This window comes from Microbacterium sp. (assembly GCF_044340635.1).
In the GTDB taxonomy this organism is placed as follows: domain Bacteria; phylum Actinomycetota; class Actinomycetes; order Actinomycetales; family Microbacteriaceae; genus Microbacterium.
Window position 1 is genome coordinate 1 of sequence record NZ_JBIITF010000009.1, and the last position, 115,343, is coordinate 115,343.

At 68.0% G+C, this 115,343-nt stretch carries 95 protein-coding genes and 1 pseudogene; 48 read left to right on the top strand and 48 right to left on the bottom strand.

Translation table 11 applies throughout. The features are described from left to right. From ACIQ0W_RS09290 to ACIQ0W_RS09310, 5 genes are all read right to left on the bottom strand, one after another. Positions 1–4,406, bottom strand: a 4,406-nt coding sequence (locus ACIQ0W_RS09290) for a LamG-like jellyroll fold domain-containing protein (RefSeq protein WP_396642503.1), incomplete at its 3' end; no start/stop codon positions are given. A 240-nt stretch (positions 4,407–4,646) separates the two neighbouring features. Continuing rightward, a complete protein-coding gene (locus ACIQ0W_RS09295; RefSeq protein ID WP_396642504.1) occupies positions 4,647–8,120 on the bottom strand; it encodes a LamG-like jellyroll fold domain-containing protein in 3,474 nt (1,157 codons plus the stop codon). 167 nt (positions 8,121–8,287) lie between these two features. After that, positions 8,288–9,505: a hypothetical protein gene (locus ACIQ0W_RS09300; RefSeq protein WP_396642505.1), complete on the bottom strand. Its 1,218-nt coding sequence runs from the start codon at positions 9,503–9,505 to the stop codon at positions 8,288–8,290. Then, positions 9,505–10,173 carry a CDP-alcohol phosphatidyltransferase family protein gene (locus tag ACIQ0W_RS09305; protein ID WP_396642506.1) on the bottom strand — a complete coding sequence of 223 codons (669 nt, stop codon included), beginning with the start codon at positions 10,171–10,173 and terminating at the stop codon, positions 9,505–9,507. Before ACIQ0W_RS09305 ends, ACIQ0W_RS09300 begins: the two co-directional genes overlap by 1 nt. 87 nt (positions 10,174–10,260) lie before the next feature. Further along, positions 10,261–10,827 carry an acetyltransferase gene (locus ACIQ0W_RS09310; RefSeq protein WP_396642507.1) on the bottom strand — a complete coding sequence of 189 codons (567 nt, stop codon included), beginning with the start codon at positions 10,825–10,827 and terminating at the stop codon, positions 10,261–10,263. Positions 10,828–10,951: 124 nt separating this feature from the next. On the opposite strand from ACIQ0W_RS09310, the gene ACIQ0W_RS09315 reads away from it, so the two are divergent. The 3 genes from ACIQ0W_RS09315 (at position 10,952) to ACIQ0W_RS09325 (ending at position 14,146) form a co-directional block, all read left to right on the top strand. Beyond that, on the top strand, positions 10,952–12,058 hold the full coding sequence (locus ACIQ0W_RS09315; protein WP_396642508.1) for a glycosyltransferase: 1,107 nt from the start codon (positions 10,952–10,954) through the stop codon (positions 12,056–12,058). 91 nt (positions 12,059–12,149) lie between these two features. Then, positions 12,150–13,175 (top strand): GDP-mannose 4,6-dehydratase, encoded by a 1,026-nt coding sequence (gene gmd / locus ACIQ0W_RS09320; protein ID WP_396642509.1) that lies wholly within the window; start codon positions 12,150–12,152, stop codon positions 13,173–13,175. Continuing rightward, positions 13,172–14,146, top strand: a complete 975-nt coding sequence (locus tag ACIQ0W_RS09325) for a GDP-L-fucose synthase family protein (protein WP_396642511.1) — start codon at positions 13,172–13,174, stop codon at positions 14,144–14,146. Before gmd ends, ACIQ0W_RS09325 begins: the two co-directional genes overlap by 4 nt. Here the strand turns inward: ACIQ0W_RS09325 and ACIQ0W_RS09330 are convergent. Continuing rightward, on the bottom strand, positions 14,081–15,658 hold the full coding sequence (locus ACIQ0W_RS09330) for a hypothetical protein (protein ID WP_396642513.1): 1,578 nt from the start codon (positions 15,656–15,658) through the stop codon (positions 14,081–14,083). The two genes, ACIQ0W_RS09325 and ACIQ0W_RS09330, sit on opposite strands and share 66 nt — an antisense overlap. A gap of 121 nt (positions 15,659–15,779) precedes the next feature. On the opposite strand from ACIQ0W_RS09330, the gene ACIQ0W_RS09335 reads away from it, so the two are divergent. Then, entirely contained in the window at positions 15,780–17,531 is a 1,752-nt protein-coding gene (locus ACIQ0W_RS09335) for a polysaccharide biosynthesis tyrosine autokinase (RefSeq protein WP_396642515.1), read from the top strand. An 8-nt stretch (positions 17,532–17,539) separates the two neighbouring features. After that, complete coding sequence (locus ACIQ0W_RS09340; RefSeq protein WP_396642644.1) at positions 17,540–18,082, top strand: hypothetical protein; 543 nt, start codon at positions 17,540–17,542, stop codon at positions 18,080–18,082. A gap of 49 nt (positions 18,083–18,131) precedes the next feature. On the opposite strand, the gene ACIQ0W_RS09345 is transcribed toward ACIQ0W_RS09340, so the two are convergent. Then, entirely contained in the window at positions 18,132–20,198 is a 2,067-nt protein-coding gene (locus ACIQ0W_RS09345) for a glycoside hydrolase family 71 protein (protein WP_396642517.1), read from the bottom strand. Between the two features lie 292 nt (positions 20,199–20,490). Between ACIQ0W_RS09345 and ACIQ0W_RS09350 the strand changes: the two genes are divergently transcribed. The 4 genes from ACIQ0W_RS09350 to ACIQ0W_RS09365 all read left to right on the top strand — a co-directional run bounded on the left by ACIQ0W_RS09350 (position 20,491) and on the right by ACIQ0W_RS09365 (position 23,897). Continuing rightward, complete coding sequence (locus tag ACIQ0W_RS09350) at positions 20,491–21,255, top strand: SGNH/GDSL hydrolase family protein (RefSeq protein WP_396642518.1); 765 nt, start codon at positions 20,491–20,493, stop codon at positions 21,253–21,255. 153 nt (positions 21,256–21,408) lie between these two features. Beyond that, positions 21,409–21,870, top strand: coding sequence for an adenylyltransferase/cytidyltransferase family protein (locus ACIQ0W_RS09355; protein ID WP_396642520.1), 462 nt, complete (start codon positions 21,409–21,411; stop codon positions 21,868–21,870). A gap of 49 nt (positions 21,871–21,919) precedes the next feature. Next, complete coding sequence (locus tag ACIQ0W_RS09360; RefSeq protein WP_396642522.1) at positions 21,920–22,186, top strand: glutaredoxin domain-containing protein; 267 nt, start codon at positions 21,920–21,922, stop codon at positions 22,184–22,186. Next, the gene (locus ACIQ0W_RS09365; protein WP_396642523.1) at positions 22,167–23,897 is read left to right on the top strand and encodes an aldehyde dehydrogenase family protein; all 1,731 of its coding nucleotides are present in this window, start codon (positions 22,167–22,169) and stop codon (positions 23,895–23,897) included. The genes ACIQ0W_RS09360 and ACIQ0W_RS09365 overlap by 20 nt, the downstream gene beginning before the upstream one ends. 157 nt (positions 23,898–24,054) lie before the next feature. Here ACIQ0W_RS09365 and pip read toward each other — a convergent pair whose 3' ends face one another. Next, on the bottom strand, positions 24,055–25,068 hold the full coding sequence (pip, locus tag ACIQ0W_RS09370) for a prolyl aminopeptidase (RefSeq protein WP_396642525.1): 1,014 nt from the start codon (positions 25,066–25,068) through the stop codon (positions 24,055–24,057). 162 nt (positions 25,069–25,230) lie between these two features. On the opposite strand from pip, the gene ACIQ0W_RS09375 reads away from it, so the two are divergent. Beyond that, positions 25,231–26,988 (top strand): cation:proton antiporter, encoded by a 1,758-nt coding sequence (locus ACIQ0W_RS09375; protein ID WP_396642527.1) that lies wholly within the window; start codon positions 25,231–25,233, stop codon positions 26,986–26,988. A gap of 67 nt (positions 26,989–27,055) precedes the next feature. After that, positions 27,056–27,556 carry a recombinase family protein gene (locus ACIQ0W_RS09380; RefSeq protein WP_396642529.1) on the top strand — a complete coding sequence of 167 codons (501 nt, stop codon included), beginning with the start codon at positions 27,056–27,058 and terminating at the stop codon, positions 27,554–27,556. 52 nt (positions 27,557–27,608) lie between these two features. Here ACIQ0W_RS09380 and ACIQ0W_RS09385 read toward each other — a convergent pair whose 3' ends face one another. The 5 genes from ACIQ0W_RS09385 to ACIQ0W_RS09405 form a co-directional block, all read right to left on the bottom strand. Further along, positions 27,609–29,954, bottom strand: a complete 2,346-nt coding sequence (locus ACIQ0W_RS09385; RefSeq protein WP_396642531.1) for an ATP-binding cassette domain-containing protein — start codon at positions 29,952–29,954, stop codon at positions 27,609–27,611. Positions 29,955–30,098: 144 nt separating this feature from the next. Beyond that, a complete protein-coding gene (locus ACIQ0W_RS09390) occupies positions 30,099–30,359 on the bottom strand; it encodes a DUF6458 family protein (RefSeq protein ID WP_100812388.1) in 261 nt (86 codons plus the stop codon). Positions 30,360–30,475: 116 nt separating this feature from the next. After that, positions 30,476–32,590 (bottom strand): acyl-CoA dehydrogenase, encoded by a 2,115-nt coding sequence (locus ACIQ0W_RS09395; protein ID WP_396642533.1) that lies wholly within the window; start codon positions 32,588–32,590, stop codon positions 30,476–30,478. 184 nt (positions 32,591–32,774) lie between these two features. Then, on the bottom strand, positions 32,775–34,817 hold the full coding sequence (recQ, locus tag ACIQ0W_RS09400; RefSeq protein WP_396642535.1) for a DNA helicase RecQ: 2,043 nt from the start codon (positions 34,815–34,817) through the stop codon (positions 32,775–32,777). 180 nt (positions 34,818–34,997) lie between these two features. Then, a complete protein-coding gene (locus ACIQ0W_RS09405; protein WP_396642536.1) occupies positions 34,998–37,616 on the bottom strand; it encodes a DEAD/DEAH box helicase in 2,619 nt (872 codons plus the stop codon). A gap of 121 nt (positions 37,617–37,737) precedes the next feature. On the opposite strand from ACIQ0W_RS09405, the gene ACIQ0W_RS09410 reads away from it, so the two are divergent. From ACIQ0W_RS09410 to ACIQ0W_RS09430, 5 genes are all read left to right on the top strand, one after another. Further along, on the top strand, positions 37,738–38,109 hold the full coding sequence (locus ACIQ0W_RS09410; RefSeq protein WP_396642538.1) for a GNAT family N-acetyltransferase: 372 nt from the start codon (positions 37,738–37,740) through the stop codon (positions 38,107–38,109). Further along, positions 38,106–39,128 carry a pirin family protein gene (locus ACIQ0W_RS09415; RefSeq protein ID WP_396642540.1) on the top strand — a complete coding sequence of 341 codons (1,023 nt, stop codon included), beginning with the start codon at positions 38,106–38,108 and terminating at the stop codon, positions 39,126–39,128. The genes ACIQ0W_RS09410 and ACIQ0W_RS09415 overlap by 4 nt, the downstream gene beginning before the upstream one ends. A 68-nt stretch (positions 39,129–39,196) precedes the next feature. After that, positions 39,197–39,748: an ECF transporter S component gene (locus ACIQ0W_RS09420; protein ID WP_396642542.1), complete on the top strand. Its 552-nt coding sequence runs from the start codon at positions 39,197–39,199 to the stop codon at positions 39,746–39,748. A 117-nt stretch (positions 39,749–39,865) separates the two neighbouring features. Then, entirely contained in the window at positions 39,866–41,731 is a 1,866-nt protein-coding gene (locus ACIQ0W_RS09425; protein ID WP_396642543.1) for an ABC transporter ATP-binding protein, read from the top strand. Further along, the gene (locus ACIQ0W_RS09430; RefSeq protein WP_396642544.1) at positions 41,728–42,546 is read left to right on the top strand and encodes an energy-coupling factor transporter transmembrane component T; all 819 of its coding nucleotides are present in this window, start codon (positions 41,728–41,730) and stop codon (positions 42,544–42,546) included. Before ACIQ0W_RS09425 ends, ACIQ0W_RS09430 begins: the two co-directional genes overlap by 4 nt. Before the next feature lie 66 nt (positions 42,547–42,612). On the opposite strand, the gene ACIQ0W_RS09435 is transcribed toward ACIQ0W_RS09430, so the two are convergent. After that, a complete protein-coding gene (locus ACIQ0W_RS09435) occupies positions 42,613–43,596 on the bottom strand; it encodes a D-alanyl-D-alanine carboxypeptidase family protein (RefSeq protein ID WP_396642546.1) in 984 nt (327 codons plus the stop codon). A gap of 87 nt (positions 43,597–43,683) precedes the next feature. On the opposite strand from ACIQ0W_RS09435, the gene ACIQ0W_RS09440 reads away from it, so the two are divergent. Further along, positions 43,684–45,834 carry an intein-containing Rv2578c family radical SAM protein gene (locus ACIQ0W_RS09440; protein ID WP_396642548.1) on the top strand — a complete coding sequence of 717 codons (2,151 nt, stop codon included), beginning with the start codon at positions 43,684–43,686 and terminating at the stop codon, positions 45,832–45,834. Between the two features lie 163 nt (positions 45,835–45,997). Here ACIQ0W_RS09440 and ACIQ0W_RS09445 read toward each other — a convergent pair whose 3' ends face one another. Beyond that, positions 45,998–48,223, bottom strand: a complete 2,226-nt coding sequence (locus ACIQ0W_RS09445) for a DEAD/DEAH box helicase (protein WP_396642550.1) — start codon at positions 48,221–48,223, stop codon at positions 45,998–46,000. 347 nt (positions 48,224–48,570) lie between these two features. Between ACIQ0W_RS09445 and ACIQ0W_RS09450 the strand changes: the two genes are divergently transcribed. Together ACIQ0W_RS09450 and ACIQ0W_RS09455 are read left to right on the top strand one after the other, a co-directional pair. Next, positions 48,571–49,509, top strand: coding sequence for an aldose 1-epimerase family protein (locus tag ACIQ0W_RS09450; RefSeq protein ID WP_396642551.1), 939 nt, complete (start codon positions 48,571–48,573; stop codon positions 49,507–49,509). 618 nt (positions 49,510–50,127) lie between these two features. After that, positions 50,128–50,649: pseudogene (locus ACIQ0W_RS09455) on the top strand (DUF998 domain-containing protein); the annotation flags it as partial. A gap of 145 nt (positions 50,650–50,794) precedes the next feature. Here the strand turns inward: ACIQ0W_RS09455 and ACIQ0W_RS09460 are convergent. Together ACIQ0W_RS09460 and ACIQ0W_RS09465 are read right to left on the bottom strand one after the other, a co-directional pair. After that, the gene (locus tag ACIQ0W_RS09460) at positions 50,795–54,040 is read right to left on the bottom strand and encodes an efflux RND transporter permease subunit (protein WP_396642552.1); all 3,246 of its coding nucleotides are present in this window, start codon (positions 54,038–54,040) and stop codon (positions 50,795–50,797) included. 98 nt (positions 54,041–54,138) lie between these two features. Then, positions 54,139–55,113, bottom strand: a complete 975-nt coding sequence (locus ACIQ0W_RS09465) for a DNA topoisomerase IB (protein ID WP_396642553.1) — start codon at positions 55,111–55,113, stop codon at positions 54,139–54,141. Positions 55,114–55,484: 371 nt separating this feature from the next. On the opposite strand from ACIQ0W_RS09465, the gene ACIQ0W_RS09470 reads away from it, so the two are divergent. Further along, positions 55,485–55,649 carry a hypothetical protein gene (locus tag ACIQ0W_RS09470; RefSeq protein ID WP_181003470.1) on the top strand — a complete coding sequence of 55 codons (165 nt, stop codon included), beginning with the start codon at positions 55,485–55,487 and terminating at the stop codon, positions 55,647–55,649. 99 nt (positions 55,650–55,748) lie between these two features. Here ACIQ0W_RS09470 and ACIQ0W_RS09475 read toward each other — a convergent pair whose 3' ends face one another. Continuing rightward, a complete protein-coding gene (locus ACIQ0W_RS09475) occupies positions 55,749–56,516 on the bottom strand; it encodes a MerR family transcriptional regulator (RefSeq protein ID WP_396642554.1) in 768 nt (255 codons plus the stop codon). A gap of 170 nt (positions 56,517–56,686) precedes the next feature. On the opposite strand from ACIQ0W_RS09475, the gene ACIQ0W_RS09480 reads away from it, so the two are divergent. Together ACIQ0W_RS09480 and ACIQ0W_RS09485 are read left to right on the top strand one after the other, a co-directional pair. Then, on the top strand, positions 56,687–57,574 hold the full coding sequence (locus tag ACIQ0W_RS09480) for a DUF4097 family beta strand repeat-containing protein (protein ID WP_396642555.1): 888 nt from the start codon (positions 56,687–56,689) through the stop codon (positions 57,572–57,574). Continuing rightward, positions 57,571–58,179 (top strand): PadR family transcriptional regulator, encoded by a 609-nt coding sequence (locus ACIQ0W_RS09485; RefSeq protein WP_036298114.1) that lies wholly within the window; start codon positions 57,571–57,573, stop codon positions 58,177–58,179. Before ACIQ0W_RS09480 ends, ACIQ0W_RS09485 begins: the two co-directional genes overlap by 4 nt. Positions 58,180–58,251: 72 nt before the next feature. Here the strand turns inward: ACIQ0W_RS09485 and ACIQ0W_RS09490 are convergent, their stop codons facing one another. After that, positions 58,252–58,803: a universal stress protein gene (locus ACIQ0W_RS09490; protein ID WP_396642556.1), complete on the bottom strand. Its 552-nt coding sequence runs from the start codon at positions 58,801–58,803 to the stop codon at positions 58,252–58,254. Between the two features lie 148 nt (positions 58,804–58,951). Between ACIQ0W_RS09490 and ACIQ0W_RS09495 the strand changes: the two genes are divergently transcribed. After that, positions 58,952–59,116: a DUF3073 domain-containing protein gene (locus tag ACIQ0W_RS09495; RefSeq protein WP_081766276.1), complete on the top strand. Its 165-nt coding sequence runs from the start codon at positions 58,952–58,954 to the stop codon at positions 59,114–59,116. 151 nt (positions 59,117–59,267) lie between these two features. On the opposite strand, the gene ACIQ0W_RS09500 is transcribed toward ACIQ0W_RS09495, so the two are convergent. The 4 genes from ACIQ0W_RS09500 to purM all read right to left on the bottom strand — a co-directional run bounded on the left by ACIQ0W_RS09500 (position 59,268) and on the right by purM (position 63,814). After that, the gene (locus tag ACIQ0W_RS09500) at positions 59,268–60,134 is read right to left on the bottom strand and encodes an ABC transporter permease (protein WP_396642557.1); all 867 of its coding nucleotides are present in this window, start codon (positions 60,132–60,134) and stop codon (positions 59,268–59,270) included. Next, positions 60,131–61,108 carry an ATP-binding cassette domain-containing protein gene (locus tag ACIQ0W_RS09505; protein ID WP_396642558.1) on the bottom strand — a complete coding sequence of 326 codons (978 nt, stop codon included), beginning with the start codon at positions 61,106–61,108 and terminating at the stop codon, positions 60,131–60,133. Before ACIQ0W_RS09505 ends, ACIQ0W_RS09500 begins: the two co-directional genes overlap by 4 nt. Positions 61,109–61,220: 112 nt before the next feature. Beyond that, positions 61,221–62,681: an amidophosphoribosyltransferase gene (purF, locus tag ACIQ0W_RS09510; protein ID WP_304689492.1), complete on the bottom strand. Its 1,461-nt coding sequence runs from the start codon at positions 62,679–62,681 to the stop codon at positions 61,221–61,223. A 5-nt stretch (positions 62,682–62,686) separates the two neighbouring features. Continuing rightward, positions 62,687–63,814, bottom strand: a complete 1,128-nt coding sequence (purM, locus tag ACIQ0W_RS09515) for a phosphoribosylformylglycinamidine cyclo-ligase (RefSeq protein WP_304689494.1) — start codon at positions 63,812–63,814, stop codon at positions 62,687–62,689. 97 nt (positions 63,815–63,911) lie between these two features. Here purM and ACIQ0W_RS09520 point away from each other — a divergent pair, with 97 nt between their 5' ends. Then, positions 63,912–64,520 carry a zinc-binding alcohol dehydrogenase gene (locus ACIQ0W_RS09520; protein WP_304689496.1) on the top strand — a complete coding sequence of 203 codons (609 nt, stop codon included), beginning with the start codon at positions 63,912–63,914 and terminating at the stop codon, positions 64,518–64,520. Between the two features lie 8 nt (positions 64,521–64,528). Here the strand turns inward: ACIQ0W_RS09520 and ACIQ0W_RS09525 are convergent, their stop codons facing one another. The 3 genes from ACIQ0W_RS09525 to ACIQ0W_RS09535 all read right to left on the bottom strand — a co-directional run bounded on the left by ACIQ0W_RS09525 (position 64,529) and on the right by ACIQ0W_RS09535 (position 66,656). Beyond that, a complete protein-coding gene (locus tag ACIQ0W_RS09525; RefSeq protein WP_396642559.1) occupies positions 64,529–65,797 on the bottom strand; it encodes a DUF222 domain-containing protein in 1,269 nt (422 codons plus the stop codon). A gap of 137 nt (positions 65,798–65,934) precedes the next feature. After that, positions 65,935–66,234: a potassium transporter Trk gene (locus ACIQ0W_RS09530; RefSeq protein WP_396642560.1), complete on the bottom strand. Its 300-nt coding sequence runs from the start codon at positions 66,232–66,234 to the stop codon at positions 65,935–65,937. A 65-nt stretch (positions 66,235–66,299) separates the two neighbouring features. Beyond that, complete coding sequence (locus ACIQ0W_RS09535) at positions 66,300–66,656, bottom strand: sterol carrier family protein (RefSeq protein ID WP_396642561.1); 357 nt, start codon at positions 66,654–66,656, stop codon at positions 66,300–66,302. Between the two features lie 187 nt (positions 66,657–66,843). Between ACIQ0W_RS09535 and purD the strand changes: the two genes are divergently transcribed. The 3 genes from purD to ACIQ0W_RS09550 all read left to right on the top strand — a co-directional run bounded on the left by purD (position 66,844) and on the right by ACIQ0W_RS09550 (position 70,062). Continuing rightward, the gene (purD, locus tag ACIQ0W_RS09540) at positions 66,844–68,115 is read left to right on the top strand and encodes a phosphoribosylamine--glycine ligase (protein WP_396642562.1); all 1,272 of its coding nucleotides are present in this window, start codon (positions 66,844–66,846) and stop codon (positions 68,113–68,115) included. A gap of 37 nt (positions 68,116–68,152) precedes the next feature. After that, positions 68,153–69,079, top strand: coding sequence for a phosphoribosylaminoimidazolesuccinocarboxamide synthase (locus ACIQ0W_RS09545; RefSeq protein WP_396642563.1), 927 nt, complete (start codon positions 68,153–68,155; stop codon positions 69,077–69,079). Positions 69,080–69,162: 83 nt separating this feature from the next. Then, a complete protein-coding gene (locus tag ACIQ0W_RS09550; protein WP_396642564.1) occupies positions 69,163–70,062 on the top strand; it encodes a VOC family protein in 900 nt (299 codons plus the stop codon). Positions 70,063–70,071: 9 nt separating this feature from the next. Here the strand turns inward: ACIQ0W_RS09550 and ACIQ0W_RS09555 are convergent, their stop codons facing one another. The 5 genes from ACIQ0W_RS09555 to ACIQ0W_RS09575 form a co-directional block, all read right to left on the bottom strand. Then, positions 70,072–71,115 carry a LacI family DNA-binding transcriptional regulator gene (locus tag ACIQ0W_RS09555; protein WP_396642565.1) on the bottom strand — a complete coding sequence of 348 codons (1,044 nt, stop codon included), beginning with the start codon at positions 71,113–71,115 and terminating at the stop codon, positions 70,072–70,074. A gap of 21 nt (positions 71,116–71,136) precedes the next feature. Further along, on the bottom strand, positions 71,137–72,600 hold the full coding sequence (locus tag ACIQ0W_RS09560) for a GH1 family beta-glucosidase (RefSeq protein ID WP_396642566.1): 1,464 nt from the start codon (positions 72,598–72,600) through the stop codon (positions 71,137–71,139). A 28-nt stretch (positions 72,601–72,628) separates the two neighbouring features. Beyond that, positions 72,629–73,546 carry a carbohydrate ABC transporter permease gene (locus ACIQ0W_RS09565; protein ID WP_396642567.1) on the bottom strand — a complete coding sequence of 306 codons (918 nt, stop codon included), beginning with the start codon at positions 73,544–73,546 and terminating at the stop codon, positions 72,629–72,631. Beyond that, the gene (locus tag ACIQ0W_RS09570; RefSeq protein WP_396642568.1) at positions 73,543–74,574 is read right to left on the bottom strand and encodes a carbohydrate ABC transporter permease; all 1,032 of its coding nucleotides are present in this window, start codon (positions 74,572–74,574) and stop codon (positions 73,543–73,545) included. Before ACIQ0W_RS09570 ends, ACIQ0W_RS09565 begins: the two co-directional genes overlap by 4 nt. 84 nt (positions 74,575–74,658) lie before the next feature. Beyond that, positions 74,659–75,933 (bottom strand): ABC transporter substrate-binding protein, encoded by a 1,275-nt coding sequence (locus ACIQ0W_RS09575; RefSeq protein ID WP_396642569.1) that lies wholly within the window; start codon positions 75,931–75,933, stop codon positions 74,659–74,661. Between the two features lie 281 nt (positions 75,934–76,214). On the opposite strand from ACIQ0W_RS09575, the gene purS reads away from it, so the two are divergent. The 3 genes from purS to ACIQ0W_RS09590 are packed head-to-tail and all read left to right on the top strand — an operon-like array spanning position 76,215 to position 78,142. After that, positions 76,215–76,478, top strand: a complete 264-nt coding sequence (gene purS / locus ACIQ0W_RS09580; protein WP_396642570.1) for a phosphoribosylformylglycinamidine synthase subunit PurS — start codon at positions 76,215–76,217, stop codon at positions 76,476–76,478. Then, on the top strand, positions 76,475–77,182 hold the full coding sequence (gene purQ, locus ACIQ0W_RS09585; protein ID WP_396642571.1) for a phosphoribosylformylglycinamidine synthase subunit PurQ: 708 nt from the start codon (positions 76,475–76,477) through the stop codon (positions 77,180–77,182). The genes purS and purQ overlap by 4 nt, the downstream gene beginning before the upstream one ends. Before the next feature lie 27 nt (positions 77,183–77,209). After that, positions 77,210–78,142 carry a 2-hydroxyacid dehydrogenase gene (locus ACIQ0W_RS09590; RefSeq protein ID WP_396642572.1) on the top strand — a complete coding sequence of 311 codons (933 nt, stop codon included), beginning with the start codon at positions 77,210–77,212 and terminating at the stop codon, positions 78,140–78,142. A 23-nt stretch (positions 78,143–78,165) separates the two neighbouring features. Here ACIQ0W_RS09590 and ACIQ0W_RS09595 read toward each other — a convergent pair whose 3' ends face one another. Next, a complete protein-coding gene (locus tag ACIQ0W_RS09595) occupies positions 78,166–78,780 on the bottom strand; it encodes an NTP transferase domain-containing protein (protein WP_396642573.1) in 615 nt (204 codons plus the stop codon). A gap of 50 nt (positions 78,781–78,830) precedes the next feature. Here ACIQ0W_RS09595 and ACIQ0W_RS09600 point away from each other — a divergent pair, with 50 nt between their 5' ends. From ACIQ0W_RS09600 to ACIQ0W_RS09615, 4 genes are all read left to right on the top strand, one after another. After that, positions 78,831–79,937 carry an XdhC family protein gene (locus tag ACIQ0W_RS09600; RefSeq protein WP_396642574.1) on the top strand — a complete coding sequence of 369 codons (1,107 nt, stop codon included), beginning with the start codon at positions 78,831–78,833 and terminating at the stop codon, positions 79,935–79,937. A gap of 260 nt (positions 79,938–80,197) precedes the next feature. Then, complete coding sequence (locus ACIQ0W_RS09605; protein WP_396642575.1) at positions 80,198–80,989, top strand: nucleoside phosphorylase; 792 nt, start codon at positions 80,198–80,200, stop codon at positions 80,987–80,989. 153 nt (positions 80,990–81,142) lie between these two features. Continuing rightward, positions 81,143–81,994 carry an FAD binding domain-containing protein gene (locus ACIQ0W_RS09610; RefSeq protein WP_396642576.1) on the top strand — a complete coding sequence of 284 codons (852 nt, stop codon included), beginning with the start codon at positions 81,143–81,145 and terminating at the stop codon, positions 81,992–81,994. Continuing rightward, positions 81,991–84,834, top strand: a complete 2,844-nt coding sequence (locus tag ACIQ0W_RS09615) for a molybdopterin-dependent oxidoreductase (protein WP_396642578.1) — start codon at positions 81,991–81,993, stop codon at positions 84,832–84,834. Before ACIQ0W_RS09610 ends, ACIQ0W_RS09615 begins: the two co-directional genes overlap by 4 nt. A 4-nt stretch (positions 84,835–84,838) precedes the next feature. On the opposite strand, the gene ACIQ0W_RS09620 is transcribed toward ACIQ0W_RS09615, so the two are convergent. Further along, positions 84,839–86,104 (bottom strand): LuxR C-terminal-related transcriptional regulator, encoded by a 1,266-nt coding sequence (locus tag ACIQ0W_RS09620; protein ID WP_396642579.1) that lies wholly within the window; start codon positions 86,102–86,104, stop codon positions 84,839–84,841. 161 nt (positions 86,105–86,265) lie between these two features. Between ACIQ0W_RS09620 and fdhA the strand changes: the two genes are divergently transcribed. Beyond that, the gene (fdhA, locus tag ACIQ0W_RS09625) at positions 86,266–87,486 is read left to right on the top strand and encodes a formaldehyde dehydrogenase, glutathione-independent (RefSeq protein WP_396642580.1); all 1,221 of its coding nucleotides are present in this window, start codon (positions 86,266–86,268) and stop codon (positions 87,484–87,486) included. An 83-nt stretch (positions 87,487–87,569) separates the two neighbouring features. After that, a complete protein-coding gene (locus tag ACIQ0W_RS09630; RefSeq protein ID WP_396642581.1) occupies positions 87,570–87,971 on the top strand; it encodes a heme-binding protein in 402 nt (133 codons plus the stop codon). A 119-nt stretch (positions 87,972–88,090) separates the two neighbouring features. On the opposite strand, the gene ACIQ0W_RS09635 is transcribed toward ACIQ0W_RS09630, so the two are convergent. The 12 genes from ACIQ0W_RS09635 to allB all read right to left on the bottom strand — a co-directional run bounded on the left by ACIQ0W_RS09635 (position 88,091) and on the right by allB (position 102,075). Next, positions 88,091–88,708, bottom strand: coding sequence for a helix-turn-helix domain-containing protein (locus ACIQ0W_RS09635; protein WP_396642582.1), 618 nt, complete (start codon positions 88,706–88,708; stop codon positions 88,091–88,093). Positions 88,709–88,722: 14 nt separating this feature from the next. Next, positions 88,723–89,763, bottom strand: a complete 1,041-nt coding sequence (gene add, locus ACIQ0W_RS09640) for an adenosine deaminase (RefSeq protein ID WP_396642583.1) — start codon at positions 89,761–89,763, stop codon at positions 88,723–88,725. Between the two features lie 63 nt (positions 89,764–89,826). Beyond that, a complete protein-coding gene (locus tag ACIQ0W_RS09645; RefSeq protein WP_396642584.1) occupies positions 89,827–90,702 on the bottom strand; it encodes an ABC transporter permease in 876 nt (291 codons plus the stop codon). An 8-nt stretch (positions 90,703–90,710) separates the two neighbouring features. Continuing rightward, positions 90,711–91,562, bottom strand: a complete 852-nt coding sequence (locus tag ACIQ0W_RS09650) for an ABC transporter permease (protein ID WP_396642586.1) — start codon at positions 91,560–91,562, stop codon at positions 90,711–90,713. Then, complete coding sequence (locus tag ACIQ0W_RS09655; protein ID WP_396642587.1) at positions 91,552–92,376, bottom strand: ABC transporter ATP-binding protein; 825 nt, start codon at positions 92,374–92,376, stop codon at positions 91,552–91,554. The genes ACIQ0W_RS09650 and ACIQ0W_RS09655 overlap by 11 nt, the downstream gene beginning before the upstream one ends. A gap of 30 nt (positions 92,377–92,406) precedes the next feature. After that, complete coding sequence (locus ACIQ0W_RS09660) at positions 92,407–93,483, bottom strand: ABC transporter substrate-binding protein (protein ID WP_396642588.1); 1,077 nt, start codon at positions 93,481–93,483, stop codon at positions 92,407–92,409. A gap of 165 nt (positions 93,484–93,648) precedes the next feature. Continuing rightward, entirely contained in the window at positions 93,649–95,022 is a 1,374-nt protein-coding gene (locus ACIQ0W_RS09665; RefSeq protein ID WP_396642589.1) for an amidohydrolase family protein, read from the bottom strand. Positions 95,023–95,114: 92 nt separating this feature from the next. Continuing rightward, complete coding sequence (locus tag ACIQ0W_RS09670) at positions 95,115–96,419, bottom strand: allantoate amidohydrolase (protein WP_396642590.1); 1,305 nt, start codon at positions 96,417–96,419, stop codon at positions 95,115–95,117. Continuing rightward, the gene (locus ACIQ0W_RS09675; protein ID WP_396642645.1) at positions 96,416–97,636 is read right to left on the bottom strand and encodes a pyridoxal-phosphate-dependent aminotransferase family protein; all 1,221 of its coding nucleotides are present in this window, start codon (positions 97,634–97,636) and stop codon (positions 96,416–96,418) included. The genes ACIQ0W_RS09670 and ACIQ0W_RS09675 overlap by 4 nt, the downstream gene beginning before the upstream one ends. A 124-nt stretch (positions 97,637–97,760) precedes the next feature. Next, positions 97,761–99,392 carry an AtzH-like domain-containing protein gene (locus ACIQ0W_RS09680; protein WP_396642591.1) on the bottom strand — a complete coding sequence of 544 codons (1,632 nt, stop codon included), beginning with the start codon at positions 99,390–99,392 and terminating at the stop codon, positions 97,761–97,763. After that, positions 99,389–100,621 (bottom strand): acetamidase/formamidase family protein, encoded by a 1,233-nt coding sequence (locus tag ACIQ0W_RS09685; protein ID WP_396642646.1) that lies wholly within the window; start codon positions 100,619–100,621, stop codon positions 99,389–99,391. The genes ACIQ0W_RS09680 and ACIQ0W_RS09685 overlap by 4 nt, the downstream gene beginning before the upstream one ends. Positions 100,622–100,635: 14 nt before the next feature. Then, complete coding sequence (gene allB, locus ACIQ0W_RS09690) at positions 100,636–102,075, bottom strand: allantoinase AllB (protein WP_396642593.1); 1,440 nt, start codon at positions 102,073–102,075, stop codon at positions 100,636–100,638. An 81-nt stretch (positions 102,076–102,156) separates the two neighbouring features. Here allB and uraD point away from each other — a divergent pair, with 81 nt between their 5' ends. From uraD to hpxO, 3 genes are read left to right on the top strand one after another with little or no spacing between them, the layout of a single operon-like run. Continuing rightward, on the top strand, positions 102,157–102,669 hold the full coding sequence (gene uraD, locus ACIQ0W_RS09695; protein ID WP_396642594.1) for a 2-oxo-4-hydroxy-4-carboxy-5-ureidoimidazoline decarboxylase: 513 nt from the start codon (positions 102,157–102,159) through the stop codon (positions 102,667–102,669). After that, the gene (uraH, locus tag ACIQ0W_RS09700; protein ID WP_396642596.1) at positions 102,666–103,004 is read left to right on the top strand and encodes a hydroxyisourate hydrolase; all 339 of its coding nucleotides are present in this window, start codon (positions 102,666–102,668) and stop codon (positions 103,002–103,004) included. Before uraD ends, uraH begins: the two co-directional genes overlap by 4 nt. Positions 103,005–103,027: 23 nt before the next feature. Then, positions 103,028–104,221: an FAD-dependent urate hydroxylase HpxO gene (gene hpxO / locus ACIQ0W_RS09705; protein WP_396642598.1), complete on the top strand. Its 1,194-nt coding sequence runs from the start codon at positions 103,028–103,030 to the stop codon at positions 104,219–104,221. A 160-nt stretch (positions 104,222–104,381) separates the two neighbouring features. Here hpxO and ACIQ0W_RS09710 read toward each other — a convergent pair whose 3' ends face one another. Continuing rightward, positions 104,382–104,906, bottom strand: a complete 525-nt coding sequence (locus tag ACIQ0W_RS09710; protein ID WP_396642647.1) for an adenine phosphoribosyltransferase — start codon at positions 104,904–104,906, stop codon at positions 104,382–104,384. A 61-nt stretch (positions 104,907–104,967) separates the two neighbouring features. Here ACIQ0W_RS09710 and ACIQ0W_RS09715 point away from each other — a divergent pair, with 61 nt between their 5' ends. The 9 genes from ACIQ0W_RS09715 (at position 104,968) to ACIQ0W_RS09755 (ending at position 113,870) form a co-directional block, all read left to right on the top strand. Next, on the top strand, positions 104,968–106,650 hold the full coding sequence (locus ACIQ0W_RS09715) for a glycoside hydrolase family 13 protein (protein ID WP_396642600.1): 1,683 nt from the start codon (positions 104,968–104,970) through the stop codon (positions 106,648–106,650). A 9-nt stretch (positions 106,651–106,659) separates the two neighbouring features. Continuing rightward, positions 106,660–107,709 carry a LacI family DNA-binding transcriptional regulator gene (locus ACIQ0W_RS09720; RefSeq protein WP_396642601.1) on the top strand — a complete coding sequence of 350 codons (1,050 nt, stop codon included), beginning with the start codon at positions 106,660–106,662 and terminating at the stop codon, positions 107,707–107,709. Positions 107,710–107,719: 10 nt separating this feature from the next. Beyond that, positions 107,720–108,934 (top strand): amidohydrolase, encoded by a 1,215-nt coding sequence (locus ACIQ0W_RS09725; RefSeq protein ID WP_396642602.1) that lies wholly within the window; start codon positions 107,720–107,722, stop codon positions 108,932–108,934. Positions 108,935–109,116: 182 nt separating this feature from the next. After that, entirely contained in the window at positions 109,117–111,153 is a 2,037-nt protein-coding gene (locus tag ACIQ0W_RS09730) for an APC family permease (protein WP_396642603.1), read from the top strand. 5 nt (positions 111,154–111,158) lie between these two features. Next, positions 111,159–112,484, top strand: coding sequence for a SufS family cysteine desulfurase (locus ACIQ0W_RS09735; protein WP_396642648.1), 1,326 nt, complete (start codon positions 111,159–111,161; stop codon positions 112,482–112,484). Continuing rightward, positions 112,481–112,921 (top strand): Fe-S cluster assembly sulfur transfer protein SufU, encoded by a 441-nt coding sequence (gene sufU / locus ACIQ0W_RS09740; protein ID WP_396642604.1) that lies wholly within the window; start codon positions 112,481–112,483, stop codon positions 112,919–112,921. The genes ACIQ0W_RS09735 and sufU overlap by 4 nt, the downstream gene beginning before the upstream one ends. A gap of 93 nt (positions 112,922–113,014) precedes the next feature. Next, positions 113,015–113,290: a hypothetical protein gene (locus tag ACIQ0W_RS09745; protein WP_396642605.1), complete on the top strand. Its 276-nt coding sequence runs from the start codon at positions 113,015–113,017 to the stop codon at positions 113,288–113,290. Between the two features lie 80 nt (positions 113,291–113,370). Beyond that, positions 113,371–113,613, top strand: coding sequence for a type II toxin-antitoxin system Phd/YefM family antitoxin (locus tag ACIQ0W_RS09750; RefSeq protein ID WP_396642606.1), 243 nt, complete (start codon positions 113,371–113,373; stop codon positions 113,611–113,613). Then, positions 113,610–113,870, top strand: a complete 261-nt coding sequence (locus ACIQ0W_RS09755) for a Txe/YoeB family addiction module toxin (RefSeq protein WP_396642607.1) — start codon at positions 113,610–113,612, stop codon at positions 113,868–113,870. The genes ACIQ0W_RS09750 and ACIQ0W_RS09755 overlap by 4 nt, the downstream gene beginning before the upstream one ends. 6 nt (positions 113,871–113,876) lie before the next feature. Here the strand turns inward: ACIQ0W_RS09755 and ACIQ0W_RS09760 are convergent, their stop codons facing one another. Then, positions 113,877–114,854, bottom strand: coding sequence for an SRPBCC domain-containing protein (locus ACIQ0W_RS09760; RefSeq protein WP_396642609.1), 978 nt, complete (start codon positions 114,852–114,854; stop codon positions 113,877–113,879). Between the two features lies 1 nt (position 114,855). After that, entirely contained in the window at positions 114,856–115,251 is a 396-nt protein-coding gene (locus tag ACIQ0W_RS09765; RefSeq protein WP_396642610.1) for an ArsR/SmtB family transcription factor, read from the bottom strand. Positions 115,252–115,343: the final 92 nt, after the last annotated feature.

Sequence of the window (115,343 nt, forward strand, 5' to 3'; positions counted from 1 at the left end):
GTGCCCGTGACATCGGCGACCTTGCTCGCAGCATCCGCCACGAAGCCAGCCGACGCGCCCCGGAACACCGAGTAACCCGAAACCCCGACGTTATCCGTCGAAGCCGACCAAGACAGCGCCACCGAAGCAGCCGAAGCGGAAGCCGCAACACCACCCGGCACCGACGGCGCCACCGTATCCGGTGCCACCGCGGTCGCCTTGACCGCCGCCGATGCAGCGCTCACGTTGCCCGCCGTGTCGACGGCCGCCACGCGATAGTAGTGGTCGCCCTCAGTCAGACCCGCTTCCGCGAAGCTCGTCTCCGAGACCGTGCCGACGACACTCGACTCGTCTGCGACGAAGTTCGACGTCGCGCCGCGGAATACGCGGTAGCCGCCGATCGCGATGTTGTCGGTGCTCGCCGTCCAGGTCACCTGAGCGTCGAGTCCCGTCGCGGCCACCTGCACGCCACCCGGAACGCTCGGGGCGATCCCATCGACCACGGTCACGGCGACGCTTGCGCTCGCTTCGCTCTGGTTCGATGCTCCGTCGTACGCGGCGACGCGGTAGTACCACGTGCCGATTCCCGGCGCATCGCCCTGGTAGCTCGTCTCTTCGACACCCTCGGCCACCATCGTGGAGGTGTCTGCGACGAAGCCCTCGGTAGCCCCGCGGAAAACGCGGTAGCCGACCACTCCGAAGTCATCCGTCGCCGCACTCCAGGCCAAGTCGACCGAACCGTCCGTGGCGATCGAGCCGGTCAGATCGACCGGCACGGTCGGTGCATCCGTATCGATATCGACGAGAGCACCGGCGGCTTCGCTCGGGGTGCCGACGTTGCCGACGGCGTCCACGGCAACCACCCGGTAGTACCACTGGCCCTCAGCGAGCGCGGAGTCGACGTACTCAACCGTGCCGGTCTCGGCGACAGGTTCGACGCCCTCGATCGAGAAGTCAGGTGTCGTACCGCGATAGATCCGATAGTGATCGACCGCGACGTTGTCGGAACTCGCATCCCACTCGAGCGAGACATCGGTTTCATTCGCGGTCGCGCTGAGACCCGTCACGACTGTCGGCGCCGTCACATCTGCAACGACAACCTCGAGCACGTCGCTCGCCACGCTCTCGTTGCCCGTGAGGTCGTAGGCGCTCACCCGGTAGAAACGCGTTCCGGGCGCTTCGTCGGGGTCGACCCAGGAGACACCCTGGACATCGCCCACGAGGCTCGTCGGGTCGACCACGAAGTCGGCGGTGTCGCCACCGTAGATCCGGTAGCCGGCGACTCCGTTCTCATCCGAGGACGCCGTCCACGTCAGGCTCGCGGTGTCGCTGCCGACATGGGTGACTTCAGCGGGCACGCTCGGCGCGACCGTGTCCTGCAACCCCAGGACATAGTGGGATTCGACTGCATCCGCGCTCAGCGCACCCTGGTAGATCGCCACCTCATCGATTCGACCCGAGAAGTAGTCGCTCGACGGCCGGTTCGCCCACGAGTTCAGGTTGCCGCCGCCGATGCGCCAGAAGCCGTCGAACGCCTGGTTGCCCGCGACGCTGTTCTGAGCCCGCAGAGCGCCGTCGACATAGAGGCGCATACCCGCGGCATCCTGCGCAGCCACGACGTGGTGCCACTTGCCGTCGTTGAGCGAACCCGACGTCGTGATCGTCTGAGCCGAACCAGTGTAGACACCGAACCGAACACGTCCGTCGTTCAGCATGAAGACCTGGCGGTCATACGAGCTGGCGTTGCCGGAGGCGACGTTCTCGAACCCGACGAGCTTGCCGCCCTGGGTCGTAGTCGTGTTGATCCAGAACTCGGTCGAGTAGGTCGAAGGACCGCTCGTCGATACGGAGCTTGCGATGACGCCGTTGTTCGCCGTGCCGGGGGTCTGCACCGCTCCGCCCTCGAACTTCAGGTTGTCGGTGACTCGCGTCACGGCAGAACCGATCGTTCCGGTCGTCTGCCCGATCAGGGACGCGTCCTCGGCGACAGCACCCTCGGTCTCGTCGAACCGCCAGTAGAGGCTCGGGTTCTGCTCGAAGACTGCGGCACCGTAAGCGTCGGCCGGAGCCTCATTGAGCTGAACATCTCCGCCGCCGGCCTGGTAGTGACCGATGACCTGAGCCTGGCTCAGAGGCTGCGAGTAGATCGCCGTCTCGTCGAGCTGTCCGTCGTAAAAGCGCGTGGCAGCGGAGTTGCCGCCGTTGTCGGGCCATCCGTTGAGGTTGTCCCCACCGACGTGCCACGAACCGAAGTACGACTGCGTAGCCGTGATGGAGTTGCGCCCCACCTCAAGCCCATCGACGTAGAGGCGCATACCGGTGGGACCCTGAGTCGCCACGAGGTGGTGCCACTGATCGTCGTTGTACGCCTTGGCCGAGCGGAGCGTCCGCTGCGTGCCGTCGTAGACGCCGAACCGGATGCGGCCCGTTGCGTTCTCCATGTAGACGAGGCGGTCGTAGTTGGTGCTCAGCACATCCACGCCGGTGTCCGTACGGGGGCGACCGTTGCCGTAGTTGACCATGACGCCACCGGTGGTGGACGCCGTCTTGAACCAGGTCTCGACGGAGTAGGTGCTCGGACCGGTCGCACGCTGATCGTTCCAGATGTACTGGCTCACGCCATCGAACACCGCGCTGCTGCTCGCATCGCCGGGGATCGCGCCGCCTGTGTACGTCACACCGTTCTGGGCCTGACCGTTCTTGCCCGCTCCGCCTTCACCCGAGCGATCGATGACCCATACGCCCTGGTCGTCGTAACGCCAGTAGACAGCGGGGTCGTCAGCCAGCACGGTCTCGGCATAGGCCGATCCTGACGCCAGCGCCGTTGCGCTGACCGAGCCCGAAAGCGCACTCTGGTTTCCGGCGCCGTCGATAGCTCGAATCCGGTAGGCATAGCTGACGCCGGGGACGACATTCGTGTCGACGAATGTGACCTGCGGGCGAACCCACCAGTTCGACGAGGCCGTGATCGGCTGACCGATCTGCACATTGTTGCGGTACAGCACGTACTGCAACGGACCGTCATCGGGATCGATCACGGCGCGCGTCGAGACCTGGATGGACCCGCTCGTGACCGCACGGGCGTTGATGCCCGGCGTGGGCGGGTTGCCGGTGTCGGTCGTTCCGAAACGGGTCAGGCCCTGCTGTTCCGTGCCGTTCACGCGCGTGAACTCGCCGCCGGCCCAGAAGTACTCCGCGCCGTTCGCTTGCGCGACGGCGAGCGCCCGCGGTCCGATGCCTTCGCCCGTACCGTCGTTCAGCGCCGGGAACCACGTGATCATCTGCTGCGTGGGATCGTTGACGTCCGTCACGCTCAGGTAAATACGGCGGCCATCCGGGAAGGACCCGTTCCACGAGCAGTCGTGGTGATGGTGCGCCTGGTACAGCTGGTTATCCTTCAGCGCCAGGGCCTGCACCGCACCCAAGCAGCGGTCGCGCCATTCCTGGTTGAACGACGACCAGCTGATGCGCGCCGCGCCGTCGAAGACGCCGCCGCCAGACCCCTCGTTGCCGATGTAGAACGCCGAGTTGTCGGACGTGATCGCCTTCGTGAACGAGCACGGGTGGATGAAGTTGCTGGAGGAGTTCCAGCTGTTCGGGTTCGCGGGGTAAGCGCGGGTGACAGCGCCCGTCGTCGCGTCGATGGCCGCGATGCTATGAGTGTTCACACCATTCACGGTGTAGAACGACCCGCCGAGGATCACCGTCGATCCGTCAGGCGAGATCTCGATCGCCGTTCCCTGAGTGTTCGCATCGACCTCGACGCGGCATTCCACGCCGGGCTCGGGGCGAGTGAGCATGTTGCCCACCGCGTCGGCGACGAAGTTCTGATCCAGCGCACCGGTGCGGTCCACCTTGGCGAAGCTGCGACGCTGAAGTCCCGCGACGCTCTGGAACGTGCCCCCGAAGTACACGGCATCGGCGGTCACCTCCAGCGAACGAACGACCGACGAGATGCTGCTGACGGAGAATGCACGCACGGTGCAGCTCGCCACATCGATCTCGGCGAGACGCGAACGCGAGACGCCACCGATGGACCCGAAGTCGCCTCCGACGAAGACGGTCGTCCCGTCCGGGGATGCTTCAACCGTGTTGACGCGGGCCGCGCCGCCCGAGACGGGGAGCTGGCAGGTCGTGGGTGCACCGGTCGCCGCATCAAGGATGGCGAGGCCGACCATGGCGCGAGCACTACCGCTCTGTCCGGCACCCGGGCGGATCTGTGTGAAGTCACCGCCGACGACGACTCTGCCCTGCGACACGGCGAGCGCACGGACCACACCGTTCGTCTGCCACGTCGGCAGGTGATCCGCACTGAAACTCAGCCCGGGCGTCAGCGCCTGAGCGCTCGACGCAGGTTGAACAACGACCAATCCGAACACCATCGCCAATACAGCCGTGATGCTCACAACGATGCGTCGACGCATCATGCCCCATTTCCCCAGATATCCCCGTGCGTCGGGCTCCCAGCCCGCGCAAATCTCGTGCGTTTCCTTCCCCCAAGAAGGTGCGATACGGAGACCGCGCTCGCGCACAAGATTGGTCTGAGGGTACAGTCCACCCACCCTGAGCGCAAGCGGACCGCCGACAATAGTGCGGGTGGGGCCGCAAGACACGGAGCAACACCCGGATACGGTGGGCGATTACGCCCCTCAGCGCGCTGCGGCGCCTCAGGGTGTCGGGGCGAACGAGAATACGATCGACGGCCGGTATTGCGCCTGGGAGGCTTCGGCCGACCAGAGGCGCACGTTGTCCGCCCCGGCCCCGGACATCCGCAAGGTGATGGTGGTACCAAGCGTCGCTTGCAGCGCTGTCGGATCCAAACCCACCTGATATGCGGTGTTCAGGGCTGTGGCCCCCGTCAGCGAACCCAGCACGCCGGACGAGACCGTCGTCGGACGGTTGTTCCAGGTGATCGCCGTCTCCACCCAGCTATCGCTCACGAGATGGAACGCATGGCTCTCGGCAGACGCGGCGGTGGCATCGTCCGACGTCCGCACGTTGAGCGTCGCCGACACCAGTTGGGTCCCGGCGGGCGCCGCCGGGACAGCAACTCGGATGAACGACTCCAGAGTCCCCTGCGTCAACCGCGACGAGAGCTGATTCGTCGTTCCATACAGCGTGGTCGGTACCGACTGAGCTGTCATGGAGTCCTCGGTGGGTACGACCGTGATCGAAGTCGGAGCGACCACAGGGTTCACGGTGGCGCTCACGGCGCCTGTGGCAGCCCCGAGGTTGCCGCTCGAGTCGACAGCGGCGACACGGTAGAACCATGTGCCCGCCGGCCGCGACGCGTCCACGTAGCCCGCCTGAGCGACGTCCGCGATCTTGGAGGCCGCGTTGGCCGTGAACCCCGCAGAGGTCCCCCGATAAACGGAGTACCCCGCGACGGCAACGTTGTCGGTCGCCGCGGCCCAACTGAGCCCGACGTCGGATGACGAGACCGTCGCCGCGAGTCCGGACGGAGTCGATGGCACGGTCGTGTCGGGAGCCCCGATGGTGACCGTTCCGGCCGTGGACGGCGCGCTCACATTGCCGGCGGTGTCACGCGCCGTCACCCGGTAATGCCATGTTCCGGCTGGGACGCCGTTCTCGACGAGCGAGGCTGTGGTGACGGAACCGTTCACCAGGTTCGCGGCACTCGGAGTGAATCCGGCGGTCGAACCCCGGTACACCGCGTACGAGGCGATGCCCGAGGCATCCGTAGACGCCGCCCACGAGACCGTTGCCGCGCCCGCTCCGGTCTGCACGGCTTGAACCCCTGCGGGCACCGTCGGTGCTTGCAGATCCTGGCCACCGACGGCGCCGTAGTGCGCCGAGACCTGCGCCGCTGTCAGCGGACGCGTGTAGATCGCCGTCTCATCCAGTTGTCCGTCGAAGAAGCGGTTCGCCTGCGCGCCGGACGTACCGCTGCTGGGGAATCCGTTGAGGTTGTCACCGCCTACACGCCACATGCCGTAATACGCGCGGTTCTGGGAGATCGCGTTCTGTCCGACGATCGCCCCATCTATATAGAGGCGCATACCCTCGGCGCCCTGCGTCGCGACCAGGTGGTGCCATTGGTTGTCGTTGTAGGCGGCGTCGGTCCGCAACGTCTGCACAGCGGAGGGAGCACGCACCCCGAACCGGATACGTCCGGTCGATGCCTCCATATAGACCACCCGGTCGTACGTGGATGTCGTCTGCGTCCACGGGTTGTCGCCGTGGTTGTAGGAGCTGCTGACGGTGTCCGCGTTCGTATCGGTTCGTGGGCGGCCGTTGCCGTAGTTCACCATGGAGCCGCCTGTTGTCGACGAGGTACGGAACCACGTCTCGATCGTGTAAGTCGCGGGTCCGAGCGCCGGCTGATCGTTCCAGATGTACTGGGCAAGCGCATCGTTGAACGTCGCGCTGCGGCTCGCATCGCCGGGGATCGCTCCCGCGGCACCTCTCGTCACACCGTTGTCCGCCGTGCCGTTCAGACCCTGGGTCGTCTGTCCGGAGCTGTCGAGCACCCACGTCGAACCGGCGATGTCGTCGTATCGGTAGTACAGACGCGGCCCGTCCGCAATCACTGTGCTCGCGTACGCGGACGCGGTACCCGATGCCGTGGCGGACGCCGCCGTGGACAGGCCACTCTGATTGCCCGCGCGATCGATGACTCGGACACGGTAGGTGTTGGTCGTCCCCGGAGAGACCGTGTCGACGAAGGTGATCTGCGGCCGGAACCACCACTGGGCACGGGCCGTTCCGGTCCATACGGGGGTCGTGGTGTTGGCGCCACGGTAGACCGCGTACGTCAGGTCTTCGTCGTCGTTGTCGTACACACCGCGGATGTTCACCTGGATCGCGCCGGGTGTGACCGCGCGCGCGGTGATGGCGGGCACCGGTGGGGCACCGGTGTCGGTGGGTCCGAACCGGGTCAGAGCCTGCTGGTTCGACCCGTTGACACGCGTGAACTCTCCACCGACCCAGAGATAGTCGGTCGACCCTGAACGCGCCATGGCCATCGAGCGCGGCCCGAGCCCTTCACCGGTTCCGTCGTTGAGTTCGGGCGACCAGCCGAGTTTCGCCTGAGCGGGGTCGGCCGTCCTGCTCACACTGACGTACGTGCGGCGGCCGTCCGGGAACATGCCCATCGCCGCGCAGTCGTGATTGTGGTGCCCGGAGAACAGCAGTCCCTGCGCGACGACCATCGTCTGAACCGCGCCGAGGCAGATGTCCCGCCAGACCTGGTTCAGCGTGTCCCACGAGACCGCGAATCGTCCGTCGAAAGCGTTGCTGCCCTCGTTGCCACCGTAGAAGTTGACGCCGTCGCTGACGAGGGATTGCGTGCGCGAGGTGTTCTGTACGAAGTTGGGATAGGTCCGTAGAATCCCGCCGTCAGTTCCGCTCACGACCGCTATCGAATGCGTGTTCTGCCCGTTGACGGTGAAGAAGTCGCCACCGAGCGCGACTTTCGCCCCGTCGGGCGAGACGGTCACGGCCGTGCCACGCGAGTTGGCGGTGGGAAGGATCGTCGGGGTGTACTTGTCCACCGTCGTGCCGGATGCGTTGGCGACCCAGCTCTGCAGGGCCCCCGCGCGGCTGACCTTCGCGAAGCTCCGCCGCGACTGACCGGCGACCGTCTGGAACGCACCACCGAAATAGACGGCGTCGGCAGTCGGGGCGATCGAGAGCACGGTGGATGAGATCGCGCCGGGCCGGAACGACGTCACGCGACACTGCACGACATCGATCTCGGCCAGCCGCGCAACCGCGACACCGCCAATCGTGGAGAAATTGCCCCCGACGAAGACGGTGTTGCCCGTCGGGGCGGCTGCCACTGCGTAGACGATCGGGTTGGAGGATCCGAAGGTGAGAGCGAACTGGCAGCTGTCGGGAACTCCCGTCGCCGCGTTGAAGATCGCGAGCGCACGTTGGGTCCTGGGCGATCCACTCTGCCCGGAGCCCGGCCGCAGCTGCCCGAAGGAGCCGCCCGCGACGAGCTTGCCGGCCGTCGCGGCCATGCCCCATACGACGCCGTCCGTCTGCCATGTGGGCAGGGCGTCGGCGCTCACCGGAACGCCCTGCGTCACTGCCGCGGCGGGTGCGGGGCTCTCGGCCACGCACAATCCCAGGGCCAGCACGGCCACGCTGAACGCCGCAAGAATCCGAACGCGCACGATATTGCCTCTCTCACCGTCGCCGATATCGAGTGGGCCCGAACGAGCACGCGGCTCCGCACGACGAAAGCGATTCATCCCCAACCGGAGTCGTCTTCGAGCGTCCGGCTATGCCGCGAAAGATACACCCGGATCGAGGCGCAAGGGAAGCAGTCCCTCGACCGCGCTCACACCCTCTGATCGGTGGGGGGCGTGGGCCGACGGGGGATCAAGAGCGCGGCGCCGACAAGGGCTGCCGCCCCTACCGCGAGAGCGAAGCCCCACGCAGCTCCCGAGCTTCCCCACCACAGAGCGAAACCGAGAGGGACCACGAGCGTGAAGGCCGCGAGGATAGCTCGCATGATCGTCGAGCGGTTGTTGAGTTTGCGCACCCGGAACACGGTGAGCACGAGGGTGTATGCCGCGAGCAGAAGGTACTGAACCAGGAAGGCCGGGCGAAGGCTTTCCGCTTCGACCCACGTCGCGCCGAGGAGAGCCCGCCCGATGTCCTCTCCGATGAGAAGGACGGCGAAACCGTAAACGATACTGCCGACCAGCAGAATCCCGCCGAGTTCTCCGAGACGAGCCCGATAGCGACGTGTTCCGGCCGCACGCGACAGCTCGGGGATCATCGCGATCCGAAGGGCCGTGAAGATCGTGTTCAAGGGAGAGAACAGGAGCTGCGCGCCGCGCAAGGCGCCTACCCCCGCCGACCCGATGACAGGGGCCAGCAGCACCCATACCGCCAGAGTGGACCCGTTCAGGCTCGCGAATTCTCCGAGGTACCGGAATGACGACGAAGCATGCGACCGAACCCATCGCCACCCGCCGGGTATGTCGGGAAGTGCACGGAGGGCCAGAGCGGCGACCACGATCGACAGGGCCGCGCCGGCGGTCCACGCTACGACGACCCACGGAGCCCCGGCCTGGGCGACGCTGAGGACCGCCATCGCCACGACCGCCGGGACCGTCCACACCACGTCCAGGACGAGCGCGAGAGTCGTGCGACCCTCGACGAGAGCAACGTAACGATACGAATCCTGCACGACGGCGAAGAATGTGCCCGCCGCCAAGGCCAGCCACACCATGCGCGCGTCCGGCGGCATGAAGAGGGCGATCACCGAGAGGACCAACGCCCCGATCAGGGCGGGCGGTACGGACGCGCCGACGATCTCCCTTCGGAGGCCGCCCTCCTGGCCCCGTGTTGCGCTGTCGTGAACGAGTGCCGTCTCACCCACCAGAGCGCGCGCGCCGCCGAGAAAGAACACCAGGAAGGCGTATGCCACAGCGAATCGGCCGAATTCCGTTGCGGAGCTCGCCCCGGCGGCGAACGCGACGAGAGCGAAATTGGACAGGGAGTTGACTCCCTGGTCCGCGATCGAAACGAACCGAGAACTCGAGCGCATCAGTCTGCTGGCACTGCGCGGAGTTCCCGGACCCACTTCGCCATGTAGACGACGCACAGGAGCACACTGAGGACAGCAAGGGCCACATAGGCCCAGAGGAAGACGTCGACGAGCGGTACGAGCACGAACACCACGCACGTCACGCCGTAGTCGACCGGCAGCAGGATGAACGCGCGCACGGCGACGGTCCGACTCATGCTCGTGCTGCGGGGTGCGCCAGAGCCTCCCGAGCGGACCTTGTCCACGAGCAGGCCGCCCGCGTAGACCAACGTGGCGGCGACGAGGAACACCGCGGCCCACGCCAGACTCTCGAGGGGCCACCCGGCGCGGATCATGTAGGCGGCGACCGAGATGTGCAGCAGGGCGATCCGTCCCGCGTCGAGCACATGGTCGAGCCATTCGCCCAGAGGGGTGCCGCCGCCGCGGAGTCGCGAGAGCTGTCCGTCGGCCGAGTCGAGGATGAATCCGATGATGAGCAACACCCCGATCAGGGCGCCCCAGGCGGAACCGATCGGCACGAACCAGAGCCAGACCAGGGCTCCATATGTGAAAAGCGCCCCGAGGAGGGTGATTCCGTTCGGTGTGAGCCAGGCCGGGGCGGCGGCGGCGACCCAACGACCCGCGCGACGATTCACCCACAGCGTGTATGCCGGTACGCCCTTCGGCACCTTCTGCGCCTTACTCAATGACGCATAACGTTCTCGGATCCCACTCACCTGACCGTGCCCCCCTCGAACTTCTTCACTGCGCCCGCCTCAGCTGAACCGTGAACCACGGGCACCATTCGATCCCCAGATCGTATTGGGGGGCACGTCGCGATCGACCACCGTCATGGGGGCGATGAGAGCGTTGGCGCCGATGTGGACACCGCCGAGCACCATGCACCGGCTGGTCACCCAGGCTCCGTCGCCGATGGTGATCGGGCGCGTGATCAGGGCCATGTCGCGCCGATGAGCGTGACTTCCGGTCGTGAGAAAGGTGTCCTGCGAGATGACGGCATCCTGACCGACGTAGATGTGGTCCTGGTTGTGGAACCAGGCTCCTTCGCCGATCCAGCTGCGCGCTCCGATGTGCAGCTTCCAGGGGAAGCGGACCCTCGTTCGGGGCCGGAAGATCACGCCCGCCGCGATCTCGGCTCCGAAAGCCCGCAGCACAAGAATCCGCAGACGCGAACTGACCTGGAGGGGGTTCGTCACGAGCAGAAGCTCGGCAAGACCCCAGGCGAAGACGACCCAGGAAGGTCTGTCCCAGCTGGAGCGCTCTCCCGGCGCAAGAGATAGGTCTATGGTCGCATCGCTCGTCATCGCCGGTCCCCCTGCCATCGCTCCCCCCACGGTCGCGAATACCCCATGCTAGCCAACGGTGCGGCTGGCGGCGGCCCCGAGGGTGCGCGTGCGTACACTGGCCGTTCGGGCGTCGGTGTGCCGCGGCAGGGAAAGGTGACGAATGAAGATCCTGGGAATAGTCACCCTGGTCAGCCCGAATGGCGAGTACGGCGGTCCTCTTCGCGTCGCTGTGAACCAGCTCGTGGCGCTGCGTGAACGCGGACACGAGGTTGTCCTCGGGGGCGCGCACCGCGGCTTCACCGGGTCACCCCCGGCAGACCTCGAGGGAGTTCCCGCCAAGCTTTTTCCGGCGCGCACACTCATCCCCGGTAGCGGCTTTGCGGGGCTGGCCGCGCCTGGGCTGTGGCGCGCGATCCGTCTTCACGCGCAGGAATTCGACGTCGTACACGTCCACACCGCCCGCGACCTCGTCACCCTTCCCGCGGCACGCATCGCCCAGTCGTTGGGCGTTCGAACGGTCCTCCAGACCCACGGAATGATCGACGAGAGCACGAATCCCCTCGCCGGACCCCTCGACGTGGCGCTCACGCGCCCGGCGCTGCGGGCCGCCGCACACGTCGCCTACCTGACGCCCGCGGAGCGCGCGTCGCTCGACGTCGTCTCGCAGGGCACGGCCCGACTGACCGAGCTGACGAACGGCGTACCGACCGAAGACCAACCGGATCGTCCGCCGATACCTGGTCGTGTCCTGTATCTCGCCCGCCTCGCCTCCCGCAAGCGACCAGGCTTGTTCGTCGAGGCCGCGGCGCAGCTCGTGCCCGAGTTCCCCGAATCCGAGTTCGTCCTCGTAGGCCCTGATGAAGGCGAAGGCCCGGCCGTCGAGGCGGCGATCGCCGCTTCCGACCACGACGGGCGAATCCGGTGGACCGGGCCGGTCTCGCCGAGCGACACCGCAGAACAGATGCAGCAGGCGTCGATCTTCGTATTGCCGAGCGTGAATGAGCCCTATCCGATGTCGGTGCTCGAGGCGATGTCCGCCGGACTTCCCGTGATCGTGACGTCGACGTGCGGGCTCGCGTCCTTCATCTCCGCCCACGATGCGGGGATCGTCGTCGACGAAACGCGGGAGTCGCTTGTGAGCGCCATCCGCCGCCTCCTCGCGGATCCCGTCGCGGCGGCCGAGATGGGGCGACGCGGACACGAGGCCGTCGTGGCGGAGCGCAGCATGGCGGCGGTCGCCGAGCGCCTGGAACAGCTTTATCGATAGGATCGGGCGCGGGGGGGCCATGGGGATGCCTCTTACAGCGTCGGGGCTCGGGACGATTTCCCGCGCGCTGACTCGATCGAGAGGACGACACGTGAAACGCGCTTTGATCACCGGTATCACCGGCCAGGACGGTAGCTACCTGGCCGAGCTTCTGCTCGGCAAGGGGTATGAGGTCCATGGGCTCATCCGCCGTGCCTCCACCTTCAACACGTCGCGCATCGACCACCTGTACGTCGACCCGCACGAATCCGACGCCAAGCTCTTCCTGCACTACGGCGACCTGAGCGACGGTGGACGCCTCGCGACTCTGCTCGCCAGCATCGACCCGGACGAGGTCTACAACCTGGCGGCGCAGTCGCACGTTCGCGTCTCGTTCGATGAGCCCGAGCAAGCGGCCACAACCGGCACGGGAACGATCCGGCTGCTGGAGGCGGTGCGCGCCTCCGGCATCAAGACCCGCTTCTACCAGGCTTCGTCCTCGGAGCTCTACGGCGCTACGCCTCCTCCGCAGAGCGAGACGACACCGTTCTACCCGCGTTCGCCGTATGCGGTTGCGAAGCTGTACAGCTACTGGATCACGAAGAACTACCGCGAGGCCTACGATCTCTTCGCCGTGAACGGCATCCTTTTCAATCACGAATCGCCACGCCGTGGCGAGACGTTCGTCACGCGCAAGATCACGCGCGCTGTCGCCGCGATCAAGCTCGGTCGGCAGGACAGCGTCTACCTCGGCAACATCGACGCTATCCGCGACTGGGGTTACGCCGCCGAGTACGTCGAGGGCATGTGGCGCATGCTGCAGGTCGACGAACCCGACGACTACGTCTTGGCGACCGGTGTGGGCATCACCGTCCGCGACTTCCTCGAGACCGCTTTCTCGCATGTCGGCCTGGACTGGCAGGAGTACGTTCGGTTCGACGAGCGCTACCTGCGCCCGACCGAGGTGGACGCCCTCATCGGCGACCCCAGCAAGGCCGAGGCGAAGCTCGGGTGGAAGGCCACGGTGAGCCCGCTCGAGCTGGCGCGCATCATGGTCGACGCCGACGTCGAAGCCCTCGAGCACTCGGGGAAGCCCTGGATCGACAAGGTGGCGCTCCCCGGATGGCCGTCGCTATGAGCGACGGCGTGGACTTCGCGCCTGGCGCGCTTGACCGCGACGCGACCTTTTACGTGGCCGGACACCGCGGCCTCGCCGGCAGCGCCGTGTGGCGGCGGCTGGAGGCTGAGGGCTTCACCGACCTCGTCGGGCGCCGCTCCAGCGAGTTGGACCTCATGGATCGCGATGCAGTCTTCCGCTTCATGCGCGAGACCCATCCCCGCTACCTGATGCTTGCCGCGGCCAAAGTCGGCGGAATCCTCGCGAACAGCACCTATCCCGTCGACTTTCTGAGCGACAATCTCCGCATCCAGACGAACGTCATGGATGCGGCGGTGGAGGTGGGCGTCGAGCGTCTCGTGTTCTTGGGCTCATCGTGCATCTATCCCAAGTTCGCTGAGCAGCCGATTCGAGAGGATTCGCTGCTCACCGGAAAGCTCGAACCGACCAACGACGCCTACGCGATCGCGAAGATCGCGGGGATCATGCAGGTGCAGTCCGTTCGACGCCAATACGGGTTGCCGTGGATCTCGGCGATGCCGACCAACCTGTACGGGCCGAACGACAATTTCTCTCCTCTCGGTTCGCACGTGCTGCCAGCGCTCATCCGTCGTTATGACGAAGCCCACGCGTCGGGTGCGCCTTCGGTGACGAACTGGGGCACGGGAACTCCTCGTCGCGAATTCATGCACTCGGACGATCTCGCATCCGCGTTGCTGCACCTGATGGAGCACTACGACGGCCCCGAACACCTCAATGTGGGAACCGGATCCGACGTGACCATCCGCGAGATCGCGGAGCAGATCTCCCAGACGGTCGGCTACGACGGTGTCACGGAATGGGACACGACCAAACCCGACGGGACCCCGCAGAAGCTCCTCGACGTTTCGGCGCTGCGCGACACCGGGTGGACCGCTGAGATCGATCTAGCGGAAGGTCTCGCCCGGACGGTCGAGTGGTACCGAGCGCACGCCAAGGACATCAGGGGCTGAGCCTCTCCGGCCCGGGATACTGGCGGCACGGACGAACAGGATGCAGACGATGGTGAGCGTCAGTGCTCCCGTCGCCTGCAGCAACGAACCCCGGAGCAGAATAGTCAGGTATACCGGCAGGATCGCGCCGACAATCCCCCAGACTCCTCCGTAGCGGAATGCCGGGACGATTCGCGTATCCATCGCTCGCAGTGCGATGCCGAGCAGCAGGAAGACGATGATGACACCCGCGATCCCGCCGTTCACGACTCCCTCCGCCCACATCGGCGCCGACAGGTTCTTGAAGGCGTAGCCGCGGTACTCCGCAAGCATCACCCCCGTGTCGGTGGGCTTGTCGGGCCAGATCGAGCGAGGAACCCAGAAGAGCACGCTGCCCAGGAACTGGCTGAAGGGCACGACGTGACCCTCGAGCCAGTACGACAGCGCATTGGCGATCTGCCAGAAGGCGTCGTAGTCGCCGTTGGAGAGATATTCGTCGAAGAATCCCGACCGGGTCACGCGGACCTCGGTGCGACGGAATGCATCCGCGATCGGGAACAGGAAGAGGAACCCGCAGATGCCCGCGAGCATCGTCAACCGCGCCGCCCGGCGTGTGGCCGCGGCGCCGGCATAGATGACCAAGGCGAACGCGACGGTACCGAACGTGTACCTGGCGCTCGATACCGGATTGACGATCAGGACCAGCACCGCGCCGCCGAACACCGCCGCCCCGAGCGCGATGCGTCGCGAAGTGGCGCTGGACGCTCGGCGGGCCAACTGCGCGAGCGCACCCACCGCGACCAGGAGCGGGTAGATGCCGCTGGGATAGACGAGCGCTCGTACCGCAGGGTCTGGCCAGGCCGCCTCACGAGCGGCTCCCGCGGCCTCGCGACTACCCAGCAGGGCCGTGGGCCCCAACCTGACGAGCACGTAGGCGCTGAGCGCGAGTGCCACCGCGTAGAGCAGGATGGTGCGCCAGCTGCTGACACCGCGAACGATGTCCGGCGTGACCGTCACGGGGCCGGCGGGACCCTTCCGTTCGGCGCGGGTCCGCTCACGCCATACCCAGACGAGCCGCCCCAGCTCGAAGCAGACGATGCCGAGCGCAACGACGCCGGCGGTGGCCATGTCCAGCGATGGATCAACGCCGGGGGTCGTGGTCGAGGTCAGTCCCGAACGAATCTGGGCCGTCGGAGCCAACCCCATGAAGATGTAGACGAAGAGCCAGAAGAAGAACTCGAACAGACGGGGCGTTCCGTTGACCCAGATGAAGGAGAGTCGGATGCCCGCCCAGATCATGATCAGCAGCGTGACGATCCACGCGTCACTGCGGGGCGCTTCCTGCACGTCCGCGATCAGGTAGGCGGGCAGAGCGGCCGAGAGGACCGCGATCGAGAGCACCCATAGGACGATGCGCGCGGCCCCGCGAAGGTTCGCACCCATCGTGTCTGTGGACCAGCCCAGGCGAGGCGTCTCGCTGGGCGCCGTGGCGCGCCGCGGACCGGGTCGGGCGGGGGCGTTGGACTGCGCCATGTATGGATCGCTCCGTAAGCGGATGGGGGCCCGCGCGCGTCCGCGCACCGGCCGCGCGGCCACGGGCGATAACATGCTATCGGGGGTTGGCTGGGTTTGTGCCGGCCCAGATCGGGATGGCATGGATTCGAAAAGCCTGCTGAGGCTAGTGCGTTACCACTGGGCAGTCGTTCTGGTGTGCGCGATCCTCGGTGTATTCGCCGGGCAGGTGGTCGCCGCGGTCACGCCACGCGAGTACACCGCGAGCGCGGACGTCTTCGTGACGGTCACCGGTGGCAGCACGACCGGAGAGGTCGCGCAGTCCGGCAATTTCGCGCAGCAGCAGGCGCGCAACTTCGGTGCCGTCGCGACACGCGAGGTCGTCCTCGCGCCCGTCGTGGAGCAGCTCGAGCTGCCGATGACGATCGGCGAGCTGCGCCGCCTCGTCTCGGCATCCGTTCAGTTGAACACCAGCGTCATCACGATCTCGGCAACGGACCGCTCACCAGACCGCGCCGCCGCGATCGCCAACGCGGTCGCGTTGAACCTGTCTGAGGTCGCCCCCTCCCTGACCCCTCGCGTGGACGGTGAGTCCCCCGTGCGCGTGCAGGTGATCGAATCAGCGACCGCGCCGGCCAATCCCTCGTCCCCGAACGTCACCCTTCTGCTCATCCTGGGGCTTCTCAGCGGCCTCATCGTCGCCACCATCATCGTCGTGCTCCGCGGCGTCATCGATGCGCGGGTGCGTTCGGCCGACCAGGTCACCGAGATCGCAGCGATCCCGGTCATCGGTTCGATCTCGTTCGATCGGCGAGCCCAACGTCAGCCGCTCGCGCTCACCTCGGACGCGCACTCGCTGCGCGCCGAGGAGTACCGCCAGCTTCGGGCCAACATGCGTTTCTTGCAGCCGGGCGAAACGCACAAGGTCTTCGTGATCACCTCGTCGATCCCGGGCGAGGGCAAGAGCTCCACGGCGGCCAACATGGCAGCGGCCCTGGCCGCATCGGGCGTTGCCGTCTGCCTTGTCGAAGCGGACCTGCGTCGTCCGACGATCTCGAACCTGTTCGACCTTCCCGAGTCCGCAGGATTCTCGGCGGTGCTCGCGGGTGACCGCACGATCGACGAGGCGCTCATCCCGTGGGGTGAGGACGGACTTCAGATCCTGCCGGCCGGCGACATGCCCCCCAACCCGAGCGAACTCCTCGAGTCAGCTGCCGCCGTCGCCACTTTCCAGCGCATCCGCGAACGGTTCGACGTCACGATCGTCGACTGTCCACCGCTGATCGCCGTCTCCGACGCCGCCGTCCTGGGCCGTCTGCTCGGTGGAATCATTCTCGTTGTGGGCGATCGAGTGCTTCGGGTCAGGGATCTTCGACGTGCTGTCGACCGCCTGGCTGCGATCGGGGCACCCGTCGACGGTGCTGTCTTGAACATGTCGCGAACAACCCGTGCGAGCAGGTACCGCTACACATACACTCCCCGGGACGGTCGGGCCGCATCCGCCGACCTCGCGGCTGGTGCAGGGGGCTCTCGTTCGAATGGCCCCCAGGGCGCGGAGGACGAGTCCGAGCACGAGATCCTCGACGACGCGAAGGAACGTGACGACGATGCGTACGCGGGGATCGAGTTCGAGGGCGAAAGCGACGGAGACGTCGCTGACCTCGACGACGTCGCCCTCGGCGCGGACGACGAGAACGAGGACGACGTTCCGGACGACGCGAGCGAAGCGGACGAGGACGACGTTCCGGACGACGCGGGTGATGACGACGACATCGACGAACCCGTGCGGACGGGGCGACCGAAGTCGCTCCCGCGGACGACCGATTTCACGCGTATGAGCGCCGCGGACGCCTCGACGGCCGCTCGTCCCGGTTCGGACGGATCGCGCTCCTGAGCGAGACCATCCTCTTCGTCTGCACCGGCAACATCTGCCGCTCTCCGTATCTCGAGTACGGGCTGAGGGCCCGCCTCGGCGGGGCGGCGGGTGATGTGCGCATCGAATCCGCAGGGACGGCCGCTCTCGTGGATCACCCGGTCGCACCGGCGATGCAGCGCATCCTTCACGAGCAGGGAATCGACGCATCCGATTTCCGCGCCCGCAGGCTGAACCGGGACATCCTCGATCGCGCCGGCCTGGTCGTCACGGCGGAACGCGATCATCGTGCTTTCGTGTCTCGACTGAGCCCCGAGCACGCCACGAAGAGCTTCACTCTGCGTCAATTGTCTCGACTGCTCGACGTCCCCGCCCCGACGATCGACGCCGGTACCCGCGTGGAGTTCGTCTTGGGACATGCGCGCGCGTCGCGCGGGATGGCGGGCCCCGCTTCAGCCGAGGATGACATCGACGATCCCTGGGGACGCCGAATGGGTGTCTACCGTCGCACCGCCCTGCAGCTGGACCGCGGTCTCGAGACGCTGGTCACCGCCCTCGTAGCCGCATCCTGATCCGTGCGGTTCCCCTTCGTCAGTAGCGGGGAACCGCACGGAACATCAGCTACCAGGTAGTGACGGCGTAGTACTGCAGGTCCTGCGTGTACGGGTTCGACACCACCGGGTGGGGCGACACCGCGGAGTCCACGGTGGAACCGTTCCGCGTGATCTTGGCGCTGATCGTGCCGAGTTGCAGCGGTGCGGTGAATGCCGTGACGCCCGCCGGCGCCGAGAAGGTCGTCGTCTTGCCGCCCGCGGTGATCTCGACCGTCGCCGGTGCCGTCAGCCAGACGAGCGCCTCGACGGTGTCGCGCGGCGAGAAGCTCTCACCACCCAGGTTCGGCGTCATGAGTCGATGCCGGTACGTCGGAGTCGCATTGTGGAACTGGATCCGGTGCGTCACAATCATCGCGTCCTCGGTGATCGCCGGCTGAGCACCGGAGTGGAACCACTCGGAGTAGTACCGCGTGAGGTCGAGGAACGACTCGCCATGAGCGACCGACGGATTGATGTGCGTCGATTCGCTGTAATCGTTCCAGGTGACGAGCTGGATGTAGTCCACCTGCTCCCGGATGGCTTTCGCCCATTGGGCCCGTACCGATGCGGTGTTGTACGAGTCCGCATACGTGTAGGACAGCGCCCGGACATCCTGGAGCGCGATCGGCTCCATCCACGTCTTGCCGTGCGCAGCGGCCCGCGCGTCGTTGTTGGGCGTTCGAAGAATGTTCGCCTCGGTTCGCATCCCCCAGTTCCCGAAACCGTCCGCGATCCCTGCAAACGCCTGCATATTCCTCTCGCCGGCGTCGAGGAAGACGGCCTGGAAGGTAATGGGCAGCTTGTATTCCGACTCCAGCAGTCCGATGACCTCCGTCCACCACGCAACCGACCGGCCCTCCGCTTTGAACGAAGAGAGGAAGTACTCACCGTCCTCGACATAGACGGAGTCGTACGCGTACAGAGAGGCGAGCAGCTGGGCCACCGTCTTCGGCGATTCTTTACTGAAGCTCGCCGTTCCATCCACCATGGGAACGACAAGGAATCCGCCGACTCGATCGGCAGCCTTCATCATGTTGATCACCGCTTGCCAGTTCTGCCCTGAAGGCGACAACAGGTCCAGGGTCCAACCGTCGATCCCCGCATCCTTGGCCTGTCGGATTTCGGTCATGAAGTTGCGCACTTGCCAGTCCGAATACGAGGAGACTCCCGGGGACAAGGGCCGATCCCTGAGGCGACCTCCCGACTCGGCGGCCTTACCGTTCTCACCCTCGGGCTTGAGGTAGTTGCGTGCGTAGTAGTCGTTCTCGGCGCGCTGGTTGTCCAGAGAGAGCGGGTACGGCACGAAGTAATGCGCGAAGACGAGTGGCCCATCGAGGTCGGGCGTCGTCGAGTCCACGGGCACCGTCGGCGGGGCGGGCGCGGGCGGCTGGGTCGGCGTCGGTGTCGGCGTGGGCGTAGGAGTCGGGGAGGCGGACGGCGTCGCCGTCGGCGTGGGTGACGGTGACTGAGGCGGCACCGGAGTGGCGCTCGGTACCGAGGACGGCGTCGGCGTGACACTCGCGGTCGGCGCGTCCTGGTATTCAACCAGGAGCTTCGGCGCTTTGGATCCCGTCCGGTAGAACTTCAGCTGGATGTACTTCTGCGAGTAGGCGACCGAGAAGGAGAATGATCCCGACGTCGAGATGGCCGCGGGGTCGATCGGAACCTCTACAGTGCGGCGCGGCGCCACCGCGGGCGTCTCGCGGGACACCTTGCCGCCATCGCCCGGCCGGTCGACGTGCGTCAACGTGCGGGACTGCCATGACGTGGAGGTCTTGGCGACGACGACGCCGGCCTTCGTCGCGGTGGTCGCGTTGACCGTCAGCACGAGTTTCGCGGACGTGATGACTTTGCCCTTCAGGGACGTTCCGGAGAACTTCAGAAACGTCCGATCTTGAACGGCGGTCGCGCTCAGATAGGTCTGGCGCTGCGGCTTGTTGGGCTCGCGGGACGTCGTCCATCCGGTATCCACGGCACTGAGCGTGGTGGTCGCCGACGCGGCAGCGCCGGTTGCGACGACTGTCGTCGGAATCAGAAGTGCGACGACCGCAACGACCACGGCGAGGGCCGATGCCCTGCGTGACCGCTTGCGCACAACGGGTGGCGCGGCATGCGCCGGGCCCCGTCGCGCATATCGATGCATCGGTTCTGCGTGCGCGGAATCGCGGCGTCTCTTGGTCACGGTGGAGGATTTCCTATCGGTTTCGCGGCTTTGAGGCAACACTTCTGCCCATGCATCACGGCCCCACCCACCGATCACGCGTCCCCAGACGTTCCGTGAACCATAGCCGCTGCGGGCGACGATCGCCAGTTTCGACTCAGCGGGTCGTGCGACCAGGCAGGGAGAGATTGTCGACCGTTATCCAAAATCGCCTACGATTACGCGTATGCACCGTGACTCTGGGGGCGCGGCGCGGTTCTTCACCCGGGATATCGGGGGTATGCCGCTGTGGTCTCTCTTCCTCGTCGCCGCCGTCGTATGCGGCGGCGCCATAGCCATCTCCTCGGGAGGCGTGGCTTCCGCCCGCCCGGCACCGACCTTCGCAGCGCCCACGTCGGCGCCCACGCCGCAGATTCCTGAGCCCAAATCACTCGCCGTGTTCCTCGGTGACTCGTATACGCAAGGCGTCGGTGGCGAAGGTGTCCGATGGCCCGACCTCGTCGGCGACGAGCGGGGATGGGACGTCGCGAACCTCGCGCTCGGCGGCACCGGGTACATCGCGACATCCGATGCCAACGGCTGCGGACGGCCCTACTGCGGCACGTACCTCGAGGCGAGCTCCGAGATCGTCGGCAGTCCGCGATACATCTTCGTCGCGGGCGGACGCAACGACCTGGGAGCCGCGCCGGCGGATGTTCTCGCGGCGGCTGACACGCTCTTCGCACAGCTTCGGGAGCGGTATCCCGACGCACAGATATTCGTCGTCGAACCATGGTTCGACGACGATGCGCCGCCGAACGCGCTCGGCAACCTCTCGGTTGCGATCGACGAAGCGGCGGCAACCAACGGCGTGACCGTGATCGAGACGAATCAACCGCTCCGCGCACAAGAAGCCCTGATTTCGGAGGACGGCGTCCACCCGAATGCCGAGGGCTACCGGGCGCTCGCCGCCGAAGTCCAGGCGGCTCTCGCCGCCGCCCTGGGCGCCTGAACCACTCGCGGCCTGCAGGAACACTCAATTCGCTGAGGCGCAAACTCGCGTTCGACCAGGGGTAGTTGTAGTATCGCGCTAGCAGAACACCGACTTGGGGTGTGTTCTCGTGTAGTACCGGGCTGGGGAGCCCGATCTGATCTTGGGGAGATCATGACGCAACGTATTGGCTATGCCGCAGGCGCTTTCGACTTGTTCCACGTCGGACACCTGAACATCCTTCGTCACGCGAAGGAGAACTGCGACACTCTGATCGCGGGTGTCGTGAGCGACGAGATGCTGCGTCAGGTCAAGGGGATCGAATCCATCATCCCCACTGCTGAGCGCGCCGAGATCGTGCGCAACATCCGCTATGTCGACGGCGTCTACGTCGAGACCGGACCCGACAAGCTCGACGCGTGGCGCGAGGTCGGCTTCACGCACTTCTTCAAGGGTGATGACTGGCGCGGCACCGAGAAAGGTCTGCGTTTGGAGCGGGAATTCGCTCAGGTCGGCGTCGAGGTCGTGTACTTCCCGTACACGGCCCATACTTCGAGCAGCGCCCTTCGCCGTGCGCTCGATGCCATCACGACGCGCGGTGTCACACGCCAGGGCGAGCGCGTCGCGCAGGCGTGACCACTGCGTGAACGGCGCCACTGCTGCAGGCCGGTTCTAGGCTTGAGGGATGACTACCGAGACTCCCGTCGAAACCATCACCATGTTCGGAGCGGACTGGTGCCGCGACTGCATCCGCACCAAGAAGCAGCTCGACGGACTGGGCATCGCCTACACGTACGTCGACCTCGTCGCCGACCCGTCGGCTGCGGATGTCGCTCGTGACATCTCGGGACGCACCAACATCCCCGTCGTTCTGTATCCGGATGCCTCGTTCCAGGTCGAGCCGTCGAACGCCGACGTCGAGTCGAAGCTCCGTGAGCTCGATCTCGTCTGACCCCGTCGCTGCCACCCTCGACGACGACATAGCGGCCCTGCAGACCGGGCTTCACTCCTGGACTCACCTCACGCTCGCGCAGCGTGCTCGCCTCCTCGAGCGCGTGCGCGCGAGGGTCGTCGCCTGCGCACCGGAGTGGGCCGAACAGGCCGCCCTCATGAAGGGTCTGGACGGTCGGCACCCGCTCCGGGGCGAGGAGTGGCTGAGCGGCCCGTACGCGGTGATCGTCGCGCTCGATGCGTTTGTTCGCACCCTCGGGGAACTGAGCGCGGGACGGAGTCCCATCGACGCCCTGGCCCTCGGCACCGCTCCGGGCGGACGCGTGACGGTGCCCGCGTTCCCTGCGACTCCCACCGATGCGCTCCTGCTATCGGGATTCACGGCGGAAGTATGGCTGCGGCCCGGGGTGACGGCGCAGGATGCCCGCAGGGCCGCTGGGCTCGGCCAGCGGCATCCGACCGACGCGGGTGGCGTCGGTCTGGTACTGGGAGCCGGCAACGTGACCGCGATTCCGGTGCTCGACGTGCTGTACGAGCTGATCGCCGGCAACCGTGTCGCGATCCTCAAGCTCAACCCGACGATGGATACCCTCGCGCCGACCTTGCGGCGAGCGCTCGCACCGCTGATCGCGGCGGGGTTCCTGCGCATCGTCACGGGCGACGGCACGGTCGGCGCAGCCCTGACCAGGCACCCCGGCATCAACCATGTCCACATCACGGGATCCGAGGCGACGTTCGACGCCATCGTGTGGGGCACCGGTGAAGATGCGGCACGACGGCGGCGGGATGACGACCCGGTGATGCCCAAACCGATCACCGCCGAGCTCGGCGGGGTTTCGCCCGTCATCGTGGTCCCCGGCGAATGGACGGCGGCCGACCTGCGCTTTCAGGCCGAGCACGTCGTGACGATGCGCCTACAGAACGCCGGACACAACTGCATCGCGGGCCAGGTCGTCGTCATCTCACGGGACTGGGCGCAGCGCGGCGCATTCCTCTCCGAGCTCCGCGCCGCATACCTACGCGCTCCGCACCGCCCGACCTGGTACCCGCAGGCGCCCGAGCGCGTCGCGCGGGCTGCCGCCGACTCTCCCGTCGCGGAGACGTATGACGGTGGCGGCGAGCGCGTCCTCATGGTGATCGGTGCGGAACAGGATGCCTCGGCGCTCGAGACCACGGAGTACTTCGCGCCGATCCTCGGCGTGATCGACCTGCCGGGTACAGGCCAGCAGTTCCTCGACGACGCCGTCGCCCACGCGAACGACCGCCTCACCGGCACCCTGGGGGCGAACCTCCTGATCGATCCCGCGACGCGAACCGCCCTCGGCGCGGGCTTCGACGAGGCGATCGCCGAGCTGCGCTATGGCGCCATCGCGATCAACGCCTGGACGGGCTTCAACTTCTTGCTCGCGAACGGGACGTGGGGCGCCTACCCGGGCGGAACGCTCGAGGACGTCGGCAGCGGGATCGGCATCGTGCACAACGCCCTGCTGCTCGACGGCGTCGAACGGACGGTCGTCCAGGGACCGTTCCGCCCGTTCCCCCGCTCGCTCGGCGACGTGCGCGACCCCGCCGAGCGGACCGTGCTGCCCAAGCCGCCCTGGTTCGTCACGGCGCGAACCGGCGCCGTGGTGAGCGAGGGGTTCACGCGGTACCAGATGACGGGCAACGTCGCGGGACTCGCGCGGACCCTGGCCCGGGCGCTGCGCGCTTAGCTGGTCACTTCGACAGGCTCAGTGACCGAAGCGGGCGGAGCGTAGCGCCGTGCCGCCGAAACACCCCTCGCACGACGAAACACCCCTCGCCGGGGGGTTTGTCGTGGCGCAAGGGGTGTTTCGGCCGCCGAATGGCGGGCGGGGTGCAGCGCCGGGGTCAGCGTGAGGCGAAGCGGTCTGTCGCCGCGACGAGCGCGGACTGGATGGCGGGCTCGGTGGCCGAATGCCCGGCGTCGGCGACGAGCACGAAGTGAGCCTCGGGCCACGCCCGACGCAAGTCCCACGCGGTCATGGGCGGCGTGCAGATGTCATAGCGCCCCTGCACGATGACGGCAGGGATGTCTCGAAGGATTCCGACATCCTCGATCAACTGCCCCTCGCGGAACCAGCCGCCATGGACGAAGTAGTGGTTCTCGATCCGCGCGAACGCGGTCGCCGCGGCGGGCTCGGTCATCGAGGCGACGAGCGCCGCGTCAGGGCGCAGGGTGAGTGTGGATGCCTCCCAGCGACTCCACGCCACGGCTGCGGGCACATGCACGTTCGGATCGGGGTCGGTCAGGCGGCGGTGGTACGCGTCGATCATCCGTGAGCGCTCCAGCACCGGGATCGGCGCGATGAAGTCCTCCCACAGGTCCGGGAAGATCGCCGAGGCGCCGCCCTCGTAGAACCACTCGAGCTCGTGCCGGCGCAGCGTGAAGACCCCGCGCAGGATGATCTCGGTCACGACCGCCGGATGCGTCTGCGCGTACGCCAGCGCGAGGGCACTCCCCCACGAGCCACCGAACACCTGCCAGCGCGCGATGCCGAGGTTCTTGCGCAGCAACTCGATGTCGGCGACGAGGTGCCACGTCGTGTTGTAGCGCAGGTCGTCGCCGGGGTCGCTGGCGTGCGGGGTGCTGCGTCCGCAACCGCGCTGATCGAACAGCACGATGCGGTACTTCTCGGGGTCGAAGAGCCGCCGGTGCCAGGCGGACGTGCCCGCACCCGGTCCGCCGTGCAGGAAGACGACGGGCTTGCCCTTCGGATTGCCGCTGCACTCCCAATAGATCCGTTGGCCATCCCCCACCAACAGCTCGCCGGACTCGTAGGGCTCTATCGGCGGGTACAGGGGCGACGAGACGGGATGCGACGAGACGTGCGCCGCAGAGCTCTCGTCGGGGGTGGACACCATTCGGCCACGCTATCGCGTCCCCCGCCGATCATCGGGACGCCCTCCCGAGGTCGGCAGACCCCGCCTCTGAAGAACCGACCCCTAGGCTCTACGCATGGCTCGAGTGACGACCGTCACGCTCACCAGCGAGGGTGGACACCCTCGGGGTTCGGAAGGACGGACGTGGATCTGATTCTGCTGGTGGTGATGGGCGTCGTCGCGGTCGCCCTCGTCACCGCCCTCGCGCCGCGCGTCGGCGTTGCGGGCCCCCTCGCGCTGGTTGCTCTCGGCATCGTGGTCAGCTTTCTGCCCTTCGTTCCCGAGTTCGAGGTCGAGCCCGAGTGGATCCTGGCGGGCATCCTTCCGCCGCTGCTGTATTCGGCGGCGGTGGCACTGCCCGCCGTGGAGTTCCGGCGCGATTTCGGCCTGATCGGGGCACTGTCCGTCGGCCTGGTGCTGATCTCGTCGCTCGTCCTCGGGGGCATCTTCGCCGTGCTGGTGCCCGGTCTCGGCATCGCTCTCGCGATCGGTCTGGGCGCGATCCTGAGCCCGACGGATGCCGTGGCGACATCCATCGTGCGAAAGCTCGGGATCTCGCCCCGCATCGTGACGGTGCTCGAGGGCGAGAGCCTGCTCAATGACGCCACGGCGCTCGTGCTGCTGAGTTCGGCGATCGCGGCGGTGACGGGATCGTTCTCGGTCTTGGACACCATCTGGGACTTCGGCTGGGCCGTGCTGTTGGCGGTCGTCGTCGGCGCGGTGGTCGGCTTCGTCAACCTGCGGGTACGGGCCTGGGTCGCCAGCCCGACGGCCAACACCGCACTCAGCTTCACGATCCCGTTCATCGCCTACGTCCCCACCGAGTACTTCGGCGGTTCGGGCCTCGTCGCCGCCGTGGTTGCCGGGATCGTGACCGGGCAGGGCTCGGCGCGCTGGTTCACGGCGGAACAACGGATGTCGGACGCCCTCAACTGGCGGACGATCGAACTGGTTCTCGAGGGCGGCGTCTTCCTCATCATGGGCCTCGAGCTGTACGGCCTCATCGTCGAGAGCGAAGAGAAGCACGAGGGCGTCTGGCATGCCGCCACGCTCGCCCTCGTCGCGATCCTGATCGTGCTCGCCGTGCGCATTCTTTATGTCGCGCCCCTCGTCTGGGCGCAGAGCCGTCGGGCTCGCAGGATCTCGTCGCTGCGCGACCGCTTCGACGACTGGGACAAGAGGGTCACGGATGCCTCGGCCTCCGATGCTCTGGCGGGCAGGCCGCGCCGCGGGCCCGTCCGAGCTCGCGCGAAAGGCCCGAACCATCCGCGTCGCCTGTTCCATTTCAGCCTGCGGATGACTCGGGCTCGTGCCGATCTGGACTACTACGAAGCATCGCCCCTGGGGTGGCGGCATGGCTCGCTGATCGTCTGGGCCGGCATGCGGGGAGCCGTGACCGTCGCGGCGGCACAGACCCTTCCGCGGGAGACGGAGAGCCGGGCGACGCTGCTGCTCGTGGCATTCTTCGTGGCCGCGGGGACTCTGCTGATCCAGGGAGGGACCCTCGGCTGGGTAGCGCGCCGACTGGGGCTCGCAGGGTCGGGCGGCGGCGCATCCCCGGAGGAACGCGACAACCTGCGGGACGAGTTGCAGACCGCGGCCGCGACCGCCCTGGCTTCCCCGGATCTGCGTCGAGGCGACGGGACATCCTTCGATACGGAGATCGTGGCGCGGGTACGGGCACGCGTGCTGCAGCCCCCCGAAGACGACTCGAACGCGCGAGCGATGGAGATGAGCGAATTGCGCCTGGCCATGATCCACGCCATGCACGATCGCCTGCTGGAACTGCGCCGCGACGGCACCTACAGCACCGCCGCGCTCCGGCACTCGCTCGACGAGCTGGACGCGGACGAGCTCAGCATCCAGATGCGTCTCAGCGATTCCGAGCGGACCGGCGAGTAAGTCACGGCGCGCTCGTGCACCGACTCATGCACAATGGATCGTGCGGGTCTGTGAGCAGGGAGCACCCATGAACGAAACGATCGACGCGGTCGCCGACGGTCATACCCACGCGCCCTCCACGGACCGGCAGGAAGACTGCGCCACAGACACGACGGCCCCCCTGCATCTGCCCCACCTCGCAGCCGAATGCCCGAAGTGCTTCACCGAGTTGCAGCGCGATCGCGACTGGTGGCTGGCCCGGCCCGCGGGTGCCCGCCTCGTCGGTCTCGTCGTCGCACGCGACGGGATGCCCACGGTCACCGAACAGCGAGATGAGCTGACCCGCTTCGGCGTGCCCATCGCGGGGTTCCGGCACCCCTCACCCGAGATCCTCGAGGGATGGTCCGACCGGCTCGGTCGGTTCTTCGCTACCCTCCAGCATGGGGACGTCCTCGTCGTTGCGAACGTGCACGCCCTGGGGCGGGACATCGACGAAGAGACGCGCGCCGTCGCGGAGCTGCACGCGCGCGGTGTCGTCGTGAAGGTGCTCAGCCACGGCGGGCGGCACCTGTTCGACACCGGACGCTGACCGCACCGGCATTTCGACTCGGCGCTGCGCGCCGTGCTCGATGGCCGGGTCGTCAGGAGCCGACGTACGTCCGAAGGTGCTGGGCGGTCAGAGTTTGTCCCGATGCCACCAACTCGGCCGGAGTGCCCTCGAAGACGATCCGACCGCCATCACGTCCCGCTCCCGGACCCATGTCGATGATCCAGTCGGCGTGAGCCATCACAGCCTGGTGATGCTCGATCACGATGACCGAGTTCCCGGCGTCGACCAGGCGGTCGAGCAGCCCCAGCAGGTTGTCGACGTCGGCCAGGTGCAGTCCCGTCGTCGGTTCGTCGAGCACGTACACCGCGCCTTTCCTGGCCATGCTGATGGCGAGCTTCAGGCGCTGTCGCTCACCCCCCGAGAGCGTATTCAGGCGCTGGCCGAGCGTGATGTACGAAAGTCCCACGTCGACCATCCGCGCCAGCGTCGTGTGGGCCGGGCCGGACGGGAAGAACTCGGATGCCTCGGCCGCCGACATCGACATGACCTCGTGGATGTTGACCCCGTTCAGGCGGTACGCGAGAACCTCGTCCGAGAAGCCCTTGCCCTCGCACACCTCGCAGACCGTCTCGACCGTCGAGGCGAACCCGAGCTCGGTGATGATGATCCCGAGTCCCTTGCAGACGGGGCAGGCGCCGGCCGAGTTCGCGCTGAAGAGGGCGGGTTTGACACCATTCGCCTTCGCGAAGGCGGCGCGGATGCCATCGAGCACACCCGTGTAGGTCGCCGGGTTGCTGCGCCGAGAACCGCGGATCGGTGCCTGGTCGACGACCACGACGTCCTCGAACGACGGCAGGTGCCCGTGGATGAGCGACGACTTGCCCGATCCGGCCACCCCCGTCACGACGGTCAGGATGCCGAGCGGGATGTCGACGTCGACGTTCTGCAGGTTGTGCTGCGTCGCGCCGCGGATCTGCAGGGCGCTCGTGGATGCGCGCACGGAGGGCTTCAGCCGGGCGCGATGATCCAGATGGCGGCCGGTGAGGGTGTCGGAGGCGCGGAGCCCCGCGACATCCCCCGTGAAGGTGATCTCTCCCCCGTTGCGCCCGGCACCCGGACCCAGGTCCACGACGTGGTCGGCGATCGCGATCACCTCGGGTTTGTGCTCGACGACCAGCACGGTGTTGCCCTTGTCGCGCAGGCGTCGGAGGAGATCGTTCATGCGCTCGATGTCGTGCGGGTGGAGTCCCGCGGTCGGCTCGTCGAACACATAGGTGATGTCGGTCAGGCTCGATCCGAGGTGGCGGATCATCTTGGTGCGCTGCGCCTCTCCGCCCGACAGCGTTCCGCTGGAGCGATCGAGCGACAGGTACCCCAGACCGATCTCCACGAACGAGTCGACCAGGTGGCGGAGGCCCGCCAGAAGCGGTGCGACCTCGGGGTCGTCGATCGTCCGGAGCCACGCGGCGAGGTCCGTGATCTGCATGGCCGCCGCATCCGCGATGCTCACGCCCCCGATCGTCGACGATCGCGCCGCCTCGCTCAGGCGCGTCCCGCCGCAGTCGGGACAGGCGGTGAACTTGACCGCGCGATCGACGAAGGCGCGGATGTGGGGCTGCAGCGCATCGCGATCCTTCTGGAGGAAGCTCTTCGTGATCTTCGGAATCAAGCCCTCGTAGGTCATGTTGAAGTCACGCATTTTGACCTTCACGGGCTCCTTGTAGAGGAAGTCCTGGCGCTCCTGCTCGGTGAAGTCGCGGATCTTCTTGTCGGGGTCGAGAAACCCCGACTCTGTGAAGCCGCGCACCATCCACCCGTCGACATTGTAGCCGGGGATCGTGATGGCCCCCTCGGCGAGCGACTTGCCGCTGTCGAAGAGTTCGTCGAGGTCGATGTCGCTCGCCTCGCCGAGTCCCTCGCAGCGCGGGCACATCCCGCCCGTCACCGTGAAGGATCGCGCCTCGCGGGTGCCGTCGTCCTTCTTGATCACGCCCGACCCGCTGACGGAGGGCACGTTGAACGAGAACGCCTGCGGAGATCCGATGTGCGGTGTGCCGAGGCGGCTGAAGAGCATCCGCAGCATCGCGTGCGCGTCCGTCGCGGTTCCCACGGTCGAGCGTGCGTTCGCGCCCATCCGCTCCTGGTCGACAAGGATCGCGGGCGAGAGGTTCTCGAGCGCATCGACATCCGGACGGTCGGGGGCCGCCATGAACTGCTGGATGAAGGTGGAGTAGGTCTCGTTGATCAGCCGCTGGGACTCGGCGGCGATCGTGCCGAAGACGAGCGAGGACTTGCCCGAGCCGCTCACCCCGGTGAAAACCGTGAGCCGACGCTTCGGGATCTCGAGCGAGACGTTCTTGAGGTTGTTCTCGCGTGCACCGACGACGCGGATGACCTCGTGCGCGTCCGCGATGTGTCCTGCCGACCGATCAGCCATGGTGCGTCCCCTCTACGGGGACCAGTGTGCCCGACACCGCGGACGTTTTGGTGTCCGCGGTGTCGGGCAGTCTCCGGTTCGACTGTCGATGATCGATGTCAGCGCGAGAGCGGAACGTCGATCTGCGACAGCGGAGCGGGCGTTCTAGACGCGCGGGTCCTCGGGCGCGCTGGTCTCGCTGCGCGTGATGCGCTCACCCGAGACGGGGTCGACGCCGCTGCGGGTCGTCGAGGCGACGCTGCGCCGACGAGCCAGCAGCGCGATCCCGATGATCGTGATGATGACGCCGGCGCCCATCAGGATGTAGCCGACCGTCTTGATGTCGATCCAGCCGAGGTCGACGTTGAGCGCGAAGGCGCAGATCGCGCCGACCGCGAAGAGAAAGATGCCGAATCCGATGCTCATGAGGTGCCTGCTTTCGGTGTTTGCGGCGCGGCCAATCGGCGCGCCGCGGACGACCCTACGCATGCCGAAGGCCGGACGCGACGGGTTGCGCCCGGCCTTCGGCATGCGGTAAGGGCTCAGGCTCGGGTCGGAGTCTTCCCCTTCTTCTCGGGAACGGGAGCCGATCCGGATGCCTCGAGCGCGGCGTAGTACGCCCGCGCCTCGTCCTGGCGCACCTTCTCGGCACCCGACGCGATCGGTGCGCGCACGTGCTCGGGGGCGAAACCGAAGGCCTCGACGAGGTCGAGCGAATGCGGCCGCAGTCGCACGCACAGGCGATCGATGTAGCTCGACACAGCCCCGCCGCGCTGGGCGGAGAGGCGTCCGTTGATGAGGTACCAGGCCAGGTGCTTCTCGATCATGCTCAGCCCGAACAGGTCGCGCAGCCACGTCAGCACCTGACGGCTGCCCTCGTCCGTGACGCGCGCGAGGGCGTCCGTGAACGCCTCCCACTGCAGCAGCTCACCGTGTGCACGGGCCGCCTCGATCAGCTCGGACTGGTTGGCGTTGAACAACGCGGCAGCCTCGTCGCGTGGCAGTTTCGCGGCGGAACGCAGGCGCCCCGCGATGTCGGCGACCATCTGCTGCACGCGGCCTGTCAGCAGCTCGTGCTGCTGGTCCGCACGCAGACCGCGCTCGACCGACCTCGCGGTCGAACCGAGGTCACCGACCGCCTGTCCGAGCTGACGAAGTCCAGCACCGTGGAAGAACTTGCCCGCGGTCTGCCCGACGGCGAACGCCGCGAGAGCCCGAGCATCCTTGTCCTTGAACTGCCGCCCGTAGTCGGTCAGCAGACGCTTGCCGACGAGCTGCAGCAACACGTTGTTGTCGCCCTCGAACGTCGCGAAGATGTCGAGGTCGGCGCGCAGGCCCACGAGGCGGTTCTCGAACAGGAAGCCGTTGCCGCCGCAGGCCTCGCGCGACTCCTGGAGCGTGTCGAGCGCGTGCCAGGTCGAGAGGGGCTTGAGTGCCGCGGCGAGGGTCTCGAGGTCTTCGCGGTCCGCGTCGGTGTCGGACTTGCCGCTGAACACGGCGTCGAACTTCTGCAGGAACTCGTCGTGGGCGAAGAGGCCCGCGTACGTGGTCGCGAGGCGCGGCAGCAGACGACGCTGGTGCCGCCCGTAGTCCATCAAGACGACCTCGTCGGTGCCCGCACCGGAGTCGAACTGGCGGCGCTGCGTCGCGTAGGTGATCGCGATGTTCAGGCCCAGTGCGGACGCCCACATGGCAGATCCATCGAGCGAGACGCGTCCCTGCACGAGGGTGCCGAGCATCGTGAAGAAACGGCGGCCGGGGCTCGAGATGTCGCTCGAGTAGGTGCCGTCCGCGGCGACGTCACCGTACTTGTTCAGGAGGTTGGTGCGCGGGATCCGGACGCCGTCGAAGTGCAGGCGGCCGTTGTCGATGCCGTTGAGTCCGCCCTTCAGCCCGTCGTCTTCGCCGCCGATGCCGGGCAGGAAGTCGCCGTTCTCATCGCGGAGCGGCACATAGAAGCAGTGCACGCCGTGGTTGACGCCGTTCGTGATGAGCTGCGCGAACACGGTCGCCGCGATGCCGTGCAGGGCTGCGTTGCCGAGGTAGTCCTTCCACGCACCGCGGAAGGGCGTCTGGATGACGAACTCTTCGGCCTCGACGTCGTAGGTAGCCGTCGTGCCGATCGCCGCGACATCCGATCCGTGGCCGGTCTCGGTCATCGCGAAAGCGCCCGGGATGTCGAGGCTCATGATGCCGGGCAGCCACTTGTCGTGGTGCTCCTTGGTACCGAGTTGCAGCACCGCCGAGCCGAACAGGCCCCACTGGACGCCCGCCTTGATCTGCAGGCTCGGGTCGGCCGTGACGAGCTCTTCGAACCCGGCGATGTTGGAGCCGTTGTTCTCTTCGCCGCCGTACGCCTTGGGGAAGGCGCGGTGCACGCCACCCTGCTCGACCAGGAGCCGCAGCTGGCCGAGCACGCGCTCGCGGTGCTCGTCCATCGCGAGCGAATCGTCACGCCAGAGGTCGGGATTCTTCGTCATCTCGCGGGCGACGCGGCGTGTGTCGGCCCACGTGCCGAGCAGGAGGTCGGTGACCTGCTCGATATCGATGCGCGGATCGGATGCCTCGACGGCGCTGGTCGGCGCCGTCTTCGCACCACCCGCGGGGGTGCGCTTGTCACTCGAGGGCTTGCGGGAGCGAACGGCGGTGTCAGCCATGACTGTCCTCTCGACAGCGAAAACTACAGGGGTGACGTCATCGTAGGACTGCCACAACGATGGGTGAACTCGCCTGTACGTTTACGCCAAAGGCCCCGCACCCCGTTCACCGGGTGGATTGTCGCCTCCCCACACACGGGTATCGGACTGGCCCTGCTCGCGGTCGGGGGCATGACCGGGACGGCTACGTGCCGGCGATCACCGCGAGGACGGCCTCGCCGTATGCCTCGCGCTTCTTCGCGCCGATGCCCGTGATCCCATCCAGCTCGGCCGCCGACGAGGGCCGGTGCTCGGCCAGCGCGCGCAGGGTCGCATCGCCGAACACGATGTACGCCGGCATACCCAGCTCGCGCGCCGTTTCGGCCCGCCAGGCGCGGAGTGCTTCGAACAGCGGCTGGTCGGCCGCATCCACGTCCGCTGATGCGGCCGTTCGCCGCGAACGGGAGCCGCCGCCCCCGCCGGTGCGCCCGAGCACATCGCGCCGCAAGGGCACGGGCGCCTCTCCGCGCAGTACGGAGCCGGCCGGTTCGCCGAGCGCCAGGGTGCCGTATTCACCCTGCGCCACAAGGATGCCGCGAGCGAGCAGCTGACGGATGACGCTCCGCCAGTCCTGGTCGCTCAACTCGGCGCCCAGGCCATAGGTCGAGAGCTTGTCGTGGCCCTGTTGCCGGATGCGGTCGGTGGACGCCCCGCGCAGGATGTCGACGAGATGGCCCGCACCGAAGGCCTGGCCGCGCTCGCGTTGCAGACGCACGATGGTCGAGAGGAGCTTCTGCGCAGGCACGAGTCCGTCCCAGGTCTCGGGCGGAGTGAGACAGGTATCGCAGTTGCCACACGGACCGGATGCTTCGCCGAAATATCCGAGCAGGTTCTGCCGGCGGCATCCGACCGTCTCGCAGAGCGCCAGCATCGCGTCGAGGTGCTGACCGAGACGCGTCTTGTACGAGCGGTCGCCGGGGCTCTGATCGATCATGCGCCGCTGTTGCACCACGTCGCCGAGGCCGTAGACCATCCAGGCGACGGATGGTTCGCCATCGCGACCCGCGCGGCCCGTCTCCTGGTAATAACCCTCGACCGACTTCGGCAGGTCGACATGAGCGACGAAACGAACATCCGGCTTGTCGATCCCCATACCGAACGCGATCGTCGCGACCATCACCACGCCGTCTTCGCGCAGGAACCGGGACTGGTGCGTCGAGCGCGTCGAGGCGTCGAGACCCGCGTGATACGGCAGCGCGTTGATCCCCTGCGTGCGTAGGTAGGCGGCGGTCTGGTCGACGCTCTTGCGGCTGAGCGCGTAAACGATCCCGGCCGACCCCTCGGGCTGGGTGCGGATGAAGGACAGCAGCTGCTTGCGCGGCTCGACCTTCGGCTCGACGCGGTACTGGATGTTCGGGCGATCGAAGCTCGCGACGAAGTGCCGGGCCTCGGGCAGCCGCAGCCGCTCACCGATCTCGGCGTGCGTTGCGGGCGTCGCGGTCGCGGTCAGGGCGAGGCGCGGAACCCCCGGGAACCGCTCGGCCAGGTCGCCGAGCCCGAGGTAGTCGGGACGGAAGTCGTGACCCCATTGCGAAACACAGTGAGCCTCGTCGATCGCGATGACGCTGAGCTTGCCACCCTCGAGCAGACGCGCGGTGGACGACGTGTTGAGACGCTCGGGCGCGACGTAGAGCAGGTCGAGCTCGCCCGCCAGATAGGACCGCTCGACCTGGGCGCGTTCGTCGGGATCCTGGGTCGAGTTGAGGTAGGCGGCCCGAACGCCGTTGGCGCGGAGGGCATCGACCTGGTCGTGCATCAGGGCGATGAGAGGCGAGACGACCAGGCCCGTGCCCTCACGGACGAGCGCCGGGACTTGGTAACAGACACTCTTGCCGGCGCCCGTGGGCATCAGGACGATGGCATCGCCACCCGCGACGACATGCTCGATGACCTCGGCCTGGTCACCGCGGAACGCGTCGTAGCCGTAGACGGTGCGGAGGGCATCGAGCGGAGTCGCATAGCCGGATGCGGCGGCGCGGCGCTCGCGCGGGGGTGCGGTTACCGAGCCCGGGCGGCTGGAGCCTGTCGCGATCGGGGTCGGGGCTGCCCAGTCGGGTGGGGGTGCGCCCGTGTCGGGCGGCGGCACCCAGTCGTCGGGTTCGGGGGCCCAGTCATCCGGTGGCGGTTCGTCCCACGCACCGGCCCACTGCTCGCCCGCGGCGGACGGATCGGAAGGGGCTGGGGGCACCTGTCGAGTGTAACGAGCGCCCCCGACGCTCGGCCCGGGCGGGGGCAGCGCGACGAGCAGCGAACATCTCGGAGGTTCGCTGGGGCTGAAGTGAACACGGGGCTAGTTTTGGGCGACACGAAAGCCAACCACACCTCTCGGATGTTCGCGGCGTCCCGCGTCGACCACGGGGCGTGGACGTTACAGCCGCAGGACCTCGTCGACGTGCAGCACCGCGGCACCCTCCTCGTCGGACGCATCGAGATCGACCGACCCGCGGATCCGCCAGTCGTGGTTGCCATCCGGGTCGTCGATCGTCTGCTCGACCCGCCATATGCCGTTCGCGGCATCCGACTCGTCGATCGCGACGAGCGCGGGAGATCGCGCCGGGCCGCCCGTCATGATCTCGTCGTGCTCGTCGAAGTACGCGTCGAGCGCATCGGGCCATCCGGCGTCGGGATCGAGCTCGACGAGCTCGTCGTCCTGCTGAAGAGCTGCGAGACGGATGCGCCGGAACAGCTCGTTGCGCACCAGCACCATGAACGCCCGCCGGTTCCGCACGAGCGAGGGCGGGGGCGGCGGCACGACCGGTGCGGAGGGGTCGGTGACCGGGTTGATCAGGCTCTCCCACTCGTCGACGAGACTGGAGTCGACCTGCCGGACGAGTTCACCCAACCAGGCGACGACGTCGAGCAGGTCCTCGGTCTGAGCCTCGATCGGGACGGTCTGCCGAATCGCCCGGTAGGCGTCGCTCAGGTACCTCAGCACCAGACCTTCGCTCCGGCCGAGTTGATAGAGCGAGACGAACTCGCCGAACGAGAGGGCCCGCTCGTACATGTCGCGGACGACCGACTTGGGCGAGAGTTCGAAGTCGCGGATCCACGGCTGGCTCGAGGCGAAGACCTCGTAGGCCTGGGCCAGCAGCTCCGCGAGAGGCTGGGGGTGCGTGACCTCCTCGAGCGCCGCCATCCGCTCGTCGTACTCGATCCCGGCTCGCTTCATCGCCGCAACCGCCTCGCCCCGCGCGCGGAACTGCTGCTGCGACAGCACGGGGCGGGGGTCGTCGAGCGTCGCCTCGATCACGCTGAGCACGTCGAGCGCGTAGTGGCCCGTCCCGACGGTCTGGGAACCGTCCGCAATTCGCAGATTCTCGCGAGGTTCGAAGGAATCGGGCGCGATTTTACGGAGTTCGCGCGATTCTGCGAGGTTGGCCGCGTCGCTGGCGGGCTCGGTGCGATCCAGCAACTCGATCGCGGCGAGCGCGAACGGCGAGAGCGGCTGGTTGAGGGCGAAGTTCGGCTGCAGGTCGACGGTCAGACGGATGGTGCCTTCCGCCCCGACCTCGACGATGCCGGCCTGACGAAGAGTGCGGAAGATCGCCAGTGCCCGGCGCGCGAGGGCGTAACGGCGCGGCAGGGGCTCGTGGTTGTCGAACACCAGCGAGCGGACGTTCGCGAACACGTCACCGCCCCGAGCGATGACGTTGATCAGCATCGCCGCCGTGAGTTGCATCTGCGGCAGCAGCGGTTCGGGCTCGGCGACCACGAGCTTGTCGAAGGACGCCTCGCCCCAAGACACGAATCCCTGTGGCGCCTTCTTGCGCACGATGTTCTTGACCTTCGACGACGGGTTCTGCGCCTGCTTGGCGGTCGCCTTGCGGAGGGCGGCCTCGTTCTCGATCTCATGCTCGGGCGCCATCACCACGACGGTTCCCGCGGTGTCGTAACCCGCTCGCCCGGCGCGCCCGGCGATCTGGTGGAATTCGCGGGCGCTGAGCTGACGCATCCGCTGTCCGTCGTATTTCGACAGCGCCGTGATGAGCACCGTGCGAATCGGGACATTGATGCCGACGCCGAGGGTGTCGGTGCCGCAGATGACCCGCAGGAGGCCGCGCTGGGCCAGGGTCTCGACGAGGCGGCGGTACCTGGGCAGCATGCCCGCGTGATGCACCCCGATGCCCGCACGTACGAGGCGCGAGAGCGTCTTGCCGAAGCCCGTGGTGAAGCGGAAGCCTCCGATCGCCTCCGCGATCTCGTCGCGCTGCTCGCGTGAAACGATCTTCACGCTCGAGAGGGCCTGCGCCCGCTCCATGGCCGCTGCCTGCGAGAAATGGACGACGTAGATCGGCGCCTGTTTCGTCTCGAGCAGCTCTTCAACAGCCTCGTGGATCTGATCCTTCGAGTACGAGAAGTGCAGCGGAACGGGACGCTCGACTCCGGTCACGAGGGCGACGGTCCGCTTCGTCCGACGTTCGAGATCTTCCGCGATCGGGGTCACGTCGCCGAGCGTCGCCGACATCAACAGGAACTGCGCACGCGGGAGCAACAGCAGCGGCACCTGCCAGGCCCAGCCGCGGTCGGGATCGCCGTAGTAGTGGAACTCGTCCATCACGACCTGGTCGACGGATGCGTCGGCGCCCTGGCGGAGCGCCAGGTTCGCCAGGATCTCGGCCGTGCAACAGATAATCGGGGCGTCCGGGTTGACCGAGGAGTCACCCGTCACCATGCCGACATTCGACGCCCCGAAGATCTCGGCGAGCGCAAAGAACTTCTCGCTCACGAGCGCCTTGATCGGGGCCGTGTAATAGGTGCGACCGCCGCGAGCGAGGCAGGCGGCGTGCGCCGCGACGGCGACGAGGGACTTACCGGTGCCCGTCGGCGTCGACAGGATCACGTGCGCCCCCGAGACGAGCTCGATGACGGCCTCGTCCTGCGCCGGGTACAGACTCAGGCCCCGCTCGGAAGCCCAATCGACGAAAGCTTCGTAGATCACGTCCGGGCTCGCGTCGGTGCTCGGGGGCATCCGCGCGAGAAGGTCCATTCCTCGAGTCTTCCCCATGCGGCCGGAGAAGAGGACCGAAGCGTGTTTTCCCGACCTGTCCACCCCGTCGCGGAACACGACCGTGCGCGCCTACGTTGGAACAACCGAGGGAAGGAACTCCATGAGCCACGACGGCAGCGCAATGAATGAGGCCCCGGCCGCCCCGACGGTCATCCGCAACGACGAACGCAACCGCTACGAGCTGAAGGACGGCGACGAACTCGCCGGGTTCGCCGTGTTCGAACTCAGCGAGGGCGGGCGGATCGCGTTCACCCACACCCAGATCGACAAGGCCTTCCGCGGTCGCGGCTTCGGCGACATCATCGCGGCGGAGTCGCTCGCGGATGCCGCGCGCCGCGGCGAGACGATCGTGCCGCTCTGCCCGTTCATCGCCAGCTACCTGAAGGATCACGAGATTCCGGGCGGCATCATCGACTGGCCGGAGGAATCCGACGCACAGGAGTCCGCGACGACGGGTGAGTCGGCGGGATGACCCGTCTGGACGCGGCCGGCGACGAGGATGTGCAGCAAGCATCCGATTGCGATGGGCCGCGTTCGTTGCGCCTCGAGGCGCGGGACGTCCCGCTCGGCGGCGTCCGCGCCATGGAGGTGCGCCGCATCCTGCCGCACCGCGAGTTGCCGATGGTGGGCGCGTGGTGCTTTCTCGATCGTTTCGGCCCGCAAGAGGCGCTGATGCGGGTGGAACCACACCCCCATATCGGCCTCCAGACGGTGACGTGGCCGTTCGTCGGTGAGGTGCATCACCGTGACAGCGTGGGGAGCGACGTCGTCGTCACGCGCGGCGAGCTGAATCTGATGACGAGCGGTGCGGGTATCTCGCACTCGGAGTACTCGGTCGGCGAGCATCCGATTCCCCTCGATGCCCTGCAGCTGTGGATCGCGCTGCCCGAGAACCGCCGTCACGGCGCACCGTCGTTCGAGCGCCACACCGCCCTGCCGACGCTCGAACTGCAGGCGCCGGGCGGCGAACCCGCCGGCACCGCGACGGTCGTCATGGGTGAGCTGGCCGGCACGACGTCGCCCGCGAGCGCCTTCACCCCGCTGGTGGGTGCCGAGATCGTCGTGCTGGCCGGATCGACCGCGCGTATCCCGCTCCGGCGCGAGTGGGAGTACGCGCTGGTGGGCGCGTTCGGCGCTGCCAACGTCGCGGCAGGTCTCGGGGCGGATGCCTCGGGCCCGGGCGATGTCGATCCGGCGGCCGCGACCCTCGGGCCCCACGAGCTGCTGTACCTCGGTATCGGTCGCGACCACATCGACGTGACTGCTGCCGAGCCCGCGACGCTCTTCCTCATCGGCGGCGAACCGTTCGAGTCCGACCTGGTGATGTGGTGGAACTTCGTCGGGCGCACCCACGACGAGATCGTCGAGGCGAGGGATGCGTGGGAGGCGGGCTCGACACGCTTCGGCCACGTCGTGCCTCACGGCGACGAGCGCGTTCCCGCACCTCCCCTGCCGGGCGTCCGCCTCACCCCGCGGCGCCGTCGCCCCTGAGCGCGACCGCGGGTTTTGTCCGGCGCACGGGTCGCCGCGGGACCCTGGTGGAGCGATAACCTGACGAGGTGCGCACCCGGAGCCCCCTGACGACGCGCGTGCTGCTGACGTGCGCGGCGATCGGCGTTGCAACGGGACTCGTCGGCGCCGTGGCCGGATGGCTCACGCCCGTCGTGATCGTCGGCACCGCTGGTGTGGCCTACGGCTTGGTGCTCGGCTCGCACGTGCTGCCGGGGATCATCGCACAGGAGTTGCTGCGGATGCCCTTCGTGGCGCTGCTCGCCCACCTGATCGCGGCGCTCGTCGCGAGCGCATTCAACCCCGCGTGGGCCCCGCGATTTCTCGGCACGGCGCTGCTGTTCGGCCTGATCCAGGAGGGCGTGGCCGCCCTGACCCGATACCGGGCGTGGGGGGCATGGCGCTTCTTCGTGTCGGCGGGCATCATCGGCATCCTCGTGGCGGTCGTCGTGGGTTTCGCGGCCGACCTCGCGCGCTTGCCCCTGTGGGCCCAGGCCATCTACATCGCGCTGTCGATCCTCGGGCCCTTCGCCTGGACGGCCGTCGGACTGGCGATCGGTGCCGCACTGCGTCGCGCCGGCGTCGCGCGCGTTCCCCGCTGACGGAGCCGGCCCGACGCACCGCCGCTGGGGGCCCTCCGTTGCCGAGGAAGGTAAGCCTCAGCTAAATTGGGCAGACCCGGGCGTCCCCGGCTCGATGGGTTTCCACCCGAGGCTTCTGTGACCGCATCCCCCGACTTCTCGTCCGCACTCCGCCGCGCGGGCGTCTCAGCGACCGTCACGGCCCTCGCCATCCGGTACCCCGACGCGGCGAGCGCGGCACCGGACGGTGTCTCGTTCTCGGTCGAGCCGGGCGAGGTGGTGCTGGTCCTCGGGCCGAGCGGGTCGGGCAAGTCGACACTCGCGCTCAGCCTGAACGGCCTCATCCCCCACGCGATCCCCGCCGACATCGACGGCACCGTGCTGATCGACGGCCGTGACATCGCGCAGTCCACGGTCGCCGAGTTGAGCCCCAGCGTGGCGATGGTGTTCCAGGACCCGGACGCTCAGATCGTCACGTCCACCCTCTTCGACGAGGTGGCGTTCGGCCCCGAGAATCTCGCGCTCCCCGTGCCCGAGGTCCTGTCCCGGGCCGAGGCATCCCTCCGTCGCGTCGGCCTCTGGGAGCGACGCGACGACAACCCTGACCGACTGTCGGGCGGTGGTCGTCAGCGCCTCGCGATCGCGACCGCCCTCGCGATGGGATCGGGCCTGCTGGTGCTGGATGAGCCCACTGCCAACCTCGACCCACAGGGCATCGACGACGTCGCGGCTGCGCTGACCGATGTCGTGGCGGCGGGTGATCGCTCGGTCGTGTTGGTCGAGCACAACCTCGACGTGATGGTCGAGCTCGTCACGCGCGTGCTCGTACTCGACGCGAACGGGCGCCTCGTGGCCGATGGAACCACGGATGCCGTGCTCCGCGGGCGCGCCGCCGAGCTGAGTGCGCTCGGGGCGTGGCTGCCGGTGTCGGCGCTCGCCGCGCTGCGGCTCCGCGCTGCGGGGTATGCGCTCGATCCGCTCCCCCTCACCGCCGCCGAACTGCGTGCCGCGCTCGAGACAGCGGCTCAACCGGCAGCGGGCGGTGCGGACACGGTGAGGACGGATGCTTCGACCGCTGTGCCACGCACGTTCAGCCCTACACCCGCTCCCGTGACGGCACCCGCACCGGCCGAGCCGATCATCCGCGTCCGCGATCTGACCGTCCGGCGCGGCCGGACCCCGGTGCTGCACGGCATCGACCTCGACGTCCGCCCGGGCGAGTTCCTCGCCGTCGTGGGGCCGAACGGTGCGGGCAAGACGACGCTCGTCCAAGCGATCGCCGGTGTCGTGCCGCCGCCACGCGGACGGATTGTCGTCGACGGGATCGACCCGGGACGCGCGGACGTCGCGGCGCTGACGGCGCGGATCGGCTTCGTCTTCCAGAATCCCGAGCACCAGTTCGTCACGAACACCGTCTTCGACGAGTTGGCGCAGGGGCTCCGCCTGCGCGGCGCGAACGAGGCAGAGATTCAGACCCGGGTCGCGGACATGCTCGAGCGCTTCGGACTGACGGGGCGCGGAACATCCCATCCCTTCCTGCTCTCGGGCGGCCAAAAGCGGCGCCTGTCGGTGGGTACGGCGTTGATCGCGGGCGCACCGGTGCTGGCGCTCGACGAGCCGACGTTCGGACAGGATCGCGCGCGTGCCGACGAGCTGCTCGGGATCCTCGCCGAGCTCAACGCGCAAGGTACGACCGTCATCGTGGTGACGCACGACATGCAGCTGGTGACCGAGTACGCCACGCATACGGCCGTTATCGCCGAGGGGCGTCTGCTCGCGCACGCTCCGACCGCGGAAATCTTCGCGGACACCGAGTTGCTGCGAGCAACGGGGCTCCGCCGTCCCCCGTTGGCATCCGCGCTGGCGGATCTGTCGACGCATCCGGAGATCTCGGGAATCGTGCGACTGGCGGATCTTCCGGGGGCTCTCCCTGCGGATTCGGGCCGCCTCGGCGGAACAGATTTACAAGGAGCGCCCGAATCGACCGAGGGGGCTTCGCGATGACCGCCGAAACGCCCATGCTCGAGCGCCAACAGCACCGCGAAAGCGAACCGCGCGGGCGTTTTCTCTACGCCCTGAACCCGCTCGCCAAGATCGCCGCTCCGGTGCCGGCGATGCTCGCGCTGCTCGCCGTGCGGGACCTGCAGACCCCGGCCGCATTCCTCGCGCTCGCGTACGCCGTCATCTTCGCGGGCACGCGCCTCTCTGCCAGGATGCTCGCCATCCTGCTGCTCGCCGTGCCCGCGTTCCTGCTGCTGATCGGCATCGGCATCTCACTGTGGACCGATGCCTCCCGCATCTCGCACGACGTCGTGGTCCTGCAACTCGGCTCCTGGATCCTCTACGGCGAGGCGCTCGAGGTCGGTTTCGCGACCGCGCTGAGGCTCGGAGCGATCCTGACGCTCGCCCTGATCGGCGGGCTGACGACGACCGGGCCCGACCTGACCCGCTCGATGATCCAGCAGCTGCGGGTTCCGTATCGCGTCGGTTATACGGCGCTCGCGGCGTTCCGCTTCGTGCCGCGCTTCGGGCACGAGCTCGAGGTGATCCGAGCCGCGCACCGGGTCCGCGGGGCCTCGCACGGTCGTGGTCCGATCGCCGCGGTGAGGCGGCGGATCGGATACATCGTGCCGCTGCTCGCCGGGGCCATCCGGCACGCCGAGCGCGTCGCTCTTTCGATGGATTCGCGAGCGTTCGGCGCCTACCCATATCGAACCGAGCGGTACCGGATACCGTTCCGGGCGCGCGACGTCGTCTTCATCGCGCTGTTCTGGATCGTCACCGCGGCGATCTTCCTCGCGTTCCGCCCCTGGGCCTGACACAGGGGCACGGGTGACGCTCGGCGGCGGGATATCTGCGGATCTCCGATGACGATCGACGTCGACTCAGTCGAGATAGCCGGGCGCCGCGGGCAGGCCGAAGAACTCCTCGAGCGTGCGGAATCCGCCCGCGTGGTACGCGGCAGCCAGCTCGGGGCCGATGTAGCGCAGGTGCCAAGCCTCGGGGTCGTATCCCGTGATGGGAGTCTGGCCGTCTTCGTAGCGGATGATCCAGCCGAACTCCCAGCTGTGCTCCACAACCCACTGGTAGGTCGTTGTGGTTCCGAACTGCTCCGACGACGAGCATCCGGGCGTGCATCCGAAGACGTCGATCGCAATGCCCGACTGGTGCTCGCTGTAACCCGGCCGCGCAGCGAGGCGCTCGCCGGCTTCCTTGCCGAGCGACGCGACACGGTCGTTGTGGATGCGCTGCTGCACCGAGTAGCCGCGATACCCGTTCTGCATGCCGATCTGCCCTGAACCGGCGGCGATGGATGCCTCGGACATCGCGGTGACGGTCGGCGCGATGTCCGTCCGCACAGCCGCGAGGTTGCCCAGGGGTACACCCGAGGGCGCGACCCAATCGGACGGCGCGAAATCGATCGGTTCCATCGGAATCGTCTTGTTCACGACGAACCAGACGTGGGACGGATCACGCAGGTTGACGCACGGTGCGATGCCGCGGATCACAGCCTGTCGAAGCCCTTCGCCCCCGCCGGCCGCGGCGATCACGGCCGGATCGTCGCCGGTCGCGAGCCCGGCCTGAACCTCGGGCCGATCGCAGAACGCCGCCTCCGCCACGGGGGCCTCGGAACGGGTGGGCGCGGGGATCCCGGTCGCGGTCGGCGGGGGTGCCGTCGGCGATGCCGTCGCGCTCACGGGGCTCTGAGCGGCGCGAGGCACGGCGAGCGCTCCGCCGATTCCCGCCAGGGCCGCGACCGCGAGAGCGACCCCGATCGACGCCGCGGCAAGCCTGCGTGCGCCGCGGGGCGGCGGTGCCGCGTTCCGTGCCGCACGCCGGGATCCGGGTGACCCGGTCGCGGAGGTCATCCATTCATTGTGTCCGATCTCGCTGGGCACTCGCCCTCTCGCGCCGCGACGGTTGACGGATGCTTAGCCCATATGTTCGAATGTGGGATGCGCTGGCGAGGACAACAGCTCGGAGTTGCGGACGAATCCGCGCTACCGGGGCTGGAACGAATGGACGGACTCGTCCGTTCCGTGACGACGCCCGAATTCGCCGGCATCACCTTCCACGAGGTGCTCGCGAAGTCCGCGCTCAATCACGTGCCCGGGGCGTCGTCGATGCCGTTCAACTGGACGATCAATCCGTACCGAGGATGCAGCCATGCGTGCTCGTATTGCCTCGACCCGGACACCCTGATCTTGCTGGCGGATGGGCGTCAGCGACGCCTCGATGATCTTCGTGTCGGCGATCACATTGTGGGAACCGAGCGCTCGGGAAACTACCGGCGCTACGTTGAGACAACTGTCCGCGCAAAGTGGTCAACGCACAAGCGCGCGTACCGCGTCACCCTTGCGGACGGTACCCAGATCATCGCCAGCGGCGACCATCGGTTCCTCAGCGACCGGGGCTGGAAGCACGTCACAGGGACGATGTCGGGATCCGAACAGCGACCCTTTCTGACGACGAACAACCGGCTTCAAGGGTTCGGGCTCGGCGGAGCGGCGAACCCTGACCTCCTCCTGGACACAGATTTTCCCCGGGGCTACCTCGCCGGAATGATCCGTGGAGACGGAATGATCTTCCGCGGAATCTACGTCGACGCGAAACGTACGCGCGAAGTCAACCGTTTTCGTCTCGCTCTCGCAGATACGGAAGCGCTCGAGCGGACTCGCGCGTTCCTTCTCGCAGAGGGCATCGAGACCCTGCTACGCCCATTCACACCCGCCACAACCACCCGCCGACAGATGACCGCGATTCACACGGCGCGACGGGAAGCGGTTGCGCACATCGAGGAACTCATCCTCGACCCCGCCGATCCGAGTAGCGGCTGGCGGGCGGGATTCCTGTCCGGCGTTTTCGATGCGGAGGGATCCTGTTCGCGCGGGGTCTTCCGTATCAGCAACAGCGATCCGCGCATCATCCGGACGATCATGGAGTCTCTGGCGCATTATGCATTCAGTGCGGTTGTCGAGCCGGAACACGCGAACGGTGTCCGGAACGTCCGTCTTCTGGGAGGCCTGCCCGCGCGGCAACGATTCTTCCAACTGGCGCGTCCCGCTATAACCCGCAAACTGGCAATGCTCGGCACCGCGGTGAAGACCGCGTCCGATCTGCGCGTGGTCGGTGTCGAGAACCTCGGCTACGACATCGACATGGTGGACATCACAACGGGGACGGGTGACTTCATCGCCAACGGTGTGGTCAGTCACAACTGCTTTGCTCGCGGCACGCACGAGTATCTCGACCTCGACGCGGGCGCGGATTTCGATTCGCAGATCGTCGTGAAGACCAACGTCGCCGAGGTGCTGCGCCGCGAGCTGCGTGCGGGGTCCTGGCAGCACGAACACGTCGCCCTGGGCACCAACACCGACCCGTACCAGCGCGCCGAGGGACGGTATGCGCTCATGCCCTCGATCATCGAGGCTCTCGCCGAATCGGGCACCCCCCTGTCGATCCTGACGAAGGGCACGCTGATCCGACGCGATCTCGGCGTGCTCGCAGCAGCCCGCGAGCACGTGCCCATCGATCTCGCGTTCTCGATCGCGGTGTTCGACGATGCCCTGCAGCACTCGATCGAACCCGGCACGCCCACGGCGACCGCTCGCCTCGAGGCCGTGCGCGCCGCCACGGCCGCGGGGTTCGGGGTGACGGTGTTCATGATGCCCGTGATGCCGCACCTGACCGACTCCATCCCCGCGCTCGACGACGCACTCGCGCGCATCAAGGAGGCCGGCGCGGTGCGCGTCGTCTACGGCGCGCTTCACCTGCGCCCGGGCGTGAAGCCCTGGTTCATGCAGTGGCTCGAGCGGGAGCATCCGGAACTCGTTTCGTCGTACCGCGGGCTGTATCCGGGCGCGACGGCCAACGCACCGAAGGGCTATCGGCAGTGGCTGTCGAAACGTGTGCGACCCCTGATCCGGGCGCACAGACTCGACGGGCGCGCGGAAGAGGAGCAGACGATGCGGGCGCGCGGACCGGGCCCGGTGATCGCGACACGGTCCGCCGGCGCAGTCGGCACGGGTGGCCCGGCATGGGCACCTCGCCGCGACGCCAAGCCCTCGGGCCCCCGCTTCGACGTGTCCCCACCGACCCTGTTCTGACCCCGAACGTCTGCGAAACACCCCATGTGCGACGAAACACCCCCGGGCACCGGGTGTTTCGTCGCAGAACAGGTGTTTCGGTGCACGTGTCGCTGAGCGCGCCGGGCGAGCACGCGAAAGGGCGCCCCGGATGTCCCGGGGCGCCCTTCCGGCGATGTGCTGGTTACGCGGTCAGCTCGGCGGCGGTCATGCCGCCCGCGAGCTCATCGATCACGTCGTCGCCGGGAGCTGCATCCTGGAACGGTGCGACGATCTCGGCGCGCTCGAGCATCTCGGTCATCTTGCGACGACGCTGGCGCGTGATCAGCGTGACGACGCGACCCTGCTTGCCGGCGCGGCCGGTACGGCCCGAACGGTGCAGGTACGTCTTGTACTCGTCGGGAGCGTCGGCCTGGATGATCAGGTCGATGTCGTCAACGTGGATGCCGCGGGCCGCGACATCCGTCGCCACGAGCACGTTGACGCGTCCGGACGTCAGACGCTCCAGGTTGCGCGTGCGCTTCTGCTGGTTGAGGTCACCGTGCAGGGCGACGGCGGGGATGCCCTCGTCGGCGAACTGCTCGGCGAGCGTCTCGGCGAACGCACGCGTGCGGGCGAAGACCAGGGTCTTACCGTCGCGGTCGACCAGGCGGCTGAGGATCTCGGCCTTGTTGCGGTGGTCGATCACGAGCACACGGTGCTCGATCGTGCTGGAGGCCTGGTCTTCACCGGCAACCTCGTGCACGGCCGGCTCGACGAGGAACTCGTCGACGAGCGCCGAGACCTCGCGGTCGAGCGTCGCCGAGAACAGCAGCTTCTGCGAGCCGTCCGCGGTCTCGCGGAGGATCCGCTGCACGGGCTCGAGGAATCCGAGCTCGCACATATGGTCGGCCTCGTCGATGATCGCGACCTGAACCTCGCTGAGGTCGAGACGACCCTGGTTGATGAGGTCTTCGATGCGACCGGGGGTGCCGATGATGATGTCGACGCCCTTCTTGAGCGCACCGACCTGGCGCGCCTGGGGCACGCCACCGTAGATCTGGGTCGTGAACAGGCCGACGCTGCGAGCGATCGGCTGGATCGTCCGGTCGATCTGCAGCGCGAGCTCGCGCGTCGGGGCGAGGATGAGCGCCTTCGGCTTGCGGCCGAACTCGCGTCGCTGACCAGCCTGGCCGCGCAGCACGTTCTCGACCATCGGAGCGCCGAAGGCGATCGTCTTGCCGGAACCGGTGCGGCCACGTGCGAGCATGTCGCGTCCCGCGATGATCTCGGGGATCGTCGCGGCCTGGATCGCGAACGGAGCCGCGGCACCCAGGTCGGCGAGCGCGCGAACGATGTTGTCGCCGAGGCCCAGGTCACCGAAGCTCACGCCGTCGACGTCCGTCGCCTGGATCGCTTCGGCCTGCAGACGCTCGTGCACGACATCGACGTGCTGCTCGTGCGACGCGGTGCGCTCGGGCTTCTTCGACCAGTCGGAGCGGCCGGCGGATGCGCCGCTACGATCATCGCGACGGGGACGGTCGCTGTTGTACTCGCGCTTCGGGCGGTCGTCGAACGAACGGGCCGGTCGCTCGTCGAACGAGCGCTGGGAACGGTCGTCGAACGAACGCGCAGGACGCTCGCTATAGGTGCGCGCGGGGCGGTCGTTGTTGTACTCACGACGGGCGGGACGCTCCGCACCGTCACGCGACGGGCGGTTGTCGAACGAACGAGCGGGACGCTCAGCGAACGAACGCGCAGGACGCTCGTCGCGGCCGCGAGCGGGACGGTCGTCGAACGAACGCTTGGGACGGTCGTCGAACGAACGCGCAGGGCGCTCGTCGAAGGACCTCTTCGGGCGGTCGTCGAACGAACGCGCCGGACGCTCACCATTGGTGCGAGCCGGACGGTCGTTGTTGTACTCACGACGCACAGGGCGCTCCGCACCCTCACGGGACGGGCGGTTGTCGAACGAACGCGCAGTGCGCTCACCGTACGTGCGGGCCGGACGGTCGTTGTTGTACTCGCGCCGGGCGGGACGCTCCGCGCCATCGCGCGAGGGACGATTGTCGAAGGAGCGAGCGGGACGCTCGTCGAACGAACGCGCGGGGCGCTCGTTGCGACCGCGCACCGGACGGTCGTCGAACGAACGTGCGGGACGATCGCCGTGGGCATGAGTGCGGATACCGCGGGCTTCTTCGCGGCCGGCGCGCTGTGCCGAGGTCCAGCGGGCCTTGGGAGCGCCCGACTCTTCGGACGAGGCCCCGGCGCGGAACCCGCGGTGACCGGCGCTGCGGCTACCCGGCTTCTGCGAACGAGCCTCGGTCGCCGTACCCTGACGCTTGCGGTCCTGGTAGGGGGTCTTCTCGCCGCGGCGCGGTTCGAAGTTCTTCGCGGGTCGGCCGCCGGCCGGCTTCTTGTTCTTGGGCATGGTGATGTCCTTCTGGGTTGTCTCATGTGAGAACAGCACTCCACTGAATGCACCGAAGTACGCCGCACAGATCTGCGTCTGATCGCGGTAGGAGTTACCCGGACTCTCGTCGGCCGGGGGCCATTCAACGTGATGGTCGCCGGGGCGGATTCGCCCCCACCATCGGCCCCTTGGACTCACAAACCCATCCACGCAAACGCGCAGTGTCCAGAGCCGACCGGCTAACACTACCGCACCGCGGTTCCACAGTCTGGGAGAACGCCGGAGTCTACGCGAGAAAGCACGCGACCGCCGTTCAATAGCATGAGGACGTTCGGCCGGGCGGCCGGTCGAAAGGGGACGCATCCGTGACATTCGCTTCACAGGGACACGATGTGCGGAGTGGTCCGACGGGTGAGCAGTTCGTCCTGCGTAGCGAGGGCAATGTCGGCGCACAGATCACTCAGGTCGGCGCCGCGCTGCGCGGTCTGACGGTCGGGGGCATCGAGCTCGTTCCGCCCTACCCGGCAGATGCTCCTTCTCCTGCAGCATCCGGAGTCGTCCTCGTACCGTGGCCCAACCGCGTCCGCGACGGTGCGTGGACGCAACACGACAAGACCCGTCGACTCGCGATAACCGAACCCGCCCTCAACAACGCCTCTCACGGACTGCTGCGCTTTACCGCGTACACCGCGACCGACGTGGCGTCGGATCGGGTCACGCTAGCCGCCGACGTTTTTCCGCAGACCGGCTACCCCTTTCATCTGTCGACCCGCGTGACCTACGCCCTGACCGAGGCAGGCGTCGCGGTCACGCACGAGATCGAGAACGTGGGAACGGATGCCGCACCCGTCGCCGTCGGCACACACCCGTACCTCATGATCGGCGGGGTCCCCACGCGAGATCTGGTTGTGCGTTCGTCGGGCTCCCATCGCTTCGTCGTGGATCAGCAGCTCATTCCGACCGATGAGGTGCCCGTCGGCCCCGGAAACGACCTGCGCGACGGACGACGACTGGGCGACATCACGCTCGATACGGCGTACTCCGGGCTCAGCCGTGACGCGGACGGACTCGTCCGTCATTCGCTGACGGCCCCCGACGGGCGCTCGCTCGTCCTCTGGCAGGGCGCCGGGTTCGACTTCGCGCAGATCTTCACGACCGACCGCTACCCGGCCCAGTCACTCGCCGTGGCGATCGAGCCGATGACCGCGCCGGCGGACGCCTTCAACTCCGGTCGCGGCTTGCGGTGGCTCGCGCCGAACGAAAAGTGGACGCTCGAATGGGGAATTGAACTGACAAGTTCATGAGATCTCTCTCATATTGAGATACTCGGGGCAGAATATGGGCCATAACAGCCCAAGCCGGAAACGATAGCGAGCTATAATCCTCGCAATAGCCACGCTTCCCGACACCCCCCGAAAGGTCAGGACGTGACACCCCCCGGTCTCGTCACACCCTCCGTCAACTTCGCCCCGTCCAGTTTGCGCCCTTGGCGCGCCCTCCGCGCAACGATACTCGCGGTCGGCGCCACGGTACTTGCTCTCGGTGCGACCCCTGGCGACCCTACCGTACCCCTCTGGGGCCCCTGGTCGGTGGGCATGTTGGCAGCGTTCGCCGCGGCGTTCACGGCGGGAATCCTTGCATACCGTGCGTACACGCGACGCACCGAGATGTCTCTGGCGCACGGCCACGATGACCGGCACTGGAGCCACCGGATCGATGCCGTGTCGACCGCTTTTGCTCAGGCGCTCATCGCGGGTCTGCTGGTCGCGCTCACGTTCATCATCCTGGACGGGCTTACCGGGGGCGTGCACGTCACGGCGCTGCAGGCGACGGTCGCGGCGGGAATAAGCATCGCCATCGTGTCGCTCGTCGCAATCCTCGCCGCCTCCCGCAACGAGACCATTCACGCGGTGGGGATGCTGATGTCTCTCACAGTTCTCGGATCGCTGACCTCGATCCTCACAACGCCCGACCCGAACTGGTGGCAGCTGCACTTCAGCCAACTGGGGACGTTCCACGTGTTCTCGGGATTCATGTTCAACGGCACGCTGATCGCGACGGGAACGCTGATCGTCGCGTTCTCGTTCCGGGTCCGCCGCGTGCTGATCAACGCCCGGCGGCAGGGACGCCTGCGAAGCGTCCGCGCCCCTCGCATCTTTGCGATCCTTGTGGCCTGCGTCGGCGGCAACATGGCGATGGTCGGATTCATCCCGGTGAATCAGCACCAGTTTCTGCATGACCGTGCCGCGACAGGCATGACCTTGTCGTTCGCCGCGCTCCTCATCCTTACCCCGTGGCTGCTCCGCGGGCTCCCCCCGCGCATTGCACGGGCAACGGGCGCGATCGCGGTCATTCTCGTGATCGGCGCCACCGTCTTCATCTTCGGCATCATCAACCTCGCCGCCTTCGAGATCGTCGCGTTCGGCTTGATGTTCAGCTGGATCGGCGTCTTCGCAACCTGCGTCGAGACGCGCCACGCGCCGACGGCAGCCCCGATCCAGGCGGAATCGGTTCCCGCGCCCGTGCCGACGTCAGCACCGGTGCCGCGCCGTGACGTGGCATCCGGTCGCCCGCGACGACCCGTCGTCGTCAGCCGTCGTGCTCGCCGCGGCGCACCCGACGGGTCTGCTGTACGGGCGCTGCCGCCGGATACCCGCCGAGCAACGGTGAGCTCGCTTCGCCCTTCTCGGGTGTCGAGCGTCCGTCGTCCGGCTCGCGGGGGCCCGTCTCGCGGGGGCCCGACGCCGACGATGCGGGTCCGCCCCGTCGCGCGACGCGCCGTTCTTTAGCCCCTTCGACCAGGTTGTAGAGGGTCGGCAGGACGAGGAGCGTCAGCACGGTCGACGAGACGAGTCCGCCGATCACCACGATCGCGAGCGGCTGGGAGATGAACCCGCCGTGTCCCGTGATGCCCAGGGCCAGCGGCAGCAGCGCGAAGATCGTCGCCAGTGCGGTCATCAGGATGGGACGGAGGCGACGCGCGGAACCGGCGATGGTCGCCTCGTAGGCGCTCAGCCCCTTCTCTCGGTACTGGTTGACCAGGTCGACGAGCACGATGGCGTTGGTCACGACGATCCCGATCAGCATGAGCACTCCGATGAGCGACGCGACCCCGAGCGGCACCCCGGTCACGATCTGCAACAGGATCGCTCCCGTGGCGGCGAACGGCACGGACACCAGCAAAAGAAGCGGCTGTCGGAGGGACTTGAACGTCGCAACCATGATGATGTAGACGATCAGGATCGCCGCGAGCAAGGCAAGACCCAGCTGCGAGAACGAGTCCTGCTGCTGCGAGATGACTCCGCCCACCTCGGCGTCGGCACCCACGGGCAACTCGATGTCGGCGATGGCTTCGTTGACCGATGCCGACGCGGCATTCAGGTCATCGGTCGATGGGGTGACGGTGACCGTCGCGGTGCGCTGCCCGCGCTGGGTCGTGATCGAGGTGGGTCCATCCGTCTCGTCGACCGCGGCGATTTCGTCGAGACGCACCGGTCCGGCCGCCGTCGGCACCTCGAGCGCCCGCAGCTCATCGAGGGTGACGGGCGAAGCGGATGCCGCGAGATACACGTTCAGAGCGGTGTCGTCGATCTCGATCGACCCGATCGACTGGGGCTGCATGGCGCCGGATACGAGGGCTCCCACGGCCACTTCGGACAGTCCGCGGGCCGCAGCGGCATCGCGGTCGACCACGACGGCGATGTAGGGCAGCGACGCGGAGAGGTTGCTCGTCACTTGGCCGATGCCGTCCCGGCCGTCGAGGGCGGTGACGACGTCGGCCGTCGCCTCCTCGAGCGTCGCCCGGTCGGGAGCACTGACGTCGATCTCGACGTCGCTCGACCCGAAGCCTCCACCCGACCCCGCGACCGCGATATCTCCCGCGCCCTCGAGGTCGGCCAGCGTCGACTGGACGCGCTCACGCAGCTCGACCTGATCGACGTCCGAGTCGGTGGTGATCGAGTACGTGATCCCGGCGCCGCCGCCCGAGAAGGCATCGCGAAGGGCCGATCCGCTCGACCCGATCGAGAGCTGGACGATCTCGATGCCGTCGATCGCCAGAAGCGCCTCTTCGACCTGCACTGCCGCGACATTCTCGCTGTCGAGGCTCGCTGCCGGGCCCAGGTTCTGGGTGACGGTGAAGGTGTTCTGTCCGGAGTCGCCGAGGAAGTTGGTCTTCATGAACGGTGCCGCCGCGGCCGTGCCGCCGAGCACGACCAGCGCGAGCAGCAGAGTGACCCACGAGTGCTTCAGCGTCCACGAAAGGATCGGCAGGTAGGACTTCTGCAGGCGCGTGTGCGGTGCGGTCGGCGACTCGGGATCGACCGCCACGCCGTCGGCGTCGAGCAGCGCTTTACCCGGGCGCAGGAACCAGTAGGCCAGGACGGGCACGATCGTCAGGGCGACGAATAGCGAAGCGAGCATCGCGATCGTCACCGTGAGGGCGAACGGACGGAAGAGCTCACCGGTGACATCACCGACGAACACGATCGGCAGGAACACCGCGACGCTCGTCAGGGTCGATGCCGTGATGGCCGCCGCGACCTCGCGCACCGCCAGCAGGATCGACGCGGTCTTGTCCGCGTCGCCCACGTAGTGCCGCTTGATGTTCTCGATCACGACGATCGAGTCGTCGACGACACGCCCGATCGCGATCGTCAGAGCACCCAGCGTGAGGATGTTCAGCGAATAACCGAACGCCTGGATGCCGATGAACGTGATGAGCACGCTCGTCGGGATCGAGATCGCGGTCACGAGAGTCGAGCGCACCGACAGCAGGAACACCAGGATCACCAGGACGGCGAACACGAGCCCGAGCAGCCCTTCTTGTGCGAGCGACTCGATCGATTGCTGAATGTACGGGGCCTGGTCGAACACGACGGTGAAGGTCGGCCCGCCCAGGCTCTGCTCGATCTCCGGCAGCAGCGCAAGCACGCCGCGCGATACGTCCACGGTGTTCGCCGCGGGCAGCTTGGTGATGGCGATGGTCAGCGCCGGCTCACCGTCGACGCGCGAGATCGAGGTGACCGGATCGGTGTCTTCGACCACGGTGGCGACGTCGCCGATCGTGAGCGTCTCGGCACCGAACTGGTCGGCGCTCGTGGGCACCAACGGCAGCGCGGCGAGCTCGTCGACCGTTGTGATCTTGACGCCGGTCTGGACCGTCAGCGTCTGATCCGCCTCCGTGATCTGGCCGCCGGGAAACAGCACGCCGTTCTGATCGAGGGCGTCCCGGATGGCCTGCTGTGTGAACCCGGCGGCGGCGAGCGATGCCGTGTCCGGCGTGACGGTGATCCTCTGCCCGATCCCGCCGACGATCTGCGCGGCGTTCACGCCGTCGACATCCTCGAGGTCGGGAATCACGCTCTGTTCGAGCTGAGCCTGGATCGAAAGCGGGTCATCGAAGCCGGTGACGGCCAGCTGGATGACGGGGAAGTCATCGAAGCTGGCGGCGATGACATTCGGTTCGATCGACTCGGGCAGCTGCGCGATGCGGTTGATCGCCTGGGTGATCTTCTGTTCGGCCGTTGCGAGGTTCGTGCCGTACGTGAACGACACCGAGATGATCGAGGCGTTCGTCGTGCTCGTCGCGACCGTCGACTCGAGCCCCTCGATGCCTTGGATCGCGGTTTCGATCGGCGTCGAGACATCCGTGTTCACAACCTCGGGCGAAGCACCTGGGTATGCCGTGACGATGGCGAGTTGGGGGAACTCGATCGACGGGATGAGCTCTTGCTTGAGGCTGGTGAGCGCCAGCCCGCCGAACACCGCGGCCACGATCGTGATCAGAGCGATGAGCGCGCGGTTCTTCAGGCTCAGGATGGCGAGATTCGACACGGTCGGCCTTCAATGAGAGATGGCGCGGACACCGAGCCGGAGTCCGGAGAACGATACGCGAACGTATCCTGCTCAGTATCTCATCCGCCGGGGGGCACCTAGCCGGTGAGCAGCTCCCGAATGGCCGTCTCCGGTGCCACGTGCAGATCCAGCAGACGCCCCTTCTCGTAGGCCCGAAAGACTCGTGGATCGATATAGCTCCCGCGCGCAACCGCGGGGGTGTTGCCCAGCGACTCGGCCGTAGCCCGAACCGCGAGTTGCTCGGCACGTTTCCGGTCGGTTCTCGTGTCGACCGGCCCGATGCGCGCAAGTGCTTCGGCAGCCAGGATCGTTCCACGGAGGGTGCGGAAATCCTTGGCCGTGAACGATCCCCCGGTCAGGGCGCGCACGTGAGCGTTGACGTCGCGCGGGGTCAGCGCGATCCGCCGCCTTCCTTGCGCGTAGGCCAGCAACGGTGACCGTGGCCGACCCACGTTGAGCTCGCTGATGACCGCCGCGAGATCCGCATCATCCACATCGATGAGGGCCTGCTTGCCACTTTTGGCGGGAAAAGACAGGGTGACGACAGTACCCTCGACGGTCGCGTCCTTTCGGATGAGCGTGGTCAGCCCTCGGCTACCGTTCGCCTTCATATAGCGGGCGGACCCCACCCGGGGAGCCGCCTGGTCGAGCAGCCGGAACGCCGTGGCGAGCACGCGCTCACGATCGAGCGCCTCGCGTCGCAGAGCAGTCGTCACGCGCGCCCGCGCGCGCGGGATGACCTCTGCCAGTTGCAGCGCTCGCGCGAACTTCCCGCGATCACGTGTCGAGCTCCAGGCCGGGTGGTAGAGGTACTGGCGCCGACCAGCATCGTCCGTGCCGACGGCTTGGATGTGTCCGCGCGCATCACGGGCAATCCACACATCTCGCCATGCGGGGGGGATGACCAGCGCGTCGATGCGCGCGATGTCGCGCGCGTCGGCGGGCCTGCCCCGATGATCGGCGTAGCGGAATCCGGAACCGGAGCGGATGCGTCGCAGTCCCGGATCATGAAGCGGTTGCACGCGCACGAGCCGACGCGCATTGGCGCTCACTACTCGTCCGTTCGCCACCGACCACACTCCCCACCCCGCCGATCGCACACCGCGACCCAGACCCTGATCGAGACAGCCGAAACCGCTCCAACGGAAACATAGCCCCTACGCGAGTGCGGAAACGGGGACTTGACACGGAGCTCTCGTCACCGCGCAGGTGCCGAGACCTGGCACCTGCGCCCCGCGCTTCCCCGCTCATCCGACACTCCGCCTCGCGGCTACCACCGTTCGCGAGGGCTCGTCAAGCCCCTCGCACGCCACCCGACTTGCCCCTAGCGTCTTCACAGTGCCACCCGCACCTCGTCCGCATGTGTCCGCCGTTCAGAAGCCCGGCGCACGTCCGATCGGACAAAACACAAAGGAGTATCACCATGAACCTCGCAGCCCTCATCATCATCATCATCGCGGTCGTCCTCGCCATCACCGGCGGCATCTGGTCTGCAGCCAACTGGCTGATCTGGGTCGCCATCGTCCTGGCCGTCATCGCACTGATCATGTTCCTGCTCCGACTCATCACGGGTCGTAGCAAGGTCTAGCCTGTCCGGCCGCGCGCGTTTCGGGTGCGTGCGTCGGCCTTCCCCCGCGGATGCCGCGGTCCAGCTTTCGCGCTGGACCGCGGCATTCGTTCTTTTCGGCTACAGTTCGCGCTCCGCATAGGCGTGCAACGCAGCGCGGACGAACTCCGCCCCCGCGCTGCCACCGGCCGCGGTGGCGTAGTTCGCCCCGAACCGCGGGTCGGCAACGTACATGTCGCCGAGGCCCGTGACGTATGCCCGCATGTTGGCACCGGACGGGGTGCCGGGAACGCTGGCCAGCCACCGGACGTGTCGTTCGGCGAGCGCCAGTGCGGCGGGCGAGTCGGACTCAACACCGCTCTCGGCGGCGGCGATCCAGGCGCGCGCCAATTCCGCGGCGCGCTGTTGCCACCCGATCTTCTCGTCGGCGGACATCCCGCGCCACCACGCATCACTGCGCGCGTACGCGTTGGCGCCCCAGCGGGTCTCGACCTCGTCGCGATACGCCGTGTGGTCGAATCCATCGAACATCGTGTTCATCATCATCTCCTCACCTCCTCTCAATGCGGTGATCGTGTTCTCGACGGCGGCGATCTGCCGCGTCAGTCTGTCGCGCTCCGCCTGAAGCGCCGCCACGTGCTCCTCCAGCGCGTCTGCAGGGGCTGTGCCCTCCGTGTGGTCGAGGATCCGGGCGACACCAGGCAAACCGACTCCGAGGCGGCGCAGCACCAGAATTCGCTGCAGCCGGAGCAGACCGGCGCTGTCGTAGATCCGCTGTCCGCCCGAGGCGACACGGACCGGATGCAGCAGCCCTACAGCCTCGTAGTGTCGCAGCGCACGGCTGGTCGTTACGGCGCTTCTGGCCACCTCTTGAATGGACCATTCCATCTGTCTGCCCCCTTCGCCGACTCACGCTAGGGGTTGACGCCGCGTCAATGTCAACCTGAACGCTCGCCACACGCACCATTACATGTGGCGGACAACTCTGGGCAGACACGATATATCGTGTTATTCTCGAACTCACGATATATCGTGTCTTCGAACGCAAGGAGCGTGCCATGACATTGGAAAAGTGGATCATCCACCCCGGCGAATCGCGCGTGATCGACATCGAGTCCGTCAGCAAACTCAAGGTCGGTCTCGTCGGCGGTCAGATCGACGTGATCGCCCACGACGAACCCGGCATTCGCATCGAGGTCCACGCGGTCACCATCAAGGACCTGCGCATCGAGGCGACCGGCGACACGATCGAGATCGATCACCCGCAGCTGCGATGGGACAACTTCCTCGAGGTCTTCCGCAACTTCGGTGCCGGAGGGCCCAAGGCCGAGATCAGCGTCGCCGTACCGCGCAAGATCGCGCTCAACCTGGGTGTCGTCTCGGCGAGCGCTCTCGTCGCCGGCCTCGAGAGCGACGTGCGACTGAACACGGTTTCAGGCGACATCATCGTCGACGGGCTCACGGGCGACCTGCAGGTGAACGCCGTCTCGGGTGACGTGCAGGCGCACGAGCTCGTGGGTGCACTGAGCGCCAACAGCGTCTCGGGCGATGTGGCCGTGACGGGCACAATCCGGAAAGCCACCGTCGACACCGTCTCGGGCAGCGTCATGCTGGACACCGCTGGGCCCATCCATCAGATCGGTGTCAACACCGTCAACGGCAACGCCACGGTGCGCCTCGATCAGTCTTTGGCGGCCAACTACGTCGCGCGGAGCGTCAGCGGTCGCGTGCAGGTCGACGGCGTTGTGCGCTCCGGCTCCGGTCCGACGAACTTCACCGGCTCGACGGGAGAACTGAGCGGGTCGTTCGCAGACATCCGCACCAACACGGTGTCGGGTGACGTGACCGTGCTTCGCCGGTCGGTCAGCGAATCTGCTCCGGCCGTCGATGAGGCCGCTGCGGACCACGACCACGATGTCGATGTCGATGTCGAGGACGCACGATGAGTCCCGTCTTCTCGCACGGCGATCTCCGCCTGTACCTGCTCAACCTGCTCGACGAGGCACCGCGCCACGGTTACGACATCATCCAGGCGCTCTCCGATCGCACCGGCGGCACGTACACGCCGAGCGCCGGAACGGTCTATCCGCGCCTCGCTAAGCTCGAAGAGGAAGGCCTCGTCACCAAGAGCGTCGATGGCCGCAAGACCGTCTACGAGATCACGGCGGCTGGACGCGCCGAGGTGGCATCGCGTGCGGGCGATCTCGAGGGCATCGAGGCGGGGCTGACCGATTCGGTCCGCCTGATCGCCGACGAGGTGCGTGGAAGCGTGCGTGAGGCGATGAAGAGCCTGCGCGCCGACCTAGCCGCATCGGCCCGCGAAGAGCGCGATTCGGACGCACCGTCCTCCCCCTCGGATGACCCGCGCGGGCGCAGCCGCGAACAACTCCACCGAGCCGACGCGATCGTGAACGACTTCCGCGGGCGCCTCCGCGCAGAGCTGCGGACGCACGTGGCGCGTGGTCGGGTCCTCGAGTCGGGTGTGATCGACGACCTCGCGGCGTCGGTCGAGGGCGCTCTCAGGGACCTGCGATCGGCGCTCGGCCGCTGATCCGATCGGGAACTGACAGGGCGCTCGACCAACCCGGCGAGCAAGTGGGGCGGCCTCAGCGCCGCCCCACTCTCATTCCTGGGGCCAGAGGTCCTCGTCGTCCGCCGCTGCCGTGCCGAGCGGCACGACCAGGACCGGGCGATGCTGACGATGAGCCAAGCGCGCGGCTACCGACCCGGTGAAGAACTCGCGGATCGATTCGCCGATACCGCGGTCGCGTGTGCCCACGACGAGAAGTTTGGCGTCGAGACGCTCGGCGAAGTTCTTCAGGGCGATAGCGGGATCACCGACGAGCTGACGCAACTCCCACGCGACACCCTTCGCGTCGAGCGTGTCGTGCGCGGCCTGCCTCACGGCATCGAGCTCGGCCGTTCCCGGCGTGATGTCGATATCGATCGGGGCGGAGTGCACGTAGCCATCCGGGTCTTCGTACGTCACGAAGCGCGTCATGTCGACGTGCACGATCACCAGCGGAGCGTGCATGAGACGGGCAAAGTGCGCACCCTCGCGCAGCACCCGAGCGGATTGGCCGGGCACCGCGGCGACAATGACCGCGCCGTGAAGCGCAGCGTCGCGCTCCCCGTCGCTGTCACCGTTCGAGGAATTCGGGTTGATGGCGGTCATCGCTGCTCCCTCACGGTGGCGGCGCCCCCGGCTTGCCCGTGTGCGCCCGTGCTATTCTGAATGCTACTCTTACCGGCCTCGAGCCGGTCTCGTGAATGCATCGGGCACCTCAGACATGCCCGCAGCTCTAGTCGTGAGGGGGTCTCGCATGGGTCGTGGCCGTCAGAAGGCGAAACACACCAAGATCGCTCGCGAGCTCAAGTCTTACAGCCCGTCGGTCAACTACACCGCGCTCGAACGCGAGCTCGGGCACACGAACGACGACCTGTACGTCGACAAGTGGGCGGACGAGTACGAGGACGAGAAGGCCTAGCCCTTCGTTCTCATCCTGCGTGCGTGCACAACGTCGCAGATTCCAGCGGACGACCACTGACGGACCGCGAAAACCAGAGCAATCCGGCCTGACCCAGCCGGGTCGGCGACGGTGCGCCCGGCGCCCCGGATCGGCGCGACGTCGCGCGCGGTCAGCGATTGAGCGACGCGAACTTTCGGACCGACAGCGGCACGAAGACGATGAGCATGACCGCTGCGAATGCGACCACGTAGAGCACCGGGTGCCGCAACGGCCACGCATCCGCTGTCTCCGATCCCTCCGGCACGTTGCCGAACAGCACGCGTGCCGCCTGTACGAGCGCGGATACGGGGTTCCATTCCGCAAAGACGCGGAGCGGGCCCGGCAGGTTCTCGCTCGGGACGAACGCGTTCGAGATGAACGTGAGCGGAAAGAGAATGAGGAAAGACGCGTTGTTGATGATCTCGGGGCTGCGGACCGAGAGCCCGAGGAAGCTCATCACCCACGAGAACGCGTACGAGAACAGGATGAGCAGGCCGACCCCTGCGAGGAAGCTGACGACCGACGACTCGACACGCCAGCCGACCAGCAGACCGGTCAGCATCATCACGATCAGCGACAGCACGTTGATCACGAGGTCGCCGACCGTGCGTCCGATGAGCACCGCCGCTCCGTTCATCGGGAGCGTCCGGAATCGGTCGATGATGCCGTCCTTCAGGTCCTGCGCCATCGCTGATCCGGAGTAGGTCGAGCCGAACACGATCGTCTGCGCGAAGATGCCCGCCATCAGGAACGACGTGTAGCTCTCGCCCGGGATGTCGATCGACGAGCCGAAAACGAACGTGAACAGCAGCACGAACATGATCGGCTGGATCAGGGTGAACACCAGGATGTCGGGGACGCGCACGATCTTCTTGATGTTGCGCCACGTCGCGACGTAGCCGTCGGAGAAGAAGCGGCTGAGCGCCGTGCCGGGGATGGGCTGAAGCGAGCCGCCCGAGACCGGCGTGGTGCCGCGTGCCGTTTCGGAGGTCGTCATGCTGCCGTCTCCTCGGTTTTGGTGTCTTCGGCGGCGTGTCCGGTGAGCTGGAGGAACACGTCGTCCAGGGTCGGGCGTCGCATTCCCGCGTCGTGGAGTTCGATGCCGGCCGAGGCGACATCGGCCATGATCCTGCCGAGGGCATCCGCCCCGTCCGCAACGGGAACGACGAGGGTGCGCCCACCATCGGACACCACCGAGCCGGTCCCGTAGCGCTGCAGGACCTGCTCGACCGCGGGCGCATCCGCTTCCTGCACGAAACTGATCGCCACCCGCTGTCCCCCGACCGACGACTTGAGCTGGTCGGCCGTGCCCTCGGCGATGACCCGACCGGTGTCGATGATCGAGATGGAATCGGCGAGCCGGTCCGCCTCTTCCAGGTACTGGGTCGTCAGCAACACCGTCGTTCCGCCGGCGACGAGCGACTCGATCACGTCCCACAGCGCGAGCCTGCTCCGCGGGTCGAGTCCGGTCGTCGGTTCATCCAGAAACAACACGGGCGGATTGATCACGAGCGCGCCGGCCAGGTCGATCCGCCGCCTCATGCCGCCCGAGAATCCTTTGACGGGACGATTCTGGGCATCGACCAGGTCGAACAGTTCGATGAGTTCGCGCGCCCGCTGTGACGCTCGCTTGCGACCGAGGTGATAGAGCAGCCCGACCATCAGCAGGTTCTCGAAGCCGGTGAGATTCTCGTCGACCGCCGCGTACTGTCCGCTGGCTCCGCTCATTCGGCGGACGCCCTGCGGGTCGGCGAGGACGTCGATGCCGTTGATGCGCGCGGCGCCCGAGTCCGGTCGGATCAGGGTTGTCAGGACCTTGACGGTGGTCGTCTTGCCCGCTCCGTTGGGTCCGAGCAGCGCAGTGACCGTGCCCTCGGGCACTGTGAGGTTCAAGCCGTCGAGTGCCCGCACCTCGGGGGCACCCTTCGGCTGGTACGTCTTGACGAGATCACTCGCCTCGATGAACGCCATGCGCGCGAGCGTACTCCGGGACGCCGACATCGAGGTAGCCGCGGTGTTTCGACTTCGCGAAGACCGGCACTGAGCAGGGAAACCAGTCGAAGTGTCGCGGGGCGACCGGCGGTCAGGAGGTCTGTGAACCCTCGACCCACGCCAGGTACTCGTCCGACACCGTGCCCGTGACGTAGCGGCCATCGAAGCAACTCATATCGAGGTCGGTGACATCGGACCCCTCGAGGATCGCCGCCTTCAGGTCGTCGACCTCCTGGTACACGAGGTAATCGCAACCGAGTTCTTCGGCGATCTCGGGAATCGTCCGTCCGTGCGCGACGAGTTCCTGACGCGACGGCATGTTGATGCCATAGACGTGCGGGTACCGGACGGGCGGGGCGGCGGAGGCGAACGTGACCGTTTTGGCCCCGGCATCCCGTGCCATCTGGATGATCTGCTGGCTTGTCGTACCGCGCACGATCGAGTCGTCGATCAGCAGCACGTTCTTGCCCTTGAATTCGCTCGACATGGCGTTGAGCTTCTGCCGCACGCTCTTCCGGCGCACAGCCTGTCCCGGCATGATGAACGTCCGCCCGACGTAGCGGTTCTTGTAGAAGCCCTCGCGGTACTCGATGCCGAGTTTGCGGGCGACCTGCATGGCGGCGGGGCGCGACGAATCGGGGATCGGCATGACGACGTCGATCGTCCCGGTCGGGGTGTACTTGGCGATCGTGTCGGCGAGGCGATCGCCCATGCGTAACCGCGCCTCGTACACGGAGATGCCATTCATGATCGAGTCGGGACGAGCGAGGTAGACGTACTCGAACGAGCACGGTGCCAGCTGTGTGTCCGCCGCGCACTGACGCGTGTGCAGATGCCCCTCGAGATCGATGAACACGGCCTCGCCGGGCATCACGTCGCGGACGACGTCGTAGTCGCCGTTCTCGAGCACGAGGGACTCGGAGGCGACCATCCATTCGTAGCCGCCAGCCTCCGTCTTGCGCGTGCCGAGAATCAGGGGACGGATGCCGAAGGGATCACGGAACGCGAGCAGCCCGTGACCCGCGATCAGCGCGATCGTGGCGTACGACCCCTCGACGCGTTCGTGCACGCGAGAGACGGCCTGGAAGATCTGGTCGGGGTCGAGGTCGAGCCCCGAGATCGACGCCTGCAGCTCGTTCGCCAGAACGTTGACCAGCAGCTCGGTGTCGGAGGTCGTGTTGAGGTGGCGGCGATCCTTCGAGAACAGCTCTTCCGTGAGCTCGCGCGTGTTGGTCAGGTTGCCGTTGTGCACCAGGACGATGCCATAGGGCGCGTTGACATAGAAGGGCTGCGCCTCTTCTTCATTGCCGGCGGTGCCCTTCGTGGCGTAGCGCACGTGACCGAGCCCGATCGTGCCGAGCAGGGCACGCATATCGCGGGTGCGGAAGGCCTCCCGCACCTGTCCGCGCGCCTTGGCGAGGTGGAAGATGCCGCTCGGTTCGGCCGTCGCGATGCCCGTGGAATCCTGGCCGCGGTGCTGCAGGAGCAGCAGGGAGTCATAGATCTCCTGGTTGACCGGCCCCTGGCCGACCATTCCGACGATGCCGCACATGGGTTTTAGTTCGCTCCATCCGCGTAGGAGCCGACGAGACGGACGGCGCCGCCGTCGACCCCCTTGGCTCCCTGTTCGAAGTCTCCCTCGGGCAGCGCGTCGTCGCGCACGATACCCACGGGCCAGGCCGCGATGCCGTCGCGACCGAGTTCCGCAATCGCAGCGTCGGCCTGATCGGCGGCGACGACCGCGAGGAATCCGATGCCGAGGTTCCAGGTGCCCTCGGTCTGCTCGAGCGTGATCCGCCCCGCATCGGCGAGCACGCGGAAGACCGGCGGCGGCGACCAGGTCGAGCGTTCCACGTCCACCCACGTTCCCTGCGGAAGCACACGTGCGAGGTTCGCGGCGATGCCGCCACCCGTGACGTGACTGAGGGCGTGTACTCCCGCGCCGGGGCGCAATTCGTCGACGAGTCGCAGGAGCGGGGTCGTGTAGAGGCGGGTGGGCTCGAGGAGCGCCTCACCCCACGACACGGCCGTTCCAACGTCGGCGGCGCTGTCGGTGTACGAGATCCCGCGGTCCGCGATGATGCGGCGGACGAGCGAGAAGCCGTTGGAGTGAAGGCCGCTCGAGGCCAGCGCCAGCACGACGTCGCCCGCGGCGATGCGCTCGTGCCCGAGAACGTCCGCGGACTCGACGACGCCCGTCGCGGCGCCCGCGATGTCGTAGTCGTCGTCCGCCAGCAGGCCCGGGTGCTCTGCGGTCTCGCCGCCCACGAGCGCGGTGCCCGTCTCGGCGCAACCGCGAGCTATGCCCGCGACGATGTCGGCGATGCGCGTCGGCACGACCTTGCCGCACGCGATGTAGTCGGTCATGAACAGCGGCCGGGCACCCACCACGACGATGTCGTCGACGACCATGCCCACCAGGTCGATCCCGACGGTGTCGTGCTTGTCGATGGCTCGGGCGATCGCGATCTTGGTGCCCACGCCATCCGTGCTCGTCGCGAGAAGCGGGTGATCGAAGTCGCGAAGCGCCCGCGCGTCGAACAGACCCGCGAAGCCGCCGACGCCCCCGAGGACTTCGGGACCATGCGTTGCGCGCACCGCTGACTTCATGAGTTCTACGGCGAGATCGCCTGCCGCGGTGTCTACTCCGGCGGCGGCGTAAGGATTGAGCGAGGCTGAGGCCACCCGCACAGCCTACCGGCCCGTCCGGGGCGACGGATCCGGTCGCCAGGGCGGGCACCAGCGGTCGAGGGGCGGGGGGACCGCGACCTACAATGTCGGCATGCCCAGCGCCGCAGGTCCGGAGTGGGTGATCCGCGAGGATGCGAACGTCGCGGTCATCCTGGCCCTTGCGCTGCGCCAGCTCGTGGGCGTGCGCTGGCCCGACGAGCTGCCGCCCCTGCGCGGGCTGCCGTCCAACGACATCGAACGCGACGAGGCGGAGCAGTCTCGGCTCGAGCGACAGTGGCGCGAATACTGGGCGATGACCGTCGAGCCGCAGGCTCACCCCGCTTCGGGTCCCCTCGACCTGGTCGACGGGTTCGAAACCTACGTCGCCCTCCCCGTGGAAGGGTTCGACGACCTGCGGGCGGCCATCGCGTCCCACACGAGCGCCGTCGCATTCGCACGGGCGGCGCACGAGCGCCACGCCGGCGACTCGCTCGGAAGGTCAGGGGTTTCGTACCGCGCCTACGCGGGCGCTATCGCCCAGCACGAACGCGAGGTCGGGCGGCGCGCACACGCTTTCGAACTCAACGTGCAGGTTCTTCCGCTCACCCAACGCGGGGTCTGGTGGATCGGGTCGCTCACGATCGCCGTGACGGACGGACTGCGCAGCGACGTCGTCGCTTTCGACGCCGCGATCCACCCGATCATCGCCGAGCTCGCGTAGACGCTGCCTCAGAACGGGGGCGGATCCGTGTTCGGGGTGAAGTGAATTGCCGGCGGCGGTTTGTCGATATAGACGTGACCACCCGGCGACGTCCATTCGAGGACCCCGCCACCGAGTTGCCGGACCGTCCAGGCTGTTTCGCCTTTCAATGTGTGGTGTCGTTTGCAGAGGCAGGCGAGGTTGCAGACGCTTGTCTCGCCGCCGAGGGCATAGTCGAGGGTGTGATCGCGGTCACACCGGTGCGCGGGTTGCCGACATCCAGGGAACCGGCAGTGCTGATCCCTCGCCCGCAGGAACCGTTTCATGTCCGCGGACGGGGTGTAGCGATCGACCGCGAGCACGCACCCGGTGATCGGGTCGGCCAAGACTCGGTCCCACCCGGTCGCGTGACCGGCGAGCTGGCGGGCGGTGACTGGGTCGATGGGGCACCGCCCCACGAGTTCCGCGGGCTCATCCGTCACGCCCGCCAAAGCCAACGCGGGTACCGTGACGTTCACGATTGCGCGGATCGTCCCCAACCCGCCCTGGCCATCCGATAGTCCGGCCCCCATGTCGACGGACGGGACCGTGGTCAGCACCATGTCAGCCACCAGGTCTGCACGGATCTGATCCAACGTGCGGCTGTCGGCGGGGTCGGCGTCCTGGATCGCTCGGGCCTGCTGCGTGATGCGGTCGTGCATCGCGTGCGCCAATACCGCGGGTTGGGTGGAGATGAACTCTGCCATGCCGTCGCCGATGTCCCGCACGCACGCGCCCCGCGACGCCCGTGCCTCCTTGTGCCGCTCCGCCAACGGACGCGGCTGCAAAGACTCCGCCAGCCGCGCGAGCGATGCCCCGAGTCGCCCGGGCGTTGTTTCCTCCGCCCGGATCAACGCTGCCGTCTCGAACATCGCCCGCGCCTCAGGATCCGTCACCGGCAGTCCGTGTTCCATGATCACCGCAACATGGCCGCCTCCGATTCGTCCCTCGTCCCACGCTGCGAACGTGGCAGGAAAGGACTCCGCCAACACCGCGGCATCGTTCATGCGGCGTTGCACGGTTCTGTCGGACATGTTCGCCGCAGCAGCCATCTCCGCCGCCAAAGAACGGAACGGCAGCTCAGCCTCGCGTGACGAGGGGGAGGCGAGTTCCGCGACCCGCTGCATCCCTTCCGCGGCTGCTTCTGCGAAGACGCGGGCCAGCGCGGCCTGCCCCTGCTCGGCCATACGCACCGCCTCAGCGCAGCGGACCGCGAAGTCCCGTGCCTTGGCGTCAACATCGCGAGTCATCGAATGCATGTTCGAAACTCTACAGACGACCACCGACATCCACGGCTCAAAAAACCCCCGAATCACGCCGAAACCGGAACGGAAAATGAGAGCTTTTCCATCTCGAAAGCAACGGTCGAATCGACCCAGAGCGCCGCGTCGAGAGATCAGTCGACGACAGTCTCGTGATCGAAGCTCACGGTGCGGGCTCGGCGGCGCGAGGCGCGATCGAACAGCAACGCGGCGACGCCCCCGACGGCCAGACCGACGGCGACGCCGACCAGGGCGAGGAATCCGAAGACCTGCGTGGGCGAGTACGTGACCTCGGTCAACGGGCTCGTCGCTTCTCCACCGTTCACGAAGGTGAGGATGAGGGCGACCAAGACCCCGAGCAGCGCGCCCACCGTCAGGAAGACGCCGTACTTGGGCGCCCGGCGCACGCGCCCCTCGACGATTTCGTTACTCACCCCTCCATTGTCGCACCTACACGGACGGTGCGGCCTGGTCGCGTGAGCCCGGTCCGGCACAGGGATCAGGGGTTGAGGGGCAGCAGGTTCGCGAGGTCCGCCCGACTGCCGGAGGCGTGCACCCGGCCGGAGGCCACCGCGTGGGGCCATGTCTCCGCTCCGGTCGCGAGGGCGATCCACGTGGCGGCATCCGTCTCCACCACATTCGGTGGTGTGCCGCGCGTGTGCCGCGGACCCTGCACGACCTGCACAGCGCCGAATGGCGGGATCCGCACCTCGACCGTGTTGCCCGGCGCCTTCTCGGTGAGCAACTGCAGCAGGTAGCGGACGGCCGTGGCGAGGTCGGTGCGGGCGGGGGTTCCCGCATCCCGCACGGCGGCGAGCGCGGCTCGGCCGACCTCGGTGGTGATGGCGCGCGGCATGTGTCCACGGTAGCCCGTTCGCTATTCAGTCTCTGGGATAAGCCAACCCGAGCCGGCCCCCGGAAACAGGGCCCTTCGCGCTGGTTCCCCTCACGGAGAGACTGAATACCCAACACGCGCGTCCGTCTGAGCGGGACACAAGAGCGGGACATCCCAGCGCCGGGCAGTGCGTGGATAGGCTGGGCGGGTGCGTATCCTCGTCCTCGGTTCCGGTGCCCGCGAGCACGCCATCATCCTGTCCCTGCAGTCCGAGGGGGTCGGGCATGAGATCTTCGCTGCGCCGGGCAATGCCGGCATCGCCCGTGACGCCACGATCGTCGCCCTCGATCCCGTGGTTCCGGGCGCGGTCACGGACTTCGCCAACGACGAGGCGATCGACCTGGTCGTGATCGGCCCCGAGGCTCCGCTCGTCGCGGGAGTCGCCGACGCGTTGCGCGAGCGGGGCATCCCCGTTTTCGGACCGGGCAAGGCTGCGGCACAGCTCGAGGGTTCCAAGGCCTTCGCCAAGCGCGTCATGGAGGCGGCGGGTGTTCCCACCGGTCGAGCGCTGCACGCGCGGACTCCGGACGAGGTCGGTCACGCCCTCGACACCCTCGGCGCACCTTATGTCGTCAAGGCCGATGGCCTCGCGGCGGGCAAGGGCGTGCTGGTCACCGACAACCGGGCCGCCGCACTCGCGCACGCCGAGTCGTATCTCTCTCAGGGCGCCGTGCTGGTCGAAGAGCACCTGTCCGGCCCCGAGGTCTCGCTCTTCTTCATCTCGGACGGCGACACCGTGCGCGCGCTCAGTCCCGCGCAGGACTACAAGCGCGCGCTCGACGGCGACGCGGGACCCAACACCGGGGGCATGGGAGCCTACTCGCCGCTCCCCTGGCTGACGGAGCGATTCGGCGGCGAGGCCGAGTTCGTCGAACTCATCACGCGCGAAGTCGCCCTCCCGGTCGTCAAGCACCTGGATGCCGAGGGCACTCCCTTCATCGGACTGCTCTACGCCGGGCTCATCGTCACCGAGGGCGGTGTGCGCGTCATCGAATTCAACGCGCGGTTCGGCGACCCCGAGACCCAGGTGGTGCTGCCGCGACTCGTGAGCCCGCTCTCCGAGCTGCTGATGGCCGCCGCCTCGGGCACGCTCGAGGACGTCGCCCCGCCCGCCTTCGCCGAGGCGGTCGCGATCACGGTCGTCGTCGCCAGCGAGGGCTACCCGGCGGCGCCCGTGACGGGACGGCCGATCGGTGGACTGGATGCCGCGGCATCCGTCGACGGTGTACACCTGGCTCACGCCGCGACCGCGCAGGACGGCGGCGGTCTCATCGCGACAGGTGGCCGCGTCGTTGACGTCGTCGCCCTCGGGACGACGTTCGCTGAGGCCCGCTCCCGCGCCTACGAGGCCGTCGACCTGATCGCGCTCGAGGGGTCGCAGCACCGCACGGACATCGCCGCCGGCGTCGTCGAACGCTGAGCCCGCGCCAACAGCACGTCCACGGGATAATGGTCGCGTGACCCCCACCTCTGATCTTCCCGGCTGGCGCCATGTGTACTCCGGAAAGGTGCGGGACCTGTACGTCCCGGCGGACACACCGGACGGCGCTGACGCAGAACGGATGCTGGTTGTCGCATCCGATCGCGTCAGTGCCTTCGACTTCGTCCTGTCCCCGGGCATCCCCGACAAAGGCGAGCTGCTGACCACGCTGAGCCTGTGGTGGTTTGACCTGCTCGCGGGTGGTGACGGCGGCCCGCCCATTCCGAACCATCTCGCCCCCGAATCGGCCCTGTCGGATGAGGACGAACCCGTGCGACGGATCCCGGCCGAGGTGGCGGGGCGCGCCATGCTGGTGCGACGTCTCGACATGCTGCCGATCGAGTGCGTCGTTCGCGGCTACCTGACGGGCTCGGGATGGGCCGAGTACCGCGCGTCCAGCACGGTGTGCGGCATCCCCCTTCCCGCGGGACTGCAGAACGGCGACCGCCTGCCCGAGCCGATCTTCACGCCCGCGTTCAAGGCCGAGCTCGGCGAGCACGACGAGAACATCAGCTTCGAGCGCACGGTCGAACTGGTCGGCGAGCGGGCGGCGAACGCCCTGCGCGACGCCTCGCTCGAGATCTACGAGCGCGCAGCGCGCCGCGCCGCCCAGCACGGACTGATCCTGGCCGACACGAAGTTCGAATTCGGCACCGACGCCGAAGGTGTGCTGCGCCTGGCCGATGAGGTGCTGACGAGCGACTCCTCGCGCTACTGGGACGCGGAGGCGTGGGAGCGCGGCGGGACGCCGGACGAGCGGATGGCGAGCTTCGACAAGCAGATCGTGCGCGACTGGCTCGCGGCCCACTGGGACCGCACGGGCGAACCGCCGGAGCTGCCCGACGAGATCGTGGTGCGCACGGCGGACCGCTACCGCGAGCTGCTGTCGCGACTGACTCGTTGACCGACGGGCGAGGGCCCTGAGGGGCGAGCGGATCCTCGGCGCACGCGGGAATGACGCTCTCGGTGCACCGGTTGTACGTGCGCATGGATGAACATCGGTCGGCCTCGCCCGGCAAGACGGTCGACAAGATCGCGAACGACACGTCGATGGGCGCGGTGACGCTCCTCGTCGGGGATCTCGACGCGATGACCCGGTACTACCGAGACGTGGTCACTCTCGAGGTGCTCTCCTCCGAGGGCCCGACCGTCACCCTCGGCCGGGCGGGACGACCGATCATCGTGCTCCGCTACGAGCCGGCCCTGCGGCACGCTGCTCCGGGTTCCGCGGGGCTGTACCACACGGCCATCCTGTTCGAGACGCAGACCGCACTGGCTGCGGCGCTCTATTCCGTCGCCCGGCACGCCCCGGGTACCTTCACCGGCTCCGCGGATCACCTGGTCAGTCAGGCCTTCTACTTCACCGACCCCGAAGGCAATGGCATCGAACTGTATTGGGATCGCGACCGGACCGACTGGTCGTGGGTGCACGGACGGATCGAGATGGGGACGCTGTACCTCGACCCGAACGCGTTCCTCGGCGAGCATCTGACCAAGGAGGCGGCGGATGGTGCGACCGCCCGGGACGCGGCATCCGTCGGTCACGTGCACCTCTCGGTCGGTGACGTCGAGACGGCGCAGGAGTTCTACGTCGGCCGACTGGGGTTCGACACCACGATCCGGCTGGGTGACCAAGCCCTGTTCGTGAGTGCCGGCGGTTACCACCACCACATGGCGATGAACGTGTGGGGCTCACGCGGCGCCGGTCGACGCGGTCCCGCCCTCGGCCTCGGCCGCATCGATCTGGCCATGCCCGACGCCGATGCCCTCGGCGAACTGTCCGAGCGGCTCGCCCACTACGGCACCCCGTTGCGCAATGACGGGCGCTCGGTCAGCTTCGAAGATCCCTGGGCGAACGAGCTGAGGGCGAGCGCTCCCCCCGCCTGACGCGACCGGTCAGGCCCCGGCCGCCCGCATGGACACGGAGTCGCGGATGACGAGCTCGGTGTTCAGCATCGTGACCCGCGGCGGGTCACGATCGGCGAGCAGGTCGAGGAGCACGTCCGCCATCCGCTCGCCCTGGCTGAACGAGGGCTGGCGCATAGTCGTCAGACGGGGCGTGACCGATGACGCGACGGGTGAGTCGTCGAATCCGATGATCGCGATGTCCTGCGGTACGTGGATGCCCGCGCGGTTCAGGATCGCGAGAGCACCACGCGCCATCAGGTCGCTCGCGACGAAGAGCGCATCGGGAAGGTCGCCCGCCGCGAGTATCCGCTCTATCGCGGCCGCGCCCCCGTCTGCGGTGAAGTCCCCGTCCTCGATGGGACCGGGCTGCAGGCTGGCTGCTTCGAGCGCCGCGTGGAACCCCTCGAGCCTGTCGATGCCCGCGGGCATCGTCAGCGGGCCCGTGATCGTGCCTATGCGCTGGTAGCCGCGCTCGATGAGGAACTCCGTGGCCTCACGACCCCCGCGCACGTTGTCCACATCGACGTAGTAATCCCGTTCGCGCGCGCGCACGGGACGTCCGCCGTATACGACCGGCACGACGGCCGCGATGCGATCGATGAAGGTGTCGCTCGTGTGGTGCGACACGATGATCGCCCCATCGACGCTGCCGCTGCGGAGGTAGCTGGTGGTCTTGTCGCCCGGGTCGTCGCTCGCGATGAAGAGGTTCAAGACGTAGTCGGACCTGCTGATGCGGGCGTTGATGCCCGAAACGATGGCGGCGAAGAACGGGTCGCCGAAGAAGCGGGTCGTCTCTTCGGGAACGACCAGCGCGATGGCATGGGTCTGCCGGGTCGCGAGCGATCGGGCGGCGCGATTGGGGACGTAGTTCAGGTCGCGGATGGCGCTGTTGACGGCCTCGAGCGCCGCGGGACTGACGGATGTCGAGCCGTTCACGACGCGCGAGACCGTCGACCGCGAGACACCTGCTGCGGCGGCGACTTCTTCGATCGTCGCGGCGCCGCTGGCCGAGCGAGTACCGATATCGACCATGTCGTGCCTTCTTCCGCGGATCTACCCGGCCGCGTCGGTGAGCGCCGTGCCATCGTCCAGCGCGCGCGCGGCGATGATCCGAGAGTACTCCCGGCCGCTGTCCTTGATCGACCGCTCCTGCGTCTCGTAGTCGACGCGGACGATCCCGAACCGCTTCTCGTACCCCCATGCCCACTCGTAATTGTCGAGAAGCGACCAGTAGAAGTAGCCGCGAACGTCCACTCCCGCCTCGACCGCATCGAGGGTCGCGCCCAGGTGCGCTCGCACGAAATCAGCACGGTCGTGGTCGTGCACGCGCACCTCGCCGTCTTCCCGCGCCGGCTCGTCGTCGTAGGCGGCGCCGTTCTCTGTGACGAACAGTGCCGTCCCCGATGGTTCGGCATACTCCTCCCACACACGCACCAGTAGGCGGGTCAGACCCTCGGGCTGCACCTCCCAATTCATCGGCGTGCGAGGAAGCCCGCGGTCGTGCCAGAAGATGTTCTCGGATGACGGGAAGGGTGACTGGGTGCGGCGGTCGGTGGGCGCATCGCCGGGCGTCGGCGGGATCACGGGAGGCTGACCCCCGACGAGCTCGCCGTGATAGTAGTTGACGCCCAGGGTGTCGATGGGAGTGGAGATCGTCTCGAGGTCGCCCGGCAGGATCGCCGCCCTCAGAGCATCGTCGGCGATCTCGTCGAAGATGTCCTGCGGATAGGCGCCTCGGAAAATCGGATCGAGGAACCACCGATTGAATTGCCCGTCGATGCGCCGCGCGGCATCGAGATCGGCCGGATCGGCGGAGTCGACAGGATCGGCCACCGTGAGGTTCAACGTGACACCGAGGTTCAAGGACGCATCCCGCGCTCGCAGCTCGCGCACCGTCTGTCCGTGGCCGAGCAGAAGGTGGTGCGCAGCGAGCATCCCTTCCGTCTTGCTGTAGTGACCGGGAGCATGGATGCCCGCGGTGTAGCTGAGGAACGACGAGCACCACGGCTCGTTGAGCGTCGTCCAGACGTTGACCCGGTCGCCGAGCGCATCGTGCATGTCGAGGGCGTACTCCGTGAAGCGTTCCGCCGTCTCGCGAACGGTCCAGCCGCCCCGGTCCTCGAGCGCCTGCGGCAGGTCCCAGTGATAGAGGGTCAGCCAGGGCAGGATGTCGGCGCCGAGGAGCTCGTCGACGAGTCGCTTGTAGAAGTCGACGCCCTGCGGGTTCAGCGGTCCGCCGTCGGGACGAACCCTCGACCACGAGGTCGAGAAGCGATACGTCTGCAGTCCCATGGACTTCATGAGCGCGACGTCATCCCGGTAGAGGTTGTAGTGATCGCAGGCGACGTCCCCGTTGTCGGCGTTGATCACCGCGCCGGGAACCCGCGCGAACGCGTCCCAGATCGAGTCACGGCGGCCATCATCGTGGGCCGCACCCTCGATCTGATAGGCGGCCGTCGCCGCCCCGAACAAGAATTCGGGGGGGAACGAACGCTCGGTGTTCAGAGCCATGCTCATGGGGGCCTTCCTGATATCGGTGCTCATGTTAGCCCTTCACTGCTCCGGCCATGATGCCGCTGACGAGCTGCTTGCCGGCGAAGGCGAAGAGCAGGATCAGCGGGATCGTTGCGAGCAGGACGCCCGCGAGAACGATGGAATAGTCGACGAAATAGTTCGATTGCAGAAGCGACAGCGCGACCGGAAGGGTCGGGCTCTGCCGGTCCAGCACGATGAACGGCCAGAAGAAGTTGTTCCACGCACCGACGAAGGTGAAGAGGAAAAGCATCGCCGCGGCGGGGCGGGCCGCGACCACGCCGATCGTCCAGAACGTGCGGATCATGGATGCTCCGTCCACACGCGCCGCTTCGATCAGTTCGTCCGGCACCGCCTGGTTCAGGTACTGCGTCATCCAGAAAACGCCGAAGGCGCTCGTCAACGCGGGGATGATGACCGCGCCGATGTTGCCGGTCCAACCGAGGTCAGCAAAGAGGATGTAGAGCGGCACGACCCCGAGCTGCATCGGTACGGCCATGGTGGCGACGACGAACGCCAGCAGCCACTTGCCCCCGCGGAACCGCAGCTTGGCGAAGGCCCAGCCCGCCAAAGTCGAGAACACGACGACGGAGGCCGCGATCACGGTCGAGCTGAAGATGGAGTTCCAGAGCGCCAGCCAGAAGTTGACCGCCGGGTCGCCGACGACCGCCAGGGCGTTCGAGATGAAGTTGCCGCCCGGGATCCACGACATATTGGGATCGTTGATGGTCGAGGAGTCCCCCGAGCCGATCAAGAACGACCAGTAGAAGGGGAAGACGGCCGACACCAGGACCACGCCGAGGCCGATGTACACCCAGACCCCGGCGCGCACGCCGCGGATCTTCTGGACGCGCTCGTTTCGACGACGTGCCCGGGCGTTCGGGATTCCCTCTTCCACGATGGCGAGGGGTGGTGTGCCCACAGAAGTCATCGCTGCGCTCCTTTCCGGCGTCGGCGACGCGCGACGACGCCGCGACCGCCCTCGTCGCGCACGAGGCGACGGGTGATGAACAGGTTGATCAAGCCGATGAGAAGGATGATCGCGAACAGGATCCAGGCGAGCGCGGCGGCCCTGCCGAAGTTGAACTCGCCCCAGCCGATGTTGTAGAGGTACAGCGTGATCGTCAACCACTGCTGGGCGGCACCGCCCTGACCCGTGTTGTCGAACATGCGCGGCTCGTCGAAGATCTGCAGGCCACCGATCGTCGACGTGATGATCACGAAGATGAGGGTCGGCCGGAGTGAGGGGAGCGTGATGCTGATGAACTGGCGGAAGGCGTTGGCGCCGTCCACCGTTGCAGCCTCGTAGTACTCCCGCGGCACGGCCTGCATCGCCGCGAGCACGATCAGCGCGTTGTATCCCGTCCAGCGGAAGTTGACCATGGTCGCGATGGCGATGTGGCTCCAGAACGGATCCTTGTGCCAGGGAATCGCGTCGAGACCGATGCTGGTCAGGATGTTGTTCACGAGACCGTAGTTGTCGCCGAACATGTTGCTGAAGATGAGCGCGACCGCGACCGGCGCCATCACGAACGGCAGCAGAACGCTCATCCGCCAGAACGTCTTGGCGCGGATGTTGCGGTCCAGCATCGCGGCGATGAACAACGCCAGGAGCAACTGCGGTACGGACGACAAGATGAAGATGCTGAACGTGTTGCGCAGGGCGACCCAGAACTTCGGATCGTTCAGGATCCAGATGTACTGCTCGAGACCCACGAACGTTCCGGAGTTGCGGACGAGGTCCCACTCCTGCAGAGAGATGACCGCCGTGAAGGCGATGGGGAACAGTCCCACGATCGCGAACATGATGAAGAACGGCGAGATGTAGAGGTACGGCGAGACCTTCAGGTCCCACCGGCTCAGCCTGTTCCTGAACGACAGGGCTGGTCGCGGGCGACCGGCGGACGGCGGGGACGGGTCTTCGGATGAGATGCGGGGGCGAGCTTCGGTCGCGGTCACGGGGGGCTCCGTATCGGTGAGGTCGAGAGCGGTCAGGGGGCGGGGCGAGCTATCGAGAAAGCGCGCCCCGCCCCCTTCCGGTCATTAGAAGGCGTCGACCTCGGTGACCCAGGTGTTCCACGAGGTGGTCTGGTCTTCGACACCGTCGAAGACACGAGTCACCGCGTTCTGCAGAGCGTCGTGGTACTTGAAGTAGTTCGCGCTCTTGTAGGGGGCAACCGTGACGGCTTCGGCGCGGTTGGCGCCGATCTCACCGGTGGGAGCGTCGTTGAAGTACGGGTTGACGAACTCCGTCAGCTCCGGGTTCGTGTAGGCGTCGACCTGGCTCGGGAACGTGCCCGCCTCGATGAACGCCTTGAGCTGCTGCTCGGGCGCGGTCAGCCAGTCGGCCAGGGCAAGCGCCGCGTCGACATTCGCACCGTTGGCGGGCACCGTCAGGTACGAGCCGCCCCAGTTTCCACCGCCGCCGGGGAAGACGTCGGCGACGTCCCAGCCGGTGACATCGGGCGCGTTGCCGGAGATGATGCCGAGCATCCAGCCCGGGCAGAGCATCGCGGCGAACTCACCGTTGGTCATCGAGGCGTTCCAGTCATCGCTCCACTGACCCGCGTAGGCCGCGTTGGGGATCGCGCGCTCGACGACCAGGCTGTAGGCGTCGGCGATGTCGGGGTTCTCCGTCGCGATGATGGTGCCATCGGGCTCGTCGTACGTGTACTCCATCTGGTTGACGATGCCCTGCAGCACCGAGTTCGCCGAGTCGATCATCGGCTTGCCCGTGGCGGCCTTGTACTGATCGGCGATGTCGAGGAAGTGGTTCCAGTCGCCCTCGAAGAGCGCCGCGACCTCGGCACGATCGGTCGGGAGACCGGCGGCAGCGAAGAGGTCCGAGCGATAGCAGATGGACTGCGGGCCGATGTCGGTGCCGAAGCCGACGAGGCGTCCGTCGCCGTCAGTGGCTCCCGCTTCCTTCCAGTCCAGCCAGCGGCCCTTGGCACTGTCGGGCACCTCGGCGAGCAGGTCGGAGTACTGCATGGCCTCGGCGAACCAGTCGATCTCGACCGCTTCGATGTCGGCGAGGCCTTCCTTGCCGAGCTTCTGGAAGTAGTTGGCACGGGCGTCGCCGGACTCGGCGGCCTTGTTGTGCACGATCTCGATGTCGGGGTTCTCGTCCATGTACTCCTGCAGGAGCGCGTCGGTGTACCCGAAATTGTTGAACGTGGCGATGGTGAGCGTGGTCTTTCCGTCGGCGTCGCCGGACGGGGAGTCGCTTCCTCCACCGGCGCAGCCGGCGAGAACGATGGCGGAAGCGGAGAATGCTGCGACGATTGCGGCACTCCGGCGCATGGCGCGTGAGTTCACTGTCACTCCTTCGTGATGGTCGTTGAGTACTGCGCGTGACGTCGGGGTCGTTCCCGCAATCATCTGGTCCATGGGAGCGTTCCCATCGGTGGAGGACACATTATGAGAGCGTTCCCACGAGATCAAGAGAGCGGTCCCAAATGAATAGTCACGGTTTGGTCACGACACGGGAAGGTGTCCTGCGTCGGGCGTACCCGCCGCGGACATCCCGGGCACGAACGGTGTCGTGACCCGGCCCTAGACTGGGAGGGCAACCCGCCCCCGACAGCCGGAGCTCTCACATGCCCACCATCGTCGTCGACGTCATGCCCAAGGCAGAGCTGCTCGATCCGCAGGGAAAAGCCGTCACGGGCGCGCTCTCGCGTCTCGGGGTCGAGGATTTCAGCGCCGTCCGTATGGGGAAGCGGTTCGAACTCACCGTCGACGGCGAGATCACCGATGATGTTCTCGCGACCGCGCGCCGCATCGCGGACGAGATCCTCTCGAACTCGGTCATCGAGGACGTCGTCGAGATCTCGGTCCTGGAAAAGACGGTGGTCGAGTGAGCCGCTCCCGCATCGGGGTCGTGACGTTCCCGGGATCGCTCGACGACGCCGACGCCCGCCGCGCGGTGCGCCTCGCGGGCGGCGAGCCGGTCGCGCTCTGGCACGGCGATCACGACCTCCACGGCGTCGACGCGATCGTTCTGCCGGGTGGGTTCAGCTACGGCGATTACCTGCGTGCCGGTGCAATCGCGGCGCGCGCGCCGATCATGTCCGACATCCGCGACGCGGCGGAGAAGGGGATGCCCGTCCTCGGCATCTGCAACGGATTCCAGATGCTCGTCGAGGCGCACCTGCTGCCAGGCGGCCTCATCCGCAACGCCCACCAGCAGTTCATCCGCCGCGACCAGCGCCTCGTCGTCGAGAACGCGGACACCGCCTGGACAAGCGGCTTCGAAGCCGGACAAGAGATCGTGATCCCGCTGAAGAACGGCGACGGCGGTTACATCGCCGACGACGACACGCTCGATCGCATCGAAGGCGAAGGGCAGGTCGCATTCCGCTACGTCGGGGTGAACCCGAACGGCTCACTGCGCGACATCGCCGGCGTGACGAACGCCCGCGGCAACGTCCTCGGTCTGATGCCGCACCCCGAGCACGCCGTCGAGCCGGGCTTCGGGCCGGACACGTCGGTCGCGATGCGCTCGGGCGAAGACGGTCGCATCTTCTTCGCGAGTGCCATCGCCGCGGTGCTGCAGAACGCCTGACCCGACCGAGCGCGCTAGCGTCGAAGGATGAACCGCGCGCCCCGCACGCTCACCGTCACCGTCCCCTCCCCCCAGGTTCTCGAGGACCTCGGCCCCGTGCCGGACGGGGTGGAAGTTCTGGTGTGGCCGATGGACGGACCCGCGCCACGAAAACGCCTCGACCTGGTGGTCGTCCCGTACATGTCGGGCGGGAGCGGCTTCAGCTGGCTCGAAGGCGTCGAGACCGGCGTGCTGCAGGGACAATCCATCGGCTATGACGAGGTCGCGAATCACCTACCGCCCGGGCGACGGTTCGCCAATGCCGCGTCGGTGCATGAAACGGCGACCTCCGAGTTGGCGCTTGCACTTGCTCTCGCAGCGCAGCGGCGCATCCCCGAGCTCGTACACGCGCAGGCCACCCAGACCTGGATGCAGGAGAAGAGCACCGGTCTCGCCGACCAGCGCGTGTTGCTTCTCGGCTACGGCGGTGTCGGAAAAGCGACCGCCGCACGCCTCGCGCCCTTCGAGGTCGATCTCGTGCCGGTGGCGACGCAGGCCCGCGACGAGGACGGCGTGCACGTGCACGGTGTCGACGAACTGCCGGAGCTGCTCCCCCATGCCGACATCGTCATCCTGACCCTGCCCGGTGGGGAGGTGACGCGGCACATCGTCGACGACGCTGTGCTGTCTGCGTTGCCGGATGGTGCGCTGGTGATCAACGTGGGCCGCGGCTCCTTGATCGACACCGCCGCGCTGGTCGATCATGCCGGTCGTGGCCGCATCCGCGCCGCGCTCGATGTCACCGATCCGGAGCCGCTGCCCGCGGGACATCCCCTCTGGACGACTCGCGGGGTACTGATCGCGCCGCACGTCGGCGGCTTGACAGCGGCGATGCGACCGCGCGCGGCCCGCCTGATCCGTCGGCAGATCGAGCGGATGCTGCAGGGCGAGCCGCCGCTCAACATCGTGATCGGCGGCTGATCGCCCCCCACCCACCCCGTGGCTCAGCGGTCGACGAAGGGCCGGGTGTCGATGTCGTCGCCCGACCAGAGATCTTCGCAGGGAACGGTGACCGCGTCGTGGGTCGCGAGATAAGCACGCGCGCCTCGATCCCCCGACAGAGCCCGCTCGAGCGGGGCGAAGTGTTCGGCGCCGATCAGTACCGGATGGCCGGGGTCGCCGCCGTACGTCGCCTGTACGAGTGCACGCCTCGGTGCCCCGGCGACCGCGTCGATGACCCGGTGGACGACGGTGGGTGGCGCCCCCGGCGCGTCCACCGGCATGATGACGAGGGCTGACGCGGATCGCTCGCCCGCCGCAGCGAGTCCTTTCGAGATCGTGGCCGACAGGCCGAGCCGCCAGTCGGGCACGACGACGATCTCGGCACCCGGCGGGACGAGGTCGCGTGCTTGCGTCGCCGAGGCGCCCAGCGCCACGATCACCTGACCGCATCCCCCCTCGCGCAGCGTGCGCACGGCCCGAACGACCCACGGCACACCGTCGCCGCCTCGGGCGAGGGCCTTCGGGCCGCCGAACCGTGTGCCCGCACCGGCAGCGAGCACGAGGCCGAGCACGCAACCGGACGCCTGATCGGTCGTCTCGAAGTCCGGCGGGCGCATGGTGCCGCCAGCGTATCGCGCAGGAAACATCGCGCGGCTAGCGTTGCATGATGCTCGAACTCGCCGCAGATCTCCTGCCGCACCTCAGCGTTGGTGAGTCGGTCGCTGTCGTCACGGTGACACGCGTCGCGCGCAGCGCTCCGCGGGGGCTCGGCGCCTCGATGGCCATCACGGCGGACGGCTCGGTCATCGGCTCGATCTCCGGCGGCTGCGTCGAAGGCGACGCGATCGTCCTCGCCCATGCCGTGCTGGCCGATGGGGTCGCCCGCGGGGCGCGTTTCGGGTTCAGCGACGAGCGCGCGCACGCCGCGGGCCTCGCGTGCGGGGGCGAGGTGGATGTGCTCGCGTACGTCCTGCGACCCGACGACGAGGTGGCACGGCGCGCACTGGAGACGGCGGTCCGCGATGAGCGCGTGACCCTCGCCCTCGGCATCGGCACGCCTCACGAGGGCACCGTGGCCGACGCATCCGCCCTCTCGCGGATAGCTGCCGAGGCACTCCCCGAGTTGGATGCGGCAGGGCTGTTGGCCGAGACGGTCCCGATCGCCGACCGCACATGGCTCGCGGTGTCTCGGGCTCCCCGCGCTCGCCTGATCATCGTGGGTGCGGGGGAACATGCCGCAGCGCTGTGCCGGGTGGCCAGCGCGGCGGCTTATGCCGTCACCGTGTGCGACCCCTGGCCCTTGCTGGCGACCTCGGAACGTTTCCCCGACGCATCCGACATCGTGGTCGCCGATCCGGGTGAATACCTCACGTCGCTAGCCGAGGAAGCGGGTTCGGTCGATGCTCGGACGGCCGTCTGCGTGCTCTCCCACGACGAACGCATCGACATTCCCGCGCTTCATGCCGCACTCGGCATGAACATCGGTTTCGTCGGCGCGATGGGCGCGCGGAGCACGGTGGAGCAGCGTGCGATCGCTCTGCGCGAGCGAGGGGTGACGGAAGCCGATCTGGCCCGTCTCCACTCTCCGCTCGGCCTGGACCTCGGCGGTTCGTCGCCCGAGGAGGCGGCCGTCGCCGCCCTCGCCGAGATCATCGCGTCGCGGTACGGGACATCGGGTGGCCCGCTGCGGGATGCCCGCGGCCCGATCCACGCCCGCGGCCCCGGAAGCCCCGCCACCCCGCCCATCGCCGCGCCGACCTGCTCGCCCCTGTAGCCGCGCGCCCGATGCGGTTGCCGCCGAAACACCCCTCGTGCGACGAAACACCTCTCGCCGCGGGGTGTCTCGCCGCACATCGGATGTTTCGGCGACAGCTCGTCCCGGGGGAGCGATAATCCACCCACCATGAGGCCGGTGCTACGCTCTCGGCACTGCGTGTCCTAACAACCATGACCTCCCGGCGATCGTCGGCGACCGAGCCGGTGGCTCAGGGCGGGGACTGCTGACTTCACTCGTCACAGCACCCGGAGGCCCCCATGTCCACATCCGCATCCGCGCCCGCATCCCTGCCCGTCGACAAGTCCCAGGCGGGCCTGAACGCGCGCCAGTACCACATCGGTATCGCGCCCGGCGAGGTCTCGTCCGTAGCTCTGCTGCCCGGCGATCCGTTCCGGGTCCCGTTCGTCGCGGAGTTCTTGACGGAGGTGCGAGAGGTCGCACACAACCGCGAGCACCGCACGATGACGGGCTGGTACAAGGGACGTCACATCACCGCGACGTCGACCGGTATGGGGTGCCCGTCCACCGCGATCGCTGTCGAAGAGCTGGCGCGCGTCGGTGTGACCTCGTTCATCCGCGTCGGCAGCTCGGCCGGGCTGCAGCCGGGCATAGCGCCCGGGGACCTGCTCGTCAGCGAGGGCAGCTTCCGCAACGACGGAACGACCGATGCCTATCTGCCGAAGGGTTTCCCCGCGGTCCCGGACCTCGAGCTCACCCTGGCGCTCGCCCGCCACTCCGAGCGGATCGCCGCGGCGTCGGGAACACATTCCTTCCGCGGCATCAGCGTGAGCGACGACGCGTTCTACGCGGAAACACCGGAGTGGATCGCTGAGCTGAACCGCATGGGCATCCTGAATGTCGAGATGGAGGCGTCCGCCCTGTACATCGTCGCCCGGCTGCGCGGCCTGCGAGCCGGCATGGTGTGTGCCGCGTCCAGCAACCTGGTCGATGGCGCATCGCTCTACGACGAGAAGAACTCCGCGCTCAAGGACGGCTGGATGCGCAGCATCGAGGCGGCGCTCGAAACGGCGGTCGAACTCGAACTGTAGGCGGTCGCGCGGTGCATTCTGGGGTGCGCCGAGCGACCTGGCGCGTCGGGTGCATGGCAACGGCCCCGACTCCCGGTTACACGTGAAACACTCACGAAATCCGGCGCTGATTGGATGGACGGATGCGGCGACGCATACGCGGAAGGAGTGCCGGTGGACCTGAACACCATCACGAGCTTCCGCCGCGCCACCAGCCGCGACGACCTCGCGCTCGCCCCCGGCGAGATCATCCTCGGTGGGGGGACGTGGCTCTTCGGCGAGCCCCAGACGCACGCGACCGGCCTGGTCGACCTCACGACGATGGGCTGGCGTGATCTCGAGGTCACGGACGCGGGTCTGACCATCGGCGCGACGTGCACGATCGCCACGCTGGTCGCATTCGCCGAGGGTCGGACGACGGATGCCGTGGCCCCTGCCGACTGGTCGGCCATCGCGCTGTTCCCCGTCGCCGCGAACGCCCTGCTCGCCTCGTTCAAGATCTGGAACACCGCGACGGTCGGGGGGAACGTCTGCCGCTCGTTCTCGGCGGGCGCGATCGTGTCGCTCGCGTCGGCGCTCGATGGCGAGGCCGTGATCTGGACGCCTGATGGCGGCGAGCGCCGCACCGCGGTCGCCGAGCTGATGACGGGCAACGGCACGAATGATCTCTCCCCCGGCGAGGTGGTGCGCGCCGTCGAGATCCCGGCGCATGCACTGCGGTCGCGGGCCCTCATGCGCAAGATCGCCCTCGCCGAGCTCGGCCGATCGGGTGCGGTCGTCACCGGGCGCATCGACCGCGATGGGTCCGCCGTCTTCACCGTCACCGCCGCGACCCTCACACCGACCGTCCTCCGCTATCCAGCGCCCCCCGCGGCGGAGCAGCTCGCGACCGATGTCGCGGGGGCACCGGACTTCTACACGGATCCCCTCGGGTCCGCCGACTGGCGTCGCGGGGTCAGTATCGAGCTCGCGGAGCGGATCCGGCTCGAACTCGCCGACGCCGTCGACCCCGGGGAGGCCGCGTGAAGATCGAGGTGAATGGCGCACCGATCGAGGTCGAGCCACGCCCGGGTCAGTGCCTGCGCACACTGCTGCGCGAGCACGGCCACACCGAGGTCAAGAAGGGGTGCGACGCCGGCGATTGCGGCGCGTGCGCCGTCATCCTCGACAGCCAGCCGGTGCACTCGTGCATCATCCCCGCGATGCGGGTCGATGGCAGCACCGTGACGACGGCCGCGGGCCTGGCCCCCGGCGATGGCCTCCATCCCGTGCAAGAGGCGATCATCGAGAACTTCGGCTTTCAGTGCGGCTTCTGCACCCCGGGAATGAGCGTCACGGCCTCCACCCTGACCGAGGCCGACCTGCCCGACCTCGATCGCCGCATGAAGGGCAGCCTCTGCCGGTGCACCGGCTACCGCCCGCTCCGCGAGGCGATCACCGGAGCCGTGCGCCAGACGGGGCGGAGAGCGGCCGTCGCCGAACACGACGTGACAGAGACGGATGCCGCCGCCCCGCCATCCGTCTGCGGTGATACATGCGAGGGTTCCTGTGCCACCGCTGCCACGACGACACCGTCGGGGTCGGGGGTCGGCACGTCGGTCTCGCCCGAGCCCGCCCGGCGCGTGGTGCAGGGGCGCGAGCCGTATACCTTCGATGAGCCCGTCACGGGAGCCCTCGTGTTGCGGGTCGTGACCTCGCCGCATGCGCACGCACGCATCCTTTCCATCGATGCTTCGGCTGCACGCGCGGTTGCCGGGGTCGTCGCGGTCTTCACGCATGAGGATGCTCCCGCCACGCGGTACTCGTCAGGCCGGCACGAGCATCGCACCGACGACCCCGACGACACTCGCGTGCTCGACGACGTCGTCCGCCATATCGGGCAACGGGTCGCGGCCGTCGTAGCCGAGAGCTCAGAGGCCGCGGAGCGAGCGTGTCGGCTGGTAGAGATCGAGTACGAGGTGTTGCCCGCCGTCTTCGACCCCGATTCCGCGCGCATGCCGGGTGCTCCGCTGCTGCATGCCGATCGAACGCCGGAGGACCGTGTCGCCGACGCGTCCCGCAATGTCGTCACCGCGCTCCACGACGGTTACGGGGGTGATATCGATGCCGCCCTGGCCGCGAGCCCGGTGCGCGTCGGCGGGACCTGGCAGACGTCGCGCGTGAGCCACGCGCAACTCGAAACGCACGGATCCGTGGGCTGGATGGACGAAGAAGACCGTCTGGTCATCCGCTCCAGCACCCAGGTGCCATTCCTCACCCGGGACGAACTGGCCCACATCTTCGACCTGCCACGCGAACGCCTGCGCGTCTACGCGCCCCGCGTCGGCGGAGGATTCGGCGGCAAGCAGGAGATCTTCACCGAAGACCTCGTGGCCCTCGCCGTGCTGCGCACCGGCCGCCCCGTCGCGTACGAGTTCTCGCGCACCGATCAGTTCCAACGGGCGTCGCTGCGGCACCCCATGCGCGTCTCGGTCGAGCTCGGCGCGAACGAGGACGGCACGCTTACCGCGATCAAGCTCGACGTGCTGAGCGATACCGGCGCCTACGGCAATCACGCGATCGGTGTGATGTTCCACGGCTGCTCCGAGTCGATCAGCCTCTACAACGCGCCGGCGAAGCGCGTCGATGCCGAGGCCGTGTACACCAACAACGTCCCATCAGGAGCCTTCCGCGGGTACGGTCTCGGTCAGGTGCAGCTGGGCGTCGAGTCCGCGTTGGACATGCTCGCCCAACGCCTCGACCTCGATCCATTCGAGGTGCGCCGCATCAACGCCGTCCGCGACGGCGACCCCCTGCTCGCGTGGCACGCCGAACACGAACCCGAGGTGCGCTGGGGCAGCTACGGCCTGGACCAGTGCCTTGACCTCGCTCAGGGGGCCATGCGCCGCGGCAACGGTGTGACGGCACCGGATGGCTGGCTCATCGGCGAGGGCATGGCCTCGACGCTGATCGCGACGATGGCGCCGCGCGGCCATATCGCGCACGCCACCGCGACGCTCCGACCCGACGGTACGTATGCCCTTCGCACCGGTACGGCCGAGTTCGGCAACGGCACCACCACCGTGCAGCGCCAGATCGCGGCATCCGTCCTCGGGGTCGACGGCGGGCGCGTGACGCTGAAGCATGCCGACACCGACGGGGTCGCGCATGACACGGGTGCGTTCGCGTCGGCGGGCACGACGGTCGCGGGTAAGGCCGTGTACGCCGCGTGCGTCGCGCTGCGCGAGCGGATGCTCGGGATCGCCGCCACCCTGCGCGGCACCGAACCCGGCGCCTGCTCGCTCACGGCCGAGGGGGTTCGCACCCCGTCAGGGGTCGTGTCGTTCGACGAGATCGTGGCAGCGGCGGCGCCGGAGTCCCGGAGCCCCGAGTTACTGACCGAGGGCCTCACCGCTCACGGCGCCGAACACGGCGATGAACGGTCACTCGCGTTCAACGTCCACGCGGTGCGGGTCGCGGTCGAGCCATCCACCGGGACCGTCCGCATCCTGCAGTCGGTGCACGCGGCAGATGCGGGCTTCGTCATGAATCCGGCCCAGTGCCGCGGACAGATAGAAGGCGGAGTGGCGCAGGGCGTCGGCAGCGCGCTCTACGAAGAGGTCTCTATCGACGACCGCGGCGCCGTGGTCAACCCGATGTTCCGCACCTACCGGGTGCCGCAGTTCGCCGACATCCCCGACACCGAAATCTACTTCGCCGACACGAGCGACGACCTCGGTCCGTTCGGGGCGAAGTCGATGAGCGAATCGCCGTACAACCCCGTCGCCCCCGCGATCGGAAACGCGATCGCCCGGGCGCTCGGACGCAGGCCGTACGAGCAGCCGTTCTCGCGCGACCGCGTGTGGCGCATCGCTCAGGCCGACTGACCCGTCAGCGGTGGGCGCGTCCGGCAGCGATCAGCGCCGTCGCCTCCGAACGCGAGGTGACCCCGAGCTTGCGGAAGATCTTCGACACGTGGAACTTGACGGTGTTCTCGCTGATCCCCAGGCGCGCCGCGATCCCGCGATTGCGCAACCCTTGCGTCATGAGCTCGAGGATCTGCAACTCGCGCGGTCCGAGCCGCGCGATGAGCGGGTCGTCGCCGTGTGAGTGAGGAGGGTCCAGGGGCATGACCACGGAGAGTTCCGAGCCCCACCCCTCGGTCGCCGCGAGGGTCATCTCGCCGTTGACCGCGGACACACGCTGCCGGAGTTCGTCGAGGGCGCCGTGACCGAACGATTCGTCACCGGGGCCGTCGTCGCGCACACTGATCAACAGATTGCGGCCGTCGCAATCCCACTTGACCCGCACTCGGCTCGTCCCCGGTTGTTCGACGGAGGCCAGGATCGCTCGGCGCACGATCGCCCGGGCACCGTGGGCGATCTCGCTGGGCAGGGCGCGCCCGTCTACGGGTGGTTCGACGAACTGCACGTCCACATCGCGGTAGCGCACGAGAGGCACGAGATCATCGCGCAGACGCTCGAACGCCGAGGTCACGGGCTCTTCCGTGAAGGTGCGGACGAGATCGGTCGAGGTGCGCAGCTGCACCATCGCGTGCGCGGCAACACCGACCGCGGCCTGGCGCGCGGCGTGATCATCGGTGGAGGGCGACCGCAGCACGGCGAGCAGCGCCTCGAGCGTGCGGGAGTGCGTGTCGCTGAGTTCGGCCACGACCTCTGCGCGAACGCCGGCCGCGGCACGCGACTCGAGCAGATAGCTCGGGGATGCATCCCGCGCGGGTTGCCGGATCCGCATCGCGACGATGCGCCATAGCTGCAGGAGCTCGGCCGCGGTGAACACGTCGGCGTCGGGATCGGTGCCGGATGCCGCCGGCATGGGATCGACGAGAACCAGCAGCGGCCCGGTCTCGGCGCGGGCCAGCACCGTGTCCCGCGCCGCGCCGCCGACGTCCACCGAGGCACGCAGGACACCGGGGCCCTCGAGCAGAGCCCTGGCCTCCACCATCTCCGACAGCGCGACGCGTGACGCGAGCGCCGAGTCCCCGTGGTGCTTGAGCGGGTGACTCACGTCATCCTCGGCCAGAATGATGAGCGCCGAATGCGGGATCCGTGGCGCCAGATACTCCGAGAGTGCACGTGCGATCTCCGGCAGCGGGGCCGCCACGATGTCGGCTATCGCGGCGATCGAGGTCGGCATCGAACGATGCTAACCGCAGCGGGACCCTCCCGCGCTACCCGATTGGGTAGTGAGGACTACCCCGACCGCCGATGGCGCTACCGAAACGGGTGGCGCAGGCTGGATGAGCCGCCGACGTCGATCCGACGTACGCGCGGTTCGAGGTTCGGAGAGGAGCCACTATGACGAACAATCGTGCCGTCGCCTACAAGGGGCCGGGCAAGGTCGAGGTCATCGATACCGATTACCCCACCTTCGAGCTGAAGGATGGGCCGGGCGTCAACCCGGCGAACGTCGGGCGGAAGCTTCCGCATGCCGTGATCCTGAAGACCGTCGCCACCAACATCTGCGGGTCCGATCAGCACATGGTGCGCGGCCGCACGACGGCGCCCGCGGGGCTCGTGCTCGGCCACGAGATCACGGGCGAGGTCGTCGAGGTCGGTCCCGACGTCGAGTTCGTCAAGGTCGGCGACATCGTCTCGGTACCGTTCAACATCTCGTGCGGCCGCTGCCGCAACTGCAAGGAGGGCAAGACGGGCATCTGTTTGAACGTCAACCCCGACCGACCCGGGAGCGCCTACGGGTACGTCGACATGGGCGGTTGGGTCGGCGGCCAGGCCGAGTACGTGCTCGTGCCCTACGCCGACTGGAACGCCCTGGTCTTCCCCGATCGTGAGCAGGCGCTGGAGAAGATCCTCGACCTGACGATGCTCTCCGACATCTTCCCCACCGGGTTCCACGGCGCGGTCACCGCCGGAGTGGGCGTGGGATCGACCGTGTACATCGCCGGGGCCGGGCCGGTGGGACTCGCGGCGGCTGCGGGTGCGCAGCTTCTGGGCGCGGCCGTCGTGATCGTCGGCGACCTGAACGAAGAGCGTCTCGCCCAGGCGCGCAGCTTCGGTTGCGAGACCATCAATGTCGGCGACGGGGATGTGCCCGACCAACTCGCCCAACTCCTCGGGGTGCCGGAGGTCGATGCCGCGGTCGACGCCGTCGGGTTCGAGGCACGCGGCCAGGGCCACGGTGCGGAAGCCGCCGAGGCCCCCGCCACGGTTCTCAACTCCCTCATGGACGTGACCGCGGCGGGCGGGGCCATCGGCATCCCCGGCCTCTACGTCACGGGCGACCCGGGCGCGGCCGACGAGGCGGCGCAGAAGGGTTCGCTGTCACTGAGCTTCGGAACCGGCTGGGCGAAGTCGCTCTCGTTCACCACCGGCCAGTGCCCCGTCATGCGCTACAACCGGCAGCTCATGATGGCGATCCTGCACGACAAGGTGCAGATCGCAAAGGCCGTCAACGCCACCGCGATCTCGCTCCAGGACGCACCGCGCGGGTACGCCGAGTTCGATGCGGGCGCCGCCACGAAGTACGTGCTCAACCCGAACGGCTACATCGCGGCATAACCGGCCGCGGGCATCCGTCACCACATCCACGCTCGTACAACACGCACCCACGAGGCACAGCCTCACGATCGAAGGAGAACCCCATGTCAGCACTCACCCTCGCGGACGCTCGCACGCTGATCGCCGCTGCCGAAGCCCGCGCCGACGAAATCGGTCAGCCGATGAACATCGCCGTCGTCGACGGCGGCGGCAACCTGATCGCCCACGTGCGCCAGGACGGCGCATGGATCGGGAGCATCGACATCTCGATCAGCAAGGCGTGGACGTCGCGCGCCTTCGACATCCAGACGAAGGACCTCGGCGACAACTCGCAGCCGACGCAGCAGTTCTTCGGCATCCACACCACCAATGGCGGCAAGGTCGCGATCTTCGCGGGCGGCGTGCCCCTGCTGCGCGACGGCGTCGTCGTCGGCGGCCTCGGGGTCAGCGGCGGATCGGGCGAGCAGGACCAGACGGTCGCCGAAGCGGGCGCCGCCGCGCTCTGACACGCACGTTCTTCGGGCGAAGCACCCCGCGCGCGACGAGACACCCCTTGTCATGAGGTGTCTCGTCGCACGCGGGGTGTTTCACGGCGCGTGGCGGGGACGGGCGGGGCCGGAGCGGATTACCAGCGACCGGCGCCGGTGCCGCGCAGGCCCTGCTTGACCACGACCAGACGGTACGTGCGCCCGTCCGCCGACCACCAACGGTGGTGAACGCCGCCCGCATAGTAGGCCGAGTCCCCGGCGCCGAGGGTCGAACGTTCGCCCTCGACCTCGATGTGGATCGCCCCCTCCACCACGTAGAGGAACTCGTCTTCAGCGTGCACGAAGATCTCGCCGGGCTGAGTGGCCCCACCGGACACTTCCATCGGATGCAGCGGCCGACCGCCGCGCGCCAGCATCCGAGCCGACCCGGCGGCAAACCCCTCCGGAACCGATTCGTCCGCCGCGCCTTGTCGGTGCACCTCGACGGCGGGGTGCGCGGATGCCGCCGCATCCGCTTCTGCGATCAGTTCGATCGGGCTCGTCTCGAGCGCCGAGGCGATTCGCCGCAGCGACGACAGGCTCGGTTGGGCCAGCCCGCGCTCGAGCTGGCTCAAGAACGGATGCGAGAGGTCCGTCGTCTCGGCGAGCCGCACGAGAGTCATGCCCCGTGCATGCCGGACACGACGGATCGCGGCGCCGAGCCGCGCATCCGCGTCATCCGCACTTACCGGTCGCGAGGCGATGCTCGACGTCATGGCCGCGGTCCTCGCTAAACCGGCAACGCGACGCCGCGGGAGCCCGCGTACTCCCCCACGCGTTCGACGAAGGCCGCCTTCTGCTCGGGCGTCAGCCAGGACGCCTCGAACGAATTGATGGCGAATTGCACAAGGTCGGTCTCGGACAACCCGGCCTGCTCCGCGAGGGCGACGTAGTTGTCGCCGACGTACGCCCCGAAGTACGCGGGATCGTCCGAGTTGATCATGACGCGCAGGCCCGCCCGCAGCAGGCTCACGATCTCGTCGGCCTTCATCTGCTCGGTGACGAAGGAGTTCGACACGGGGCAACAGGTGAACCCGAGTCCACGCTCCTTCGCGATGGCGACGAGCTCGGGATCTTCGACGATGTTCGTGCCGTGGTCGATGCGCTCGACCCGGATGTCGGTGAGCACCGCGCGGATGTTGTCGATCGACCCGACCTGGTCGATGTCGCAGTGCATCGTCAGACGGAAGCCCTCGGCACGGGCACGCGCGAAGACCTCCGAGAACTTGCTCGGCGGGTTGTCTCGCTCGTCCGAGTCCAGCCCTACGCCGATGATCCAGTCCTTGTAGGGCAGGGCCGACTCGAGCGTCGCTGCCGCATCCTCCGCAGAGAAGTCGCGCAAGAAGCAGAGGATGAGTTCCGCGGAGATGCCGAGCTCGTCGCCCGCCCGGACGGCGGCGCGGTGGTATCCCGTGATGACGTTCTCGAAGGGCACGCCGCGGCTGGTGTGGGCCTGCGGGTCGAAGAACATCTCGGCATGCACGACGCCCTGCTCCTTCGCACGCAGGAGGTAAGCCCAGGCGAGGTCGTGGAAGTCATCGGCCGTCTGCAGCACCTGCATGGCGGGGTAGTACACGGCGAGAAAGCTCGTCAGGTCGGTGAAGTTGTAGGTCGCCTTCACTTCTTCGAAGGTCTTCTCGGCCAGTTCGATGCCGTTGCGGGCCGCGAGTTCGAACTTGAGCTCGGGCTCGAGGGTGCCCTCGAGGTGAAGATGCAGTTCGGCCTTGGGCAGGCCATAGGCGAACTCGGCGAGCGCGAGGGAGTCGGTCATGGTGTCCTTTCGAACGGTGGAGATAACCGCGCACGCGAAGGTTCTCGGGGCGGTTCGATGAGATCAGACGCGGTTGCCCATGCCCATGCGGGCGAGCGCCACGGACTCAAGGATCTGAACGACGTTGTAGAGGATGAGCGCGGCGCCGGTTACCAGGACCACAGCGGTCCAGACGGCCGAGAACTGCGCGCCCGAGATGTAGCCGCCCACAGCCCCGCCGATGCCGCCGCCGACAGCGAGCCACTCGGCGAGCAGGGCACCCGTGATCGCGCCGGGCACCGAGATGCGCACGGCGGCGAAGAACTCGGGAAGCGAGCTGGGCAGGGCGACCTTGCGCAAACGCGTCCACGACGATCCGCCGTAGACCGTGACGAGGTCGTTCATCTGCGGAGAGGCCGACTTCAGGCCGAACACGATGTTGACGAGCGCGGGGAACAACACGACGATTCCACCGATCACCGCGACGGACGCGAAGTCGCGGCCGAAGATCAGGATGATGACCGGCGCCATGGCCACGAGCGGCACCGAGCGGAGCAGCATCGCCATCGGCATGAGGGCGTGCTCGATGCCCTTGCTCAACTGGAAGATCATCGCCACGAGCAGAGCGACGACGAGACCGGCGATGAATCCGACGACCGAGTGTCCGAGCGTCACCCAGAGCTGGCCGAACAGCTGCTCGCGGTTGGCCTCGGAGTTCGGCATCGTGAAGAGGAAGTTCCAGACATCGATCGGCCCCTTGCCGACGTAGGGCGAGATCTGGAAGACCCACAGCGCCCCGACCCAGATCACCAGCACCGCGACGATCGTCAGGACGAAGGTGAGGACGCTGCGACCGAGCGCGCGAAGCGTGGCGTTCCGCGTCTCACGCCGGATCTCGGCGTTCAGCTTGGCGGTCTGTTCGGCGGCGGATGCCGTCACACCGGGCGGCACGTCGGTCATGAGCGCACTCATTTCGACACTCCCTTCGACCAGGGCGCGATGGCCCGGGCGACGAGGCCCAGCAGGCCGTAGCCCAGCAGAGCGACGGCCCCGGAAACGAGGGCGATATCCCACACGCGAGCGGAGTTCAGCGCCTGCTGCGCCGCGATCATCGCGGGCCCCACTCCGACGGTGATCTTGCCGAAGAACTCACCGAGCACGGCACCGAGGAACGCAGCCGGGACGGCGATCTGGAGGGCGTTGAGGATGGAGGGCAACGATGCGATCAGGCGAACCTTGCGCAGCTGGGTCAGGCGCGACCCGCCGTAGACCGTGATCAGGTCGAGGCTCGCCTTGTCTGCAGCCTTCAAGCCCAGGAGCGCGCCGACGACCGTCGTGAAGAAGCAGCTCAGAGCCGCCAGGAAGATTGCGGTGGTCGAGGGCTGACCCGAGGTCGGGATCGGCACGATGACCGTGAGCAGCAGACCGAGGGCGACGATCGGGATGCAGTAGGTGATGATCGCGATCTGCATCACGACGCCCTCGAGCCGCGGGACGATCAGTACGAGGGCCGAGAGGGTCAATGCGAGACCGTTGCCCCACAGGTATCCGATGCCCGCCTCGGCGAGGGTCACTCCGAAGTTCCGGACGTAGAACTCCCACCCCGTGTTGAAGAACTCGATGAGGACCTGCGGGGGTGTGGGTATGGCCTGCACCCCACCCGGCCCGACGTTCGAGAAGACCGTCGCGGCCAAAATCCACCACACGGCGATGATCCCGACGATCCCGATCAGGCCGCTGACCCAGGCCGGAAGCTTGATGTCTTCCCACTGGATCGTGCGGGGCTTTGCGGCTTCGGTCGCCGAAAGGTCAGTGGTCATCCGCCGCGGCGCCTCCGACGCCGAAAAGCAGCTCGGACGCCTGATCGACGTAGGCGTGGAACTCCGGGGTCCGCATCATCTCGGGCGTTCGGGGCCGCGGCAGGTCGATCGTCATGACCTCCTTGATGCGGCCGGGACGCGGACTCATCACGGCGACCTGGTCGGAGAGGAAGATCGCCTCCGAGATGCCATGCGTCACCAGGAGCGTCGTCGCAGGCTTTTCGGTCCAGATCCGCAGGAGCTCGAGGTTGAGCTTCTGCCGCGTCATGTCGTCGAGGGCACCGAAGGGCTCATCGAACAGCAGTACCGAGGGCTTCATGATCAGCGATCGCGCGATCGAGACGCGCTGCCGCATACCTCCGGACAGTTGCGCGGGTTTCGCCTTCTCGAACCCCGTCAGCCCGACGAGCGCGATCATCTCTCTGACGTAGTCCTTGTCGACGGGTTTGCCCGCAACCTCGAACGGCAGCTGGATGTTCGACTGGACACTCCGCCAGGGCAGCAGCGCGGAGTCCTGGAACGCGATGCCCAGCTCGTTGCCCTTGCGCAACTCCTTGGGGCTCTTGCCGTCGACGCGCGTCGTGCCGCTCGTCGCATCCTCCAGCCCCGCGAGGATGCGCAGAATGGTCGACTTGCCGCATCCCGACGGGCCGAGAAGGGCGAGGAACGTGCCCTGGTCGGTGTGCAGGTTGGCGTCCTGCAGCGCGACGACGGTCTTGCGACCCACGCTGAAGACCTTGTTCAGTCCGGTGATCTGCAGGCCGGTGCCCAGGCTTGTCGCCTGGGCACCGGTCTGGGTGGCCGTTTCGGTCACAGTTGATTTCTCTCGGTAGAGGTGAAGAACTCAGCCCATGTAGGCGATGAGGTCCGGGTTCTCTTCGTAGACCTCGGCCAGCAGGCTCAGGTCGAAGAGGTCGCCCGCTTCGACCTCGATGCCGGCTCCGGCGAGGCTGCTGACGGTCGACGCCTGCAGGGCGTCGCTGATCGAGAAGATACCGAACTCCTCGGTCTCATCCGAGACGATGAGTTCGTTCTGCGCGATCGCACCCGCAAGCGAGTTCTCGGGGTTCAGGTCGAGGTCCGCTCCGTATTCCTCAACCGCGAGGCGCGAGCCCTCTTCGGGGTCGGCGAGCGCGTCGGTCCAGCCGCGGATCTCGGCGACCAGGAATGCCTTGAGCATTTCGCGGTTGTTCGCGATCTGCTCGTCGGTGACGGTGAACGTCTCGGCGACGAACGGCAGGCCGTTGTCGGCGAAGGGCAGATCCGTGGTGTCGAGACCCTGCGCGGCAACCGTGACGGACTCGTTGGTGATGTACGCCATGAATCCGTCGACCTCGCCGTTGACGAGGGGCGCCGGGTCGTACTGAACCGGGACGATCGTCAGCTCGGACGGGTCGATGTCGTTCGCCGCGAGGAGTGCGTTGAAGAGCGTCGTGTTCGAGTCCTGCACGCCGATGCGCTTGCCCTTGAGGTCGTCGACCGTGGCGATGTCGCCGCCGTCGGCGAGGGAGAGGATCGTGAAGGGGTTGGACTGGAACGTCGCGCCGATGATCTTGAGGGGGGCGCCCTCGTTGGCGACGGCAGCGCCGACCGAGATGGAGTCGCTCAGGGCGACGTCGGCCGTGCCGCTGACGAGTTCGGCGACACCGGTCGAGGGGCCGGGCACGAGGTTGACGGAGGAGAATCCGGCCTCTTCGTAGTAACCCATCGAGTCGGCGAAGTACTCCCCCGCGAACTCCTCGTTGAGGATCCAGCTGAGCTGGAGGGTCAGGTCACCGAAGCCCTCTTCGCCTGCGGGAGACTCGGATGCGTCGGACCCGCTGCCACTGGAGCAGGCGGTGAGGGCGAGAGCTGCGACGGCGACGCTCGCACCGGCGACGGCGAGGCGACGGCTGCGTGAGGTGTTGAAGCGGAATGTCATGTGCTGTGTCTCCAGATTGGACGGGGGTGGCACTCGGGTATATCGGCACGGTCAGAAGGCCTCGACCCTGCGCGATACAGGTGACGCTATGGGATGTAGATTTCACGAACACTGGCGCCGTGTTTCGTCGCCGTTACACCTTCAGCGCGGCGGGCGCCGGCGCGCTCAGTGCGGGTGACGCCCCAGGCGCTCCGCCATCGCCGGCAGATCGCGGTGCACACGCTCGGATGCCTCGGCGGCGAGCGGGTTCGTCGACTCGCCGCTGCGCGAGACGGGCTTTCCGCCCACGTAGACGCCGAGCAGGTTCCGCAGGCTCATCGACAGCACGTAGCTGCGGACGGGGTGCCAGAGCGGCCCCACGTCGGGGCGGCGCGGGTCGACCACGACGAAGTCGGCGAACTTGCCCACCTCGAGGCTGCCGACGCGGTCGGCGACGCCCATGATCTCCGCCGAGCCCAGCGTGTGCAGGCGCAGCACGAGCTCGGGCATCATCGACAGCGGGTCCTTCGTGCGTGCCCGCTGCATCGCGATGCCCATCCGCATGTTCTGCCACGGGTCCGAGACGTCGGTGCAGGCCTGGTCGTCGAGCCCCATGCCGACCTTCATGCCCATCGCGATCATCTCGGGCACGAGCGCGGTTCCGGACGCGAGGCGCCCGTTCGACGCGGGCTGCCACGACATCGAGGCACCGCCCGCCGCGGCCTGCTCGATGATCTCGGGCGTGGTCTGGATGAAGTGACCGAACATCATGTCCGGGCCGAGGGCCCCGGCATCCCGGTACAGCGCGAACTTGGACTGCTGCAGCTCGACCGCCTCGGGCGACTCGAGGAAGTGGGCCTGGTTCGTCACGCCGAACCGCCGCATCGCCTCGACCTCGAGCTCAGCGGCCTCGGGACGCGGCGACCACTGCACCTGTCCCATGATCGAAGCGCCGAGCGCGAAGTCCGGGTCCATGGCGCGGGTGTGGGCGACGGATGCCTCGAAGCGCGCGAAGATCTCGTCATCCGTCCCCGCGGTGACGTCCATGCCGATCGAGTCGACGAAGCGAAGACCGGCGTCGAGGCATCCGTCGGCCTGACGCGTGTGGTACCCGGTGCCGCGCAGGGGGGCGTTGCCGACGCGCTTGCCGTCGACCATCGACTCCCACGCCTGCTGAGGGTCGGTGAAGTTGTAGGCGGTCGTGACGCCGTTGCCGAGGAAGTCGAGGGCGCCGTGCAGGGTCGACCAGTAGATGTCCTCCGGCGTTGCGTGCGCGGTCATGCCGAGCATCGAGTCGCACCAGCCGTAGAGGGTGTCGGCGACGCCGAGCCCACGCAGGCCGCTCGTGAAGAGGTGGCTGTGGCTCGAGACGAAGCCGGGGGCGACGAACGCACCGTCGACGTCGAGCACCTCGTCGGCCGTCGTGTCGCTCGGGTCGCCGGCGCCGATCCCCGCGATGCGGCCGTCTTCGACGCGCATCCAGCCGCGCTCGATGTAGCCGGGGTCGTCGGTTCCGGCGGAGACCGTGATGAGGCGGGCGTTGATGACGAGGAGAGACATGGGGTTCCTAACGGTGAGTGGATGTCCCAACTTTTCATCCCAAGTTCGTAGGTGGGGTGAAAAGTTGGGACACGGAAAGGGAGGAGGGGCCGTCAGCGGGGCTCGGCCGCCAGATGCAGAACCGACTCCGCCAGCGCGCGGATGCCGAGGGCCACATCCGCGGCGCTGACCGCCTCGTCGGGGTGGTGGCTGATGCCGTCCGGGTTGCGTAGGAACAGCATCCCGACATCGGTGATCGCGTCGATCGACATGCCGTCGTGGCCGGCGGGGCTGAACAGGGTCGCGGGATCGTCCGGAAGGTCGGGCAGCGCGCCGCGGATTCCCGCGCGGATAACGTCCTGGAGCAGCGGCGCACACATGACGGCGGGCGCATTGTGCACCTCGCGGGCCCGCCATCGCAGGCCGCGGCGGCCCATGATCACGTCGAGGTCACGCGAGAGGGCATCCCACACGCGATCGCGTTCGCTGTCGAACTCGCCGCGCAGATCGAGGCTGAAGTGAGCCTCGCCCGGCACGATGTTGACCGCGCCCGGGAACGCCTCGAGCTGCCCGACCGTGCCGATGACGTGGTGCTCGCCCGAGCAGATGCGCTCCACGGCGAGAGCGGCCTCACTCGCGCCGAGCAGCGCGTCGTGCCTCATGTCGTAGGGGGTGCCCCCCGCGTGCCGGGCCTCGCCCTCGACGACGAGCTGGAAGCGTCGGGCGCTCGCAATCGACGACACGACGGCGAGCGATTCGCCGCGCCGGTCGAGCTCGGGGCCCTGCTCGATGTGTGCTTCGAGATAACCCACGAGCTCATCGGGGCTACGCGCGGCCTCGCCGATGCGGCCCGGGTCGAGACCGAATTCCAGCGCCGCCTGGCGCAGCGTGGTGCCGTCGGCATCCGTCAGCTGCCACCAGTCGTCGTCCCACGTGCCGGCGACGGCGGATGAGCCGAGCAGTGCCTTGCCGAAGCGCGTGCCCTCTTCGTCCGAGAACGCGACGACCTCGATCGCGAACGGCAGCGGCGACAAGCTCCCCTCCCCGACCGGGGCGGGAAAGCGCAGGAGGCGGACGACCTCGAGCGCCATGAGCACGCCCACGATGCCGTCGAACCTGCCCGCGTCGGGCACGGTGTCGAGGTGTGAGCCGATCATCAGGGCTGGGGCGTCGCGATCGGCTGCCGCGAGTCGACCGATCTGGTTGCCCGCGGCGTCCTGCCGCGTCGTCATGCCGACCTCGCGCATCCATTCGGCCGCGAGGCGATTGACGCGCGCGTGCTCGGTGGAGAGGTAGACGCGCTCGATCTCACCGGCTGTCGCGGTCACACGGGCGAGTTCGTCGCAGCGCGCCATGACGCGCCGAGCCGCAGCGGCGACGCGGTCGGGCGTGAGGTCAGGCAGGAGGGTGCGGATCATCGCGCCCCCGCGTAGACATCAAGGGCCGCGTCGACGCCGCCACCCACGGGGACCTTCGCGCCGAACCGGCGCAGAACCTGCTCGAGGGCAGCCAGGGTCGTCAGAACCGCATCCTTCCGGGCGTTGTAACCCATCGTGCCGATGCGCCACACGCGCCCGTGCAGGGGCCCGAAAGAGGTGCCGATCTCGATGCCGAAGTCGTCGAGCATGGCCTGGCGCGCGGCATCCCCCGCGACGCCCTCGGGGATCTCGACGGCCACCACGTTGGTCATCTTGTGCGCGACGTCGCCGAAGACGACGAGGCCGAGCCCGCGCACGCCGGCGAGCATCGCCTCGCCGTGGAGGACGTGGCGCTCGATGACGGCGTCGCGCCCCTCGCCGAGCAGAACGCGGGCGCACTCGCGGGCGCCGTAGAGCATCGACGTCGCCTCGGTGTGGTGGTTGAGACGCCGCGGACCCCAGTAGTCGAGGATCATGCCGAGGTCGAAGTAGTTCGAGCGCACGAAATCGGGCGCATCCTCGTCGCCGGGCTCGCGGATGCCCGCCTCGATCTTCTTGCGCGATCGAATGATCTCCACCGCGCGCTCGGACAGCGTGATGGGCGCCGAGCCCGACGGCCCGCCGAGGCACTTCTGGAGCCCTGCGGTCGCGGCGTCCAGGCCCCAGGCATCCGCTTCGAAAGGATTGCCGCCGAGCGACGCGGTCGCGTCGGAGTAGAACAGCACGCCGTGCTTGGCGCAGATCGCGCCGATGTCTTCGAGCGGCTGCAGCATGGTCGTGGACGTGTCGCCCTGCACGAGCCCGAGAAGGTGCGGCTTGACGCGCACGACCGCCTCTTCGATGGCCGCGGGAGTGAAGACCTGACCCCACGGCACCTCGATCGTGTGCACCTCGGCCATCGCGCGCTCCGCGATCTCGGCGAGCAGGTGCCCGAAGCGCCCGAACACCGGCACGAGCACCCGATCACCCGGACGGATGAGCGAGATCATCGCCGCCTCGATGCCTCCGCGGGACGTCGAATCGACGAGGAAGGTCGCGTCGTTCTCGGTCGCCCAGACCTGCCGGTACAGCGCTTGGGTCTCGGTCATCGTGCTCGTCATGAACGGGTCGTACTGCCCGACCAGCTGCGCCGACATCGCGGTGAGCACGCTCGGATACGCCGAGATCGGCCCCGGTCCCATGAGGAGTCGGGCGGGCGGGTCGATCGGCACGGACATGTCGTTCACGAGGCATCCTGTTTCTTCATCATGGCGTCGAGTGCATGACATCGGCGCGAGTGCACGGCTTGCGAGCGGACGGATGTCGTGCGCTCGCGCGCAACCCGTGCACTCGGCGATGGGGTCATGGTGCCACCGCCCGGGCGACGCGGCGCGCGAGGCGGACCAGCGCGATGTCGGTGCCGGGGCGCGAGATCAGGGACACACCAACCGGGGCGGGACCGAGGTTCGAGGGCACGGTCAGCAGCGGGATCGAGATAGAAGGCATGCCACCGATCGCGGCGGGCGTCGTCATGCGGAGGGTCGCGGCACGCACGGCCTCGACACGTTCACCGCGATGCGTTCGCATCGGCGCGGGCCCCGGCACCGTCGGCATGATCAGCACGGTGTCGCTCGTCGCGTCGTGCAACCGCGCGCGCAGAACCTCGATCGTCGCACGTGCATCGGATTCGACCTCGGTCGTCACCTCGGATGCCACGCGGAACCGTTCGGCGACGGCCGGGGCGACGGCGCCCGGGTGCTCGCGCAGCCACGCGCCGTTGTTCCGCCACGCCTCCGCGCCCTGAACGGCACGGAACGCCGCGAGGTACTCGTCGAGATCGCCGAGTGATGTCTCCGCCACCGCGGGTCCCTCGGCCCCGACACCGAGGGCGTCGAGCAGCGCCTCGAAGGCCTCCCTCGTCTCGGGCTCGACCGACGCGAGCATCTCGCTCGGCACCGTGAAGCTCCACGGCAGGTCCCGCCCCGACTCGCCGAAGACACTCTCGGTCGACTCCGACCCGTCGTAGCTGAGGGTCCAGTCGACGACCTTCTGCATCGTGTCGCCGTCGCGGGTGAGCCATCCGATCGTGTCGAAGGACTGCGCGAGCGGAAGCAGGCCCTGTCGCGGGACGAGGCCGTGTGTCGTGCGCAGACCCCAGAGGCCCTGATACGACGCGGGCACACGGATGGACCCGGCCGTGTCGGTCGCGAGCCCGATCTGCGCCTGTCCCGTCGCGACGGCGGATGCCGGACCGCTCGACGAGCCGCCGGGGAGGGCGCCGGGCAGCGCGCCGTTGGGCGGGGTGCCGTAGTGCGCGTTGTCGCCCGCGACGGAGTAGGCGAACTCGTCGGTGCGCGCGATCCCCCGCAGGGATGCACCGGCTCGCAGCAGATCCGAAACCGCCGCGGCCGTCGTAGGCTCGACGCGCGCGGAGTCGAGATACGTCGGGTTTCCCGCGCCGATGCGGTACCCCTTGATCGCGAACAGATCCTTGACCGCGACGCTCAACCCCTCGAGCGGCCCCTCCCAGGCGCCCTGCCAGAGCGGGTCGCCGACGGTCCGCCACACCGACCGATCGAGCGCCTGTGCGCGAGGCGTGACGTGCGCAGCCGTGATTAGCCACCGGTCGTCGAACCGCTGCCACACCTGGGTCTGCAGCCCGGTGCCCCCGCCGACGTAGCGCGAGATCGACACGAGCAGCGCGACATCCGGTGCCAGCTCCCGGTACTCGATCCGCTCGATTGCACGGGCGGGCACTCCCCCGCGTACGCCGCGAAAAGCGCTGATCGCGTCGTGACCGACCAGCAGGCCCGCCGCGTCGCCGCGCATCGTCTCATCGCCCGGCGCGAAGGCGGCATCGAGAACGTCGAGGTCGTTGGCGATGATCGCGCGCTCGTACGCCTCGAAGGCCTCGAGAAGATCGGCGGGGACAGTGTCGGCGCCGACGGCATGGGCGCGGGCTTGCGCCGCACCCGGGGTCGAGACATCCGTCATGCCGTGTGCCCTTCGTCGAGAACAGGAGATTCGTCCGGGACAGGAGAATCCGGCGCCGTTTGTCCTGTTCTCGCCGAATCTCCTGTTTTCAGCGGATCAGGAACGGAAGGATGCCCGGGGCGCGGCGGGCCGACAAGAGGAACCGCGGCGAAATCGGACTCGCGGATGCGGGCGTGCACACCGCAGACGATGTCGACGACCTGCGAGATGTCGAAGTCGGTGGCGGCGCTGAGATACGCGTACGCGAGGTGCTCGTCGAGACCCCAGCGCGCCTGGATGAGCGAGATCGCGGCCCGCACGCAGCGGCGCATGGCCTCGCCGAGGTCGGGGTCGAGGCCTGTGGGCACGAGATATTCGTCTGTGCGGACCAGCGGCCCGGTGAACTCGCCGAACTCGGCGAGCGCCTCGTCGCGCGGCACGATCTCGAAGCGCAGCGTCGCGCGGAGCGATGCCTCGAGTGCCGTCAGCGCGACCTCGCCGTCGCCCTGCGCGAAGTGCGGATCGCCGACGTACGCCAGCGCGCCGGGCACCTGCACGGGCAGGTAGAGCACGGTGCCCTCGACGAGCAGGTTGATGTCGATGTTGCCGCCGTGTTCGCCGGGCGGCACCGAGTGCGGCCGCTGATCACCGCCGACCGCGACGCCCATGGTGCCGAGGAACGGCGCGAGCGGAAACTCCACGAGCCCGGGGCCACCCTCCACAACGGGCAGCACCCCGACCATCCGTCCATCCCGTTCTTCGACCGGCGTGAAGACACTCACGTTGTGCTCGCCGCGGGGCAGTTCGCCGACGAGCGCACCCTTGCCGTGTCGGTTCGAGATGACGCCGTACGGCACGCGCGGCTGCAGGCGGACGACGGTGATCTTGAGCAGGTCACCGGGCATCGCACCCTCAACCGCGATCGGTCCCGTCACGACATGCGGTCCGTCGGCCATGACATCGCGAGACATCTCGTGTGCGATCTCGATCGCATCGTCGAGGACGGATGCCGCGGGCACACCCTTGCCGGTGAAGTAGGCCAGCGGATCCTTGCCCTGGTCTTCGAGGATCCCCTCGTGGCTGACGGTATCGATCGTCACGGTCTGTCCCGGCTGGACAGTGAGCACGGCGGTATCCCGTTCGCAGGGCAGCCGACCCCACATCACGGTCGCGGGCGACGCGGCCAGATAGTGGTCGCCGGAAATCTCGCCCGTGCCGGGCTGCAGGATGGTGGATTCCCGCGCGGGCATCTCGAGGGCTGTGGTCACGGATGCATCTCCTCAACGCGGGGCGCGGCGCCGACGGAGTCCGCCGCATCCGCGGAGTCTGCGGGATGCGGGACGGCGCGCACGGTCAGGATCTCACGTCCTGCTCGTGCAGTGACGCCCACCCCAGGGGTGTAGACGAGTGCGCCGGCGAGGTAGGTGCCCTCGACCACACCCGCGAGTTCGCGTCCGTCCCACGGCGACATCTTGTTGCGGTATTGCAACTCGGCCGCGCGCACGGTGCGCACCGCGTCGAGGTCGACCAGCGCGAAGTGCGCCGGGGCGCCGACCACGATCCGCCCGGCGGACCCGAGTCCGGCAATCCGGGCGGGCCCCGTGGTCATGAGCGGCAGGATCGTTTCGAGGGGAATGCCCCGGGCGCGCGCCGTCGTCCAGATCGCCGAGAACCCGGTCTCAAGCCCCGAGATCCCACCCCAGGCGAGAGCGAAGTCTCCCCCGCCCTGCTGCTTGAGTTCGAGAGTGGATGGCGAGTGGTCGCTGACGATCGCATCGATCGTGCCGTCGATCACGCCCTGCCACAGCAGGTCCTGATTGGCCCCGTCGCGGATCGGCGGGCAGCACTTGAACTGGCCCGCAGCATCCGGAACGTCCTCGGCGCGCAGGGTCAGGTAGTGGGGGCAGGTCTCGATCGTGAGTCGCACGCCGTCGGCCTTCGCGGCACGGATGTCGTCCAGCGCACCGCCGTCCGAGACGTGCACGATGTGCGCGCGGGCGCCCGTGCGACGGGCCGCGTCGATCACGAGCCGGATCGCCGCGCGCTCGCTCTCCGGCGGCCGAGAGGCGAGGAACGCGTCGTACCGGGGCCCGAGCGTCTGCGCGTCGTGCACGTGCGTGGGGTCTTCGGCGTGGACGATCAGCAGCCCATCGAACGCGGCGATCTCGGCCAGCGCGGCCTCGAGCTGTTCGGCATTCAGGTGCCCGAACTCGTCGATGCCGGAGGGCATCAGGAAGCACTTGAACCCGACCACTCCCGCCGCCGCGAGGTCGGCGAGCGATCCGAGGTTCTCGGGAACTGCACCGCCCCAATAGGCGATGTCGACGGCCAGTTTGCCGAGCGTGGCGCCGCGCTTCTCGGTGAGCGCCTCTGGGGTCGTCGTCACCGGCACACTGTTCAGCGGCATATCGACGATCGTGGTGACACCGCCCGCGGCAGCCGCGGCGGTCCCCGTCTCGAAGCCCTCCCAGTCGGTGCGACCCGGTTCGTCGAGGTGCACGTGCGAGTCGACCAGGCCGGGCAGCAGCGTCAGACGATCGGGCACGGCGACGACATCGGATGCCGGGGCCCCAGCATCCGGGTCGTAATCCTCGATCGCGGCGATACGCCCGCCCTCGATGCGGACGAGGGCGGAACGGAACGCCCCATCGATGAAGACGCGGCGGGCGGCGAGCGCGCGCGGGGCGTCGGGAAGAGCGGTCATGGGCCCAACCTAAAGGCCCGGCGTTTCTCGGATGTTACTCAGAGCAACATCCGGGAAACGCGGCGGCACTACGGTGGCCGGGTGCTCCTCTCCGAATTCAATGACGCGGATGCCTCGGCCGCTGCATCCGTCGTGCGCGTCTGGGCCGACATCCCGGCGTGGACCGCAGCCGTCGTCGACGAGCGTCCGTACGCATCCATCGACGATCTCGAGGCCCGCGCGGCGTCGCTTGCCCAGAGATGGAGTGTCGATGACCTCGATGCCGCGCTCGCGCATCACCCGCGCATCGGCGAGAGGCCCACGGCCTTCGGCGCGGAGGGCGACGCCTCACGCAGCGAACAAGCCGCGATGACGACCGCAGCGGACGACGTCACCGCACGCATCGCCGAGGGCAACGCCGCGTACGAAGAGCGGTTCGGGCGCGTCTTCCTGATCCGAGCGGCGGGCCGCACCCCCGACGAGATCCTGGCGAACCTCGAGCGGCGCCTCGCGAGCGACCCCGAAACTGAGGCGGCCGAGGCTCGTGCGCAGCTCGCCGAGATCGCGATGCTGCGTCTCCGGAACGCGCTGACCGACGACAGGATGGGTGCATGACCCCGCACCTGACGACCCACGTCCTCGACGCCGCGACGGGAACGCCGGCACCGGGCGTCGACGTCGCCCTGGCCACCGCATCCGGTGTCCCTGTCGCCACGGGAACGACGGATGCCGACGGTCGGGCCGGACTCGGACCGGAACTGCTCGACGCCGGGGACTACGCCCTGACGTTCTCGACCGGCGCGTACTTCGCCGCCCGGGGCGTCGAGACCTTCTACCCCTCGGTGACCGTGACCTTCAGCGTCGATGTCGACGAGGACGGCGGCTCCCGGCACTACCACGTGCCCCTCCTGCTCAGCCCGTTCGCCTATTCCACCTACCGCGGCAGCTGAGCCGCACCGCTTCGGAGGATCACGTGAAGGTCATCGTCATCGGCGCCGGCATCGGCGGCACGAGCGCCGCGATCGCGCTGCAACGTCTCGGGCACGACGTCGTCGTGTACGACCAGATGCGTGAGAACAAGCCGGTCGGGGCTGCGCTGTCGCTGTGGTCGAACGGCGTCAAGGTGCTCAACTGGTTGGGACTGGCCGACGAGGTCGCGGCCCTCGGGGGCCTGATGGACGACATGGCGTACTACGACGGCAAGACCGGCGAGACCCTCTGCCGCTTCAGCCTCGAGCCGGTCACCACGCAGACCGGGCAGCGGCCCTACCCGATCGCGCGGGCCGACCTGCAGGCGCTGCTGATGGAGCGCGTGGGGATGGACCGCATCCATCTGTCCATGCGCCTCGTCGGGATCGACGACGACGGCACTCGGGTGACGGCGACCTTCGCGGACGGATCGACCGACACGGCCGACATGCTGATCGGGGCGGATGGCGCACGGTCGATCACCCGCGACTACGTCACTGCGGCGCTGGGACAGCCGACGATCGAGCGGACGTACTCGGGCTACACGAACTTCAACGGACTCGTACCGGCGCACACCGACATCGGCCCCCTCGATCAGTGGACGACGTACGTCGCCGACGGCAAGCGGTGCGCCGTGATGCCGGTCGCGGGCGATCGGTTCTACTTCTTCGTCGACGTGCCGCAGCCGGCCGGAGTTCCCTACGACCGTTCCGAGGGCGCCGCGCCGCTGCGCGAGGCCTTCGCGGGGTGGGCCCCCGGCGTGCAGGCGCTGCTCGACTCGATCGAACCGGCGGTCTCGCTCAATCGCGTCGAGATCTGGGACATCGACCCGTTCGAGACCTGGGTGCACGGCCGGGTCGCGATCCTCGGCGACGCGGCCCACAACACGGCGCCCGACATCGGTCAGGGCGCGTGCTCGGCGCTCGAGGACAGTTTCGCCCTCGGCATCCTGTTCGCGACCAACACGCTGGGTGTCGAAGACACGTTGCTCCGGTACCAGCAGGTGCGTACCGAGCGCGCGGGCGACCTGGTGATCCGGGCCCGCAAGCGCGCATGGGAAACGCACGCCTTCGACGTGGCGGCGACCCAGGAGTGGTACGACCAGCTCCGCACCGAGGACGGCACGGGGGTCATTCGCGGCATCGTCGGCAACATCGTGGATTCTCCGGTCAACCTCGGCGGAGGCGTCCGGGTCTGACCCGCCGCCGGTCCCGCTCCGGCTCCCGACTCCCGGCTCCCGGCTCCCGAGACACCTCTTTCGCGTCGAAACACCCAGCGGCGAGAGGTGTTTCGGCGCAGAAGAGGTGTTTCGGCGTCCGGGGCAGGCCCGAGGGGATCAGCGAGGCAGCGCAGAAGAGTCAGGCATGGAAGACGGCGTGGATGTCGGAGCCCGCGCCATCCCGGCCGCCCAGGCCGTCGAGTTCGAGCAGAACCGCCATGCCCGCGACCGTGCCCCCGAGCTTCTCGACCAGCTCTCGCGCAGCCGCGATCGTGCCGCCCGTCGCCAGCACGTCGTCGAGGAGCAGGACTCGGGAGCCGTCCGGCATGTCGTCGTGCGCCTCGATCTCGGCCGTGCCGTATTCGAGCGCGTACGAGACGGATGCCGCGGGCCGGGGCAGCTTGCCGGCCTTGCGGATGGGGATCAGGCCGACACCCGCCGCCATGGCCGCCGCCCCCGCGAGCAGGAATCCGCGCGCCTCGATCCCCGCTACGACGTCGTACCGCCCCGCGAAGGGCTCGATCAGCGCGTCGATCGTCGCGCGCAACGCGGGCGCGTCCGCGAGCAGCGGCATGATGTCGCGGAACAGGATGCCCGGCTGCGGGTAGTCCGGGATCACCGCGATGAGCGACTCGGCGCGAACAAGGGCGTCGGGCTGGGGCATCTGCACGGGGTTCACCCTAACGCCCGCGCGGGCGTGCAAGCGCTTGCACTAGCGTGGACGGATGACTTCTCTCGCGCAGCCCGAGTCCCGCCTGCCCTCCGCCGCCGGATCCGAGTGGTGGCGCTCCGCCGTCATCTACCAGATCTACCCGCGCTCGTTCGCGGATGCCTCGAACGACGGCATCGGCGACCTGCCCGGCATCACCTCCAAGCTCGACGACCTGCTCGAGCTCGGCATCGACGCGATCTGGCTCTCGCCGTTCATGACGTCGCCGCAGAAGGATGCCGGATACGACGTGGCCGACTATTGCGACGTCGACCCGATCTTCGGCACCCTCGCCGACTTCGACGCGATGCTCGAGGGCGCACACGCCCGCGGCATCCGTGTGATCGTCGACCTCGTCCCGAACCACTCCTCCGACCGCCACGAATGGTTCCAGGCCGCGCTCGCGGCGGCTCCCGGCAGTCCGGAGCGTGCGCGCTACACGTTCCGCGACGGTCAGGGCGAGAACGGCGAGCTCCCGCCGAACAACTGGGAGTCGGTCTTCGGCGGCCCCGCCTGGACGCGCATCGCGGAGGCGGACGGCACTCCGGGTCAGTGGTACCTGCACCTCTTCGACACGTCGCAGCCCGACTTCGACTGGTCGAACGAGGAGGTCCGCGAAGGCTTCCGAGGCGTGCTGCGCTTCTGGCTCGACCGCGGGGTCGACGGGTTCCGCGTCGACGTCGCGCACGGCCTGGTCAAGAAGGAGGGTCTGCCCGACTATACGCCGCCCGCCGACGCCGCGTCGATGGGCGGAGAAGAGGCCGATGTGCCGTACTGGGGCCAGCCCGGCGTGCACGAGGTCTACCGCGATTGGCATGTGCTGCTCGCGGAATATGACGGGGACCGAGCGCTGGCCGCCGAGGCTTGGCTGCCCTCGCCCGCCAAGACCGCGCTGTGGGTGCGCCCCGACGAGATGCACCAGGCCTTCAACTTCGAGTACCTCGAGACCCCGTGGAACGCCCCAAAGCTGCGCGCCGTCATCGCCGAGTCACTCGCGGCCTACGGCGCTGTGGGCGCCCCCAGCACGTGGGTGCTCTCGAACCACGACGTGATCCGCCACGCCTCACGACTCGCGCTGACGGGCGAGAGCCCCCAGGGCAGCGGCATCGGGCCCCGGTCCGAGGTGCAGCCGATCCCCGAGCTCGGCCTGCGCCGCGCGCGCGCCGCGAGCACCATGATGCTGGCGCTGCCCGGGTCCGCCTACCTCTATCAGGGCGAGGAGCTCGGCCTGCCGGAGGCCGTCGACCTGCCCGACGACGCCCGCCAGGACCCGACATGGTTCCGCACGGACGGCGAGCGTTACGGACGCGACGGATGCCGCGTGCCCATCCCCTGGACCGCGGACGGCGCGTCGTACGGGTTCAACGGTTCCGGCGCATCCTGGTTGCCCCAGCCCGCGCAGTGGGCGGAGTTCGCCCGCGACGTGCAGCGCGACCAGCCGGATTCGACGCTCTCGGTCTACCGGCACGCCCTGTCGGAACGGCGTGCGCATGCGCTCGGCACCGGAGAGCTCGAGTGGCTGGACGGCTTCGGCGACAACGTGCTGGCGTTCCGCAACGGCGACGTCACGGTGATCGCCAACGTCGGCGAGACGCCGGTCCCGGTTCCCGGCGGAGCGAGCGTCCTGCTGGCGAGCGCCCCGCTCGAAGACGGCGCGATCGGCTCGGACACGACCGTCTGGCTCGAGACTGCCGAGTAGGCCGGACCCGTGGTCGGCATCGACGAGGTCGCCCGTGCCGCGGGCGTGTCGACCGCGACCGTCTCGCGCGCGCTGAGCGGTCGCGGTCGGGTCTCGTCGGCGACGCGGATGCGGGTGGAACAGGCCGCCGACCGCCTGGGCTATGTCGTCCAGGCGTCGGCGTCGAGCCTCGCCTCGGGCCGTACACGCAGTATCGGCGTGCTGCTGCCGTTGCTCGATCCGTGGTTCTTCAGCACCGTTCTCGGGGGCATCGCCGACGTGCTCGCGCGACGGGGCTACGACATCACCCTCTACGTGTTGAGTCAGGATGCCGAGGCCCGTCGCGCGATGTTCGGCACGTTCTTGCGGCGCCAACGCGTGGATGCCGTGATCGCCGTGTCGATCGACCTCGATGAGGCAGAGTCCGATGCGCTCGCCGGGCTCTGCGTGCCCATCGTGCGCATCGGCGGCGCGCACCGCCACATGACGAGCCTGGCGATCGACGACGAGGCCGTCGGCGCCTCCGCTACCGCGCATCTGCTCGGACTCGGTCACCGGGTGATCGCCCACATCGGTTCGCTGCCCGAGTTCGACAGGGACTTCCGGGTACCCACGCAGCGCCGTTCCGGCTACGAACGCGCTCTCGCCGAGGCCGGGGTCGGTGCGCGAGACGAGCTCTTCGAGGCATCCGACTTCACCATCGCCGGCGGCGACGCCGCGGCGGTCCGGCTGCTCGACGCACCGGGCGAGCGCCCGACGGCGATCTTCGCCGCGAGCGACGAGATGGCGGTCGGGGCGATCCTGGCGGCGCGAGGCCGCGGCCTGCGCGTTCCCGAGGACCTGTCGGTCATCGGTGTGGACGGGCATGAACTCGGCGCCTACTTCCGTCTGACGAGCATCGACCAGTTCCCCCGCGAGCAGGGTTCACGCGCCGCCGAGCTCGTCCTGGACCTCCTCGAGCCCGGTCGGGCGACGGATGTGCCGCCCCCGCACACCCCCCTGCCCTTCGAGCTCGTCGTGCGTGGGTCGACTGCTCCCCCTCCGCTGGTCACACCCCGCCCTCCCATCCGACCGACGTAGGCTCGGGCGCATGACGATCGATCTCGAGGCGCTGTACACCGACCTGCACGAGCATCCCGAACTGTCGTTCCAGGAGACCCGCACGGCGGCGATCGGCGCGGGGCACCTCCGCGATCTCGGCCTCGAGGTCACCGAGGGCGTCGGCGGCACCGGTGTCGTGGGCGTGCTGCGCAACGGCGATGGGCGGACCGTCTGGCTCCGAGCCGACATGGACGGACTCCCGGTCGAGGAGCTGACCGGCCTGCCCTATGCCAGCCGCGCACGCGGGCTGAACCCGCAGGGAACGGACGTCCCCGTTATGCACGCCTGCGGGCACGACATGCACGTCGCCGCGATGATCGGCGCGATCGAGCAACTGGTCACAACCCGGGACGAGTGGTCCGGAACGATCGTCGTGGTGATGCAGCCCGCGGAGGAGTTCGGCGCCGGCGCCCGCGCGATGATCGCGGACGGTGTGCTGACCCGCTTCCCCCGCCCCGACATCGTGCTCGGGCAGCACGTGACCCCGTTGCCCACGGGGGTCGTCGGGGTCCGGCCGGGTACGCAGATGGCCGCGTCGGACGGGCTCACGATCACGCTTTACGGCCGCGGCGGGCACGGCTCGCGCCCCCACGCGACGGTCGATCCGATCGTCATGGCCGCGGCGACCATCATGCGTCTGCAGGGCATCGTCTCGCGCGAGATCGACCCGCGCGAGATGGCCGTCGTGACCGTCGGGTCGATCCATGCCGGCCTCAAGCACAACATCATCCCAGCCGAGGCACGGCTCGAACTCAGCTTGCGCTACGCGCACGACGAGTCCCGTACGCGGGTGCTCGAGAAGGTCGAACGGGTCGTCCGCGCCGAGGCCGCCGCATCCGATGCGCCCCTCCCCCCGACGATCGAGACCGACCACACCCTGCCGCCGACGATCAACGACCCGGACGCGACGGCCCGCCTGACGGCCGCCTTCGATCGCGAGATCGGCGCGGGCACGGTGCTCGATCCCGGCATGTTCACCGGCAGCGAGGATGTCTCGTGGTTCGCCCGCGAGGCGGGTGTTCCGCTGGTGTTCTGGTTCTGGGGCGGCGTCGACCCCGCGGTCTACATGCGCGCGCAGGCCGAGGGTGCGATCGAGCGGGACATCCCCACCAATCATTCGCCGTTCTTCGCGCCCCTTCTGCAGCCGACGCTGCGCAACGGCGTGCAGACCCTCACGGTCGCGGCGCGGGAGTTTCTGGCCTGAGCCGATTTTCGACAGCGAGTGGACAATACTCCGGAGGGTGTGTCGGTCAGCGTCCCAGCGGACGAGAACTGAGCCTTGGCCTCGCAGTTCTACCGGAGTTGTGTCCGGTCGGTGAGCGTGCCGCCCCGACACATGATCTTGGCGCTTGCACGCAACCCACCGCGGGCGTAGTGTCGCCGCTCGTGGCAAACGACAGTCGCGGCGAGGGCGCCAGCTCTCCCGCCGTGAAGCGCTGGATCATCGGCGAACCCCTCCATACCGAACAGCTCGACGGCCAGCTGCTGCCCAAGCGCCGGGCCCTGCCGATCTTCGCCTCGGACGCGCTGTCGTCCGTCGCGTACGCGCCGCAGGAGCTCCTGATGATCCTGCTGACGGGCGGCCTGGCGTTCCTCGCCTTCAGTCCGGGCGTCGCGGCGGCGGTCGTGGCCCTTCTGATCGTGGTCGTCGTCAGCTACCGGCAGCTCATCAAGGCCTATCCGTCGGGCGGTGGCGACTACGAGGTCGCGTCGAAGAACCTCGGCGAGCCGGCCGCGGTGGTCGTGGCATCCGCCCTGCTCGTGGACTACGTGCTGACGGTGGCCGTCTCGATCGCCTCCGGCGTCGACAACATCATCTCGGCGATCCCCGAGCTCAACCCGTGGCGCATCGAGTTCGCCGTCGGATTCGTCGTGTTGATCATGGCGGTGAATCTCCGCGGCGTGCGCGAGTCGAGCAAGGCGTTCGCGATCCCGACCTACGTGTTCATCGGATCGGTCGCCGTCATGATCGTCGTCGGCCTGGCTCGCGTCGCGCTCGGCGACCCGCCCATCGCGTCGAGCGCCGAATTCGCCGTGCAGGCCGAGGATCTCTCGCAGGCGGCCGTCATCCTTCTCGTGCTGCGCGCCTTCTCGAGCGGATGCTCCGCCCTCACGGGCGTCGAGGCCGTCTCGAACGGCGTACCCGCCTTCCGCCAGCCGAAGGTGAAGAATGCGCAGGCGACCCTGTCGCTCATGGGCGGCATCGCGATCCTCCTGTTCGCGGGCCTGACCGCCCTCGCCCTGTTCGCGCAGGTGCACTACTCCGAGAACCCGTGCAACCTGATCGGGTTCGACTGCGAGACGACGCCGCAGCCGAGCCTGATGGCTCAGGTCGCGAGCGCCACGTTCGGGATGGGGAGCATCCCGTTCTTCATCATCCAGGCGGCCACGGCGTGCGTCCTGTTGCTCGCCGCGAACACCGCTTTCAACGGCTTCCCCCTGCTGGGCGCCGTGCTCGCCCGCGACGGGTACGCCCCCAAGTCCCTGAACACCAGGGGCGACCGACTGGTTTTCTCGAACGGGATGATCGCCCTCGGTCTCGCCGCGATCGTGATCCTGGTGATCTACCAGGCGAGCCTGACCAGCCTCATCCAGCTCTACATCATCGGCGTGTTCGTCTCGTTCTCGCTCGGTCAGATTGGCATGATCCGGCACTGGCGCCGGGCGATCCGCACCGGGGCTTCGGGCTCCGACCTGCGGGCCGCGCGGGTCGGACTCGTGATCAACGGCGCCGGGGCGGCGCTGACCGTCTTCGTGCTCATCATCGTCACGATCACGAAGTTCACGCACGGCGCCTGGATCGTCTTCCTCCTGATCCCGATCCTGGCGACGCTGATGATCGGCGTGAACCGCTACTACCGGGATGTCGAGCACGAGATCGAGCTCGACGACACGACGCACTTCGGGTCACAGGGAGACGCGGCGATCGTGCTGGTGGGGCGCCTGCAGAAGCCCGTCATCAAGGCGATCGACTACGCGATCGCGGCCAAGCACGACAAGACCCTGGCCGTCCACGTCTCGGTCGACCCCGAGTCCACCGACCACCTGCAGACCGAGTGGTTCGAGCACCGGGTGCCCGTGCCCCTCGTCATCGTCGACTCGCCGTACCGCACCTTCGCCCACCCCGTGCGGGAGTTCATCCAGGCGTACCGGAAGAAGTACGGCTCCGCCGTCATCACGGTGTACCTGCCGCAGTACATCGTGGGGCACTGGTGGGAGAGCTTCCTGCACAACCGGCGGGCCAGCCGGATCGCGCACGACCTGATGCTGGTGCACGGCGTGACGATCACGCTCGTACCGTGGCTGCTCGATTCGACCGAGATCATCTACGGCCGCCGCTCCCGCCCCCTTCCGGGCGGCGACCGCACCGGCTTGCCCCGGGAGGCCTCGGAACGGATCGCGCGGCGTAGCCTGGAGGAGTGAAACACCTGGCCGAACCCCTCGATGCGAGGTCCTCCGACGGAGGGTCCTTCGACGCAAGGCCCCTCGACATCGCGTCGATCCGCGCCGACTTCCCGATCCTCGCCGAGCGGGTGAACGACTCGCCGCTGGTGTACCTCGACTCGGCTGCGACGAGCCAGAAGCCGCGCGGCGTTCTCGACTCCGAGGCATCCTTCCTCGCGCACGGAAACGCGGCCGTGCACCGCGGTGCGCACACGCTCGCCGCGGACGCCACCGAGGCTTTCGAGGACGCACGGTTCGCGGTCGCCGATTTAGTCGGGGCCGAACCCGAGTCGATCGTGTGGACATCCGGCGCGACGGCCGGCCTCAACCTGATCGCATACTCGATCGGGAATGCATCCCTCGGACGAGGCGGGAAGGCCGCCGACAGGCTCGCCCTTGCCGCCGGTGACGAGATCGTCGTGACGGAGTCCGAACACCACGCCAACCTGATCCCGTGGCAGGAGCTCGCATCGCGGACGGGAGCCTCGCTGCGGCATATTCCGGTTCTCGACGATGGGCGGATCGATCTCGAGGCCGCGGCCGGAATCATCGGATCGCGCACGCGGATCGTCGCCTTCCCGCACGTCTCGAACGTGCTGGGCCTCGTCAACCCGGTCGATGCGCTCGTCGGCATGGCCCGTTCGGTGGGCGCCCTCACGGTGCTCGACGCGTGCCAGTCCGCTCCGCACCTCGCACTCGATCTGCCGACCCTCGACGTGGATCTCGCCGTGTTCTCGGGCCACAAGGTCTTCGGTCCCTACGGCGTCGGCGCTCTGTACGGCAAGGCGGAGGTGCTCGAGGCCATGCCGCCGTTCCTCACCGGCGGCTCGATGATCACGACCGTCACCCTCGATTCGGCGGAGTACCTGCCTCCGCCTCAGCGCTTCGAGGCGGGCACTCAGCCCGTGTCGCAGGCGATCGGCCTCGCGGCGGCCGTGCGGTACCTCGGCAACCTCGGGCACGACGCGATCGCGGCACGCGAGGCATCGCTCGAGCGACGCCTGCGCGAGGGACTTCGCGAAGTCGGCGGGGTGCGGATGCTCGGCGACGCCGCCGGCGTCGAAAGGGTCGCTCTTGCCGCATTCGATGTCGACGGGGTGCACGCGCACGACGTGGGCCAGTTCCTCGATGCGCGCGGCGTGGCCGTGCGCGTCGGCCATCACTGCGCCCAGCCGCTGCACCGACGTTTCGGGTTGACGGCGACGGTCCGCGCGAGCGCGGCGTTCTACAACACCGAGGACGAGGTCGACATCTTCCTGGACGCCCTTTCGGGTGTCCGCTCGTTCTTCGGCGTGGAGGGCACCCGATGAGCGGGCTCGAGTCGCTGTACCAGGAGCTGATCCTCGATCACTCGAAGCATCCGCACGGCACCCCCCTCGCCGCCGAAGAGGGGGCAAACGCCTCGTCGTACCAGCGCAACCCGATCTGCGGAGACGAACTGACGCTGCGCGTGCGGCTCGACGACGCGGGCGCGATCCGCGACGCGACGTGGGAGGGCGCGGGCTGCTCGATCTCGCAGGCGTCCGCGTCGATGCTGTCGGACCTGGTCGCCGGGATGCCCGGGGCCGAGGCATCCGCACTCGTCGACGGATTCCGCGAGGCCATGCGCTCGCGCGGCAAGCTCGAGCTCGACATCGAGGACTACGGCGACGCCGCGGCGCTCTCGGGCGTCTCGAAGTACACGGCGCGGGTCAAGTGCGCGATGCTCGCGTGGGTTGCCCTCGAAGACGCGCTCGCCCGCGCGTAACGTCGTCTCCTCCCCACCGCAGCGCGGGCGCAGTTGTCCACCGATTCCGCCCACCGCGCGCGTCGGATCGACCCCGCCCGCCACGCTGGGCGCATGCCCACAGGACCCGCTGACACCCCGCCGATGCGCGACGACATAGCTCTCGAACACTGGCTGTTCGAGCTGCTGATCGGCGCCACCCATCCCCAAATCTGGCTCTTCTTCCTGGACGAGGATGACCGCCCAACCGGACCGGTGATGCCCTGCGACGAACTGCCGGATCACCCCGACGAACTCGCGACCACCGAGGACCTGGGCACCCTGCCCGTTGTCGAACTCTTCGCGCACCGCTTTGCGAACCTCATGGACGACCTGCCCGCCGCGGCGTGAGGTTCGGTGTGAACAGACGGATGCCGCGATCTCGAGTGGTACCGTATTTCGTACCACTCGAGAGGATCACCATGGCCGCGATGTCTGCCTCTGAAGCACGCAAGACGCTCTTCGGCCTGATCCAGCAGGTCAACGAAGATCACACGGCCGTCGAGGTCGTCTCGCGACATGGCAACGCGGTCATCCTGTCGAAGGCCGATTACGACGCGATGACCGAGACCGCCTATCTGCTCCGCCACCCCGCCAATGCCGAGCGCCTCTTGTCGGCCCTCGAACGCGCCCGCCGCAGCGACATCGAGCAGCACGATCTCGCCGACGCGTGAGTCGCACTCTCGCCTTCGACCGGCATGGGTGGGAGGACTACCTGTCGTGGCAGCGCGAGGATCGCAAGACCCTCCGCCGCGTCAACGCTTTGATCACCGATGTTCTCCGCGACCCCTTCGCCGGCATCGGCAAGCCTGAGCCACTCAAGCACATCCTGTCGGGGGCATGGTCGAGACGGATTGACGACGTCAACCGCCTGGTTTACCTGGTGACGGATGACCACGTGATCGTGCTGCAGGCGCGCTATCACTACTGACCCGGCCTACCTCGCGATCAGGTTCTCGAGGCGGGCGTAGCTCGTCTCCATGCCGTCCGTCATCCCCGTCGCGAGCACCATGTCGCGGGTGTCCTTGTCGGGGTACTCGATCAGCACCGTGATCAGCGTGGCGCCGTCCTCTTCACTCAGCGACAGATCGTTCAGGGTCGACGGGAAGTCGGTGTCGGTCATGTGCTCGGTCGTGACCGAGCGTCGAGGCGCTTCGAGCACGAGCGTCTCGCCGTCGAACCCGAACGGCGCACCCTCGACGCCCTCGTCGGGCGCCCACGCATAGCGGTAGCGTCCGCCGACACGCGGGTCGACCTCGCACACCGTCATCTGCCAACCATCCGGGCCCAGCAGCCACTGCTTCATGAGCTCAGGCTCGGTGTGCGCCCGCCAGACCAGGTCGCGCGGACCCTCGATCAGGCGCGTGATGCTCACGTGCGTGTCGTCCAGCAGTTCGGTCTGGGTGCCCTTGCCCTGCGCGTAGGCGCGCAATCCCTCGAGCACGCGGTCCAGCTGACTCATCGCCATGGTCGAGCCTTCCACCATCCCCATCGCGACCATCTGCTCGAGCGCCTCGTGGGAGGCGAAGTGCGTCGTATTGGTCACTCGCGTCCCGCTCGGGGTCTCATCGAACGTCAGGATCATGCGCATCGACGGCATCTCCGGATCGACCTCGCCGTCCTCGCCGACGAAGCTGTCGATCACCTCGAGCCGATGCGGGGCATCGATCCCGATGAACTCCCACGCGGCCCGGGGCGCATCACCGTTCGGCCCGGTCATGCGGTACTGCGCCCGCCCGCCGATCTGCAAGTCGAACTCGGTGAACGTCGCGGGCCATCCCGGAGGTCCCCAGAAAAGCTCCAGCTGGCTCGGATCCGTGAACGCGGTCCACACGCGCTCGACGGGGGCCGCGAAGTCGGCGACAAGCGTCATCGTCAGCGCTTCGGGGTCGGTGGTGACGTCGGTGACGGGCATGTCACTCTCTTTCTCTGTGCGGGTCGGTTTTCGGATCGGTTCGAGGCGATGCGGCGAGCAACAGATCGAGGCGGTCGATCCGCGCACGCCAGAGCTCTTCGTAGCGGGCGAGCAGCGCGCGGGCGCGGGCGATCATCGTGGGGTCCGCCCGCACGAGGCGCTCGCGACCCTCGGCCCGCTTGATGACGAGCCCAGCGGCCTCGAGGACGCCGATGTGCTTCTGCACGGCTGCGAACGACATGTCGTAGTCCTGGGCGAGCGTCGAGATCGACTGCTCGTGCTGGATCGTGCGGCGCAGGATGTCTCGGCGCGTCGCCGCGGCGAGCGCCTGGAACACCCGGTCGATCTCGTCATCGCTCAGCTCGCTCGCTTCGCCCTGCGTTCGTTGTGCAACCATTTGGTTGTACGTTAGCGCCATCGCTCGGCGTCGTCAAGAGGTTCGTTCGTGACCCTGTGACAGCAGAGCCCGCCCGAACCCCCGGCTAGACT

Bases quoted from the DNA above. Each gene is read 5' to 3' on its own strand.
- ACIQ0W_RS09300 (WP_396642505.1), bottom strand. From the start codon at position 9,505: ATGCGCTCGAGTTCTCGGTTCGTTTCGATCGCGGACCAGGGAGTCAAC.
- ACIQ0W_RS09310 (WP_396642507.1), bottom strand. From the start codon at position 10,827: ATGGCAGGGGGACCGGCGATGACGAGCGATGCGACCATAGACCTATCT.
- ACIQ0W_RS09315 (WP_396642508.1), top strand. From the start codon at position 10,952: ATGAAGATCCTGGGAATAGTCACCCTGGTCAGCCCGAATGGCGAGTAC.
- ACIQ0W_RS09325 (WP_396642511.1), top strand. From the start codon at position 13,172: ATGAGCGACGGCGTGGACTTCGCGCCTGGCGCGCTTGACCGCGACGCG.
- ACIQ0W_RS09330 (WP_396642513.1), bottom strand. From the start codon at position 15,658: ATGGCGCAGTCCAACGCCCCCGCCCGACCCGGTCCGCGGCGCGCCACG.
- ACIQ0W_RS09335 (WP_396642515.1), top strand. From the start codon at position 15,780: ATGGATTCGAAAAGCCTGCTGAGGCTAGTGCGTTACCACTGGGCAGTC.
- ACIQ0W_RS09350 (WP_396642518.1), top strand. From the start codon at position 20,491: ATGCACCGTGACTCTGGGGGCGCGGCGCGGTTCTTCACCCGGGATATC.
- ACIQ0W_RS09355 (WP_396642520.1), top strand. From the start codon at position 21,409: ATGACGCAACGTATTGGCTATGCCGCAGGCGCTTTCGACTTGTTCCAC.
- ACIQ0W_RS09360 (WP_396642522.1), top strand. From the start codon at position 21,920: ATGACTACCGAGACTCCCGTCGAAACCATCACCATGTTCGGAGCGGAC.
- pip (WP_396642525.1), bottom strand. From the start codon at position 25,068: ATGGTGTCCACCCCCGACGAGAGCTCTGCGGCGCACGTCTCGTCGCAT.
- ACIQ0W_RS09380 (WP_396642529.1), top strand. From the start codon at position 27,056: ATGAACGAAACGATCGACGCGGTCGCCGACGGTCATACCCACGCGCCC.
- ACIQ0W_RS09385 (WP_396642531.1), bottom strand. From the start codon at position 29,954: ATGGCTGATCGGTCGGCAGGACACATCGCGGACGCGCACGAGGTCATC.
- ACIQ0W_RS09390 (WP_100812388.1), bottom strand. From the start codon at position 30,359: ATGAGCATCGGATTCGGCATCTTTCTCTTCGCGGTCGGCGCGATCTGC.
- ACIQ0W_RS09395 (WP_396642533.1), bottom strand. From the start codon at position 32,590: ATGGCTGACACCGCCGTTCGCTCCCGCAAGCCCTCGAGTGACAAGCGC.
- ACIQ0W_RS09405 (WP_396642536.1), bottom strand. From the start codon at position 37,616: ATGGACCTTCTCGCGCGGATGCCCCCGAGCACCGACGCGAGCCCGGAC.
- ACIQ0W_RS09410 (WP_396642538.1), top strand. From the start codon at position 37,738: ATGAGCCACGACGGCAGCGCAATGAATGAGGCCCCGGCCGCCCCGACG.
- ACIQ0W_RS09415 (WP_396642540.1), top strand. From the start codon at position 38,106: ATGACCCGTCTGGACGCGGCCGGCGACGAGGATGTGCAGCAAGCATCC.
- ACIQ0W_RS09430 (WP_396642544.1), top strand. From the start codon at position 41,728: ATGACCGCCGAAACGCCCATGCTCGAGCGCCAACAGCACCGCGAAAGC.
- ACIQ0W_RS09435 (WP_396642546.1), bottom strand. From the start codon at position 43,596: ATGACCTCCGCGACCGGGTCACCCGGATCCCGGCGTGCGGCACGGAAC.
- ACIQ0W_RS09440 (WP_396642548.1), top strand. From the start codon at position 43,684: ATGCGCTGGCGAGGACAACAGCTCGGAGTTGCGGACGAATCCGCGCTA.
- ACIQ0W_RS09445 (WP_396642550.1), bottom strand. From the start codon at position 48,223: ATGCCCAAGAACAAGAAGCCGGCCGGCGGCCGACCCGCGAAGAACTTC.
- ACIQ0W_RS09470 (WP_181003470.1), top strand. From the start codon at position 55,485: ATGAACCTCGCAGCCCTCATCATCATCATCATCGCGGTCGTCCTCGCC.
- ACIQ0W_RS09475 (WP_396642554.1), bottom strand. From the start codon at position 56,516: ATGGAATGGTCCATTCAAGAGGTGGCCAGAAGCGCCGTAACGACCAGC.
- ACIQ0W_RS09480 (WP_396642555.1), top strand. From the start codon at position 56,687: ATGACATTGGAAAAGTGGATCATCCACCCCGGCGAATCGCGCGTGATC.
- ACIQ0W_RS09485 (WP_036298114.1), top strand. From the start codon at position 57,571: ATGAGTCCCGTCTTCTCGCACGGCGATCTCCGCCTGTACCTGCTCAAC.
- ACIQ0W_RS09490 (WP_396642556.1), bottom strand. From the start codon at position 58,803: ATGACCGCCATCAACCCGAATTCCTCGAACGGTGACAGCGACGGGGAG.
- ACIQ0W_RS09495 (WP_081766276.1), top strand. From the start codon at position 58,952: ATGGGTCGTGGCCGTCAGAAGGCGAAACACACCAAGATCGCTCGCGAG.
- ACIQ0W_RS09500 (WP_396642557.1), bottom strand. From the start codon at position 60,134: ATGACGACCTCCGAAACGGCACGCGGCACCACGCCGGTCTCGGGCGGC.
- ACIQ0W_RS09505 (WP_396642558.1), bottom strand. From the start codon at position 61,108: ATGGCGTTCATCGAGGCGAGTGATCTCGTCAAGACGTACCAGCCGAAG.
- purF (WP_304689492.1), bottom strand. From the start codon at position 62,681: ATGTGCGGCATCGTCGGAATGGTCGGCCAGGGGCCGGTCAACCAGGAG.
- ACIQ0W_RS09520 (WP_304689496.1), top strand. From the start codon at position 63,912: ATGCCCAGCGCCGCAGGTCCGGAGTGGGTGATCCGCGAGGATGCGAAC.
- ACIQ0W_RS09525 (WP_396642559.1), bottom strand. From the start codon at position 65,797: ATGCATTCGATGACTCGCGATGTTGACGCCAAGGCACGGGACTTCGCG.
- ACIQ0W_RS09535 (WP_396642561.1), bottom strand. From the start codon at position 66,656: ATGCCGCGCGCCATCACCACCGAGGTCGGCCGAGCCGCGCTCGCCGCC.
- ACIQ0W_RS09550 (WP_396642564.1), top strand. From the start codon at position 69,163: ATGGATGAACATCGGTCGGCCTCGCCCGGCAAGACGGTCGACAAGATC.
- ACIQ0W_RS09555 (WP_396642565.1), bottom strand. From the start codon at position 71,115: ATGGTCGATATCGGTACTCGCTCGGCCAGCGGCGCCGCGACGATCGAA.
- ACIQ0W_RS09560 (WP_396642566.1), bottom strand. From the start codon at position 72,600: ATGAGCATGGCTCTGAACACCGAGCGTTCGTTCCCCCCCGAATTCTTG.
- ACIQ0W_RS09565 (WP_396642567.1), bottom strand. From the start codon at position 73,546: ATGACTTCTGTGGGCACACCACCCCTCGCCATCGTGGAAGAGGGAATC.
- purS (WP_396642570.1), top strand. From the start codon at position 76,215: ATGCCCACCATCGTCGTCGACGTCATGCCCAAGGCAGAGCTGCTCGAT.
- ACIQ0W_RS09590 (WP_396642572.1), top strand. From the start codon at position 77,210: ATGAACCGCGCGCCCCGCACGCTCACCGTCACCGTCCCCTCCCCCCAG.
- ACIQ0W_RS09595 (WP_396642573.1), bottom strand. From the start codon at position 78,780: ATGCGCCCGCCGGACTTCGAGACGACCGATCAGGCGTCCGGTTGCGTG.
- ACIQ0W_RS09600 (WP_396642574.1), top strand. From the start codon at position 78,831: ATGCTCGAACTCGCCGCAGATCTCCTGCCGCACCTCAGCGTTGGTGAG.
- ACIQ0W_RS09605 (WP_396642575.1), top strand. From the start codon at position 80,198: ATGTCCACATCCGCATCCGCGCCCGCATCCCTGCCCGTCGACAAGTCC.
- ACIQ0W_RS09620 (WP_396642579.1), bottom strand. From the start codon at position 86,104: ATGCCGACCTCGATCGCCGCGATAGCCGACATCGTGGCGGCCCCGCTG.
- fdhA (WP_396642580.1), top strand. From the start codon at position 86,266: ATGACGAACAATCGTGCCGTCGCCTACAAGGGGCCGGGCAAGGTCGAG.
- ACIQ0W_RS09630 (WP_396642581.1), top strand. From the start codon at position 87,570: ATGTCAGCACTCACCCTCGCGGACGCTCGCACGCTGATCGCCGCTGCC.
- ACIQ0W_RS09635 (WP_396642582.1), bottom strand. From the start codon at position 88,708: ATGACGTCGAGCATCGCCTCGCGACCGGTAAGTGCGGATGACGCGGAT.
- add (WP_396642583.1), bottom strand. From the start codon at position 89,763: ATGACCGACTCCCTCGCGCTCGCCGAGTTCGCCTATGGCCTGCCCAAG.
- ACIQ0W_RS09645 (WP_396642584.1), bottom strand. From the start codon at position 90,702: ATGACCGACGTGCCGCCCGGTGTGACGGCATCCGCCGCCGAACAGACC.
- ACIQ0W_RS09650 (WP_396642586.1), bottom strand. From the start codon at position 91,562: ATGACCACTGACCTTTCGGCGACCGAAGCCGCAAAGCCCCGCACGATC.
- ACIQ0W_RS09660 (WP_396642588.1), bottom strand. From the start codon at position 93,483: ATGACATTCCGCTTCAACACCTCACGCAGCCGTCGCCTCGCCGTCGCC.
- ACIQ0W_RS09665 (WP_396642589.1), bottom strand. From the start codon at position 95,022: ATGTCTCTCCTCGTCATCAACGCCCGCCTCATCACGGTCTCCGCCGGA.
- ACIQ0W_RS09670 (WP_396642590.1), bottom strand. From the start codon at position 96,419: ATGATCCGCACCCTCCTGCCTGACCTCACGCCCGACCGCGTCGCCGCT.
- ACIQ0W_RS09675 (WP_396642645.1), bottom strand. From the start codon at position 97,636: ATGTCCGTGCCGATCGACCCGCCCGCCCGACTCCTCATGGGACCGGGG.
- ACIQ0W_RS09680 (WP_396642591.1), bottom strand. From the start codon at position 99,392: ATGACGGATGTCTCGACCCCGGGTGCGGCGCAAGCCCGCGCCCATGCC.
- ACIQ0W_RS09685 (WP_396642646.1), bottom strand. From the start codon at position 100,621: ATGCCCGCGCGGGAATCCACCATCCTGCAGCCCGGCACGGGCGAGATT.
- allB (WP_396642593.1), bottom strand. From the start codon at position 102,075: ATGACCGCTCTTCCCGACGCCCCGCGCGCGCTCGCCGCCCGCCGCGTC.
- uraH (WP_396642596.1), top strand. From the start codon at position 102,666: ATGACCCCGCACCTGACGACCCACGTCCTCGACGCCGCGACGGGAACG.
- ACIQ0W_RS09710 (WP_396642647.1), bottom strand. From the start codon at position 104,906: ATGCCCCAGCCCGACGCCCTTGTTCGCGCCGAGTCGCTCATCGCGGTG.
- ACIQ0W_RS09715 (WP_396642600.1), top strand. From the start codon at position 104,968: ATGACTTCTCTCGCGCAGCCCGAGTCCCGCCTGCCCTCCGCCGCCGGA.
- ACIQ0W_RS09725 (WP_396642602.1), top strand. From the start codon at position 107,720: ATGACGATCGATCTCGAGGCGCTGTACACCGACCTGCACGAGCATCCC.
- sufU (WP_396642604.1), top strand. From the start codon at position 112,481: ATGAGCGGGCTCGAGTCGCTGTACCAGGAGCTGATCCTCGATCACTCG.
- ACIQ0W_RS09745 (WP_396642605.1), top strand. From the start codon at position 113,015: ATGCCCACAGGACCCGCTGACACCCCGCCGATGCGCGACGACATAGCT.
- ACIQ0W_RS09750 (WP_396642606.1), top strand. From the start codon at position 113,371: ATGTCTGCCTCTGAAGCACGCAAGACGCTCTTCGGCCTGATCCAGCAG.
- ACIQ0W_RS09760 (WP_396642609.1), bottom strand. From the start codon at position 114,854: ATGCCCGTCACCGACGTCACCACCGACCCCGAAGCGCTGACGATGACG.
- ACIQ0W_RS09765 (WP_396642610.1), bottom strand. From the start codon at position 115,251: ATGGTTGCACAACGAACGCAGGGCGAAGCGAGCGAGCTGAGCGATGAC.